Raw genomic sequence first — 84,089 nt, forward strand, 5'->3', positions numbered from 1 at the left:
TTTATTCAGTCGTTGTCCCAAAACTTTATGATTTGCTGTTTGGTCTCCGCACATTTCACAAACTGATATCTCTTTAAAACTGTATTTTTTCATTCTTGTTGGTTTTATCTTAATATAGGCTATAACGTTTTCGGGCTTTGCGTTCGGGCGGGTTTCGGAGCACAAAACTGTCAACCAGCACTGAACTTAAATAGAAGCACAAAGCTCCAAGTTTGCACGTCACCCCGCCTGACGCAAAACCCGTGTTGGCGGTTCGTGCTTCTTCTTTGTATGTTAGTCTGCTGCCCATCTATATTCAAAATCTTCTGGATTTAATTCAAGAGTTGTTGTCAGTCGGTTTTTTATTTCTTGTCCACCCGGCATAAGAGGAAGCATACTGAAATAGTTTCTTATCGCACCATTTATACCTGCTAAACAACTTTTTGCCTTAATCCAATTGTGAGGGCTGAAAACTCTGTTTTGGGGTTGCGGTTCATTGGCTGCTGCTTCAAGTGCCATATTTAGACTCACACCAGCAATTTTAATTATTTCTCCAATCATGCCTGCTTCTTTTGCTTTTTCGTAGCACTTAATTGGAAATGGAACTCTTTCAGCTTGGTTATTTGATATTGAAAAGCACATTGATACCGCATATAAATGGTGATAGGGTGCATATGCTTTCATTGCTAAAAGAGTTTCATTAAGTCCAAGTGGATTTTCTTTTCCCCATGTTTTCAGTATTTCTTGATAGAAGAAATTAAGCGCCTGAGCATTTTCAGGTTTGTATTCTCTTTTAAAAAGCTGCTCAAAGTATTTGTCAAATATTTTTGTTTCACTGTATGAAATATTTGGTCTTTGTGAATGCCAAGCGATTAAGAACTTACCCAAGTCTGAAAAGTCAAGAACATAAGATTTGTCTTTGTCGGCTGGTGGAACTTCACCACGTTTAGTAATAAAGTAACCTTGTGGATATTTCTGCTCAAATTGTTTTTTGATATTTAAAACACGCTTGTCATTACTTCTTAAATCTCTTGGTTTTACAGCGCTTTGAGAGTTTGTGTTAATGCTTATTCTATCGGCTCTGTCTCGCTGCGGAATTTCATAGAAACGGAAAAGAACGTAAGTGTCTTCAAGTGTTTTGACTTTTTCACTGCAACTCAAAATCGTGTTTAAAGATTGACAACCGTTTACAACACTAAGTCCGTGTAGTTTCAATTGATTATCTTTCTTTTCCATTCTGTTACATATGGCAGTAATACCATTATGGAAAAAGAAAAAGTCTTTGTGTTTGTCACTATAAATGGTTTGCCTAATACCCTTATTTACTGTGTTGCTTAGTCCTAAACTCTGCCTAACGTTTTTTTGAAAGAGAGTTCCATCTTTTATACCTGGTATCTTTATGCACTCTTTTAACGGTAGTGCGCCAATAGCAACTTTTGTGTTTGCTAATGTTTCATACATAAAGTGTCCTGCCGAAAGGTCTATTACATGGTTTATAGAAGGATTTTCCTTTTCAAGTGCAAGGTCATAACGTCTTTTAATTTCTTCACTGTCTATGACGGAAATAGAACAGATTAAATCGTCTTTCTCAGATAAGTCCGCAAGCTGTTGTTGAAAGGTCGCTAGGTCATTTTTAGCTGCTGCCGTTAAATCCCCTGTGGTTATTAATTCAAAGGCAATTTCATAGTCGTCTTCTAATGCTCTTGCAACGTCTGATAATTTTCTTTTCAGTTTGTTGTTACCAACTTCTTGAAGTCTAACAAGGTCACGTAGTTGTATCCATGAGGATAATACTTCTCTCAAAGGTTCAGCGTCAACCACTGTCCCACCAATGAACTTTCCTTGAAGAATGAAAATTGTGTTTTTATCATCATCAATTACTATCGCATCTATTTGTTTGTCGTCTGCACCATCTGTAATGTCGTCTCTGGTTTCTACCATGTCTCGCAGGTGAACATTACGCAAATACCAAGCAATAAATCTTTGTCCGTTGTTGGGGAAATTGTCCTGATAGTAGGGTGTTTTTATTTCTTCGTTAATCTGTTCAAACATATATTATGTCGTTGTTAATTGTTTACTGTGTCGTTTTTTAGCATGACCGCCAACTTGTAAATATACGCAATAATATAACTATTTTTTTAAAACTCCAAAAAAATGAAAAAAATTTTTTTACGATAAAAATCAAATAGTTATCTCTGAAAGAAACAAAGAAATGAACTCTTTACAGGTAGGTAGGGCAATATTTGAGCAATTTAATTACGCAATGCTATTTTTTGTTTTCAAGCGTATCCAAAGGACTTTTGATTTTCTGTATCGCTTGATTGCTAACTTTTGTGTAGAGCAGTGTTGTTTTGATATCCTTATGTCCTAAAAGTTCCTGTATAAACCGAATGTCTGTTCCTTGCTCCAAAAGGTGAGTTGCAAAACTATGACGCAAACTATGAATCCCTACTTCTTTTTTGATGTTAGCTTTTTTAAGAGCATTCTTAAAAATCTGTTGCACGCTCCTGATACTATATTGCTCGCCATACTGCCCCTCAAATAAGTATATTTTGGGTTTGTAACTAAGCCAGTAAGCTCTTAATTGCTCTAAAATGCTTTGCGGTAAATTGACATATCTATCTTTTTTCCCCTTAGCTCTTTGAATCAAAACTCGCATATTCTGACTATCAATGTCTGTAATTTTAAGCCCAACAATTTCGCTCACTCGTAAGCCCATTCCATACACCAGTTTCAAAATCGTGTTGTGCTTCAAATTGGTGGTTACTTCAAATATTTTTTGAATATCTTTTGCCGAAAGAGCCTTGGGAAGATTTTGGTGCTTTTTAGGACGAGGAATTTCCCAAAAAATCTTAGGACGATTCAGCACTTGCTCAAAATAAAATTTTACCGCATTGATACGGCTATGCAAGGTGCTTTCAGAAAGTTTCAAAAATTTGATACAATACCAAAAATAGCTCTTCAATTTTTCAGAGTCTAAGTCGTTTACATCATAATCTTTCAGCAAATAAAGTAATTGTGCAAATTCATTACGATAGGTTTTAATCGTCGAGACGCTATATGCTTTGAGCTCCAAAGTTTCTACAAGTTTCCTCAAAGCCTCTTGATTGCTTTCGCTGAGCTGATGCCAAGCCTTCGTTTGAGGGATTTGCTCAGGTAAGGCTAAGTCAAATTTTTTTCTGTAAAAAGCATTATCAAGTACATACCAGCACTTATTCGTATTACTCCATTTAGCACCCGCAAGAGCTTTTACCCACTCATTGGTAGCTTTATCAAAAGGGAAACGAATAAAAATTACCTTTCTACCCTTATGCTCCCCCAACTCAAAAGTGATGTTACTCATACAAATTGCCTTAAAAATCGTAAATCGTTTTCAGTGAAAAGTCGTAGGTCTTTGATTTGGTATTTGAGCATAGTGATACGCTCCAAACCCATTCCAAAAGCAAAACCTGTGTATTTTTCATTATCAATGCCGCAATTTGTAAAAACATTGGGGTGTATCATTCCCGAGCCGCCAATTTCCACCCAACCCGTATGCTTACAGACATTACAACCTTCACCCTTACAAATCAGGCAAGAAATATCAATTTCGGCACTGGGTTCGGTAAAAGGGAAAAAAGAAGGACGAAAACGTATCTGCGTTTCTCTGCCAAACATTTCTCTTACAAAATGATAAAGCGTCTGCTTCAAATCCACAAAACTTACATTTTCATCAATGAAAAACCCCTCAACCTGATGAAAAATACAATGAGCCCTTGCCGAAATAGCTTCATTCCGATACACACGCCCAATAGAAAAAGTCCGCAAAGGGGGTTTTTGGCTACGCATTACACGTATCTGCACCGAAGAGGTATGCGTACGCAGAAGAATATCAGGATTTTTTTCTATGAAAAAAGTATCTTGCATTTCGCGTGCAGGGTGATTTTCAGGAAAATTCAGCCCTGTAAAATTATGGAAATCATCTTCAATCTCGCCCCCCTCCGACTGATTAAAGCCCATACGCTCAAAAATCTCTACAATGCGATTTTTCACAATCGTAAGCGGATGCATAGAGCCAAGCTGATAAGGCTCAGCAGGTAAAGTCAAATCCAAAGGAGCTTGCACAGCTACAACAGCATTTTCAAAAAGCTCTTGTTTTTCTTTGAAAATACTCTCGGCTTTCTGTTTGAGTTCATTTACCGCCATTCCGTAGTTTTTTCGCTCATTGGGGGCAATATTTTTGATTTCCTCCATCAGAGCAGGTATCTTCCCTTTTTTGGCTAAAAACTGCAAACGAAATTCCTCTAATTGTTTTGGGTTTTCAATAATAAAACTTTCTACTTCGGCTAAAACTTGTTTTACTTGTTCAAAAGCGTTCATATCAGCATAAATTTGGGGTAAATCAATGGCAAAGTAAAGAAATTCGGAAAGAATTTGATATGTTTTTAGCGTAATTTTTCCAAAATCTATTCTAAAAACCCAACTGCAACTCTCAAAATTTTTGTAGTTTTGCAAAGAAAATGGCTTGATAATTGAAAATTATGGAAATTTCTACCAAATACGACCCCCAACAAGTTGAACAAAAATGGTACAACTATTGGCTAAAACATAACTTTTTTGCTTCCAAACCCGACAACCGCGAGCCTTTCACCATTGTGATACCACCGCCTAACGTTACAGGCGTACTGCATATGGGGCATATGCTCAACAATACCATTCAAGATGTGCTAATTCGCAGAGCAAGAATGCAGGGTAAAAACGCCTGTTGGGTGCCCGGTACCGACCACGCTTCCATTGCCACCGAAGCCAAAGTAGTGGCTATGCTCAAAGAAAAAGGCATTGAAAAGAAAGACCTCACACGCGAAGAGTTCTTGAAATATGCTTTTAAGTGGAAAGAAAAATACGGCGGAATAATCCTTGAACAACTCAAAAAACTAGGCTGTTCTTGCGATTGGAGCAGAACTCGCTTTACAATGGAAGAAGAACTTTCGCGAGCTGTTATCAAGAGTTTTGTGCATTTGTACCGCAAAGGCTGGATTTACAGAGGCGTGAGAATGGTCAATTGGGACCCTGTGGGCAAAACTGCTCTTTCCGATGAAGAAGTGATTTTCAAGGAAACGCAGTCTAAAATGGTTTATGTAAAGTATGCCCTGAAAAATACTGCTGATGAGTATATTACGGTAGCTACGGTTCGTCCTGAAACCATACCCGGTGATGTAGCAGTTTGCGTAAATCCTAATGACGAACGATATAAGCATCTGATTGGCAAAACGGCTATTGTCCCCCTCGTAGGTAGAGAAGTTCCTATCATTGCCGATGAGTACGTAGATATGGAGTTTGGCACAGGAACGCTCAAAATCACCCCCGCACACGATATTGCCGACTATGAAATAGGCTTGAAGCATAATTTACCTGCTATTGATACCATAGCCGAGGACGGCACAATGTCTGAAGCCGTTGGTATTGCCAAATATGTAGGGAAAGATAGATTTTGGGTTCGTAAAGAAATCATTAAAGACTTGCAGGAAGCAGGCTTGCTTGTAAAAATAGAGGATTACAAACATCAGGTAGGAACATCAGAACGTACAGGAGCCGTTATAGAACCCAAACTTTCTATGCAATGGTGGCTCAAAATGAGCGAAATTGCCAAACCCGCCTACGAAAACGTAATGAACGATACCATTCGCTTTTTTCCCGAAAAGTTCAAGAATATGTACCGCAGTTGGATGGAAAATCCCAAAGACTGGTGCATTTCTCGTCAGCTTTGGTGGGGACAGCAAATTCCTGCTTTCTATGACAATAGAGGCAATGTAGTAGTAGCTGAAACTTATGAGGAGGCTCTGCAAGAATATCAAAAATTATTTCCCGATGCCAAAGAAGTAGTTTTGCATCAAGATGAGGACGTACTGGATACTTGGTTTAGCTCTTGGCTGTGGCCTATTTCTGTGTTTGATGGCTTCAAAGACCCCCAAAACGAGGATATTCGCTACTACTACCCCACAGATGTTTTGGTAACAGGTTTTGATATAATTTTCTTTTGGGTGGCAAGAATGATTATGGCAGGCTACGAGTTTCGTGGAGAAAAGCCCTTCAAAGACGTATATTTCACAGGGCTTATTCGTGATAAATTGGGTAGAAAAATGTCTAAATCTTTGGGAAACAGCCCCGATGCTCTGAAACTTATGGAATTGTATAGTGCCGATGGCGTGCGTTTTGGCGTGCTTTTCAGCTCGGCGGCGGGCAATGATTTACTTTTTGATACGCCCGTACCCAAATCGCAGAAAAAAGAAGATATTGAGGCTTTCCTCAATAGCCCTGATTCGCATAATTCCAAACTTTGTGAGCAAGGACGCAATTTTGCTAATAAAATTTGGAACTCTTACCGACTCATTAAATCTTGGAAGGTAGAAAGCAGTTCTGACAAGAAAAATTCAAGTAATCAAGTAGCTACTTTTTGGTTTGAAGCTCGCCTGAACGAAGCCCTAACTGAAATTGAAGACCATTTTACCAAATATCGCATTTCGGAGGCTCTGCAAACCATTTACAAACTCTTTTGGGACGATTTCTGCTCGTGGTATTTGGAAATTATCAAGCCCGAATATGGCAAGCCTATTGAAACAAATACTTATGAAAAAACTATATCATTTTTTGACACCCTTTTGCGAATTTTACACCCTTTTATGCCTTTTATTACCGAAGAGGTTTGGCAAAATATTCAACCACGCCAAGAAGCAGAAAGCATTTGCGTAGCTCCTTATCCTCAAAGCCAAAATTTTGACAAAAATATTCTGAAAGAAGCTGATTTAGCCTTTGAGACAGTTACGCAAATTCGTAATGTTCGTAATGCTCACCAAATTTCGCCAAAAGAAATCTTGGAGATTGCTATAAAAAAATCTGAAAATGAAAATATTTTACAAAAATGGCAAAGGATAATTGAAAAGTTAGCAACGGCTCGGATTAGCTTTGTAGAAGAAAAACCTAATCAATCGGTGAAGTTTTTGGTAAAAACGGAGGAATTTTTTGCCCAAATAGCTGTAGAAATAGATTTAGAGCAAGTGAAAAAGGATTTAGAATATTACAGAGGCTTTCGCGAAAGCGTACTGAAAAAACTTTCCAATGAAAAATTTGTCGCAAATGCCAAACCTGAAATTGTAGAGAATGAACGTAAAAAACTTGCTGATGCAGAAGCTAAAATCAAAGCTTTGGAGGAAGTATTAGGCTAAACAGCGATTTCTTGTAAAACTTTTTTTTCTGCGAAAGTACATTTGCCTGATTGAATGAGGTACTCGGCTATGGCTTTCTTGAAATCCTCTTCCAAATGGCTTTCAGGTAAAAGCTCTACGATTTTTTTTCTGTCTTCTTGCAAATGCAACGCATAGCTCATTAGTGAGGGAACGCCACATTCTACGGTGAAACGCAAAAAAATAATTTCTACATTTTCAGGCTCTTGGGCGAGGGCTTTCTGCAAATATCCGCTTGCTTCCCAAAAAAAGTTGAGCTTTACAGCAGGCAGAAAGCTATATTTGCCTTTAAGAGCCTGCAAAGCCCCTTTGTAAGCGTATCGGATAGCCTCGCTTACTTTTTCTTGCTGAATAGCCTGCTCAAAATCTTTAAGTTTCTTTTCATTTTCCGAAGCCTCTTTATAGAGCCTGCGTAAAAGTTGCGTCATAGATGATGTTTTTCTATCAGAATGCTTTTTATGTTGGTAAATTCGCGAATGCCCGCCACTGAAAGCTCTCTACCATAACCCGAATTTTTAACTCCCCCAAAAGGCAATTGAGGCATTGATTTTACAATGCTATTCACATAAACACTGCCTGCTTCTAATTGTTTGCATAAGTTTTCGGCTCTTTCTAAATCTTTTGTCCAAATAGAAGCTCCCAAGCCATAGCTTGTCATATTAGCCAGCTGAATAGCTGTTTTTTCGTCGTTTGCCCAAGCTACCGCCGCCACTGGTCCAAACAATTCCTCTTGCCAAACAGGCGTATCGTAATTCCATACTTCTACTATGGAAGGGGTAAAAAAAGTATCCAAATTTTCAACTTTTCCGTGAATGAGTTTATTGCCTATCTTCAAACTTTGTTGCAATTGTCTGCTCAAATTCTCTGCTAAATCCACTCTTGCCAAACAGCTATAATCGGCGTTTTCTTGTCTTGGGCTACTATGCCGAAGATTTTTGAACTTTTCCACCAAAGATTCTAAAAACTTCTGAAAAATAGGCTTGGCTACAATAAACCTTTTTGCCGCAATGCAACTTTGTCCGTTGTTAATCATACGAGCTGTGCAAGCATTTTGAGCGGCAAATTCAATATCCGCATCTTCCAAAACAATAAAGGCATCGCTCCCACCAAGCTCCAAAATGGTCTTTTTTAGGTATTTTCCTGCAAGCATTGCTACGGATTTTCCTGATCTTTCGCTTCCTGTAAGCGTAATAGCTCGCACCGTAGGAAAAGCAATTACTTTTTCCACTAAATCAGTTTCTATCATCAAATTCTGAAACACTCCCTCCTCAAAACCTGCTTCCCTAAAAAGTTTTTCCAATTCTATGCTACACATAGGCACATTAGGGGCGTGTTTGAGCAAAACTACATTGCCCGCAAGCAAAGTGGGAATCGCAAAACGAAATACCTGCCAAAACGGAAAATTCCAAGGCATAATTCCCAAAACTATCCCCAAAGGCTCATAGCTAATGTAACTTTTGTAAGCCCCCGTTTGGACAATTTCGTTAGCCAAAAAATTCTCTGCATTTTGGGCATAATACTCACACAGCCAAGCACATTTTTCTATTTCGGCTCTCGCCTCACGAATGATTTTTCCCATTTCTTGGGTAATCAGCTGGGCATATTTTTCTTTGTTTTGCAGAAGTTTGGTACTCAGGTAGCTTACCAAAGCTATTCGTTTTTCTATGGCAATATTTTGCCAAAAACGAAAAGCAAGGTCTGCTTTGGATAGTTTTATTTCTAATTCTTTGGCAGAGAGCGGCGAAAAACTATAATAAAGTTCTTGTGTGAAAGGGTTGCGACTTTCAAACATTTTTGCGTGTTTTACGTTTGTTTTTTTGCTGAAAGCTATAAAATTTTCCTAAAACCCGCAAAGAATGTTCACTGGAATTATTGAAACTCTTGCCGTAGTAGAAAAAATTGAAAAAGACCAAGAAAATTTGATTTTTACCTTGCAAACGCCACTTGCCCAAGAACTCAAAATTGACCAAAGTCTTGCTCATAATGGCGTTTGCCTCACGGTTACATATACCAATCATCAAAATCTTTACCAAGTAACTGCCATTCAAGAAACTTTACGAAAAACCAATTTAGAGGCTTGGAAAGTAGGTGATAAAATCAATTTAGAAAGGGCTATGCTAATGGGAGGGCGACTTGACGGGCATATTGTTCAGGGACACGTTGATGAAATAGGCACTTGCATTGATATTCAAGATGAACAAGGTAGCTGGCTTTTTACTTTTGAATACAATCCCAATTCTACTAATATCACTATTGAAAAAGGCTCTATTGCTGTTAATGGTGTAAGTCTGACGGTTGTTAATTCTCAAAAAAATCGCTTTTCAGTGGCTATTATTCCTTACACTTATGAGCATACAAATTTCCATCAGCTCCGAATAGGTGACAAAGTAAATTTGGAATTTGATGTAATCGGCAAGTATCTACAAAAGCTTGCCGAAGTGTATTGGAAAAAATAGCTTATGAGTTTTCTTTTTGTGCCACCGATTTTTGTTTTGCATAATAAGCACAAATCGGCTTCAAATCACATTTTTCACAAAGTGGTTTGCGTGCTGTGCAGATGTATCTGCCGTGTAAAATAAGCCAATGATGAGCTTTAGGAATAAGCTCTGCGGGTATATTTTGAGTAAGTTCATTTTCTACTTGCAAAGGAGTTTTGGCTTTTGCCGCAACTAAACCTAATCTGTGCGAAACCCGAAAAACGTGTGTGTCTACTGCCATAGCAGGCTGATTGTAAATTACTGAAACAATCACGTTGGCTGTTTTTCTGCCTACTCCTTGCAGAGTTTGCAATTCCTCAATAGTTTCGGGGATTTTGCCTTTATAGACTTCTACGATACGCTTGGCGGCGGCGATGAGATGTTTGGTTTTGTTATTAGGATATGAAACACTTTTAATGTAAGGATAAACCTCTTCAAAAGTAGCTTCTGCAAGACTTTGAGGGGTTGGAAATCGTTCAAATAGAGCAGGTGTAACTGCATTCACACGTTTATCTGTACATTGTGCCGAAAGAATAACCGCCACAAGCAACTGATAAGGGTTTTTGTATTGGAGTTCAGTAGCAGGCTCGGGAAAGTGTTGGGTAAAATAGTCTAAAAGATACTTGTAACGTTGTTTTTTGGTCATAGATTACTTCTTTATACCCTTTTTTACGCAATACATTACATAAAGCATTTCACGAGCAATTTGTTTGCAACGTTCATCATAGGTTTGAGTTTCTTGGGGGGTATTATCAGAAATTTTAGGGTCTTCGTATGGAATATAAAATCTTTGTTCGGCACCTTTCACAATAGGACAGACCTCGTTGGCAGAAGAACACACCAAAATCGCCATAAACCCAAGTTGGGGATTTGCCGTAGAGGTATATTCTTTGGAAAAAAGATACATTTCTGAAAGATTTTGGGCGTAGCGTGCGGCGTACTTTGGATTTTTATCATCACTTGCCGAAATACTTTTAATTTCTATCCCCACCCTTTGCAATGCCGCCACAGTACGTGGATTACAAGCCGTAGCTTCTGTTCCTCCTGAAAAAGTGCTAATTTTTTCTAATCCATAGTAGTACGCTCCTATTTGTAGCCATACTTGCCCAAAATGACTTCTACGTGAATTATGCGTACAAATTACAATAACTTCGGTTTTTTCTTTTTTCTTTTGTTTCTTGATAATGTAACTAGCAACTTCTTGGAGCTCTTTCTTCCTCTCTTGTGGGATTTGTTCAAACTCTTTGGCTCGCTCATCAAGGTATTTTTTTACATCTGGAAGCAGACGCGGGGTAAATTCAAGCACTTGCAAATTCATACAAATAAAAATTAGTACGCCAACAATCAGAAATTTTTTCATAAAAAAATAGATTTCAGCCTGCAAATTAATTTTATTCTAAGCCTCTGCCAAATTAAAAAATCTTTACTCCAAAATTAAGCCAAAACGTTTTCTAAAATCCTCTAATATTTGATGTTTTTGAGCTAAAAACAACCATTTATCTTGATTCGTGTAAATGATTTTATTTTCTAATTGCTCTTTGGGAGCTATACTCGCTTGAATATCAAAACTGGTAGCATTTTGCAAAAAACCTTGTAACAGTTTTATCCAAAACCCTTTTTTTTCCCTTACAACACTTACTTGTAGGCTATTTTCTAAAACTAAATGTAAAATATTATTTTCCCAAGTAAATTCTCTTTCCAGAATCACTCTATCTGTGGAGTCAAATTCATCACTTTGCTTTGCTTTTTGGATAAGTTTTTGCCAAGCCTCTTGCATTTCGGCTAAGCTAATGGGCTTTTTTAAAAAAGCCTCAATGCTTTCGGCAATACTTACAGCTTTTTGCTCGGTAGCTGTATTTTTATAGATAACCTGATTCTGAATTGTTTCAATAGTAGGGATAGGAAGCGTACTTTTGAAGTCTTGTGGTTGGGTCTGTGTAGAAGGGGTTAAGGGGTAGGTACTTTTTTTTTATCATCTGCAAAGTTCTGATTTTGAACTATTTGAGAAAGTTCAATAGCTTTTTGCAGATACGCAATTTTCATCAAAGCAATTTCAACCAAGAGTTTAGGGTTTTTGCTATTTTTATATTGAATATCTACTTGTTGCAAAACATTCATAGCAGAAATAAGCCAAGAAAGGGGCAGGTTTTTTGCCTGTTCGGCATAGCGTTTTTTGATTTCATCAGCAGTTTGCAGAAGGACAATAGTTTGGGTATCTTTACTTACGAGCAGGTTTCTCCAATGTTCTGCGAGTCCTATCACGAAAAGATGCCCGTCGAAACCTTTTTTTAGAATTTCATCAAAAATAAGCAAAGTTTGTGAAAGGTCATTTTGCCAAAGGCAATCTGTAATGCGGAAATAATAGTCGTAGTCAAGAATATGAAGGTTTTCAATAGTTTTTTGGTAGGTAATGGTGTTATCGGCAGAAAAAGTTACAATTAAATCAAACATAGAAAGAGCATCGCGTAAGCCTCCATCAGCTTTTTGGGCAATCAGATGCAGTGCTTGCGGTTCAGCTTTGATCCCCTCTTTTTCTGCAATAGAAGCCAAATGATTGGCAATGTCAGAAATTTGAATACGATTGAAATCATAAATCTGACAGCGAGAAAGAATAGTAGGGATAATTTTATGTTTTTCGGTAGTAGCCAAAATAAAAATAGCATAGCGAGGAGGTTCTTCCAAAGTTTTCAGAAAAGCATTGAAAGCCGCATTGCTAAGCATATGCACCTCATCTATGATATAAATTTTATATTTGCCATTCTGGGGCGGATAGCGAACTTGCTCCACTAAATTTCTAATATCTTCCACAGAGTTGTTGGAAGCCGCATCTAATTCGTGAATATTGAAAGAGGCATTGTTCTGGAATGCAACACAAGATTCGCACTCGCCACAGGCTTCTCCTTCGGAGGTAATATGGTGGCAATTGATAGTTTTAGCTAAAATTCTTGCACAAGTAGTTTTTCCTACGCCTCTGGGTCCGCAAAATAAGAAAGCTTGTGCTAAATGGTCGTTGAGAATTGCATTTTTGAGCGTAGTAGTAATATGGCTTTGCCCTACCACACTGGCAAATGTTGCAGGACGATACTTACGAGCCGAAACGATAAAATTTTCCATTTTCTATATGCTACGCAGTTTGAGGGTGCAAAGATTTTTTGTAAAGAAATTTGCCTCAAACTTACGAAAATTTTTATATTTTAAGTCAAGAAGTCATCTCTATTGCTTTTACAAGCTTATCTTTGGAAAAAGGCTTTACAATATAATCTAACACTTGTACGTATTTCTTGGCTTTGTCAAAATCACTTTGGTTGATAGAAGAAGATAGCATAAAAATTTGAGCATTATTTCCCCCATTCAGTTTGAGGTAATTATCCAAAAACTCCCAGCCGTCCATCTCAGGCATATTGATATCTAGAAAAATAATATCGGGCTTGGGATTGAGATTGTTTTTCAGATAGTTCAAGGCGTCTTCGGCACGCAAAAATGAAATAACTTGATTTTGCTCGTGTAATTTTTTTATCACCGACTCACACACCATATTATTGATACGATCATCATCAATAACTATGTAAAACTTAGGTTTTATCATACATTCTAACGTTTATTTTGCTTGTAGGGCTATTTCATAGTTTTTGCTGACCTCGTCCCAATTTACTACATTCCAAAAAGCTTGAATGTAATCTGCTCGGCGATTTTGATACTTTAAGTAATAGGCGTGTTCCCAGACGTCAAGACCGAAAATAGTTTTAGCGATAGGTGATTTATAGAGTTTTTTCATTAGCAAGTTATCCTGATTTGGTGTATTTTCCAAGAAAAGACCTTGTTTTTTTTCATAAGCCAGCCAAGTCCAGCCCGAACCAAACAGCGATTTTGCTTTTTCGCTGAAAGCCTCTTTGAATTTTTCAAAACCACCAAATTGAGTATTGATAGCCTCGGCAAGTTTGCCCGTAGGTTGGAGAGAACTTTGCTTAGGAGTAAGAATTTTCCAAAAAAGTGAATGATTGTAGTGCCCACCTGCGTTGTTGCGAATTTTCGTATCTTTATCAGTAAGATTTGCTAATATTTCTTCCAAGCTCATTTTTTCAAATTTAGTACCTGCAATCGCCTCATTGAGATTTTTTACATACGTGGCGTGGTGCTTGGTGTGATGAATTTGCATAGTTTGGGTATCAAAATATGGCTCTAATGCCTCATAAGGGTAAGGTAAAGGAGGTAGTTCAAAAGCCTGAACTCTACCAGCCCAAAGCCATTCAGGTTTGAAAAGGGTTGCACTTGCCAAAAGAAAGGTGTTTTGTAAAAATGTTCTTCGTTGCATAACGATATGCTTTTGCACTTAACAAAAGTAAGAGAATTTTAAGGTACTTGCAAATTTTTCTTTTGAGTACAGGACAAATGTTTGCAAAACAAGATGTAATAAATAAAAGCAAAATGAACTGAATAAAAATTTGACAAATTCGCTTTCGGCAAAATTTTTGCTATGATTTTGAGTAATTTATCCAAATAAAATGCTATATTTGCATTTGAAAATCTAACCGTCTATGGGTAAGGTACTCATACTGAATCAAGATTATTCTGCTCTTACGATTTGTAGCGTGCAGAAAGCCTTTATCCTTGTATATTTGAACAAGGCTGACATTGTATCGGTTTCTTCCGAGGGAGAAATCCGAACCGTAACGCGTACCTTTCCACGTCCTTCTGTAATACGCTTGCACAAGTACGTGAGTTTGCCTTACAAGGGTGTAATTTTGAGCCGTCAGAATATTTTTCGTCGCGATGGGCACGAGTGCCAGTATTGTGGTGCAACAGCCGATTTAACATTAGACCACGTGCTTCCACGCTCAAGAGGAGGGAAATCTTCTTGGACAAATCTTGTTACAGCTTGCAAAACTTGTAATTCTAAAAAAGGCGACCTTACCCCCGAAGAAGCAGGAATGCCTTTGAAACGAAAGCCTATCAAACCTTCGTTCATAATGTTTTTGCGTGATTTTTCGGGCAAAATTGAAAAAGAATGGGAAATGTTTTTAGGTAAAAAAAATAAAGATGAAACCGTATGGAATGAGTGAGGCAAAAACCTCACTTTTTTTTATTTGTATGTGATAGAGCTTTTTACCTTGAAAATTTGGTTGTGGTAAAGATTGTATGATATTTTTGTATAACGTGAGTATGAGCTTAACTATTTGAGCTTGAAATACTTATAGAAAAAGTTTAGAGCAACTGTCAAAAGAGTTATATTTGTAATCCTGATGAACCTGTGGGCAGGTATGGTCGCTTATACCTTTTTTAGACAAAGAACCTGCTATTAACAACCGCTACAACCGACTACAACAAAATTATACTTTACAAAGAGTTCTCAGCATAACTCACGTTTAACTTTTATCAGAGAACTGAAAGAATTATTCTATCCAACTCTTTCGTATTCAATAATATCAAAAGGGAATTCATTGTTTTCATTTTGGGGAAAAGAGGTACGCGTTACTTCTTTCCAATCTTTGGGAGAAATTTCAGGGAAAAAGGCATCGCCTTCTATGTACGCTTTTACACGCGTGAGATAAATTTTATTGACAGCTTTCTTTTTGATAGCCTGTTCGTAAATAGAACCTCCGCCGATAATAAAAATTTGTTTACCTAAAAAAGTTCTTGCAAAATCAATGGCTTCATCTAAAATGTTGATAACATAACAATTTTCATCAGCAACATCATAGTTTTTATCACGCGAAACAATGATATGCACGCGATTAGGAAGTACTTTGGGCAAAGATTCAAAAGTTTTCCTTCCCATAATAAGCACGTGAGAGGTAGTCAGTTTTTTGAAAAACTGCATATCATCTTTCAAACGCCAAGGAAGTTTCCCATCTTTACCGATGACGTTATTTTCCGAAGCCGCTACAATCAGACTAACCATTCGCGAAAGCCATTAAGAAATTCTTGTGTATTCATACGTTTTTTTCCTTCTAGCTGAAGTTCTATTATTTCTACCCAACCCTCACGGCTCATAAAGGCAAGTTTGTTTCCTTGAACGCTAAAAGAACCTATATCGGCTTGATGTTGCCAATCTAACACTTTTGGGTTGATTTTGAAAATTTTGCAGTTTTTTTCTTTCAGCCAAGTCCAAGCGGCGGGGTAAGGAGCAAGCCCTCTGATAAAATTGTACAACTGCAAAGCTGGTTTGTTCCAATCAATCTGGCAAGTTTCTCTAAAAATTTTTGGAGCGTGGCTTGCTTCGCCTGTTTGTTCAAAAGTTTGTTCGCTACCTTGTTCAATCGCTTGTACAGTTTTAAGCACTAATTTTGCTCCTTTGTACATCAGCCGTTCATAAAGAGAACCTGCATTGTCTTCAAAATAGATAGGCTCTTTTTCCTGAAAAATGATGTTGCCTGTATCTATTTCGTGTTTGAGAAAAAAAGTGGTAATACCTGTTTCTGTTTCTCCGTTAATGATAGCCCAATTGATGGGAGCGGCACCTCGGTATTTAGGAAGCAGAGAAGCGTGTAAATTAAAAGTTCCCAAAGGAGGCATTGCCCACACTGCCTCGGGGAGCATTCGAAAAGCTACTACTACCTGCAAATCTGCCTGCAAATTTTTAAGCTCTTGAATAAATTCAGGACTTTTTAGGTTGGTAGGTTGCAAAATGGGTAAATTTTGGCTTAAAGCATATTGCTTTACTTCTGACATTTGCAACTGCTTACCTCTACCTGCGGGTTTATCGGGTGCAGTAATAACTCCTACAATGTGATACTGATTTTCTACCAAAATTTTAAGCGAGGGAACAGCAAATTCGGGTGTTCCCATAAAAACAATTTTCATCAAGATAGCTTAGCTTTGTTAGCTTGGTTCAATTTCTCTTTTAATTGGGATTGTCTGTAATAGAAAAACGCTGAAACCGCTGCTAAAAATATAATAAAGCCTGCAAATCCCCAAAAAATTTGATTTTCTTGCTCGCTTATAATAGCCTCGTAACGCAATTTTTCAATTTCTTTTTTATATTTTTCAACTTCATATTTGCTTGTGAGATTATTGATTACTCGCAAGTTTTCTAAATCATTGAGTTGTTTTTCTAAAACATTAGAGGCAAGTAAATCAGTATAAGCATTTTGAAAATCACCTTTTTGGGCATAAATTTTAGAGCGTTCCCTAAAAATAAGAAATAGCTCCTGTTTGGCTTGTGCTTCATCAGCGATTTCTAAGGCTTTTTCATAAAAGCGTAAAGCATCGTTCCATTGTTCTTTTTCGCCATAAAGGCGTGCTAAATTGGCATAGGTATTGGCAAGCCCCTGTTTTTCTTTGCAAAGCACGGCACTTTCCAAAGATTTTTCATAATATTTTTGTGCTTTTTCATAATCTTTTTGGCTTTGAGCCAAAATTCCTAAGTTGTTTAATGTTCTTGAAATAGCCAAATGGTCTTGCAAATCCTCACTAATTTTCAGAGAACGATTGTAGTAGTCAATAATCTGAGAGAAATCAGGTGAGGCATTTTCAGAGGTTTGTAATTGCAATTTGAGCGAAGAAGCCAAATTATCTAAAACCCCTGCAATTTCACGCATTTTTTTGAGTTTTTCGTAAATATTCAAGGCTTTGGTGTATTCTACAACAGCTTGCTTATAGTCGCCGAGGGCATCATAAATAATACCTGCGGTATTGTAACAGCGAGCTTTGCCGTAGTCGTCTTGATATTTTTCACGAAGTTTGAGTGATTCCAAGTTGAGCAGGGAAGCCTCTTTGTATTCACCCCACTGAAAATAGACATTTGCCAAACCACTCAAAACTTTTGCCTTGGCTTTTTCCGCCTCGCTTGAGCTATTTTTTTCAAGTAAATTGAGAGCCTGTGTGTAATTTTTGTAAGCCTCTTGAATATCTTTGTTTTCACTTCTTTGTAAATAGGCATTTGCTAAAGAAGTATGAGCGGAGGCTAATAAAACTTTATCTTGAATATTTTGAGCTTTCAGTAAAGCCTCTTGTGCGTATTTGATAGATTTTTCTGTATCAAAACCTAAAAGTTCATCGTTGAGTTGGAGCAAGATTTGAACTTGATTGGGAGGAGTAGCATTGGGCAAAATATTTTGGAGGCTATCAATTTTAGATAGATTTTGAGCCTCAAGCGAAAAAACAATAAACTGGAATAAAGTGATGATTAAGCGTTTTGCCATAAAAACATCTTTTAAGCCCTCTCACAAATAGAGAGGGCTATAAAATAGACTAAACCATTGGAACGGCAATTGTATCACCTGCGTAAGCCCCATCTTTGAGCTTTACTACTACTTCTTCGAAAGCGGCAATAGTTTCAGCCACATCTTTCAAGGTATGTACCGCCGTTGGTATCAGACGAAGCATTATTCTGTCTTTGGGAATAACAGGATAAGCTACCACAGAGCAGAAAATATTGTAATTTTCCCGCAAATCCATTGCCATTTTAGTGGCTTCCCCTTTGCCACCTTGGAAAAATACAGGCGTAACAGGTGAAACTGTTCTGCCAATATTAAAGCCTTTTTCTTTCAAACCATTTTGAAGTGCATTGACAATTTTCCATAGGTTTTCACGCAATTCGGGGCGGGTTTGTAAGAGTTCCAAACGTTTCAAAGCACCTTCTACAAGCACCATAGGCAAGGTTTTGGCAAAAATTTGCGAACGCATATTATAGCGAAGGAAATCGCAAACTTGGGCATCGGCGGCTAAAAATGCCCCAATACTTGCCATAGATTTGGCAAAAGTAGAAAAATAAATATCAATGCCGTCTTGTACGCCTTGATGCTCGCCTGTACCTGCACCTGTTTTGCCCATTGTACCAAAGCCGTGGGCATCATCAACCATTAGGCGGAACTCATATTTCTTTTTGAGGGCAACAATTTCTTTCAAATTACCCGTAGTACCTTCCATTCCGAAAACTCCCTCGGTAATTACCAAAATAGAGCCACCTGTTTGCTCAATGATACGAGTTGCTCTTTGGAGTTGCTTTTCCAAAGACTCCATATCGTTATGAGGATAAACGAAACGCTTACCCAAGTGCAAACGTACTCCATCAATGATACAAGCGTGAGAAAGTGAATCATAAACAATTACGTCGTGGCGAGTCATTAGGGCGTCAATTGCCGACATAATACCCTGATAACCATAATTGAGCAAAACTACATCTTCTTTGCCTACAAATTTGGCAAGACGTTTTTCCAGTTCTTCGTGTAAATCCGAGTTGCCCGACATCATTCTTGCCCCCATAGGATAAGCAAGCCCCCATTTAGCGGCAGATTCGGCATCGGCTTTACGTACTTCGGGGTGATTGGCAAGCCCCAGATAGTTGTTTAAGCTCCAAGTAAGCACTTCTTTGCCTCTGAATTTCATTCTTGGAGCTATTTCGCCTTCTAATTTAGGAAACGTAAAATACCCGTGAGCCTCTTTGGAATGTTGCCCAAGAGGTCCTCTATCTTTCAGCAAACGTTCAAATAAATCCACAGCAGTAAAAATTTTTAGTGAAAAACCACGCAAAATTACAAAAATTTTGCACAAATCATTCTTTTATGCAAAATTTTGTTTTTGTCTTTTCGCTTTTTATATTTGCAATTGCAAATAAAATAATAACATTATGCAAAAAATAAATTTATTATTCGCTCTGATATTATTAGTTTTTGCAAGCAAAGCTCAAACTCGATTGGGTCTGAGAGCAGGTCTGAATTTTGCTAATATGAGTCCAAAAATTGGAGCGGCGTTCGGCTCCGATGTAAAAGTAGGTTTTCACATAGGAGGAGCGGTTAATGTAGGCTTGGGAGATAAAATGTTTTTTCAACCTACTTTACTATTAAGTTCAAAAGGTAGCAAATCATCTAGTTTTATCGGAACAGCTACTATCAATCCCTTGTATTTGGAATTGCCTTTGAACTTATTGTATAAAATAACAGATATAGAAGGTGTAGGAGTAAATTTCCTTCTGGGTCCTTATGTTGCTGCGGGTATTGGGGGAAATATAAAACATAAGTCAGGCGGTGGGAGTATAACTGAGCCTATTAAATGGGGGCAGCATAACACTGATGATATAAGACCTATTGATTATGGCATAAATATCGGAGCTGGTATAGAATACAATAATATTCAGCTAAATTTGCAGTATGGTATTGGCATAGCAAATATTGACCCAAGAGGGAATACAAATAGCAGCTACGTTTATAGAAATTCTACATTTGCACTTGCTTTGGGTTATTTCTTCGGAGGAAAGTAAATAACCTCATTTTACTATTAAGCAAATTTGATTGTTATTGATAGTTCAAATTCGCAAGTGTCTATTTTTTTACAAAACAACTCTCATCACTAAAAAAGCTTATTCTGTTTTTTCAAAAAACTTTAAGTATAACAAATATAAGTAGTACTACTTTTTTATTACCTAAAAATATTGATAAATGGCTTCTATTTTTAGTAAAATCGTAGCAGGTGAAATTCCTTGCCACAAAATTGCTGAAAGCGAACACTATTTGGCATTTTTGGATATATTTCCTGTTGCCAAAGGACATACACTTGTAATCCCTAAAAAAGAAATTGACTATATTTTTGATTTGGACGATGAAACCCTTGCGGGTTTGCACATTTTTGCCAAAAAAGTAGCTTTAGCTATTCAGAAAGCTGTACCCTGCGAAAGAATTGGCGTAGCAGTAGTGGGCTTGGAAGTTCCTCACGCACACGTACATCTTATTCCTATCAATAGTATGGCAGATATGAATTTTGCCAACAAAAGAGCCGTTTCACAAGAAGAACTTGCCCAAGTAGCAGAAACTATTCGCAAGTTTTGGAACAATTAAACCCAAAAATTATGGTACTATTAGATTTTGAACAACCTATTGCCGAATTGGAAGCTAAAATATTAGAAATGAAACAACTTGCCGAAAATAGCAAGGTAGATTTGAGTTCGGCGATTGCGGCAGTAGAAGAGCAACTCATCAACTTAAAAAAAGAAACCTATCAAAATCTTACACGTTGGCAACGCGTGCAACTTTCTCGCCACCCCGAACGTCCCTATTCTTTGGATTACATTGAAAATATGTGCGAAGAGTTCATAGAACTACACGGCGACCGAAACGTAGGCGATGATAAAGCGATGATTGGAGGGTTTGGCAGAATTGGTGAGCAGACTATAATGTTCATTGGGCAACAAAAGGGCAGAAACACCAAACAACGTCAGTACCGAAACTTTGGTATGCCTAACCCCGAAGGTTATCGCAAAGCCTTACGCCTGATGAAACTCGCTGAAAAGTTCAAAAAACCGATAGTTACTTTCATTGATACGCCCGGTGCTTTTCCGGGTATTGAAGCCGAAGAGCGAGGACAAGGTGAAGCCATTGCCCGAAACTTAAAAGAAATGATGATGCTGAATGTTCCTGTAATTTGTATCATTATTGGCGAAGGTGCTTCGGGGGGAGCTTTGGGTATTGGCATTGGCGACAAGGTGCTAATGTTGGAAAATACGTGGTATTCGGTAATTTCACCTGAAAGTTGTAGTTCTATTCTTTGGCGTAGTTGGGATTACAAAGAGCAAGCCGCCGAAGCATTAAGCCTTACAGCTTCGGATATGCTCAAGCATAAGCTCATAGATGGTATTATTGAAGAGCCTTTGGGGGGAGCTCATACCAACCCCCAAAAAATGTATGCTACGCTAAAAAAAGTGATTTTAGAAAATATTAAAAAACTTGAAAAAATTGACCCTGAAAAACGCATCGAACAACGTATTGAAAAATTCTGTAAAATGGGCGTAGTAGTAGAATAAGACTTTCGCAGAACTTTTTTTTCGGAAATCAGGGCTTCGTTATTAAGCGAAGCCTTTATTTTTAGCAAAAAACAAAATAATCTTGTAATTTTGAGTGCAACCCAATTCAGTAATGAAAACTCGTTTTGCAAACTTCATCAAGAAAATACTACTCATTGGTTTGGGAATTATTTCGGCGGGCTTTGGTCTGAAAGGTTTTCTGCTTCCTAATCAGTTCATTGATGGGGGAGTTACAGGAATTTCTATGCTGACAGCCAAATTTACCCCCCTTTCTTTGCCTATTTTGCTCATTCTTATCAATATTCCTTTTCTGGTTTTGAGCTTAAAGCAAATTGGCAAAAGTTTTACCATTAGCAGTGTGCTTGCCATTATAGGGCTGGCTTTTGCAGTGGCTTTTTTCCCTTATCCTACAATTACTTCCGATAAGTTGCTTGTAGCGGCTTTTGGGGGCTTTTTTTTAGGGGGAGGCATTGGTTTAGCCGTGAGAGGTGGGGCTGTTTTAGACGGAACAGAGGTTTTAGCAATATATTTAAGTAAAAAAACGGGGCTTACCGTCGGAGATGTTATCCTGATTTTCAATATCATTATTTTCTCAGTTGCCGCTTATCTTCTTTCCATTGAAACAGCTCTGTACGCTATTCTTACATACCTTGCCGCTTCACGCACCGTGGATTTTGTTCTGGAAGGCATTGAGGAATACACAGGGGTTACGATAATTTCACAACATAGTGAGGAAGTACGTTTTATGATAATTCACAAAATGGGCAGAGGCGTAACCATTTATCAAGGCAAAAGAGGCTACACGCCCAACAATACGCCCCCTGCTCCTATTGACGTGATTTTTACGGTGATTACACGTTTGGAAGTGGCTCGCTTGCAATCGGAAGTAGAACAAATTGACCCCGAAGCCTTTATTATTATGCATAGCATCAAAGATACGCGTGGCGGAATGATTAAAAAAAGACCTCATAAACATTAAAAACTTTGTAAGGTGCTTTTTTTGAAAACTAAAAAATATCAAGACCTTTCTGATGAAGCACTTTTGGCAGAGTTTCGCCAAAAGCAAGATATGAACTTACTTGGCATCTTGTATGAACGTTATATGACCCTCGTATATGGTCTGTGCCTTAAATATTTCAAAGAGCGTGAGCAAGCCAAAGATATGGTAATGCAGATTTTTGAAAAGCTCGCCCAAAAAATTCTGCAAAATAAAGTTACTCATTTCAAATCTTGGCTTTATGTACTGGCTCGGAATGAGTGTTTGATGGCACTTCGCAAGAAAAATCAAATCTTTTTACAAGAATTTTGGTTAGATAGTGATGATGAAAGTATGGAAAAATCCGCTTGGGGGCATCTTATTGATGAAGAACAAGAAAGTAACGAAAACGCTTTACAACTTTTGGAAAAAGGTTTGGAGGTGCTTTCTGATGAGCAAAAAGTTTGTATTAGATTATTTTATTTAGAAAAAAAGAGCTATCAAGAAATTTGTGAGCAAACAGGCTACGAAATGAGCAAAGTAAAAAGTTACATACAGAATGGTAAAAGAAACTTGCGAATTTTTATGGAAAAAAATGGCTTTCAGTACATTTGGATTGTATTTTTTTGGAATATTTTGTGAGAAAATCAATGAATAAAAAGAAAATACATAACGATTTTGAAAAAAAATTAGAGCAGTTTTGGCAAAAAGGCTTTAATGAGCAAGAAAAAGCAGATTTTGAGCAGTTTCTTGCAGAAAACCCTTTTGAACAAGAAGCCTTTGAGGGATTGCAAAATATTGATAAAACTGCCTTTGAAACTGATGCAGCAGAAATTAGGCGAAAATTACCTCAATACCGCAAAAAACCCCTTTCTTGGCAAGCTATTGCCGCTTCGGTAGCTGTTTTACTCGGAATTTTGGGTATTATTGTGTGGCTTTCACAAGAAATGAGTATGGAAACTCCTATCGCATTGCAGAAAAATGAAACACAAGCCTATCAGACAGAGAAAGCCTTCACGCCACAAAATACGGAAAAACAAAGTAGTTATGATGAGAAACAGAATTCTGTACAGAAAACGGAAACAAACAAGAATAAATCTTACGATATTCAAGAAAACCAATCTGCAAGAAGGGAAAATTACATAGAAGGAGCAAAAGCAGAGCCTTTGCCCGAAATCAAAGAAACCAAACCTGAAACACAACCAAAAACTGATGCTGAAACTTTACAAGATGCAGAGAAAAACATTCCTCAAAAACAAGAAAATAAAGAGGCGGAAGAATTACAATCTACTCTAATAGCAAGAGATGATAAAAAAGACAAGCAAGAAACAAGCGATAAAAAGCAGGCAGTTCGCCCACAGAAATTGAGAGCATATAAAGAAAATCGTGCTTTGAATATCCAACAAGATGAAGGACTGAATTCATCAGAAATTTGGCAAGCCAAAGTCTTAGAGGCTACTACGGGCAAGCCTTTGCAAGGGGTAATCGTTTTTTTAGATAAATCTCCTAACATTCAAATAAAAACAGATGCAGAAGGTAATTTTTCTTTGCAAGTCCCTTTGAATGAGAAAAATATTTTACATTTGCAAAAAGAAGGCTACAAATCTCTACAAGTAGAAATTCAGAACTTGTCCCTTAAAACCTTTTACCTAAAACCTGAAAAATAAAGTATGAAGTGGTTTTGGTTACTCTTGTGGAGTAGTATTACTTTTTCGCTTCAAGCACAAACTTTAGCCGAAGTTGAAAAGAAAATTTTAGAAAATACCCAAAAAGATACAAACTGGGTGCTTCTACTTGTCAAGGCAGGGGATTTACACGCCGATAACAGAAACTTTACAAAGGCTCACGAATATTTTCAGCAAGCAATTCAACATTCCCAGAAAATCAAATACACCAATGGGCTTATCAGAAGCTACTATTTTGAGGGCTTGGCTTATCGGAATGAGGGCAATTACAAACTTTCCGAAGAAAATCACCTCAAAGCTATTGCACTTGCCCAAAAGCAAAAAAATGAAGACCAATTGATGCGAAGTTACCTAAATTTGGGAAATACTTACCGAAATTTAGGCACTTATGATAAATCTTTGGATTGCTATCTGAAAAGCCTTGAATTATCTCAAAAACTTGGCAATAAACGTATTGAAGCCGCTAACTACAACAATATCGGGGAAATTTATCGTTTCCAAAACAATAGTGCTTGGGCATTAGAGTATTATGAAAAAGCCCTAAAAATTAGCCGTGAAATAAAAGACGAAAGACAAATAGCTTCCAATCTGAACAATATCGGAATTATTTACTTCCGAGAAAAAGAATTCTTGAAGGCGGAGGAATATCTGAAAGAAAGTTTAGCTTTGAGTGAAAAAATCAATAACAAGCGTTTGCAAATGCTCAATTATATCAATTTGGGCAATATTTTCCTCAAAAAATCAAAAGGATATGACGAAGGCATTGAAACAGCAATGAAATACCAAAATAATGCTATTTTGCTTGCAGAAGAGCTTAAAGACCAATACAACCTTTCTATTGCAAAACGCAATTTGGCAAGATGTTATATGTTGCAAAAAGATTATGCCAAAGCCGAAGAACTTATCAAAGAGGCTTTGTCTATTGCTGAAAAAATTGAGGCAAGAACTGAAAAAGCCAATGGATATTATGATATGATTTTACTGAAAATAAAGCAAGGAGCAAATATAAGAGATGTCGTAGAATATGAAATGCGTTATCAAGACGAGCTTAACACAATACAAAATGAAGAGCTAACCGCTACTATTGCCAAACTGCAAAATACTTACGAGTTTAAGCAAAAAGAGATAGAAAACAATCTGCTACGTAAAGAAAATGAAATCAAAAAATTGCAGATGATGGAGGCTGAAATGCTCCAAAAACAGCAAAGGCAAGAAAATGAGTTATTAGCTTCGCAGAATAATCTGCTTGAGATGGAAAATAAAATCAAAGAAAATGCCTTGGAAAAGGAGCGAATAATGAAAGAAGAAGCACGTATCAAGGCAGAAAAAGAGCGTAAAGAAAAAGAACTTCTCGAAAAAGATGCACTACTCAAAAAACAAACCCTTGAAAAACAAAGTTATCTGATAGTTGGGGTAGCAATTATTGCAATTCTAACGGCTTTGCTTGCATTAGGTTTGGGAAGGGCTTACTTCAATAGAAAACGTTTTGCTCAAACCCTCCAACTCAAAAATAAGGAAATAGAACAGCAAAAAGAAGAAATCCTCACCCAAAGAGATTTACTTGACGAACAAAACAAAGCCCTTGCTTATCAAAAAGAGGAAATACTGGCGAGTATTCGGTATGCTAAAAATATTCAAACGGCACTTCTGCCCAATCCAAAGCGAATTTTAAGCTATTTTAAGGATTTTTGGTCATTTTATCAGCCTCGTGATATTGTAAGTGGGGATTTTTACTATTTTATTGAGCGGAATGGCAAAGCCTTTTTGGCACTTGCCGATTGTACAGGACACGGTGTTCCGGGTGCTTTTATGAGCAGTCTGGGAATTGCTATTTTAGAAAACACGATTGTGGCTAAAAATATTACCCAAGCCGCTCAAATTTTGCAGGAGTTGGATTATACACTTTACAAATCCTTGAACCAAGAAGGAGAAAACCGCCAAAAAGACGGAATGGAAATCGCTTTGTGTGTTATTGATAAGAGCCAAAAGACTATTGAATTTGCAGGAGCTAATCGTCCTGCTGTTTTGGTTGTAGATGGCAAACACATACAAGAAATCAGCCCTGATAAACAAAGTATAGGAGGAGAGAGAGAAAATCTTGAACGGAATTTTTCCAGCCAAATAATTTGTTTCGAAAAAGATTGTAAAATTTATCTTTTTTCTGATGGTTATCAGGACCAATTTGGAAGTGAAAAAAACAGAAAAATGGGTAAAAAGAATTTTCAGGATATTTTGCTACAAGCCATAGAACTTCCCTTTGATAAACAAGCCACTTTTATACAAGAAAAATTTGAAACTTGGAAAGGGAAAAATGAACAAATTGATGATGTTTCTGTCATAGGAGCTTGGATAGTAGTCTAAAATTCAAAAGCCCTCAAAATTGAGGGCTTTGGTTTTTATTTTTTTCTTTTCTTTTTCTTACCAGTTTCTTCTTCGGCGGGTTGTTGGGCTTTATTCAAAAGTTCATCAATCATTTTTTCTCTCTCTTCCTGCCTACGCTTTTCCTCATTTACTTGTTTTTGTTTGTTTTCTTCATCAGATTTACGTTTTGCTCCTATTTCGGGTGTCCATACATCGTTATCGCCTGCAATATCGGGAAGTTTTTTGTCGGGGTCAATTTCGGCTTTTATTACTTTTTTGGTAGTAGGAGTGCGGATAGACTTTATATTGGTTTTTTGCCAAATTTCCACGGGCAAGTTCATACGTGTTTTTTTGCCGTCCTCTTCGGTTACTTCCAGAACCAAAGGCATTACATCGCCATTGTTTTTGATAACCACTACCGCTCCGTTTTTGAAATCATCTCTGAAAGGAGCTACGTGGGTAATTTCAAAATCTATTGTACCATTTCCATAAAACCAAGCCTTCCAGAACCAAGCAAGTTCCTCACCTGCGGCGTTATTCATAAAATTAAAAAAATCAAAAGGTTGAGGATGTTTGAAAGCCCAAGTTTTGATATAGCTACGGAAAGCGAAATCAAAACGTTCAGGTCCCAAAATGTATTCACGAAGTAAATACAACCCAATACCCGGTTTGTAGTAAGCTGTAATCCCCAAATTCCTATCTTGTACTACATCAGGATATGTGCTAATAGCCTCACGGCGAGGGTTGGTGAATATCATTGCAAACTGGCGTAAATTATCAAAATCTCTTTCGTTAAACTCTCCATTGTTGAACTCGCGAGTGCTGTAAATATTGATGAATGTATTAAATCCTTCGTCCATCCAAGGGTAAAGCCTTTCATTGTTCCCCACAATCATTGGGAACCAGTTGTGTCCAAATTCGTGGTCGGTAACGCCCCAAAGTCCTGCTCCTTTGGAACGATAACTGCAGAAGCTAAGTCCGGGATACTCCATACCACCAATGTTACCTGCAATATTGACCGCCGTAGGGTAGGGAAATTCATACCACATTTTAGAATAATGCTCAATAGCGGCTTTGGTATATTCCGTAGAACGTTCCCAACCTCCCCCTTTGGCGTTTCTATCAACACTTTCTTTGGTATAGCCTGAAATGGCAAGAATTTTCTTACCGCTTGGCAAATTGATACGAGCCGCATCTACAATAAAGGCTTCGGAAGCACCAAAGGCGGCATCGCGAGTATTTTCAATTTTATAGTGCCAAGTAATTTTGCTTTTTCCCGCAGGACGCGAAGCGGGAGTTCCTACTTCATTTTCAGCAATAATATCTACGGTTTTATCACTATTGCGAGCCTGCTCCCAACGTTTAAGTTGTTCGGCTGTCCAACATTCAGCAGGATTTTGCAATGCTCCCGACCCCAAAACTACCACACTTGCAGGAGCAGTAACTTTATACTCAATGTTTCCGTACTCCAAGTAAAACTCTCCTGAACCTAAATAAGGTTCTACGTTCCAGCCCTTGATGTCATCATACACGCACATACGTGGAAACCACTGAGCGATGTTGTATATCCAACCTTTTTCCATTTTGATGCGTCCTGTACGGTCAGCTCCGTACTCAGGAATGGTAAAAGAATAAGAGCCTTCTATATCAATTTTTCCACCTTTGGACTTCAGAGGGGCATCAAGGCGGATTTGCATACGAGAATCATCAACCACAAATTTAACGGGCTTTCCTGCGGCTTTGAGATTTTCAATGATATAGCCTTCAGTAGCATCGGAGCGGTTGCGGCTACCTTCAATGCTCTGTACCAAAGTACCACGCGAATCGGCTTTGAATTTGTTTTGGTCTAATTGTAGCCACAAGAAAGGCAGATTATCGGGCGAATTGTTGGTATAAGTAATTTTGAAAGCACCTTTGATTTGATGTTTTTCAGTATCTAATTCCACGTTCAAAACGTAATCGGCACGATTTTGCCAATAGGCTTCGCCGGGCATACCACTTGCCGAACGTGTTGGAGTAGCCCGAAAATCAAATACAGGTTCAAACTTAGACTGATTGTTTTGTAATTGAGCCATTGAAACTACCGCCCAAAAGCTCAATAGCAGACTGCATACTATTTTTTTCATTTCTTTTTAATTTGATTTTAAGAAAATTCAACGCAATATTAACGCTTTTCTTGCAAACTCATTGCAAAAATGAATTTTTTTTGTCTTTTTTTGTATCTTGCACAAAAAAATCAGCATTTTTATGAAAAAACTTTTGTATGTAATCGGCTTTTTTGTTTCTCTTTGTGCTTGGGGGCAAAACGAAGTAGTTTTGAAAAAATATTTTGACCTCACCAAAAACACCTACGATTCGCTTCAAATTTTGCAGAAACAATATTTACAAATCAAGTTTGAAACAGAGAAAGAAGCTCGCACTTTGTATGAGAAAAACACCGAAAGTTTGCGAAAAACCGCAGGGGCAGTGGATGCTCTCAATAAAAGTAGCTCGGCTCTGAAAGCCTCTCTTTCGGCTACGGAATACTTTTCAGCAGTTGCCGCCCTCAATAATCCGACCAATGAGGATTTAGGCTTTCGTTTAGAAAACGAAATTTTGAAAGTAGTTGATGAAAAAATACTCAAAAAAGCTAAGTTAGGTACAAAAAAAATCTCTCGTTTCCGCCAAATCGTTTCTAATATTATCAATAACCCGATAACTAACCTTATTACCAGCAATATCCCTGTGGTCAATTCTATTACTTCGGTTGTGAATTTGGTCAATCATACGATTATAGATGAGGATAGCGTAACCCCCGATGATTTGAAAATTTTTAATCAAGAAATTAAGCGTTATGTAGCTCACTATGAAAATTTAGCTCGTATTTCGGCAGATTTAGAAAAACAAAGTGGAGAGTTTCATATTAAAATTGAGGCAGTAGAAAGTTTGCTCAATGATTTTGTCAAAAACGCTTCCGCTGACCTTTTTCCCGAAGCTAAAAGTTTAGAAAACCAAAGTACCAACGACCTCATCCGCAATTATTTCAACTATGCTAAAATTGATGCTCTCATCAAAAGTATTGAGAAAAAATACACCCAAGCAGGTAAAATTGATTATGTAAGGATTTTTGAAGATGGTAGGGTGCATTATTCTATTGTAGGCAGGCAAAAACTGGATTTTTTGGGTGATGAAATCAGCCGAATTTCAGATGAGTATCTGAATTCTTTGGAAAATTACCATAAAAATCTGATAGAAACCTTGCAAAAAGCAAACGAACTTTCTACTGATAAAACCAAAATCGCTCAAAAAATTGAAAGCCTGAACAAACAATATAAAAATCTGCGTAGCAGTTTTGAGCAAAACTTAGACCTCAAAACTATGCGTAGCCGTATTGCAGAAGTGCCTAAATATTGAGAAATTTGCAAAAAAGTGATAAAAAATATGGATTTCATCAACAAAGTGTTCTTTAAATCAAGTAAAAGAATGACAGAATTACCTGATAATTCTGTGCATCTGATAGTTACCTCGCCCCCTTATTTCAATATAAAAGATTATGCAAAAAATGGTTATCAGACGGAAAACCACTCTCACAAAAAACAAGAAGATTTAGGGGCATTGGAAAGTTATGAAGAGTATCAAGAAAATTTGTTAGAAGTGTGGCAAGAATGCGAAAGGGTACTGAAACCTAATGGCAAATTAGTTATCAATACGCCTCTAATGCCTATGAAAAAAGCCGATTATGATACGCATTACAACCGACATATTTTTGATATAAAGCAGATTTGCAGTATCTTATCACTCGTAAAACAGAACTTTTTTTAATGGATTTATACATTTGGAATAGAACTAATCCGACTAAAAAGTTGATGTTTGGTAGTTACCCTTACCCGAGAAATTTTTATGCCCAAAATACAATAGAATTTATTGCCGTATATGTAAAAGATGGTAAACCTGAACCAGTTAGCGAAGAGAAAAAACAGCAAAGTATTTTATCAGAAAAAGAATGGATAGAATTCACCAAACAGATTTGGGATATTCCTATTCCTAACAAAAGTGATGTTGCCTTTGGAAAGCACTCAGCTCTTACGCCTGAAGAAATTCCTTATCGGTGTATCAGAATGTTTAGTTTTGTAGGAGATATTGTTTTAGATCCTTTTGCAGGTTCAGGTACAACCTTGAAAGTAGCTAAACAACTTAATAGAAATTTTGTTGGCTATGAGCTATATGAAAGTTATGAACCTATTATTGAAACCAAATTATTTCATAATGTTTTAGTGTAATGCTTCCTATCAATCAAATATATTGTCTTGATTACAAGGACTTTTTGTCTCAAATTGATGAAAACACTATTGATTTGGCTGTTATAGACCCGCCCTATAACTTAAAAGTTGCTGAGTGGGACTCTTTTGGCTCTTTGAATGACTTTTTGGGCTTTACCTTTGATTGGATTGATAGACTTCTACCAAAACTAAAACCTACTGCAAGTTTATACATATTCAATACACCATTCAATTGTGCGTATATTTTGCAATATTTAGTGGGCAAAGGGTTATTATTTCGCAACTGGATTACTTGGGACAAGCGAGATGGCTTTTCGGCAAGCAAAAAAAAGTACAATAACGCCCAAGAAACTATTTTGTTTTTTACGAAATCTCACTCATACACTTTCAATACAGAAGCCATCAGAGTACCTTATGACTCGCAAGAGCGAATAAAACACGCTATAAAAAAAGGTATTCTCAAAAATGGCAAACGTTGGTTTCCTAATCCCAATGGGAAGCTATGTACAGATGTTTGGCACATTGCCAGTGAGAGACATAAACAAAAACAAAACGGAAAAACTATCAAAATGCCCCACGCAACCCCTAAACCTATGGAAATGATACAAAGAATTATCAGAGCAAGTAGTAATGAAAACGATTTGATATTAGATTGCTTTGTAGGTTTAGGTACCACTGCTGTTGCCTCTTACTTGCTAAAAAGAAATTTTATTTGTGCTGATAAAAATCACGAATATGTACATTACGCCCAAGAATATCTATCTAAAACTATGCAGCTATGCCCAATGAATTCAGAGCTTACCTTTTGAGCAGAATACAAAAGGACAATTACAGAGGCTATCATCTTTCACAACATAACCGACTACCTTTTGATAAAGTGTCTAATATTTTGAAAAAAATTTATGAGGTTGCTCAAAACCAAAAATTTAGAATTCATATAGGAGATGATAAAGGACAAGAACAAGAGGGTTGCGAAATTTATTATCAAATTGTTGAAAACTTGAAAACGTAAATAGGACAGGGTACTATCAACTCCCTCAAAAAGAACATATTTCCTGACCTTGAAAGAATGGAGTTTATTGTTCGTTTTGATAAAAATGACAATACTATCAATAAACAATCAGAAGCACGAAAAAGTGTTTACGCCGTACAACTAACTGATTTAGGTATAAAATATGTGCAAGAAAATAATCCAAAAGAACAATATAGAATGTATGTGGAGGCAACGGAAAAAATATTACGTCCAATTGTAGATGATTTGTTTTGTCTGCTTTATAGAGAGTTTGAAAGTATTAGTGTTTGGGAGTTTATGTTTATTTTTTCAGATGAAAGTCTCTCCATTAACGATAAAGTTCGCCTTATCAAGCAAAGCCGAAAAATGACAAATCTCGAGCATATTCAACTGAGATTTGAAATTCAACAAATGTTTAAAGGTATCAATAAACGTGCCAAAAATAAAAATGACCGAAGGGATTTTAGTAACTGGTATAATGAAACTTTACAAATTTTACACCTCCTCAATCAGACCATTTACTTCAAAACCTTTCGTAAAACTGTTCTGATGCTTTCCCTTTCGCAAGAAGCATTAGAGTTTAGAGTAACCCGTAGCGAAAATCAGAAAATTGAAGCCTTGTTATGGCATAAAATAGAAAAGCGACCCGATTACGATTTACATCATATATTTCCTTTGGAATACGCCTCTTGTAAAAAAGATTTAGATTTGATAGATGATTTTCGGAATTTGATTTACATTTCCAAAAAATTGCATAAAAAAATTCCTTTCAAGAACAACCTGTTTGTAGAAATTGCTTATGAAGACAATCGCTTATTACTGCGAAACCCGCTAAATAAAGCTGATTTTCTAGATATAACAGAAGAAGCAGTTTATGAAAAAACAAACCTAAAAGATATTATAGAATATAACAAGAAAATTCTCCAAGAAGCAGTCATATCAAAGCGAAGCAGTGAATAGACTTACTCAACGTGAGTTATGCTGTAATTTCTTTGTAAAGTATAATTTTGTCATTATTCTTGTAGAAGTTTTTGATAGAGGTTTTTTTTATCTAGTCGTCCCTTAAAAAGTATATTTGAATTTATTTTTTACCGAAAGCAACCTTTGAAGCGAGTAAAAAAGTCTCATAGGCAAAAAGAAACTTTGTAGAGGTTCATCAACCTCTTGAAGTTAAAAGCAGCTGCCGCCAGCATCACGTTGATGTTATCGCCTACGATACCTTTGTAGAAGTTTCGCTTCAATCGGTGGCCAGATTTCAAATATCCCATCACAGGCTCAATGCCTGCTCGCTTTCAGTGCAATCGGCTTAATTTGCGTTTCTGATAGTAGCTTTGTGTTTTTTTGGGTGGCGAGGGGAGCAAAATTTCTGTCCCCTCAATGTTCTTTTCGCCCCTGTACCCCCTATCCACTTTGGCTTGTTTGGGCAACTTACCCACCAAACGCTTGACCTGTTCAAGGGCAGGTCGCAAATGTGTCCATCATATAATCAGCCTACCTGCTATCGTTTTTAGCTTTTTATCTGCCTTCCTTGTTCACTTTTTATTCTTAGCGTGATTGCGAAAACGCTGTCCTCGTTTCAGTTGCTTTAAGGTTCGCTCATAGCTTTGTCTGAATACCAACTGCTCTTGTTTGGCTATCGCTTGACAGCGTTTGATGATTTTTTGGTGCAATTTAGCGTCCGTTGGAAAACTGATATTCTTTTAATGTACTGTCGTATCTACGCTTACTTGCTCATCTTGGCTATCTTGACCATTCACACGAATGCTCTCTTGTAAAATCAATTCTATCCCTTTTTCCCCTATCCTTTTCCTGAAATGCACTAATTCAGATGCCTCAAGCCCGCTACAAAAGAGGTTTCTCCACAAAAATATTGGTAGTAATTGTTTTCACTCCACTGTTCCACTACACTCTCATCGGAAATATTGCGAATATGTTTTAACATCAACAATCCTACCATCAAGCGAATGGGCTTGGCTGGTCTGCCAGTGCTGGCACTATACAAAGGCTCAAAAGCCTGCTCAAATATCGACCCATTGATTTGATTGGCTAAAACATAAAGAGGATGCCTTTGATTAAATGTATCAGCAAAACTAAAAAATAAACTTAACTGATTGACAGGGGTTTTCTTGGGTAGCATAACAATAATTTGCAAGATTTTTGACACAAATTTACAAAATCTTGCATTTTCTCAAACGAAAATACTAAAATAATTTCTTGATATTGAAATACTTATACCATTTTTAAGGGAATACTATTTACTTTTTGCCATAGTTCGTATAGGTGCATTGCCTCTTTTATACATTTTTTACTCATAAATGCAGGAACTTCGTTTTTTTGAATTTGGCTTATCAACCGCTCTAAATTCAAAAAGCGAAGTTCTTTTTTTCCCTTCTTGCTTCCCCACAGATAAGTAGGCAAGACTTCTACTTTGCTGAGTTGGGTATGTGTTTCTTTACCCCAAAAACCTTTTGTAATGTGCAATTTTAGCATTGGAATAAGCCTATCCCAAACAAAAATATCATAAGCTACAAAATCGGCAAGGGAGTAAATCGCAAATCCCTGTTTCTTTTTTAGCGTAAAAGGACAAATAAACTCATATTTTTCCATAGGTTGAGGGTTATGCGGGTGGCTTCCTAAAATAATATCTACACCACATTCTTTGAAAATTCTGTGAAAAATTTGAATGGTATGTTCCGAAGGATACATCTGATAAGCGTTTCCTGTATGTAAAGAAAGAACAACCAAATCAGAGCCTCGTTTGTGGGCATTTTCTACATCTTTTCGCAATCTTTCCAAATTGCAGTCAGGCAAATTGAGCCTTTCGTAATTTACCAAATATCCTTTGTCTTTGGGCAAAACTTCCCTATTCAGCGAATAAGTATAAGCAATAAAAGCAATTTTGATACCTTTTCGTTCTAAAATGGGAAAATTATCACGCTCTTGCCAGTTACGAGCTGTTCCTGTGAAAGCAACTTTCTGACTTTCAAGAAATTCTATCGTTTTACAAATACCCTCCTCACCCATATCAAGGCTGTGGTTATTAGCCGTAGAAAGTATATCATATCCCTTGAAGCGAGGCTTTCCACTGAAAATTTCAAACATTTCGCTACTGGCATTGAAAAGCATATCTGTTATCATCACTTCGGGTACAAATGAAGTAGGTTTTTGTAGGTGAATAGGGGTTTCCAAGTTTGCAAAAACAATATCTGCCTTAAAAAAGAAATCGCCTACTTCGTCCCAAAGGTTTTGGGTGTATTTTTTCTGTATCCAAGCGTAAGGCATAAGGTCGCCGCCTGCTGAAAGCGTAATAGTACTTTGTGGCTCAAAACCATCAGGAATAGCAAATTGAATTTTTTGCTTGGCAAAATGTTCAATAATCGTTTGAGGGAAATAAGTAGGAGTTTGGAAGTAGTATTTGTAGCCCAAATAAAAAATATATTCACGCGAGCAGAAAGGCGGGTTTTCTTCAAAATTAGTGAGAGGAACTTGCCATTTTTTACCTTTTAGTATCCTGAAAAAACCAAAAAATATTTTTAGAACCAAAAGCCAAAGTCTGCCTCGCAGGCTATAAGGCAAAGTTTGTGGAAATTTTTTTTGAAAAGAAATTTTTTGAAAAATTTTAGGCATACTTTGTAAAAGCATCTATAAGGAGTTTTACGCCAAAGCCCACAAAAATAACACCCGAAACCTGATTGAAGCGTTGCATAATAAGCGGCGTAAATAATTTGCGAAGCCTTGAAGCTGAAAAAGAGATACCTACTTCGGTCAGGAAAATGGCAAGAAGGCAAAATACAAAAAAAACAATTTGTAAATTGAAAGGGAAATATTTTTCCGTTTGCAAATGAGCTACAATAGCTACCCAAAAAAAGAAATTCACAGGATTAAGTGCATTCAGCAAAAAACCTTTACCGAAATAATACAAAGCATTACCCAAATGTGTTTTGGTGGGTTTGATTTCTACTTTTTTCTTAAATATACTGCCTGCCCCCAGTCCTACCAGTAGCAAGCCACCTACAAAACTGCTGTAAAAAGGCATTTGAGGGGTATCAGGAAGAAAACTTGTTCCTGCCATTGCGGCAGAAATAAAAAAAATATCCGAAGCTATCACTCCCGAAGCTATGAAAATTCCGCTTTTGTAACCGAAGTCTATGCTGTTTTGGATAAGGGCAAAAAACACCGTTCCGAGCATACAGCTTAAAACTACCCCTGTTCCAAAACCCGAAACAATTGCATCAAACATTCATTTTTCAAATTTGGGGCTGAAAATAGTAAATTTATTTCACTTGAAAGTAAATTGAGCCTTTATTTTGCTTGAAAGCGAATTTTTGGTTACTTTTGTTTATGTTTTGGTATCAATTTGAAAGTTTTTGGCTATGAAAGTTTTTTACGCTCTTATATTTTGCCTGCTTTTTTCTTATACAAAAATTTTCGCTCAATGCATTCCAAGCAATACCAATACATTCGGATTGCCTGCTCTTATCTGTCCTGATGAAAGTATAAATTTTACTAATCCTCATAGTTCAGGATTTACTTACGAGTGGGATTTATGTGATAGAGATATGGAAGCTACGCCTCAAGTTCATTTTCTGACAGGAATGCTTGGAAACGAAGGATTAGGTCATAGCCAACTCGTAAGCGAGAATGGAGAGTATTTTTTATTTTTCACAACTCACTACACCTCTCGTTTGTACAGATTTGATTTAGGAAATAATCCCCAAAATCCCCCACAAGCTATTCATAATTTAGGTAATTTAGGAATATTAAATAGACCTTGGGGGCTGAGTATGGTAAGAGATGAAAATAGTGGAATTTGGTATGCTGTTACTACAAATTATTTTTCCAAGCAATTCATAAGAATAAATTTTGGGACTTCTATTAAAAACGTTCCAACCGCAAGTTTTATGGGGAGTTTGGATCCCAGTTATATTATTGTCAATCTTAAAATAATCAAAGAAACTACAAACTACTATCTTTTAGCAACTGGAGAAACGAATAATAAAATGGCGATAGTCTATCTAGGTAGTGGAATAAATAATTTTTCAATTTCTGATGTAATAAACGAAATTTCCTTTGTTTCACTACCTTCACCATTGGATTTTGATGTAGTAAGTGATTGTGGTATTTGGAATGTAATAACTATTTCAAATTCAGGTAACAAGCATTTAATTTTCAGCACAGGTTTAAACAATACGCCTACTATCCTTGATGAGCCCTATGTATCAGGTATGGGGACTCCTCGTGGGTTATCTATCGTTAGAGAAAATGATGAGTATTATGCAATAACATTGGATATTACGGGAAAAGCACAAAGAAGCTATTACGGGAATAGCATTACCAATAACTCTGTGAGTAATACTTTTCTGGGAAGCATTACTACTAATTCTAACTTTTCACAATTTTTTGATATTTCTAGTTTTTATTATCAAGGACAATTTTTATTTTTCTCTGCTAATCTCTTTCAAAACCAAATCTTCCGCATAGATTTTGAACGCAAATGTGGTGAAAATGTCTCTTTCTCCACTAATTACAATCCTACAAATATCCGTTATCGTAATGTAGGTACGCACCCTGTTGCTTTGCAAGTAAAGGATAATACAAGTAATATTGTTCATATTTACAAGGGAAATGTAAATATCAATCCTACAAGCACCGTAAGTAATTTTATTGCTCAAGACGTTTGCATAGGTTCGCCTGTGGTGTTTAACAATACTTCTGTGGGTAGTGATAGCAATGTAGCCTCTTGGCAATGGAATTTTGGCGATAGCAATACCTCTAATCTCAAAAACCCCACGCATACGTATAGTAGTGCAGGAAATTACAATGTTACGCTCACGGTCAATAATTTGAATGGTTGTGTCAATAGCATTACAAAAGTAGTGCGAGTTTCGGGAGGCGTAACCGCTGATTTCCAAGCCCCCGCTACCGCTTGCGTAGGACAAGCTATTGCTTTCAATAATCTTTCCACTTATACCAATGTTCCTTTTCACGCCGCTACGGGCTTCTACTGGAATTTTGGTGACGACACTTACTCGCCTTTCAAGAATCCAACCAAAACTTACACCACAGCAGGCAATTACAATATTACACTCACCGTGCAAGATTCGGCAGGCTGTAGTAATAGTATCAGTAAAAGTATCCAAATCTTGGATAATCCTGCGGTTTCTTTTAGCTTTCCGCTCAATATTTGTGCAGGTGTGCCTGTTCAGTTTATCAGTTCGGCTACCAATGCTACTGAATACTTATGGCTTTTTGAAGGACACGGCACAAGTACCCAAGCTAACCCTACCATAACTTTCCAACAAGGTGGTTTTTACGATGTTACCCTTCAAGTAAAAAATAACAACAACTGCATCAACACCTTTACCATTGAAAATATCCCTGTTTTTGATGCTCCCGCTATCATTTTTACAACTCAACGATTTCTGGATAACCCTTTGCGAGTGCAATTCAATAATTTTACATCAGGTGCTATTAGTTACGAATGGAATTTCGGTGACGGGAATACTTCCACTCAAACGCAACCCACACATACGTACTTGCAAGCTGGTGAGTATTTAGTAAGACTTAAAGCTATCAGCCCGAATAACTGCGAAAGCACATTCAGCCAAGTTGTAGGAGTAGGAACGCTCAAACCAAACATAAGTCTCAATGAGTTAAATTTTGAGAATAACCAAATTAAACTTACTTTAGAAAACAAAGGAAATACTTTGCTTAACAACCTGCGAATTTTTGTAGAAGTAGCCGATACTACTTTCATTGAAACTTATGCTCCCATCATTGCCCGAGGGGAAAGATTAGATTATACTTTGCAGACCAGCATTCCTGATGAAATTTTGACAAAAGCAAAGTATTTCTGTGTAAAAGTTTTACCCAAACCCTCTGTGCAAGATATTGACCTTTCTGATAATGAAAAATGCTTCAATCTGACTAATCGCCTTTTTGTATATGACCCCTCTCCCAATCCCGCCCAAAATGAAGTGAAACTCGCTTTCACTGCTCCCAATAGCGGCGAAGTGATTTTCAGAATTACAGATATGCTCGGAAAAACTATTGTAAAAACAGGAATTGCTAGCAAAGGTTACAATGAAGAGATTTTAGACTTGCGTAGTTTTACCAAAGGTTTATATGTGATTACACTTGAATTTAGCGGAAGTATTATTCATAAGAAATTGGTTATCAATTAATTTTTTGGCAAAATTTTTGATAACTTTCAATAGCTTTTGAGTATTTGAGTTCTTTTGCTTTCTGAAACTCCAAGCACGCCCCTGAGGTATCTTTGAACTGCAAACGCAAAAGCCCACGCTGAAAATATGCCTCTGCTTCTTTGGGGTTTAATGAAAGAATTTTATTGAAATCATTGATAGCTCCCGACTCATCTCTCAAACTGATTTTAATTTTTCCTCGTAAGTAATATCCTGCTATGTTTTGAGGCTCTTTACGCAAAAAAACATTGATAGTTTCCAAGGCATCTAAATAGTTTTGCAGACTATCTAAAATGTACGCCTTTTGAAGTAAAAGCTGACTTTTTTGTGGATTTTGTAAGATTTCTTGCTCCGTTTTTTGTAAGCGTTTTTCTAATAATTCAACATTGCTAATTTTTGGGTAATCAGTTGTTTTTTGGGCATTACAAGTGCTGAAAAAGAATAAATTACAGCAAAGCAAAAGCAGTTTTACCGCAAATTTTTCTTTCAAAGAGAAAGATTTGCGGTAAAACTTAGGTTTCAAGCAAAAATGCGTGTTATTTTGGTTTATTTCCACCTGTTTTGGGGGCAGGTTTAGTATTTGGCTTCGTATTAGGAGTAGGTTTTACTTCGGGGATAGCTTTCAATTTGAGCAAATCCTCCGCTTTTTTCAAAATATCACCTTCATTCTTTTCATCAACAATTTTTTGGGCAAACTCTTTGGATTTGGGTAAATCTTTTTTGGCATAGTAATAGCCCATCAGATAGTTGTAGGCGGCGGCTCGGTCTTTGCGATATTTAGCAAGTTCTTTTTCTTTGTCTTGAGCTTTTTCAATAAGTTTATCCGTTTCAGCAAGATAAGTTTCATAAGGTTCTTTAGCAAGAGCTTTATCGTTGATATCGTTACTATTTTGTGATAAACGATTGTTCGCTTTGTAAATCAAGAATTTCGGATAATCGGGATATTTCTGGAAACCTTGTGTAAAAATTTCATCAGCTTTGTCGTAATTTTCTTTGCTTAACATATACGAATAGCCTGCATATACATAGTTTTCTATAACAAATTGTTTTTTATTGATTTTATTTTTAGCGATAACCTCTTCAAAGGTTTTACCTGCTTCTACATATTTTTTCTGGCTATAAAGAGAATCTGCAATGCGGCGAATGTAATAAATACTTCCCTCATCATCGGGGGTTAATTCATAGGCTTTGCGAAGGTTAGCATAGGCTTCGTCGTTATTTTTATTTGCAAAAGCTATATCTGCTAAACATTCATAATCTGATGCGAAAAGTTTAATACCCGATTGCAAAACTTTACCCATAAAACTTTGAGCATCAGCCGTTTTACCATTTTTTTGCAAAGCATACGCCATCCATCTATTGAATTCAGGGTATTTTACTTTGCCTTCCATAGCTTTTAGCTCCTGCAATGCTTTCTCGTATTTTTCAGTTTTGTATAGAAATATAGCATACCTATAACGCACTTCATCACTTTTTTCAGAACGAGCCATATATTTGTCGTAGTAGGCTATGGCACTATCTAATTTTTTAGCTTTTGAATAAAGTTCGGCAATTTTGCGATAAATAGGTGTATAGTCGGGAGCGGCACGCATAATTTCCTTGTACTCTTTCAATACATCAGTATAATCTGGGTTTTTTCCGAATAAATTAAATTCCATACGCTTGGTGAGTGCTTTACCACTTTTGCCGTTACTTTTCGCTTTGGCAAAATCGTAATTCGTAATTGCCTTAGGACCATTTTCCGATTTTTTAGTCAGCATATAAGCATCGCCCAAGAAAATGTAGGCATCTTCTGTAACATTTTTATGCTTTACAGCTTCCTCTAAAATCTTGATAGCTTCAAAAGGGTCTTGATTGGGAACTTCGTGGCTGATATACACTTCACCTGCACGCAAAAGCACATTGTAATCTTTGGATTTAGTTTTCTTGATAACCTCATCAATGATAGCTTTTGCACCTGCTTTATCGCCTTTCATTAGTTTTACTTCTGCAAGTCCTATTTCGTTCAATGGAAATTTTTTATCAGCTTGCAAGCCTTTTTCAAATTGAGCTTGGGCTTGGTCGGCTTCACCTGTTTTAGCATAAAAATACCCTAAATAATAGTAATGCTCAGCAGTAGGTTTGCTACTCACGAGTTGTTCAAAAACCTTTTTAGCAGAGCTAAATTGCTCCATATCCATATATTGCAAGCCTTGTTGTATGCTTTGAGCTTGCAACACATAGCTGAAAATAAAAGTCAAAGCTAATAGACTAATTCTTTTCATTTTGTATTTGAATTTTATGGTTTGAAAACTATTTAATTTCCAAATTTCGTGTGATAATTTCTATTTCACGCGTAGGAATTTTTTTAGGCAAAAGTCCTGCCTTTAAAAAAATTCGCTGACCCGTTTCCTGACCTAAAAATGCCATAAAAGCGTAAGAAAGCCCTATTCTATTGTTTTTCACAATGCTATACACCTCTCTTGAAAGGGGGTACAGATTTTGTGCCAAGTTGATTTGCGAAGCCAAATAAGCCTTTCCTGTGCTATCTTGTACAGGCAAAATTTTTACACCCGACAAGAGCTTCTGATTGGCTTCATTCTCTTCACTTATCCAGCTAAAACTCACAATCCCCAAGGCATTTTCTCTTTTAGCAACCTGCTCCACGATAGCCAAATTAGATTTCGTACCAAAAATTTTTAGTTTGCTAATATCAGCAATTTCAAATTTATTTTTCAAAAAATTATGATTGCTGGAATTCGCATTATCCAACACCATAATAATTTCACTATCAGGGTTTTGTGGATTAAGTTCTTTCCAATTTTTGATTTTACCCGTAAAAATATCTTTAAGTTGCGAAAGACTAATGCTGGTATCTTTGATAGCAGGACTAACCACCACCGAAATAGCATCTACATAGCTCACCCAAGCACGTGTAATGGTTTTTTGTCGTTCAATTTCTTTTTTTTCATTGCTATTCAAATCTCGGCTAATAATAATTGCATCTACACTATCTCTCAAAAGTAGGGCTACTGCTTTGTCTTCGGGGGCTATCACAAGATTGATTTGTGTTTGTTCATATTCATTCATAAACATTTTTGCTTGTTGCTGAATGATATGGTAGAATGCCTCATCTACTGCAATATACACACTTCCACTAGTAGGTGTATCGTATTTTTTTTCTGCATTTTGCTTTTCTTGGGTAGCAGAATGACAAGCCCACAAAAACATTACAGAAATTGTAATTAAAGAAATTTTTTTCAAGAGAGTTTTCATTGTTATAACTTTCGGCAAAAATAAAACAAAAATCCTAAAAATTAACCTTCTCTCTGATATTATTTTGCTTATAGCTTTTTGAGGCTTTCAAAAAATGTGCCTAAAAGCATTCCTAAAATACCTGCCAAAAATCCTGCCAAATTCGCAGGCAAAAACTCAATAGGGAAAATTAGACATACAATCCACACCACAAGCCCTACAAACATTGAAAGCATAGCTCCTAAGCAAGAAGGATTTTTCAGATACAATGCCGCCCAAATCGGTACAACCAAAGTTACTAAACCCGATGAAGCCGCAAAGCTAGCGAGTTCAAAAATACTTTCGCCCATATTTGCCAAAATGAGTGAAAAAAAGGTAATAATCACCACCGAAATACGCAGTAGCCACAGAAGCGTTTTATCCGTTTTATTTTTTACAAAAGGTAAAAAAATATTTTCTGCAAGAACCGTGGCAGGTGCTAAAATTGCCCCACTTGCTGTGCTTAAAATCGCCGAGAGCAAAGCTCCCAAAAATAAAATTTGTACCCCCAAACCGCCAATTTGCAATACCAATACAGGCATAAGTGCATCAGAGTTTTCTGCTAAAAGATTAGGAAATAAAATTCGGGCGTAGAGCGTAATTACAAGTGGAATGGCTGTAATCAGCAAATACACTCCTGCCGAAAGAAATGATGCCCTTACAGCAACTTTTTCAGATTTGGCAGAAAGAATACGTTGCAAGACATCTTGCGAAGGAATTGAACCCAGCCCCAACGTGAGCCACGCAGAAATATATGCCAAAATATCTGAAAAATTACGTTCAGGTAGCACCTGAAAATACTTTTGAGGACTTTGAGCAAGCACTGCCTCCAAAGAGATTTGCTCCGATAAGTTCCACCAAATAGCGATAAGTCCTGCTACAATAATAAAAGACTGCAAAAAATCTGTAACAGAAACCGCCCACATTCCACCAATGTAAGTGTAAATTAGCACTACAACCGCCCCAACAATCATTCCTGTAAAAAGTGGTAAGCCCATTACACTTTCCAATACCTCACCTAATGCTTTGAGTTGTGCCGCCACCCAACCGAAATACGTAAGCACCATTATCAAACTGCTGATGAAAGCAATTTGGGTATTATAGCGTTTTTCAAACAAATCGCCGAAAGTCAGCAAACCCAAGCGATACAGCTTTTTTGTAAAGAAAAAACCTATCAGAATGAGTGCCAAAACCGCCCCCAAAGGCTCTTCAATAATGCCCAAAAAGCCATTTTCAGCATATTCCGAAGGGCTACCCATAATCACCTCCGAGCCGAACCAAGTAGCGAATAAACACGCCACCGAAACCCCCAAAGGTAATTTTCTGCCTGCCAAAGCAAAATCTTGGGCATTTTTTACACGTCGGGAAGCCCAATAACCTACCAAAAGCGTAAGCAACAAATACAGCAGTATAAATATCTGTAAAGCACCCAAAGTTTCTATGTTTTTTGCTAAAAACGGCGAAGGTAAAAAACGAGTGATAAATTTTCAATTTTTTAGCCTACTTTCTGCAAATTTCTGTTCTGAAAAGCTATTTTCTTTGGATTTTGGAAGTTTTATTTTTTCCCAAAAGTTTCTGTTTGGGTTGATGATGAGCTACAAAACAGCAAGAATTACTATGCTCTAAATATCCATCACCTTGCCATAAAGCGGCATTATCGTGAGGGCGAACTTGATATTTTTGCTGTTTCCATTGTTCTTTTTCTTGTTCTAATTCCTTTTGTAATTCCTCATTAGAAATAGCATCAATGAGTTTGTTTAGATCGGGTTGTCCTGCATCTACCCAAGCTGTGTACCAAAAATCGGCAACTGCCTTCACCGAAGCCCGAAAACGCCTTTCTACTTGCCCGTTGAGCCTATCGTGATAGGCTTTGGAAAACTCTCGCGAGTAGGTGCGTATGGTGATTTTATTCCGTTCTTCAAAAACATATTTTTTATCTTCGGGAAACTCTTGGGTGAGTTCTTTTTCAAAGCGAAGCACCGAATCTAAAGCATTATGAGCATTGATAACATAATCCCAAGCCCGCAATTGCGTATTTTTGATGTATTCGGCTCTGCCTACAAAAAGGTCGTAATCTTGTGAAAAAAGTTCAGGAAGACGCGACTCCCAAAAGCCGTGAATACCTACTTGTCCTGTTTTTTGTCCGTTGTAATTTTCAGTAGTATGCAGAGGTACGTTGCTATCGGCAATATAATGCCCCAAATCGGCACTCAGACGCAAAATTCGCTTCACCTCTCTTTGCTCAAAAGCTCTTGTGAGGTCGTGTTTCATCTTTTCAATGTGCCAAGGCACTATTCCGTATGCTTTCAAAGTATCTTCGGTAAAACGTTCTACGGCTTGCTTCCAATAGCGTGGCATTTTATAGACAGCACTATCATTGAAAAATTTATCATACACATCTATATCAATAAAATGCCTTTCTGCTTCACCTTCTACGGCGTATCTACGCGAATCAGGATTTACAGCTTCTTCGGTGATGAATGTAATGTAATGTTTGTAAAAGCGTATCATTTCGGGGGGCAAACAGAATACCGCTAAACGATTGATTTTTTTATGTCCAAAAAAACCCCATTGAGGTGATTTCTTTTGGGTACTGCTGAGTAGCAAAACTAAACCGATAAAAAGTATAAAATTTTGTAGATAGCCTTTTTTCATAGCTTTTGTACTTGAAAACTTACCCTGAAAATCAATCTTCATTTTTATCCCAAAAATCCCAACCAAAGAAACTAATTTCCAAAATGACCCCTGTTTGCCTGAACGGATTGGCAGGAGTAGTAGTGATTCCACCTAAACAAACTTGTATACGGCTTGTAGGATTGAAAGAAATTCCCAAAGACGCAATAGAATTAGAGGTATTGGCAAAAGTAGCATCACTCATCAAAGCCCAACGCTCACTAAAAGGAATTTCTACACCTGCAAAAAAACCCCAAATATTACCCTGACCTGTAAAAGCCCCGTTGGCAATATAAGCCCCTGCGTTGATGTGCCAATCTTTCATAAATTCAGATGCAAGCATCGTGTAAAACTTGTATGCCCAATGCCACTCACCTTCATTGATTAAATTTGTACCCATCTGCGTACCAATATTGATACGTAATTTGGGGTGAGGTAAAATCGGAACACCTTTTTGCATATTGAAAAGCAATAGCGGTGTAACTGCTTCTAAACCAACGGTATCTTCTATTATCAGAAATCGTGAGTTTTTTCGCCAAGAAAGGTCGGTATCTATGTTAAAACCAAGTTCCCAATGATGACCAATACCATAATCAAAATCAAATTGAGTTTGTGCTGAATGAATATGCCAAAAATTATTTTGGATTTGGTAAAAATGCTTGCCTCGGTGAGTAATTTCGCCTGATGGAATTGTAAAAAAAGTTTGTTGTGCTTGCAAAACAAGGCACTTACACAATAAAAACCAGCAAAGAACTCCCCTTTTCATACTTTTTCAAACTTGATACAGCCAAGTAAGAGCTTCTTGTTTTGTAGAAAAGTTTTGAAAATCAAAGTTTTGCGTAGAAGTTGCAAAATGCAAAATACTTTTCTCCGAAGCCAAACGATTGAAAATATCTTGTGATTGTACTCTTGCAGCACGTAAGCGATAACCCAATTTTTGAGCGTGTTTTTCAGCAAGAGGAGCAAATTCATTGATGAGCCACTCCTCTGTACCCGTAGGAATGATGCGTTCTTGCGAGGCGTCTATGAAAAAATAAGGAGCTTTGTGCGTTTCAATCAAAGCAACCGCCTCTAACCATACCTGCTTAAAATCTTGCTCATTCAGGAAACCCTCAAACACTAAAAATACAGTTTGAGAGGCTTCCTCATAGTGCAAATTATACTTTCGCATACCCAAACTTTTGGAGTAAAGGTAACAAAAATCTGTAAATCAGAAAATAACTCTCACTAAATTTCTCTAAAATCAGCAACTTACAAGCATAGGCTTTTGCCCAAAGGCTTTCATTGTTTTGATATGCGAAACAATGGCGTGCCAAAGTGTAGGGGCTTCGTAATAAGGTACATTGTAGCTTTCGCAGACTTCCTTGACAATCTTACTGATAGCAGGATAATGTACGTGGCTAATACGTGGAAAAAGATGATGCTCTATTTGGAAGTTTAACCCTCCTACTAGCCAAGAAATAAGCCTACTTTGAGGAGCAAAATTAGCAGTAGTACGTACCTGATGTTCTGCCCATTCAGCGTCAATATAGGTATTTTCTGCTACAAAATGCTCGTGTTCTACTTCCTCTACCATATGAGCGAGCTGAAAAGTAAGCGATAAAGTAACGCCCATTACAATGTGCATTAGGCTAAAACCTACGAGCCAAGCCCCCCAACCTACAAAATACACAGGAATAGCTACATAAAATACCACATACAAAATTTTACTCAACCAAAAAATAATATGCTCTTTAAGTGGAATTTTGCTTATAGGGCTATTGTGAATTTTGCGTTTGAAATACTTTTGCATATCCGTTAGGAACACCCAAGCAAAAGAACTTATCGCATACAAAAAGAAAACATAGATATGCTGAAAGCGATGTGCAGGTTTCCATACTTGCGTAGATGCCATACGTATCAGCGGGCTTTTAGCAATATCATCATCTAAACCATCAATATTGGTGTATGTATGATGAGTAATATTGTGTTTTATTTTCCAAATAAAAGCGTTTCCGCCGAGAGCATTCATTGTAAGTCCTAAAATTTCATTAAGCGTTTTATTTTTGGAGTAACTTCCGTGATTAGCATCGTGCATTACATTAAAGCCAATGGTAGCTAATACAAAACCTAACATCGCACTTCCCAACATACCCGCCCAAGCAGGCAAAATGTTACTTAAAAGCAAAATGTAAATCCCTATGGCAGAGCCAATTAGAATAATAGTTTTAGAAAACAAACGCCAGTCTCCTGTTTTAGCAATTTTTTTCTCTTGGAAATACGTATCTACGGCATTTTTGAGTGTTTCGTAGAAATTTCCTTTGCGGTTGTTGAATGTTACTTTGGGCATAAAAAGGTATTTGTATTAAATTTTTTCAATTTACGAACAAAAAAATTCTGCTCCTAACAAAAAAGGCAAAATAAAATTTTTTCCCTTGCCTTTTGTCAAGAAAATTGCACTTTGCATAGAATAGATAGGACAAATGAAGTATTTTCTATTATCAAAGATTCCTCATCAAAAAATCAGTCATTAGTTGGTAAAGGTGGAGACGAGTGTTTCCGCCATAAATGCCGTGATTGCGGTTGGGATAATAAAAACTTTCAAAATGCTTACCTGCTTTGATAAGGGCTTCTTGAAAAGCCACGGCATTCTGAAAATGAACATTATCATCACTTGTGCCGTGAATAAGTAAGAATTTACCTTTCAATTTGCTTGCGTGGGTATTAGGGGAATTTTCATCATATCCCGCAGGATTTTGTTGAGGCAAACCTAAATAACGCTCTGTGTAAATGGTATCATAAAATCGCCAATTCGTAACAGGAGCTACTGAAATTGCCGCTTTGAACACATCATTACCCTGTAAAATACAATTTGCCGCCATATAGCCACCATAACTCCAACCCCAAATACCAATACGACTGGCATCTACGTAAGGGAGCGTAGCCAGATATTTTGCCGCTTGAATTTGGTCTTGTACCTCTAATTTACCGAGCTGTCCGTAAGTGCATTTGCGAAAAGCCTCTCCTCTGCCCCCTGTACCTCGGTTATCTACACACACTACCATATAGCCTTTTGACGCAAGATGCTGGTACCAGAAATAATCAAAAGGATTCCATTCGTTTTCTACTTGTTGCGAGCCAGGACCCCCATACACAAACATCAGAACAGGATATTTTTGCGAAGGATTAAAATTATGTGGTTTGATTTGCCAAGCATTTAGTTCTGTATCAGGGGTTTTGATAGTAAAAAATTCTTTGGGGGAAATCAGATAACCTTCCATTGTTTTTTGTAAAGTGCTATTAGTTTCTAAATCCTTGATTTTTTTGCCCGAGACCTCATAAAGACTATACACAGGAGGAGTGTTTGCGGTGCTGAATTCGTCCATAAAAAACTGGCAATCCTCACTCATTGTAATTTTGTGCATACCTTTTTCGGCAAGCAAGATTTTTTCAGAACCCTTATCCAAAGAAATCACAAACAGGTTACGCTCCAAAGGTGAGGCTTTTGTGGCTGTAAAGTAGAGCAATCGCTTTTTTTCATCTATACCTACTAACTTGCTCGCTTCCCAAGCTCCTTTGGTGATTTGCCTGATTAGCTTTCCGTTTATATCGTAAAGATAAAAATGCTTGAAGCCATCTTTTTCTGAAGCCAAAATCAATTCTTTACCATTTTGCAAATAATGTAATTCTTCGCAAAATTCAATATCTATATAAGTTTTGCTTTCTTCGGTGTAAATGGTTTGCTTAGTATTTTTAGAAAGGTCGGCGTGGATAAGTTCCAATTTATTTTGCAAGCGATTGAGTTTGCGAATAGCAAGCACATCAGGATTGCGTGTCCATTGCAAGCGAGCTACGTAAATATCTTTTTCTGCACCCAAATCAATAGTTTTAGTTTGTTTGGTATCCAGAAAATACGCTGAAATACTTACAAAGGCATTTTGCTCTCCTGCTTTGGGATATTTGAAACGATAGTCTTGGGGATAAAGCCCTTGCCAAATTTGCATATTGTATTCCTTGACGTGGCTTTCGTCAAATGTGTAAAAAGCGATTTTTTTACTATCAGGCGACCAAAAAAAGGCTTGTGCAAAACCAAATTCTTCCTCATATACCCAATCCGTAGCTCCATTGATGATTTGATTAGCCTTGCCGTTGGTAGTGATAGCAATTTCTGTTTGAGTGGCAATATCAACTAAAAAAAGATTGTTATCTCTTACAAAGGCAATTTTAGAACCATCGGGTGAAAGGGTAGCATAAGATTGTTTGCCATTTTTAGAAACTTGGATAAGTTTTTGGGTTTTAAGGTCATACAAGTAATATTCTGCTTTGAAGGAACGACGATAAATGGCTTCTCCCTGATTGTAGAGTAAAATTTTATCTTCGGTAGCATTGAATTCGTAGTCTTGAAAGTCTATGGGTATTTCTGCAATCAAACCAACATTTTTTCCTGAAAGCGTTTCGTATTTGTAAATTTTATTTCCCTCCGAGACCGTATAAAAACGGCTATTCTTCATATAATTGAAGCCTTCGACAGCCTGTGGATAGAACAAATATTTTTGCCAAATATCCTCAACGCTAACCATTTTCTTTTGGGCAAAAGCCAAAGCAAAAGAAAAAAAAGCGATAAACAGGCTTTTAGTAAATTTTTGCAAAAAAAACTGATTAAAAAGCTGATTTTGGCACATAACTTGCTCTGATTTTGACAGATTTGAATGAAAGAAGCCAAGCATATAGTTTTGTTTGTTTATGTTGTTTAATTGTTTCAAAGAAAACCCCAAGTATTTTACTTGGGGCTTTTTTATTAACCTTTACTCAAATATTCAAGCATTGCTTCACGAGAAACTTTGGTAAAACTTTGTCCTTCGTGCCAATTAGCAGGACAAGCCTCACCGTGTTTTTCTAAATAAATGAGGGCATCAAGAGTACGCAAACATTCATCTACATTACGAGCCAAAAGGAAATGGTTAATGCTTTCGTGCTGTACGACCCCATTTTTATCAATCAGAAAAGTACCACGTAGAGCAATGGGGGCTCCCACAAAAGTAGCATAGCCTTCCTCATCATAATCTTCATAGCCACCCAATACACCATAATTTTTAGAGATAGTTTTGGCAGTATCCGCTACCAAAGGGAAGGTTGTTCCCTGTACGCCCCCTTTTTCTTTGGGAATAGAAAGCCATACCAAATGTGTATCTTCGGTATCGGTAGAGCAACCTACTACTACACAATCGCGTTTTTCAAATTCGGCTAATTTTTCCTGAAAAGCCCAAATTTCCGTAGGGCAAACGCCACTGAAATCTTTGGGATAAAAGAACAATAGCACATATTTTTTACCTAAATACTGCTCCAAAGAAAAATCTTTGACAATTTCTTTGCCATTGATAACGGCAGGAGCAACAAAATGAGGAGCTTTGCGTGTAACGAGCATATTTTTTTAAGGTTTAAATTCTAAAAAACAAAATTATCTGATTGCGTAATTAGCATTTTTAGCGGGTTTTCGCTTGCCTTTTTCAAAAATAAAATCTACCCTACCTAAACGGATACCTGCCCAACCTACTTGGTTAATTAGGGTAATATGTCCGTTGGGGTGAGTTACTTGTTCAGGTTTATCAAGAAAAGTATGTGTATGTCCGCCGATAATTAAATCAATACCTTCAACGGCTTGAGCAAGTTTGTAGTCAGAGATTTTGTGAGGTTCATCATCGTATCTATACCCCAAATGCGAAAGGCAAATAATCAAATCACATTTTTTAGCTTTGAGCGTTTGTACCATTTCTTTGGCAGTGCCTACGGGGTCAAGATATTTGGTATTCCCGTAAAATTTATCCAAAACCAAGCCTTTTAGTTGTATTCCTAATCCGAAAACGCCTATCCTAATACCTTGTTTTTCAAATATTTTGTAAGGTTGAAAAGCATTTTTCAAGCTCTCTTCTCCTGAAAAATCATAATTGGCTATCAGATAAGGGAAATTGGCGTGAGGCAAAAATTTATTAAAACCTGCAATGCCGTTATCAAATTCGTGGTTACCGATGGTTGCGGCGTCGTAGCCCATTTGGCTCATTAGTTTTAATTCTACTTCGCCTCCGTAAAAATTAAAATAGGGCGTTCCTTGAATAATATCACCTGCGTCTAAAAGTAAAACATTAGCCTCTTGACTACGAATCTGTTTAATTAGTTCTGCCCTGCGAGCCATTCCGCCTAATCCTGCAAACTTTCTCCCGTCATTTGGGAAAGGTTCTATGCGTGAATGCATATCATTGGTGTGTAGGATTGTAATTTTTACAGCATCTTTGTTACTTTCAGCAAGAAGCCATTCAGGGGCAAGAGCCAAAGCCCCCATTCCTACTAAACTTTCCGTAAGAAACTGACGGCGAGAAATCATTTTTTACCTTATTTTTGCACAAAGCTATAAAAAAATCTGCATAAACCTAATGAATTTTCTGTTAATCTTGCGTCAGCATTGGCTTTTCTGTGTGCTAATAGCTTTCTGTGTGCTTTTTTGCATTTTGAGCTTTGACGGCTATTACTTCTATGATGATACCACCTATGCTTTTTATGCTTATCAATTTTCCAAAGGCACTTATCAAATTTCTACAAATGATATTTTCGCCCACCGCTGGGGTTTGATTTTCCCTTTGGCTCTGCTATACAAAATTTTTGGTGTAAATGATTTCGCTAACGTAGCTTTACCGCTACTCGCTACCTTAATGAGCTTTAGCCTTTTTTGGGTTTGGGTAAAAAAACTTTTTCCGTCGCCACAGAAAGAAATAGCTTTTGCACTATTTGCATTAGATTTTTACACGCTTTTTTTTGCTAATAAACTTTATCCCGATGTACTACTTACAACGCTTGTTTTGGGGGCAATCTTTTTGCTTTGGAATAGAAAAAATAACTTTTGGCAAGCATTTTTCTTTATTTTTTTGAATTTTTGGGGCTTTTTATGCAAAGAAACTATTTTTTTTATTGCACCTTTTTACATATGCGTGTGCGTATATGATTTGTTCAAAAAGCAAAATATTCGCTTTTGGATAATGGTTTTTATTACAGCAATAGCAATTGTGGCTTTTTATTTGGGTTTATATGCTTATTTTACGAAAAATCCTTTTTTTCGCTTCTCGCTTATACAGCAGGGACATACGGATTACACACAATTTAGAAGTGAAGGTTTTTTGTTTGAAAGGCTTACTTATGCCCCACTACTGATGTTTGTGAATACCAGTCTGATAATTGCCTTTGCAGGTGCTTTGACAAAAGTATTTGTTTTGAGCAAAAAATTACAACATTTTTCAAATTTCACACTTGGGGCTTTTGCTATAAGTTTGCTTGCATTTTGGCTAATGCCCGTAGATTTTGAGCATTACACACCTATTTATTTGCTTCCGCGTCATATTTTATTTTTAGTTCCTTTGGGGGCAGTTGTATCGGCAGAGGCTATTCAACAAAAGCCCTTCAACATATTTACTGCAATGCTGATGTTTTTTTCAGCAGGCATTGCTTGGCATACTTTGGGAATAAAAGTTGCAGGTTTGTATGTTTGCGTAGGTGTCTGGATTTTGTTTTTTAGCAAATTCAAAAAAGAAAATTTTGGGAGGTTGGGCGGCTTATCAAAATTGAAAATCTTGTCTTTGCTTGCTATACTCGTTTTGCACCCTATTTATACTATGCTCAAACCCACAGAAACAGGCTATAAATACGAAAAAATGCTATTTAAACAGCACTTAAATCTGTTTCAAAAGCCCTGTGTTGTACTTACTGATGATAAATTGATTTCAGGGCATAAGTGGTATTTTCAGTTTGAAGTTCCGCAGGGAGTTGTTTTTAAGCATTTTGAGGACTTGAATAAAGTAAAGCAAATTCCCTTGCCCAAATACGTTATTCAGAACAAATACAGCATTGCCTATTTTGAGCAAATAGGTACAAAATTCCCTGAATGGGTGTATAACATTCCCGCTAATTGGCGAAAAATTGCAAGTTATGATAGAGTAAGCCTCTACGAAATTTCTGCTCAAAACTAATCTTTTACGGCTTTCAGGCTGATATCCAAACTCTTAACCGAGTGGGTCAAGGCTCCCACAGAAATAAAATCTACTCCGCATTCGGCAATACTAACAATAGTTTGCTCATTTACCCCCCCCGATGCTTCTGTTTGAAATCTATCACCAATCATCTGCACTGCTTTTTTCATATCCGAAAGGCTCATATTATCCAGCATTATGACATCTATGCCACCTACTTCCAAAACTTCTTGCACTTCTTGCAAGTTGCGGGTTTCAATTTCTATGCGAATTGAAAGATTTTTTTCCTGTAAATACTTATGAGTTGCTTCTATGGCTTTGCGAATGCCTCCTGCGTAATCAATATGGTTATCTTTGAGCATAATCATATCATACAGCCCAAAGCGATGATTTTTGCCACCACCAATCCATACAGCCCATTTCTCACAAATTCTAAAATTAGGTGTAGTTTTGCGAGTGTCTAACAATTTTGCTTTTGTATGAGCAATTTTTTGTTGTAAAAAACGTGTGTAAGTGGCTATTCCACTCATTCTTTGCATACAATTCAGCACCAAACGCTCCGCCTGCAAAATAGAACGAGCTTTGCCTGAAACATATAGCCCTACATCGCCTTTTTTTACAGCCGAACCATCGCCAATCAAAATTTCTACTTGCAAAGTTTCATCAACAACCTTGAAAATCATTTCGGCAAGTTCTACTCCCGCCAAAATGCCATCATCTTTGATAAGCAAACGAGCTTTGCCTGTTGCATTTTCAGGCACAGAAGCGAGCGTAGAATGGTCGCCTTCGCCAATATCTTCTTGCAAAGCAAGTGAAATAAATTTGTGCAGATTTTCGTTGCTTGCGTAAGTAGGTCGCATATCTTAAAATTTTGCTAATTTTGTCAAGTTTTTTCACTCAGCCAAAGAAAAAGTATGAAAATTTTGTGTATAGGTAAAAACTACGCCAACCACATCGCAGAAATGCAAAGCGAATTTGATAAATTTTCAGGTGAGCCTGTGGTTTTTCTGAAGCCTGATACCGCTCTCCTGAAAAACAATGCACCTTTTTACTATCCTGAATTTAGCAAAGAAATTCATCACGAAGTAGAAGTAGTAATCAAAATCAGCCGAGAAGGCAAGCATATTGAAGAAAAATTTGCCCCTAAATACTATGAAGAAATAGGTTTGGGCATTGATTTTACTGCAAGAGATTTGCAAACCAAGCTCAAACAAAATAGCTATTCTTGGGAACTTTCCAAAGCCTTTGATGGCTCAGCCGTTGTTTCCGATTTTATTCCTAAAAGCGAATTTGCTGACTTGCAAAATCTTAATTTTTCTTTGGAAGTAAATGGTACAAAGCGACAAGAAGGCAATACCTCGCTAATGATTTTCAAAATAGACTACATCATTTCTTTTCTTTCTAAATTCTTTACGCTCAAAAAAGGCGACCTTATCTACACAGGTACGCCTGCAGGCGTGAGAGCTGTGCAAATTGGTGATAGACTTTGCGGATATCTGGAAAATCGGAAAATGTTTGATTTTGAGGTCAAATAAATCAGTATTTTTTTGGCTTTTTCTCTAAAAATCATTTACTTGTGAAAGTTTTATTCACAAATAAACTTTCTTTGTTATGAACCTCGTAGAAAAAGCCAAAAACATTCTATTAAACCCCAAGCAGGAATGGGAAGTGAGCAAAGACGAAAAAACAACTTTTAGCTCACTACTGATGGGATATGTTGTGCCTTTATCGTTGATAGGGGCAGTTGCTTATTTTATTGGTTACGGACTAATTGGAATTGATTTGGGGATAGTCAAGCTCAAAGGATTGGATTGGGGGGCAAAAATGGCTGTTTCCCATATTATTGGAGCAGTGATTGGTTACGTGGTTACAACTTACATAGTAGATATGCTTGCACCTTCTTTCGCTTCGGAGAAAAATTTAGACAAATCGGCACGTTTGGTGGCTTATTCACAAACAGCTTCACTTATTGCGGCAGTTTTCAACATCATTCCTGCTCTTTCTTTTTTAGCTATTGTAGGTTTGTATGGGGCTTATGTAGCTTGGTTAGGCATTACACCTATGAAAAACACCCCCGAAGAAAAGAAAGTTACCTATGTAGTAGCCATTATACTCACCTCTGTTGTGATAGGGTTTTTGATAGGATTTATTTCAGGTAAAATTTTAGGTACAACTCCTTCTTTTTAGCTAATTTGAGGGTTGGGCAATCCAACCCTTTCTCTACACTGCAAAACTTTCTCCGCACCCGCAAGTACGCGATGCATTCGGATTGACAAACTGAAAGCCTTTGCCATTTAAGCCATCGGAAAAATCGAGCGTAGTACCAAGCAGATACAATAGGCTCTTTTTATCTACTAAAATTTTAATTCCTTTGTCTTCAAACACTTCATCATTAGGCTGAACGTTGCTATCAAACTGCAAATCATACATCAAGCCCGAACAGCCACCTCCTTTTACAGCTACCCGAATGTTATGTTCATCAGAAAAACCTTCATTCTGACGAATTTCTATTATTTTCTCTTTGGCTTTATCAGTTACACTAATCATAGGTTACAACTTGAATTTTCTTGATAAAACCAAAGTTTTCATCAAAAAGTTCAAAAATTTCGGTTTGGCGAGCTTTGTAGAATTTACTAACTTGCAAGCCATTTTTGTGAAAAATCAGTTATGGAGAATTTAGTTCTAAAATCGGGAAGAGAGCGTTCCGTAGAACATCAGCACGCTTGGATTTATTCGGGAGCTATCAAAGAATTTCCTAAAAAAGCCGAGCAAGGCGATATTGTAAAAGTAGTAGATAACAAGCAAAATTTTTTGGGATATGGCTTTTACGCTCCTAAAAATCAGATAGCTTGCAGAATGTTTTATTTCGGTAAAAAAGAAATAGAATTACGTGAAAATTTTTGGAAAGAGAAAATTTGGAAAGCCTACGAGCTACGTAAAAAATATGTTATCAGTCAAGATACTAATGCTTACCGACTGCTTTTTTCCGAAGGAGATGGCTTGCCCGGCGTGATTGTAGATGTCTATGACCAAGTAGCTTCGGTGCAAATTTTACACAAAGGTATTGAAAAAATTTATCATATTCTTATTCAGGCTTTGCGTGAAATAGGTTTAGAATACATTTATCTCAAAACCAAAGAAAACAGCCGCAGATTAGAACAAATTGATATTCCCGAGGGTTGGGTGGATAATGTTATTCCACAAGAAAAAACAATCATTTCCGAAAATGGCTTGCTTTTTGGCGTTGATGTAGAAAAAGGACAAAAAACAGGTTTCTTCCTTGACCAAAGAGAAAACCGAGCCTTACTAAAATCTTATGCCAAAGGCAAAAGAGTGCTAAATACATTTAGCTATACAGGTGGATTTAGCGTATATGCCGCAGCAGGCGAAGCCGAGGAGGTTATTTCGGTAGATATTTCCAAGGAAGTTTGTGCAGAAGCCGAAAAGAATATGCAAATGAATTTTCCTAACTATCGCAAACATCAGGCTTTTGCAGAAGATTGTTTTTTGTATCTGAAAAAAATACCTGAAAATTACTACGACCTTATCGTTTTAGACCCGCCTGCTTTTGCCAAGACAGCTCAAAATGTACCCAACGCCGCTCGTGGCTACAAAGAAATCAATATGCAGGCTTTCAAAAAAATACAAAGCGGGGGACTGGTTTTTACCTTTTCTTGTTCGGGGAGCGTGGATAGAGATTTGTTTCGTAAAATTGTATTTGGTGCGGCGGCAGATGTTGGCAGAGATATTAAAATTTTGCACCAACTCACCCAACCACCCGACCACCCCATCAGTATCTATCACCCCGAAAGCGAATACCTGAAAGGATTAGTATTGTATGTTAGCTAACTATCTGTCGTAGGTAGTACGACGACGCTCTACCTTCAAATCTCGTAAAGTAGCGGCATTGGCATTGAATCGGAAAAAGTAAGACTGAAATTGTCCAAAAGGTTGCCAATCAAAGCTCATTTGCCAGCAGTGCAAATTACGTGTAAAACTAAATTGCGAAGGACCAAAACCTTTGGCTCGGAAATCGTAACTGCTGTTGAATACTAATTTCCAATTTTTCGTAAGGCTTACATCTCCCGAAAAATTGAAAGTTTGAGTGAAATTTTCCTGCACATTAGCAAAATTGTAGCTCAAATTATAGTTGAGTACCAAATTCCAAGTAACATCAAAATCTACATAGCGGTTGATACTTGCTAATGGGTTTTGCACAGTGCTGGTCTGTAAGCCCTGCGTACCACTCATAGGGTTCAATAGATTAGCGGGCAAGTCGCCTCCTGCCCCTCTACCACCTGCGGGCATTGCAGAGGTAGGTGTTGTAGCCTTTTTCTTAAAAAAATCAGGGTTAAGAGCCGTAGAAAAACTCAAATTTGCAGAAGTAATTTTCCCCAAACGCCCTTTTTCCCAAGCCAAATCAAAGGTTTTTTCTCGGCGAATTTGATTATTTACAAGAGTATCTCGGTATAGATAAGGGTCTAAACTGGCAGTTAGCCCAATATCCAAACGATTCAGCAGACGCACACGCGTATTCATATTCACATTTGCCCAAGCATACTGATTTTTAGAGCGGTCGGCAAGCATATTGTAAGAAGTATTTAAGCCGATTTCATCAAGCAAAGAGATAACTTGGGGTTTGGCTTTGCCTGATGTGTCATTTTTAGGTAAAACTTTTGCCTCAATTTTGTTACGCAAATTGATAGAAACCGAACCCGATTGCCCTTGTCCAGGTGCTCCATCAAAAATCGGTAAATTCTGATAGATAGGTAAAAAAATGGTTTGCCCTGTACCTATACGCACCGATTTTACACCCGTTTGCACATTTTGCTGATAAAAACCAAATTTTGCTTGTGAAAAATCGGGCGTATAAGAAAGCGAAACATTCGGAATAATCGTATGCCGAATAGCTTGCAAGCGTCCTTTGCTTTTAGGGAAATTGTAAAATCCGTAAATATTTGTAGAAAAGCCCAAAGAAAAATTGTAGCGATAGGTGCTTCCCCAACGGCGTGAAGTATCTACCCTTACTGCACCACGCAACGTATTTGTTTGAGCATCAAAGATTTCTTGCCAAACATAAGAGAACCTTCTTTGATGAAAAGTTTGTGAAATATTGAACCCAAAACTTCCATTAAAATATCTTAAAACCTTGAAAGGAACTGAAAGGGTACTATTGTGGGTAATATTGAGCCGAGCATTTTGCAAGAAAAGTCCAAAATTTTCAGGACGAAAAGCATAAATGCTATCTTTGCGAATTTGAGTAGTTTCAAAACCCAATCCGCCTGTCCCTTGTACCTGATTGTTGATGGTGTTATTCGCCGTGAGGTTGTAATTGATGCCAATGGTAGAAAAGAAACTTTTAGGACTTTTTACCAAAGTTTTGAAAGGAAAAATTTGGTTCATTGTGAAATTAAAATCAGGCAAATTGAGCGTAACGAGGTTTCTTTGCAAATCTTGCTGATGACGTCCCGCAAGCGAAAGAGCAAAAGGTAGTCCCTTGAAACTTTTGGAATAATTTACAGCGGAATTGAGGTTGGTGGTAATAAGTTGATTGATATTGGTAACGCTGGTCTGATTGAAACGAGAACTGGCAATATTGGCATTAGCCGAAAAATTACCTGTTCCTTTGCTTTCGGGACGATGACTCCACGTCAGGCTGAACTGCCCTGTTTTATTGCGATTGAACTCGTCCAAAGGTTTATCCCATAAACTACGATAACTAAAATTAAAACCTCCACTAAAAGCATAACGTTTTTTGTAGTTGCTCGTAACCGCAAAACCCCAATTTCCGTAAGTATAAATTTCAGTAGTGAGTGTAGCATCAAGGTAATCGCTAATTGCCCAGTAATACCCTCCTCCTCGTAAAAAAAAGCCATTTTCACGCGACTCACCATATTCGGGAATGATTATTCCTGACACTTTTTCTTTGGGTTTGGGAAAAATACCAAAAGCAAATCCCAAGGGCGTAGGTACGCCGCCCACCTCCATATAAAAAGGTCCTGCTACTACATTCTGATTTTTCGTAACCTTGATTTTCTTTGCTACTATCCGAAAATGTGGAACTGCCAAATCGCAAGTGGTGTAATGCCCATTTTGAATACAAAGTTCGTTTTCAGCATCTTTTTTTACCCTTTTACCTGCTACAAACCCCTCACCCTGCTTAGTTACAATATTGAAAATCAATCCTTTTTGTGTTTCTAAATTGTAATCTACCGAGTCCATAGCAAACTCTTCGGTTTTTTCTTTGAGCAAAGGTTTATCCACAAGTTTGTTTTTCCGAATAGAGTCTAATTTTGGACGAGCCTTTACAATTTGAGTGCCTAAATCCACAAAAATTTTTGCCGCTTTCAGTTGCGTTTCGCCGTAATCAATCTGGGCTTTTTCATACATTGCGGCTTTTTTCTTTTTGATTTGTATTTTCACTGAATCCTTTGCCTGAAACTTTACGGTGGTACGAATTTCAGAAGCATTTTTGGTTTTAGGTAAAGTATCGCGAGGGTTTGTGGTACGAATTTTGCCCAAACTATCAATGCCTATTTGCAAAGTATCCGTTTTTTGGGCTTGGGCAAAAGAAAATACAAAATAGCATAACAAAATGCTACTCAAACGAATAAAAATTTGTATATTTGCCCTACTAATGAGTTTCACAAGCCAATACAGTGAAAATGGGAAGCAGACTTTTTCAAAATTCCTGCAAAACTATCAAAAAAAAGTATAGTTGGAGTATTTTTTCAGTAGCAATTATTGTGCTAATATTCGTAAGCCTTGCTTCTGTTTCTCCTAAAAAGCCTTTCTTGTACAAGATTCGTACCGTCGTGATAGACCCCGGACACGGCGGACAAGACCCTGGAACTATTCACCCCACCAAAAAAATTCAAGAAAAAGACATTGTTTTGCCCGTGGCACTTGAATTGGGAGCTACTATCAAAAAGTATCTCCCCGAAGTGAATGTAATTTATACCCGTACTACCGACACTTTTGTAGAGCTTTACAAAAGAGCTGAAATTGCTAATCGTAGCAATGCAGACGTATTCATTTCTTTGCATTGCAATGCAATGGACATCAAAAAAGATAAGAAAAGAGCAGAAGTGAAAGGTTTAGAAGTGTTTGTAATGGGTCCTCACGCCAATCAGGAAAACTTGGAGGTTGCCAAACGTGAAAATGCTGTTATTCTTTTGGAAGATAACTATAAGAAAAATTACGGCGGTTTTGACCCTAATTCGCCACAAGCCCATATCATAATGACCTCTATCCAAAACAATTACCTTGAAAACAGCCTGCATTTAGCTACTCTCATTGATAAACAATTCAGTGAGAGACTGCACCGCCCTACACGCGGCATTAAGCAAGCTGGTTTTGTGGTATTACGAAGAGTGGCTTGCACAAGCATTTTGGTAGAACTCGGCTATGTAACCAACGATGAAGAAGTAGAATATATGACCGACACTTGGAATCAGACCTTAATGGCTTCGGCAATTTACAGAGCATTCCGAGATTTTAAGAATGAAGTAGAAAAATAAGTTCCTTTCTACAAACAATTAAACAAATTTTACAGAATTTTGTTAATTTTATACGAATTTTTATACGCTTTCTGATGTTTTTATTAAAAATTTTCGCAAAAGTTCTCTTGTTCTTTTCAGGTTGGAAAGTAATAGGACAAATCCCCCAAACTCCCAAAACGGTAATGGTCGCCGCACCACATACAAGCAACTGGGATTTTTTTTACACTATGGTCATTTTTTCCTCATTAGGCATACGAATACGCTTTTTAGGGAAAAAAAGCCTTTTTAAGTTTCCTTTGGGCTTATTGATGCGTTTTTTTGGTGGAATACCCGTAGATAGGAGCAAAAGTAATAATTTAGTGAGTGCCGCCGCTGAAATTATTCGCAAATCAAAAAAAATTATTTTGCTTGTGCCTGTGGAAGGTACGCGTAGCTATACCGAAGGCTGGAAATCTGGGTTTTATTATATTGCCCAAGAAGCAAATGTACCCATTAGTTTAGGATTTTTGGATTATGCACGCAAAGAAGGCGGTTTCTTTGATGATTTATTTTACCCATCAGGCAACTATGTAGAAGATTTAGAGAAAATTCAACTTTATTACAAAGATATTCAAGGCAAATACCCTGAAAAATCATCGTTATACCAAAAATTTGGAAAAGCAGTTATCAATCCCCCAAAATAATGCACTATGAGTATGAAATTAAGTAGTCGTTTAGATATTTTAAGATATATTCGCGAAAGTCGCCACGAAGACGAAGGAAGTTTTGATAAATTTCTCCCCTTTAATACCAAAATCTTAAATGGCGATTGGAATGAACCTATCAATACGCAACAGCTTTATTTGAGCCTTTCAGGCAAACTACCCAGCACTTTATTTGCACATAACGTCAATACCAAAAAAGCTAAGGCTTGGATTGAAAGAAACTTCCAAGAAGAAATTGAGCATCGGTTCAATTCCCGAAATTTCAATCAAAAAACAAAAAAGTTTATAGATTGGCAGAGCGTGTATTTGCTAAAAAATGGTAGCATTATAGATATAAGTGTTCGCAGTAATGGTGTAGCTTGCTTTTTTAGTGAAGAGAACAGCCTGCAAGCAGAAACTATTATCAAAGAAACTTCCAAGTTCAAACGCAAATCCTCTCGATTGAAGCCGAGCATTTCGGTCATTATCAATACTTCTATGGGAGGTTTTGATACCAAATCTATTGATGTCATCGCTCCACAACTAAATATTGAAGATAACTACAACGACGACTTTCTGCCCATACACGAAACTATTCTCAAAAGACTTTCTCAAAAGAATGATAAGGGTTTAGTGCTTTTGCACGGAAAGCCGGGTACGGGTAAAACTTCCTACATTCGTTATCTAATTTCCAAAGTGAAAAAAAACATTATTTTCTTGCCTCCTCATTTGGCTCTTTCTCTTACCAGTCCCGACCTTATTTCCCTTGTTTTAGAAAACACCAACTCTATTTTTGTCATTGAAGATGCTGAAAATCTGATTGTAAGTCGTGATTCTGAACAATATTCGCCTGTTTCAACCCTGTTAAATCTAACAGACGGCTTACTTTCCGATTCACTTTCTATTCAGATTATTTGTACTTTCAATACTGATATTAGCCGAATTGATAAAGCTCTTATGCGGAAAGGTAGGCTAATTGCAAAATATGAATTCAGACCTTTGGAAATAGAAAAAGCCCAAAAATTAGTAGATAAGTTAGGCTTGAATAAAACCATTACCGAGCCTACTACCCTTGCAGAGATTTACAATAACGAGGAAATTATCACTGAAAACTACACTGAACCTCGTAGAATCGGTTTTTAGCCTAATAAACTATAAGTGGCAATTTCGCAATTAGTGAAATTGCCACTTGTTATGCTCACTCCACCCGCCACATAAAAGTTTGTTTTTATTTTTTCAAAGGTATCGCCAAAACGGGAATATCCGAATGATTGATAGTATCTTCGGTGATGCTTCCTAAAAAGAGATGAGCTAACCCTTTGCGTTGATGTGTTGCCATTACAATCAAATCGGCTTTTACCTCGCGAGCAAACTCAAGAATAGCATTTTCTTCATCAAATACATTCTGCTGACTGATAAAAATTTCGGTATTTTGTAAGCCTGTATCTGCTACAAGGCTATTTTTACGTTCTTCTACGGAATCTTCTCCTTGCAAATGAGCAGGGTTATTGAGATACAAGAGATGAATTTTGCCGTCAAATACATTTTGCATTTGTGCAAGTTTCTTGAAGGCTTTTTCTTGCTCGGGGCGAAGTGTAGTAGGGAAAACAATATTTTTGAATTCGTAGACAACCTTATTGGGTACAGCTAAAACAGGACAAGGGGCATTGCGTACAACTTTTTCTGTATTAGAACCTACCAGCATCTCTTTCATACCTGTTGCTCCTTGTGTTCCCATAACCACTAAATCAATATTTTCGCGATGGCAAACCTCCTCAACAACATCTACGAGCAAGCCACTTTCTACCAGCGTACTAACTTTTATATCCCCCAAATCCATATCCGAAGCTATTTTTTGCAAAGTTCTATCTAGGCTATCATTAACCATTTGCAAATAGCTTTGTTCCTTTTCTTTGTCGTAGTAATAATACTCGGCAATAGGCATTGCCGCAACTGCCATTTCATTGGCATTGAGCAAGAGAATTTCTGCTTTGGCTTTTTGAGCAATATTCACTGCGGTTTGCAAAGCCTTTTCTGCAAACTCTGAAAAATCGGTAGGGACAAGAATCTTTTTCATATTTTTTTGATTTTTTGCGAAAGTTAAAAGCTCTACTACAAAAAAAATATGACAAAAAGCAGAGTAAAAAATGATTTTTATGAAAAAAGCCCTCACTTTTTTTCCATAAGTGAGGGCTTAAAAACATTACCCATTCATTGAGTTCAAAAATTCCATATTATCTTTGGTATCAGTCATTTTTTCTATGAGGAAGTTCATTGCTTCGGTAGCGTTCATATCGGTCATATACTTACGGAGTATCCAGACGCGATTGAGTTCTTCTTTGGTAAGCAGTAAATCTTCTCTACGCGTACCCGAAGCAGGAATATCAATAGCAGGATAAATACGCTTATCAGCAAGTTTTCTATCCAGTTGTAATTCCATATTGCCTGTTCCTTTGAATTCTTCAAAAATCACCTCGTCCATACGCGAACCTGTATCTATGAGAGCAGTGGCGATAATGGTAAGCGAACCTCCGTTTTCTACATTACGAGCGGCTCCAAAAAAGCGTTTGGGCTTCTGCATAGCATTGGCATCAACTCCCCCCGTAAGAATTTTGCCTGATGAAGGTACTACGGTATTGTAAGCACGAGCCAAGCGGGTAATAGAATCCAGCAAAATTACTACATCGTGCCCACACTCTACCATTCTTTTGGCTTTTTCAAGCACCATTGAAGCAACTTTTACGTGTCTTTCTGCTTGCTCATCAAAAGTAGAGGAAATCACTTCTGCCCTTACACTTCGCTGCATATCAGTAACTTCTTCGGGGCGTTCGTCTATGAGCAAAACTATGAGATATACCTCGGGGTGGTTTTCAGCAATTGCATTGGCAATTTGTTTGAGTAAAGTGGTTTTTCCAGTTTTGGGTTGAGCAACAATCATACCTCTTTGTCCTTTTCCGATGGGGGCAAAAAGGTCAAGCATACGCGTAGAAAGCAAATCGGAGCGGGTACTAAGTTTTAGTTTTTCTTCGGGGAAAAGTGGCGTAAGGTACTCAAAAGGAATACGATCGCGAATTTCTTCGGTGCTTTTTCCATTTACACTAATTACTTTGAGCAAAGCAAAATATTTTTCGCCTTCTTTTGGGGGGCGAATAGTGCCTCGTACTGTATCACCTGTTTTTAAGCCAAAGAGCTTGATTTGCGAAGGTGAAACGTAAATATCATCAGGACTGGAAAGGTAATTGTAATCAGGAGAACGCAAAAAACCATAGCCTCCGTCTTGCACTACTTCCAAAACTCCTTGGTTTTCAATCAAGCCATCAAACTCACGAAGTCGGTCTTTATTAGCTTTCTTAAAATTCTGCTGTTGGGGTTTTTCGTAAGTTTTCTGATGAGGCAAAATATTTTCCAAGATTTCGTTAGAGGGCTCATCTTGGGGTAAATCAGTTAGTAAAGTATCCAATTCAAAAGGTTCAAGTTTAATTTCGTCAGAGAAACTTTCAATGAAATTTTCCTCATTAGTGCTGCCATTCAGATTTTCGGTTTCCTCAAAATTTTCAGAAACAACGTTTTCTCTACGAGGTCTGCCACGTCTTTTTTTCGTATTTTTATCATTTTCAATATTTTCAGAAAAAGTATTGTTGGAGGTTTGCCCTTGTGCTTCTACAATAGCCTCTATAAGTTCGGGCTTGGTAAGTTTGCGGGCATTTTTGATTTGAAGATTTTCAGCAATTTCTCTTAATTCAGAAAGTAGCTTCAAATGAAGTTCATCAATGGTGTGCATAATTAGCAAGATTGATTGGGAAAGATATATTTTTTAAATTGACATAGCAAAAAGTAAATAGCAAACTGAATTATCGCAAGTTGAGCCTCTTTTTTCCATTATTCACCTCAAAATGTTTTCTAGTAAATTACAAGGAACAGAAATTAGACAAGTTGCTCAAACATTCAGCAGAATAAACTTGAAAGAGATGAATTTGTTGCAATATTAGGTTAAAAAAAAATAATTTGCAAGAAAAAAAATCATTTTTTCAGAAAAAATCCCGAAAGGTTATTGCTTTCGGGAAAGGTTGTACTATGCAGTTTGGCTTTTTTCTAAATTACTGCTTTTCTTGCCATAGACAAAGTAAATCAAAATACCCACTAACATCCAGCCGCCTGCAAGCATTTGAGCCAATTTATCCAAATTGATAATCAAAAATGCATTGGTAAGCACTCCCAAAGTTGCTACCAAAGGCAAAGCAGGCACCTTGAAAGAACGTTCTACATTAGGCTCTCTAACTCGCAACAGCCACACTGCCCCACATACCATCGCGAAGGCGAATAGCGTACCAAAGCTGGTCATATCGCCCAAAATATCCAAAGGCACAAAAGCGGCAACGAGTGAAACCACAAATCCTACCAAAATAGTACTTTTGAAAGGGGTTTTGAAGGTTTTGTGAATATCTTTGAAAAAATTAGGCAACAAACCATCTTTTGCCATACCTAAGAAAATACGTGTCTGTCCGAGCATCATTACAAGCATTACAGAAATAAGTCCTGCGGTTGCGGCGGCGGTAATGATATATTTTGCCCAACCCAAATTTTGCTTTTCAAAAGCGGCGGCAACAGGAGCTTTCAAATCCTCGCCTGTAAAGCTATCGTACTTCATCATTCCTGTAAGCACCAAAGATACAGCAATATACAAGATAGTGCATATAATCAGCGAAGCCAAAATAGCAAAAGGCATATCTTTTTTAGGGTTGATAGCCTCGCCCGCTTGCGTAGAAACGGCATCAAAACCAATATAAGCAAAGAAAATGGAAGCGGCACCTGCAAAAACCCCTTTCAAGCCGTATGCCTGATGTACCCTGCCATCTTCGCCTGTAAGTTCTTTGGGCTCGGGAATGAAGGGTGTCCAATTATCAGGATTTATAAAAAACATACCCACCAAAATCACAAACAAAATTGCTCCTACTTTCAAAACTACAATTAGGTTATTAGTACTAGCAGCTTCCTTGATACCCTTCACAAGAATAGCCGTAACTACCCAAACAATCAGGAAAGCAGGTAAATTGAAATATCCACCAGCAAAAGGATTTTTGGTGAATTGTTCGGGAATAGACAAACCAAACATACCTATCAGTTTATTGAAATACCCCGACCAGCTAACTGCCACCGTCATCGCACCCATACCATATTCTAAAATTAGCCCCCAACCGATGAGCCAAGCAAAAAACTCCCCTACGGTGCCATACGCATAGGCATAGGCAGAACCTTCCACGGGAAGCATTGACGCAAATTCGGCATAGCATAGTGCCGCAAAAATACAGGCAATCCCTGCTATCACAAAAGAAAGAGCTAAGGCAGGACCCGCATTAAAATAGGCTACTTTTCCTGTGAGTACGAAAATACCTCCACCGATAATAGCCCCAATACCGATAGAAGTCAAGCTCCATTTACCTAAAACTCTTTTGAGGTCGCTTTTTTTCATATCTGCCTCAAAAGCACTCAAAGGTTTCTTTCTCCAAATTGATGATGACATTCTGCTAAAAGTTTAATGATGAAACGTTGATTTTCAAAATTATATGTAGATGTTCTGGGAATATAAAAAATTTTATTTGATAAGTCGGCTTGCAATATAAATACTTTTGGCAAAATAATGGTATTTTTTAAAATTTTTTTTGGATTTTTTTGAGCAAATAAAGCCCGCTATTGGAACTGTTCTTTATGATTTAACGAAAAAAATATATTTTTGCAGAAATTGGCATTATGTTTGTGAAATCATTTTGTAAAATCCGTATGAAAAAGTGTTTATTGTTTTTATCGCTTTGGGCTTGTGCAATGTTGAGCAAAGCCCAAATTTTTGAAGGTTACATCAAATATGCCCACCGAGTAGAGGTTACCGATACCACTTTGCAGAAAAATGATTTTCTGATTGCCTATGAATTTGGCAGTAAATCTACACTATACATCAAAGGAGGCAATTATTATTGGAAATTTGACGATTGCAAGCGTGAATATCAAATTTATCTCAATAACACCGCAACGCTTTATGACAAATTTCCTAAAAACGATACACTTTTTAGTAGTAGTGCTACGTTTGAAAATGAAGTAATTGTGCAAATGGACACCAAAAAAAGCCAAGTAAATGTTTTGGGAGAGCCTTGCGAACTATTGACCGTAAAATCTAAATTTATCAGAGAGCAACAAATACGCGGGCGAATGTTTTATTTTAGCAAAAAATACCCTCTACACCCCGATTTTCTCAAAAATTTCAAAATGAACAACAATAATGAAATTTTTGCAAAAATGGGCTATGTGCCTTTGCGTTTTGTATTTATTTATCCGGGTTTTCGTGTAACATACTTCGCTACCGAAATTAAACGCACCAAAGTAGAGGATAGTCTTTTTGATATTTCCAAGAAAAAAGTGAAATCATTGGCTATCAAGAAATAATCCTAAATTTTTATTTTGATTTATGCAAGCATATCACATTCTTTGGGCTGATGACGAAATAGATTTGCTCAAACCTCATATTTTATTTTTGAAACAAAAAGGCTATGAGGTTACGCCTGCGTGTAGCGGTAGTGATGCATTAGACCTATTTCAGGATAGAAATTTTGATATTGTTTTCCTTGATGAAAATATGCCGGGTATGAGCGGTTTGGAAACCCTTGCCCAAATGAAAAATCTCAAACCCCATATTCCTGTGGTAATGGTAACTAAAAGTGAAGAGGAAAGAATTATGGAGGAAGCTATTGGCTCGCATATTTCTGATTACCTCATCAAACCTATCAACCCAAATCAACTTTTACTTTCTGTAAAAAAGATTTTAGAAAACAAACGCATCATTACAGAAAAAACAAATCTTGGCTATCAGCAAGATTTTCGCAATCTTTCAATGGCATTTAACGAAAGATTGAATTTCGAGGAATGGACAGAAGTCTATAAAAAACTCGTTCATTGGGAACTTGCCTTGGAGCAGGCTTCCGATAAAAGTATGCAGGAAGTTCTGGAAATGCAAAAAAGTGAGGCAAATACCAATTTTGTGCGTTTTATACAAGATAACTACGAAGAGTGGCTCAATAATCCCAACATTGAACGCCCTTTGCTTTCGCATCAGCTTTTCAGAAAAAAGATTTTTCCTGAACTCGGCAAAAGTGAAAAAATTTTTTTCATTCTCATTGATAACCTCCGCTATGACCAATGGAGAGTGCTTGCTCCTATCATAGGCGAGCTTTTCAATATTGAGGAGGAGAGCTTGTATTATTCCATTTTGCCTACTACTACGGCATATGCCCGAAATGCTATTTTTGCAGGTATGCTCCCTACTGAAATTGCTAAAAATTTTCCACAATATTGGAAAGATGAAGAGGACGAGGAAGGCAAAAATCTTTACGAAGATATTTTCCTGCAAAAACAATTTGAAAAAAACAAAATACAAGCCAAAGTAGCTTATCACAAAATTATCACAAATCAGCAGGGGAGAAGTTTGGTTGAAAACTATAAAAACCTATTGCACAACGATTTTGTAGCCATTGTGTATAATTTTGTGGATATGCTTTCTCACGCCCGCACCGACCTGCAAATGATACGCGAGCTTGCCCCCGATGAGCCTGCCTATCGCTCTCTGACCAAATCTTGGTTTTTACATTCGCCATTGTGGGAGTTACTGCAAAAAATAGCTCGTGAAAAGGTGCGTGTTATTATTACTACCGACCACGGCACTATCCGTGTGAAACGTCCTTTTAAGATAGTTGGTGATAAAAGCGTTAATACTAATTTACGCTACAAGCAGGGTAAGAATTTGAGTTACGAAGGGAAAGATATTTTTGAAATCCGTAAGCCTGAAAAGCTTTTTCTGCCCAAACCCAATATTTCTACAAGTTACGTTTTTGCTGTTGAAGATTATTTTTTTGCGTATCCCAATAATTACAATTATTACGTAAGCTACTTCAAAGATACTTTCCAGCACGGAGGTATTTCCTTGGAGGAGATGATTATTCCTTTTGTATGGCTTTCGCCAAAGTAATAATTACAAATGTAAAATAGCGAAAACCCAAGGCATAGCAATTAGCAAGCCGTCAAATCTGTCTAAAAATCCGCCGTGCCCTGGAATAAACGAACCCGAATCTTTGATTTGTAGGCTTCTTTTGAGCATAGATTCTGCCAAATCGCCCCAAGTACCAAAAACAACTATAATTGCAGAAATTGCCCACCAACGCCAAATTTCAATTTCCATAAAATAAAACGATAAAACCACAGCCACCGCTTGCGAAAGCAAAAATCCCCCTGCCAAGCCTTCCCAAGTTTTTTTAGGGGATATTCGCTCAAAAAGTTTTCGTTTACCGAACTTTCTGCCTGCAAAATAAGCCCCAGTATCGCTTGCCCAAAGGCAAAAAAGTATTCCCAATGGAACTTGATAAGAGTATTTGTTTGTCCAAAAGCCCACTTGCATAAATAAAATCCAAGGCAAAGCTACATAAAGCACTCCTAAAAAAGTTACTGCAATACTCTGAAATGGAATTTTATCATTTTCTTGATATAATTTGAGCAAAAATGGTAAGGTTAGCAAAGGAAACACAAAAAAATAGCTTTGTAAGCGAAAACTTTCAAATAGAAAGTTTTGTAACACAAAAAACCACAACAAAGCTGAAAATAAAAAGCCCCATACTCGCAAAGGCTGTAAATGAGCTTTGCAAAGCAAATGGTAAAACTCTGCAAGGCTCAAAAACATAATGAGCGTAAAAAGACCTACGAAAGTCCATTTTGAAAAAATTACTGCCGAAATCAGTAAAATTGCCCCTATAACACCCGCTATTACCCTTTGGGCAAGGTTTGAAAGTTTTTCTAATCCGAACATAAAAATTTTGCCACGTTTCAGATTTTTTCAGGAATTTGTAGATACGACCATTTCCGTTTTACCGTACCATTTTCCAAAAGAATAAGCCCAGGGTTAGTACGAATCATAGCTTTCATAATTTTGCTATCCAAGGCGTGATGTTCCATAGGCAATTGATATTCGTGGCAAAGCATTTCCATTTGAGCTTTATCAGAACTCAATCCCAAAGGTGTGATGTCTGAATTTTTGAGGTTTTTCAATAAAACCGAAAACTTCTTGAAAGCCTCTAAATTCGTTTTTCTAATATCAGGAACAATGAAAAGCAATTTTTTGCCTACAAACATTTTATTCATTTCGGCAGTATCGGCATCAATATAACGAAAATCTGCTCCTATTTTTGCCTGTGCCTCAGGATTGAGCAAAGTCTGCTGAAAATCTTTGTATTTGTAGGTAGTGCTATCGCTCAATTTTTTATCCCAAAGTTCTGCAAATTCTTTTTCAGAAAAAATTTCATCTTTACCTGTTTTAAGATTGGTGTAAATGTAGCGATTTTCAAAGCGTAAAGGTTCTTTGGGTTTCATCAGGCTGGGCAAGTGATTGCCTACTTTGTAGGGCAAAAAATCTATGATTGGTAAATAATACGCCGCATACAAACCTATGCCAAACGAAGCCAAAGAAACTAACAAATTACTCAGCCAAGCCCATTTTTGCGTATTGGAAGTAATTTTTTTGCTTTGCCAAAGCAAAAAACCTATCAAGAAAAGCAAAATAACATCTTTGAGAAACGATTCAAAAGGTTTGAGTTTGATAGCATCACCAAAACAGCCACAATCCGTTACCTTATTGTAGTGCCAAGAATAAAAGGTTAGTCCTGTAAAAAACACGATTAGCAAAAACAAAGACCAAAGCGTAAGTTTAGGACGAAAACGAATAAGCAAGCTAAATCCCCAAATTACTTCCAAAGCACTCAAAAGTATTGAAAAGCTCAATGCAAAAGGTTTGAGAGTTTCAAAAAAACTACTCATAGCGGTTTCTCTACTTTCTTTCAGTTCACCGTTCACAATCACCTTTTCTCTAAAATCATCTGCGAATACGTCAAAATATTCTTCCAATTTGATTTGCGTTCCTACGGGGTCATTGAGTTTGATAAGCCCCGAAAAAATAAACAATGCCCCTACTAAAAAAATGATGATATTAACGGCTACTTTCATTTTCCAAAAAGTTTAGTTGTATAAGGCAAAAAACAGCGTAATTCAGAATATCTTGATAGTTGGCTTCTACCCCTTCGGAAACTTGTGTTAGTCCTTTGTTATCTTCAATTTGTTTGATACGTCTAATTTTCATCAAAATCAGGTCAGTCATTGAGCTAACTCGCATTTCCCGCCAAGCCTCGCCGTAGTCGTGGTTTTTACGCATCAGCAAATCAAGCGTATTTTGGGCGTGCTTGTCGTAGAGGTTACTCACTTTTTCCCAAGAGAGTTCCATTTCGGTTTCGCCTTGCTGCAAAAGTTCGTTTTGCATCAGGGCAATAATTGCATAATTGATAATTGCCACAAACTCTAAACGTATATCATCAGCAATTTGTTGTGAGCCTTTTTCCTGAATAGAACGAATGCGATTGGCTTTGATAAAAATTTGGTCGGTAAGCGATGGCAGACGCAAAATTCGCCAAGCCGAGCCGTAATCTTGATGTTTTTTCTGAAAAAGATTTTTACAATACGCTATTATCGCCTGATACTGCTCCGAAGTTTTTTTCATTTGATTATCGTCTAAAATCTTATGTCTGGTGTCTTAATTTACCTCATCACTTCACTTTTCGCAAGTACATACGTATAATTTCGCCTGTTTCGTAGTCGTTAAGCAAAACCATTGAATTTTTAGTGAGTTGTTCAATACCTACTTCATCAGGTTTTTGGAAAGAACCATCAGGGTTTTGTTGCTCTTTAATGAGCTTTGAAGCATAAGCATTGAGTTTCCATTTGCCAATCTCCTTTGCTCCCGAAAAAACTGCCGAATAGTTCCCATTCCGATTAAATTCAAAACTTGCCGATTGAGCCATTAGTTTTAGTTCATCTTCTATTTGTTTTTTCTTTTCGGGGGTGGCTTTGGCAATAATTGGCTCTAAATGTATCATTTCAATTTTTTCAACTTTCCAAACACCTGCAACCCAAAAAGATTTATCATTTTGGGCATAAAGCCCCATAGGTAAGCAAAAGAATAATGCTAAAAGAATTCTCATCTTTGTTATTTTGAATATACTTTTGCAAAAATAGCAAAAATCTTTTGTTTGTCTGCAACAAAATACTTAATTTAGTGTTTGCGTTATCATATAAAAAATTTTTGTAGGAAAGCCTTTGTGTTTGAGCTATGAATTTGCTAAATGAAAACTTAAATCGTTACAAGCGAAAATATTATTTGAATTTACTTTTGCGAGGCACACTGATTGTTACGCTTTTCGTTCTTGCCACATATTTACTTTTCAGCACAGCCGAATATTTTGGTCGTTTTAGCTCTTCGGTGCGTGGTTTTTTGTTATTTAGTTTCGTAGCAACAGCTATTTTTTCAATGGCTTATTGGGTGATTTTGCCACTAATGAAAATGCTTCATATTTTAAGGCAAATCTCTGACGAACAAGCCGCTGTACATATCGGTTCATATTTTCAAGACATCAATGATAAACTGCTCAATGCACTACAACTCAAAAAAATACCTCAAAAAACCGAACTTCTGCTCGCCGCCGTCGAACAAAAAGGCAAGCAACTTTCTATTTTCAATTTTGCCGATGCCATAGATTTATCTGAAAATAGAAAATATTTGCGTTATTTTCTACTTCTGCTATTGCTTGCGGCTATTGGTTTTTGGATAGGTGGCTTGAAGTTTTTTACAGAACCTTCCAAACGTATTATTCGTTACACCGAAACTTTTGCCGATGAAGCTCCTTTCAAGTTTCTTTTACAGAACAAAACACTGAAAGCTTTCAAAGGAGAAGATTTGAAAGTTTGGCTCAAATTGCAAGGTAATGCTCTCCCTCAAGAGGTATATTTGGTTACCGAAGAGGGAAAAATCAAAATGCTCGCTGAACCGCAAGGAGGCTACTTTTTTAATTTTCAAAAAATTCAGAAAGCAGAAAAATTTTATTTTGAGGCGGCGGGATTTCAATCGGATACCTACCAAATTGAACTTTTAGAACGCCCCTCACTTTTGAGTTTTAATGCTAATTTGCTTTATCCTGCTTATTTAGGAAAAACCCCTGAAACTATCAAAAATATCGGAAATTTAGTTGTTCCCGAAGGAACACAAATAGAATGGACTTTCAATGTCAGTCAAACTGATAGTCTTTTTTTGAGCTTTGAAGGTGATAAAAATATTATTTTTGCGGAAAAAACCTCTAACAAAACGTTTAGCTACGCTCGTTTGCTCAAAGCCTCTCAAAATTACTCTGTAAGACTTAAAAATCAGCATAGTGAAAATAAGGAAGCTATCGCGTATTACATCAATGTTATTCCCGACCAGTATCCTAAAATTGGTATGGAAACCTATCGCGATACCTCGCTGTATAGTTATGTGAGCGTGGGTGGTAGTATCAGCGACGACTATGGTATTACACGACTTGCCTTTTTTTATCGCATTATGGGTGCAGATGGAAAACCTCGTAGCGAATACAAGGCTGTTCCGATTGGAGTACAAGCAGGTTCGTTGGCTCAAAATTTTTACTACGAAATGGATTTGAAGCCACTCAATTTACGCCCTGGCGAGCAAATTGAATATTTTGCCCAAGTTTGGGACAATGACGGCGTAAATGGTGCGAAAAGTGCAAAAACACTCACCTATCAATTCAAAGTACCTGATGAAACAGAACTTCGTAATGAAGTGGATAAATCCGCTCGGCAAACTGCCTCAAAAATTGATAAAACACTCCAAAAAGCCCGCGATTTGAAGAGAAACTTGCAAGATTTGGATAGCAAAATTAAAACCAAACCAAGTCTGGACTACAACGATAGAAAGCAAATACAAGATATTTTACAGAAAAAACAAGAATTGGAAAAAGATATTAAGGAACTTCAAGAACTCAACAATCTCAATGAAGAAAAGAAAAATCTCTTTGATGAGCAAAAAAACGAAGAACTCAAAGAAAAATTGGAGCAACTCCAAAAACTAATGGATAATTTGCTTGATGAAGAAACCAAAAAACTTTACGAAGAACTGGAAAAACTCCTTGAACAACAAAGAAATGACCCCAAACTCCAAGAGCAACTTGAAAAAATCTTGAACAAAGAAGAAAATTTAGAAAAAGAATTGGATAGGACTTTGGAGCTATTCAAGCAAATGCAATATGAACAAAAATTTGAGGATATTAAAAATGACTTGAAAAACCTTTCGCAAGAACAGCAAAAACTCGCCGAAGAAACTGAAAAAGCTAATCCTAAAAATCAGGAAGGGCAAAAAGATTTAGAACAAAAGCAAGAAAAATTAAATGAAAAGTTTGATAACCTCAAAAAGGAAATGGAAAAATTGGAGAAAATGAACCAAGAACTCCAAGAACCTAATCCTTCGCTTAAAATGGAAGAACAAATGCAAGAAGTAGATAAAGAGCAAGATAAAAGTTTGGAAGAGCTTCAAAAACAAAATAGCAAAGACAATAAAAAGGCTTCGCAATCGCAACGAAAAGCCGCTCAGAAAATGAAAGAAATGAACGAAAAAATGGAACAAATGAGTGCCGAAATGGAAATGGAAGGCTTAGAGGAAGATATCAATAACTTGCGAAATATTTTGGATAATCTTGTAAAACTCTCTTACGAACAAGAAGACTTGATGAAGCAAATGCGAAATCTGAACGTTTCAGACCCTCGTTTCAATGAACTTGCACAGAAGCAAATCAAACTGAAAGATGATGCCCAAGTCATTGAAGATAGCCTCCAAGCTCTTGCCAAACGCCAACCAATGATTGAATCATTTGTTACACGCGAGCTAAGCGATATGCGTAGAGCTATGGAATCGGCTTCCAAAGCCATTAAGGAGCGAAAATTGGGGCTTTCCAGTTCTAAACAGCAATCAGCAATGACATCAATGAATAACCTCGCCCTGATGCTCAACAGCTCTATGCAAGAAATGCAAAACCAAATGAGTGGTAAATCGGGCAAAGGCAAAAACAAGAAAAATCAGAAAGGCGACCAGCCCAGTCTTGGCGAATTGCAAAAACAACTCGGACAAAAAATTCAAGAACTCAAAAAAAGTGGTAAAACAGGTAACCAACTTTCGGAGGAATTAGCTAAATTGGCGGCACAACAAGAAGCACTCCGCCGTATGCTTGAACAAATGAGGCAAGGACAAAAAATGGATAAAAATGGAAAAAATATGGGGGAGCAACTCGGCGATTTAATTAAAGAAATGGAAAAAAATGAGGAGGATTTAATCAATAAACGCCTGACTGATAGGCTCATACAAAGACAAAAAGATATAGAAACTCGGCTTTTAGAATACGAAAAAGCTATGCGAGAACGTGGCGAAGAGGAAAAACGCAAAGGTGAAACAGCTACTCCCAAAGAAAAGAAAATACCTAAAAACCTTGAACCTTATACCAAACCAAAAGAAAAGCAAATAGAAATGCTCAGGACTTTACCTCCTGCCTTAAATCCGTACTTTAAGCGTGAAATTGATAAATATTTTGAAAAAATTGGAAAATAAGAATTTTACATACGTCAGCAATAAGTTGGAGTCTGTGAGTTTGCAGATTCCTTCGCTTCCCGAAAATATCCGCATCGTTGAAAGTTTTATTGAAAATATCCGCGACCAATATCAAATCAACGATGATATTTATGGGAATATCTTGGTTGCCATTACCGAGGCAGTCAATAATGCTATTCATCACGGCAACAAGTGCAATCCTAAAAAAAATGTAGAGCTTACAATGCAACTATTGGAAGATGCTATCCGCTTTATGATACACGATGAAGGTCAAGGTTTTGACTACCAGCATATTCCCGACCCACTTGCCCCTGAAAATCTTGAAAAAATCGGCGGCAGGGGAATTTTCCTGATGCGTCATCTTGCTGATGAAGTACATTTTCAAGATGAAGGCAGAGAAATTACAATGGTGTTTTATGTAAGTTAGCGTATGTACAACGACCCCGAACTTCAACAACAAGCTAAATATCTCGGAACTTTCACCAAAGATTTTGCTCAAATTGCCGATATGCTCAAAGAGGTTTCTTATACCTTGCGTAGTAGAGGCTTTGAGTACCCCATTTTCCCGATTTGTAAAGAAAAAATCGCTATTGGTAAGATTTTCATTGAAAAAGAGCAAATGCACTTAGACTGGCACTGCTATATTTCTTACTTGCAAGAATTTACAGACCGAAAACTTATTACAGATATAGAAACTTTCAAGAGTGCCTACAAAAACCCTGATGAGTATTGCTGTTTGTTTGTAGTGGATAAAGATTTTATGAACTTCGTTTTTCTACCTTATCCCGAAGACTAATTTGATTTTTTGCCAAACCTTCACAACAATTTGATTAACTTCTGCTGATACTTCAAAATAAATCACAGGCAGGCAATACATCACACAAATCAGTAGCACTTTCAAAGGCAAAACCCATACCAGTTCTGTAAGGTTTTTAGCAGTTGGTATTAGAGAAATTAACCCCAGTACAGCCAAACTAATTATCAGAACATACAACTGCTTTAACTGAAAAGGCTGTATTCGGTGAATTTTATAGACAAAAACCAGATGAGTCAGAATCATTAGCGAAGTAGCTATTGCCGTAGCCAAAGCCGCTCCTTGTACCCCATACCCTTCTATCAGCCAATAATTGAGTACAATATTCAAAATAGCAAAGACAAAGGAAAAAATAGAAGCAAAATAAAATTTGCCTGAATATAGAATAAGCTCGCCTCGCAAGCCTGTGGAAAGGTTAAAAAGTGTTGTAAGCCCTAAAATAAAGACAATCCATTTGCCTTCGGCGTAGATTTTGCCTTTGGGCAAAAGCAAAAAAATCTCATCTATGCAAAGCCATATTCCTAAAAATACAAAAGCACCTGCCAAAAGTTGGTGTAAAGCTGTCTTTTGGTAAAGTTCTTTCATTTTTTCCCTATCGTTTTGAGCAATTGCCTGCGAAAGCAGAGGAATAGAAATTTGTGAAAGAGCTTTTTTGGGAATATCCATTGTCATTACGATAAAAGTAGCTAACATAAAAATTGCACTTTCTCGCAAACCCTCTTGCCCCGCAAGCATTACCCTATCAGCAAAACGAAAAAGATTTTCTCCTATTCCTCCCAAAGCTATCAAAATACCATAAAAAGCCATCTGATAAAGGCTTTTTCTATCAAAAAACTTCCACTGAATTTTCCAAAACCATTTCCGCAAGATACGAATATAGAAAAGCAATAACACCACAGCCACCCCATAAAGAGCTACAAGCAAGTACAAAAAAAACTCAAAACTTATCCAACCCAAAGCAAAAATAAGAATAAGCCCGATGTTGCCACCCTTCAAAAAAATTTCTCTGACAGCCGTAGGGATAGCGATACGTGCATTGTTACGTGTGTATGCCTCTAAAACCAACATCATTACCCAAAAGGCAGTAAGCGGAATAGAAAGGAAATGATACGCTAATATTTCAGGTGATTTGAGTTGAAAGTATGCCGTGATATTTTCTCGCAAAAACCAATATAGCAGGCTAAAAAATGTAATTCCTACCAAAGCCCATAAAAAAATCAGTCCTAAAAAGCCGTGATGTTGCTCTTTTTCATTACGATGAAAAACAAAAAATTTATCCGTGATGAAAGGCAAACCTAAATGAGCAAATGAAGCAAAAACTAAGCTATTTTCAAGTAAAAGCCTACTGATAGCGAGTTGTTCGGGAGAAAGAAACTTGGTAGCTACAAAAAGATTATTGATAACCCCCAAAGCAACCCCCACATAAGAGGCAAAACTGGCTTTTAAGCTCTGACGAATAACTATTCCCATATAGCTTTCAAAATAAAAAGAGGACATTCCTTACTTACAGAAATGTCCTTGATTATACACTTAAATTCCAAGAAAATTACGCTAAACTATTCACATATTTAGCCAGTTTGGATTTGTGATTGCTGGCTTTGTTTTTATGAATAATGTTCTTTTTAGCAAGTTTATCCAACATAGAAGTAACTTTACTCAAAAGTTCAGTGGCTTCGGTTTTGTTGGTAGTTTTGCGTAGTTTTTTCTCAAAAGTACGTGTAGTCTTCAAATAAAAGCGATTTCTCAACCTTTTGGCTTCGTTTGCTCTAATTCTTTTCAGTGCCGACTTATGATTTGCCATAATTGTATGCTTTAATTTTCTTGTTTTCTACAAGGGAGTGCAAAATTAGAAAAGTTTTTTCGCTTTCCAAAAAAAACATAGAAATATTTTTACAAACTTGCCCGAATGAAGTCCAAAAAACATATTAAGTGCTTGGATAAATGTTCGCAAGCCTTTACACTTTTTTATTTATTGCATTTTTCTGATTAAATATTTTTCAAGTACCTTATACGAATTTTTTGAGCTTTTTTTTAACTTGCGGGCAAAACACTTCAAACCTTCAAATTTATGACAAACAAAGTTTTATTTATTGCAAAAGTGATGCTTTGGCTAATTTTTGCCCAATTTTCTTTTGCTCAAAGTACGCAACCTATTCCGCTCAATCCCAAAGTAAGAGTTGGAAAACTTTCCAATGGACTAACTTATTACATTCAACAAAATAGTAAGCCCGAAAAGCGTGTAGAACTACGTTTGGCAGTTAATGCAGGTTCTATTTTAGAAACAGAAAAACAACTTGGTTTGGCTCATTTTGTTGAGCATATGCTATTTAATGGCACTAAAAAATTCCCCAAAAACGAAATTGTGAGCTATTTGCAATCTATTGGGGTGCAGTTTGGTGGCGATTTGAACGCTTACACAAGTTTTGATGAAACCGTGTATATGTTGCCTGTACCTACGGATAAGCCTGAACTCTTGGATAAAGGTTTGGAAATTTTGCGAGAATGGGCAAGCAATGCCACCTTTGACCCCGCCGAAATTGATAAAGAACGTGGAGTAGTGCTGGAAGAATGGCGTTTAGGACGCGGTGCCGAACAACGTATGCAAGATAAACAATTTCCAATCATTCTGAAAGGCTCGCAATATGCCAAACGCTTGCCTATTGGTACTGAAAAGAGCCTAAAAACCTTTAAGCACCAAGAAGTTATCAATTTTTACAAAGATTGGTATCGCCCTAATCTGATGGCAGTAATAGTGGTTGGCGATATTGATGTAAATGCTATGGAACAGAAAATCAAAAACTTATTCAGCGACCTAAAAAATCCCCAAAAAGAAAAACCTCGCACGGCTTTCCCCGTTCCCGACCATAAGGAGATGCTTATTTCCATTGTATCTGATAAAGAAGCCTCTTTCCCTAACGTGGGCATACTCTACAAAAAAGCTCCCCGTGAAATCAAAACGGAGCAAGATTATTTTGAAAAACTCAAAATGAATATCTTTTCAGGTATGCTCAATGAACGTTTTGATGAAATCCTTCTTTCGCCCAATCCTCCTTTTTCTTTTGCAGGAGGCTATTATGGTGATTTTGTGAGGGAAAAAGATGCTTTTTCGCTTGATGCCAATACTGATGAAAAAAATCTCATCAATGCCTTGCGTACTTTACTCATTGAAGCTAAGCGTTTAGAAAAATACGGCTTCGTGCAACAAGAGTTAGATTTGTATAAGAAAAAGTATTTGGCAAACCTTGAAAAACGTTACAACGACCGCGACAAGACCGAATCGGGCACAATTGTATGGAGTTATGTAAGTCATTTCTTGGAAGGCAAACCTGCCCCCGGTATAGAGTATGAGTACGATTTTGCTAAAAAATATTTAGATAAAATCAAATTAGAGGATTTGAATGGTATCATTAAAACCTTGATTACCAAAGAGAACTGCGTTATTGCCATTCAAGCTCCTGAAAAAGAAGGCTTCAAAGTTCCTACGGAAGCTGATGTAAAAGCTGTTTTGGCAGAAGTAGAAAAAACAGAAGTAAAGCCTTACGAGGCTAAAAAAATAGCACAAACCCTTTCCGAAGGAGTAAAAATCAATGCAGGGAAAATTGTAGGTGAGAAAAAATTAGAAAAAATCGGTGTTACCGAGCTTACGCTTTCTAATGGAGCAAGAGTAATTTTGAAACCTACTGATTTCAAGAATGATGAGATTATGATTTACGCTTACAGCAACGGCGGACACTCATTAGCAAGCGATGAAGATATACACTCTGCCGAATACATTGCAGGTGTAATAGCTGAAAGCGGTATCAATAATCTTTCCCAAAATGATATGAAAAAAGTAATGGCAGGCAAAAATGTTCGCATTACTCCTTATATCGGTAATACGCAAGAAGGTTTCAATGGAAGTACTACACCCAAAGATTTAGAAACAGCTTTGGAACTTATGCATTTATATTTTGTTGCTCCTCGACAAGACCAAGAAGCCTTCAATTCTAAACTACAAAGAGACAAAGCCTTTTTAGGAAACTTGATTTCAAACCCGCAATTCTATTTTTACATTGAACTTTTCAAGATTTTGTCAAACAATCACCCTCGCACTGTTACCTTCATACCTGAATTTGATAAAATCAATTATCAAAAAGGGTTTGCTTTCTACAAGGACCGATTCGCCGATGCTTCAGACTTTACATTCATATTGGTAGGGTCTTTCAAAATAGAGGAAATAAAGCCTTTACTGGAAAAATATTTAGCTTCGCTACCCAATAACGGTAGAAAAGAAAACTGGAAAGATAATGGCATTCGTCCTCCCAAAGGAATGTTAGACAAAACTATCTACAAAGGTTCAGACCCTAAAAGTTTTGTTCAAATTGTTTTTGCAGGAGATGATACCACTCCCTACGATTACAAAAACGCTTTCGCTCTTACAGCACTTGGCGAACTTTTAGATATTAAACTCGTTGAAAAAATCCGTGAGGAAAGTTCAGGAGCTTATACAGTAGGAGCAGACGGCAACTTGAACAAGTACCCTCGTAATTCATATTCTTTCAGTATCAATTTTCCTTGCGACCCCAAACGCGTTGATGAACTCACCAAACAAGCATTGGAAGAGGTTGAAAAAATACAAAAAGGCAATATTGATGTAAAAGACCTTGACAAAGTAAAAGAACAACGCAAACGCAAAATGGAAGTGGATATCAAAACCAACCGTTATTGGTTATATACTTTGGCAAATCTTTACTTCAACGGCGAAAACCCTGAAATGATAGCCGATTGGGAAAGTCGTTTGGCTTGGATTACCAAAGAAAATTTGCAAGCCGTTGCCAAAAAATACCTCAATACCAAAGAGTATATCCGAGTAACTTTGAAACCAGAGGAGAAAAAGTAAGATTTCAAATTTCACCGAGCAAAAAGGCTCATTCGTCTAAAACGATTTTTCAAACCCACTAAAACCCATTACCTTTGTCTCAAATAGTTTTAGTGGTGTTTTTAGCAACATAATAGTTGCGTGGAAACGACAAAACCTATGGATTTGTCGTTTTTTTTATTTTTGCATTGAAGGTAGATGCTTTTCCAAGATTTTCACCAAGTTTTCTAATCCTTTTTGGTCGGTTTCTGAAAAATCATTGAGCTTGTCGCTATCTATATCCAAAACGCCTACCACATTGCTTTCCTGAAAAATAGGCACAACAATTTCAGATTTAGAAAGCGAACTGCAAGCAATATGCCCCGGGAATTTATCTACATCAGGCACGAGTATAGTACGAGCCTCTTTCCAAGCAGTACCACAAACCCCCTTTCCATAGCCTATACGCGTGCAAGCAAGCGAACCCTGAAAAGGAGCAAGCACCAGTTCATTATCTTTTACCCAATAAAAGCCTATCCAAAAAAAGCCCAAAGCCTCTTTAAGAACCGCTACAAAATTAGCAAGATTAGCAACAAGGTCTTTTTCTTGCGAAAGTAAAGCATCTATTTGTGGAATAAGAGCTTTGTAAATTTCGGCTCGGTCTTGGGTTTGTGGGATAAAAAGTGTTTCTGCCATATTTGTAGAATTAGTTTGGAAAATTACAACAACCTTTCTAACGAACAAATAGATTTTGTATTTTTGAAAAAAAACAAAAAAATATGCAAACCGAACTTTCAGCAAAAGCTCACGAGGTTTTGCAAAAGTATTGGGGTTATGCGAAATTCAGACCTTTGCAGGAAGAAATTATCCTTTCGGTACTGGAAGGCAATGATACGCTTGCTCTTTTGCCTACGGGAGGAGGCAAATCTATTTGTTTTCAGGTGCCTGCAATGTGTTTGGAAGGTATTTGCATTGTAATTTCGCCGCTCATTGCTCTGATGAAAGATCAAGTAGAAAATTTACGGAAAAAAGGAATTTCGGCTTTTGCCATTTTTACAGGAATGAGCCGCCGTGAAATTGATATTATCCTTGACCACTGCGTTTATGGAAAAGTAAAATTTCTGTATATTTCCCCCGAACGCTTGCAAACGGATATTTTTCGGGAGCGTCTGAAAAAAATGCAAGTGGGGTTACTTGCCATAGATGAAGCCCACTGCATTTCGCAATGGGGCTATGATTTTCGTCCGCCGTATTTACAAATTGCAGAAATTCGCGAGTATATTCCTGATGTGCCTTGCATAGCCCTTACGGCTACGGCTACCGATGTAGTCAAAGGGGATATTCAAGAAAAATTGAGTTTTAAGCCTAATCGGAAGGTTTTTCAGAAAAGTTTTGCTCGGGCAAATCTCTCGTATTCTTGTTTTTACCAAGAGAATAAACTTCAAAAATTACTTCAAATTTTACAAAATGTGCAAGGTTCGGCGGTAGTGTATGCCAATTCTCGCAAAAAGGTTCAAGAAATAGCTCAAATGCTTGCACAACATAAAATCAGTGCCGATTTCTATCACGCAGGGCTGAAAAACGAAGAACGCAACCGCAAACAAGAACTTTGGATAAAAAATAAAATCCGTGTCATTGTTGCCACCAATGCCTTTGGAATGGGCATTGATAAACCCGATGTACGAGTAGTAGTCCATTGGGAATTGCCAAGTTCTTTGGAAGCCTACTATCAGGAAGCAGGCAGAGCAGGCAGAGACGAAAAAAAGGCTTATGCAGTAGCTCTCTACGACAAAAACGATATTGATAATCTAGAAATTCAAGTTTTGAAGTCTTATCCTCCGCCTGCTACTATTCGGAAGGTGTATCAGATGCTTGCCAATTACTATCAGCTTGCCGTAGGGAGCGGAGCAATGTCAAGTTTTGATTTTGATTTCAACGATTTTATTAAAAATTTCAATTTAGATGCCAATGAAGCTCATTTTTCGCTCAAAATTCTTTGCGATGAAAATATCATTCATTTGAGCGAAGCGTATTTTAGTCCTTCCAAACTACTTTTCTTGCTGAATAATAATGATTTGTATGCCTTTCAGATTGCTAACAAAAATGCAGAACCTATTATTCAGCTACTTTTGCGAATGTATGGAGGCGAATTACTCACACATTTTTGTAAAATATCGGAGCAAGCCATTGCCCAAAAAGCAGGAACAAGTGTTGAAAATGTCATACGAGCCCTTGAAAATTTAGAAAAAATGAGGGTAGTCATTTATGAAAAACAAAAAGATAAACCACAACTTACTTTTGTAGTGCCTCGCCAAAATGCAGAAAATTTGCAATTGGATTGGCAGAAAATCAATCAGCGAAAGGAAAGAGATTTGCGTAAAGCTAAAGCAGTTGCTCATTACGTACAGCACGAAAGTCGTTGCCGAACGCAGTTGCTTTTAGAATATTTCGGTGAAATTTCTTATGAACCCTGCGGTATTTGTGATATTTGTTTGAAAAAGAAAAAGGAAAAACGTTTGAGCGAGCATTACTATGAAATATATCGCGAAAAAATTCTTAAAGCCCTTGAATTTCAAAGTCTGACCATTGAAGAACTTATTTTAGCTATTCAGCCGCGTACTCGTGAAGCACTTGTAGAGGCTTTACAAAAAATTATTGAAGTAGGAGAGGTAGAAATGACCGAAAACCATAAACTAAAAAGAGTGGTTTAAGGTTACATTTGAAATACAGATATTAACAAGTTTGGTTTGAAATTTGCAACTATCAAATAAAAATTCTTTTAGTCCTCCGACAAAAGTTGAATAGTTTTTACAAGTTGTGGATATTGGGTATCATTTAAGAGGCAATATTGCAAAAACAGGAAACCATACCTAAAAAAAGAGAACTCTCTACGCCCGTTAGGACA

At 37.1% G+C, this 84,089-nt stretch carries 73 protein-coding genes and 1 pseudogene; 31 read left to right on the forward strand and 43 right to left on the reverse strand.

From position 1 onward, the window contains the following. Window positions 1-273 precede the first annotated feature (273 nt). The 3 genes from Rain11_RS02490 to pheS form a co-directional block, all read right to left on the reverse strand. A complete protein-coding gene (locus Rain11_RS02490; protein ID WP_101357755.1) occupies window positions 274-2,031 on the reverse strand; it encodes an AIPR family protein in 1,758 nt (585 codons plus the stop codon). Between the two features lie 214 nt (window positions 2,032-2,245). Next, window positions 2,246-3,322, reverse strand: a complete 1,077-nt coding sequence (locus Rain11_RS02495) for a tyrosine-type recombinase/integrase (protein WP_101357756.1) — start codon at window positions 3,320-3,322, stop codon at window positions 2,246-2,248. Next, entirely contained in the window at window positions 3,319-4,338 is a 1,020-nt protein-coding gene (gene pheS, locus Rain11_RS02500; RefSeq protein ID WP_101357816.1) for a phenylalanine--tRNA ligase subunit alpha, read from the reverse strand. The genes Rain11_RS02495 and pheS overlap by 4 nt, the downstream gene beginning before the upstream one ends. Window positions 4,339-4,499: 161 nt before the next feature. Between pheS and Rain11_RS02505 the strand changes: the two genes are divergently transcribed. Beyond that, entirely contained in the window at window positions 4,500-7,181 is a 2,682-nt protein-coding gene (locus Rain11_RS02505) for a valine--tRNA ligase (protein WP_101357817.1), read from the forward strand. Here the strand turns inward: Rain11_RS02505 and Rain11_RS02510 are convergent. Together Rain11_RS02510 and Rain11_RS02515 are read right to left on the reverse strand one after the other, a co-directional pair. Continuing rightward, window positions 7,178-7,627 (reverse strand): hypothetical protein, encoded by a 450-nt coding sequence (locus Rain11_RS02510; RefSeq protein WP_101357757.1) that lies wholly within the window; start codon window positions 7,625-7,627, stop codon window positions 7,178-7,180. The genes Rain11_RS02505 and Rain11_RS02510 overlap by 4 nt on opposite strands. Next, window positions 7,624-8,991, reverse strand: coding sequence for an NAD-dependent succinate-semialdehyde dehydrogenase (locus Rain11_RS02515; protein ID WP_101357758.1), 1,368 nt, complete (start codon window positions 8,989-8,991; stop codon window positions 7,624-7,626). The genes Rain11_RS02510 and Rain11_RS02515 overlap by 4 nt, the downstream gene beginning before the upstream one ends. A 64-nt stretch (window positions 8,992-9,055) precedes the next feature. Between Rain11_RS02515 and Rain11_RS02520 the strand changes: the two genes are divergently transcribed. Then, window positions 9,056-9,655 (forward strand): riboflavin synthase, encoded by a 600-nt coding sequence (locus tag Rain11_RS02520; RefSeq protein WP_101357759.1) that lies wholly within the window; start codon window positions 9,056-9,058, stop codon window positions 9,653-9,655. Between the two features lies 1 nt (window position 9,656). On the opposite strand, the gene nth is transcribed toward Rain11_RS02520, so the two are convergent. The 6 genes from nth to Rain11_RS02550 all read right to left on the reverse strand — a co-directional run bounded on the left by nth (window position 9,657) and on the right by Rain11_RS02550 (window position 13,988). Further along, complete coding sequence (gene nth / locus Rain11_RS02525) at window positions 9,657-10,322, reverse strand: endonuclease III (protein WP_101357760.1); 666 nt, start codon at window positions 10,320-10,322, stop codon at window positions 9,657-9,659. A gap of 3 nt (window positions 10,323-10,325) precedes the next feature. After that, the gene (locus Rain11_RS02530) at window positions 10,326-11,036 is read right to left on the reverse strand and encodes a low molecular weight phosphatase family protein (RefSeq protein ID WP_243390530.1); all 711 of its coding nucleotides are present in this window, start codon (window positions 11,034-11,036) and stop codon (window positions 10,326-10,328) included. A 63-nt stretch (window positions 11,037-11,099) separates the two neighbouring features. Continuing rightward, the gene (locus Rain11_RS02535) at window positions 11,100-11,453 is read right to left on the reverse strand and encodes a hypothetical protein (protein ID WP_101357762.1); all 354 of its coding nucleotides are present in this window, start codon (window positions 11,451-11,453) and stop codon (window positions 11,100-11,102) included. A 170-nt stretch (window positions 11,454-11,623) separates the two neighbouring features. Beyond that, complete coding sequence (locus Rain11_RS02540) at window positions 11,624-12,790, reverse strand: DNA polymerase III subunit gamma/tau (RefSeq protein WP_101357763.1); 1,167 nt, start codon at window positions 12,788-12,790, stop codon at window positions 11,624-11,626. 85 nt (window positions 12,791-12,875) lie between these two features. After that, window positions 12,876-13,262: a response regulator gene (locus tag Rain11_RS02545; RefSeq protein WP_101357764.1), complete on the reverse strand. Its 387-nt coding sequence runs from the start codon at window positions 13,260-13,262 to the stop codon at window positions 12,876-12,878. A gap of 12 nt (window positions 13,263-13,274) precedes the next feature. Beyond that, complete coding sequence (locus tag Rain11_RS02550) at window positions 13,275-13,988, reverse strand: superoxide dismutase (RefSeq protein WP_101357765.1); 714 nt, start codon at window positions 13,986-13,988, stop codon at window positions 13,275-13,277. 223 nt (window positions 13,989-14,211) lie between these two features. On the opposite strand from Rain11_RS02550, the gene Rain11_RS02555 reads away from it, so the two are divergent. Further along, entirely contained in the window at window positions 14,212-14,736 is a 525-nt protein-coding gene (locus Rain11_RS02555) for an HNH endonuclease (RefSeq protein WP_101357766.1), read from the forward strand. A 335-nt stretch (window positions 14,737-15,071) separates the two neighbouring features. On the opposite strand, the gene Rain11_RS02560 is transcribed toward Rain11_RS02555, so the two are convergent. The 4 genes from Rain11_RS02560 to Rain11_RS02575 are packed head-to-tail and all read right to left on the reverse strand — an operon-like array spanning window position 15,072 to window position 19,114. Next, the gene (locus Rain11_RS02560; RefSeq protein WP_101357767.1) at window positions 15,072-15,575 is read right to left on the reverse strand and encodes a dihydrofolate reductase; all 504 of its coding nucleotides are present in this window, start codon (window positions 15,573-15,575) and stop codon (window positions 15,072-15,074) included. Further along, on the reverse strand, window positions 15,563-16,477 hold the full coding sequence (gene fmt / locus Rain11_RS02565; RefSeq protein ID WP_101357768.1) for a methionyl-tRNA formyltransferase: 915 nt from the start codon (window positions 16,475-16,477) through the stop codon (window positions 15,563-15,565). Before fmt ends, Rain11_RS02560 begins: the two co-directional genes overlap by 13 nt. After that, a complete protein-coding gene (locus Rain11_RS02570) occupies window positions 16,477-17,817 on the reverse strand; it encodes a tetratricopeptide repeat protein (RefSeq protein WP_101357769.1) in 1,341 nt (446 codons plus the stop codon). The genes fmt and Rain11_RS02570 overlap by 1 nt, the downstream gene beginning before the upstream one ends. Before the next feature lie 49 nt (window positions 17,818-17,866). Further along, on the reverse strand, window positions 17,867-19,114 hold the full coding sequence (locus Rain11_RS02575) for an aminotransferase class I/II-fold pyridoxal phosphate-dependent enzyme (protein WP_101357818.1): 1,248 nt from the start codon (window positions 19,112-19,114) through the stop codon (window positions 17,867-17,869). Between the two features lie 130 nt (window positions 19,115-19,244). On the opposite strand from Rain11_RS02575, the gene Rain11_RS02580 reads away from it, so the two are divergent. From Rain11_RS02580 to Rain11_RS02610, 7 genes are all read left to right on the forward strand, one after another. Beyond that, window positions 19,245-19,874 (forward strand): outer membrane beta-barrel protein, encoded by a 630-nt coding sequence (locus Rain11_RS02580; protein ID WP_101357770.1) that lies wholly within the window; start codon window positions 19,245-19,247, stop codon window positions 19,872-19,874. 178 nt (window positions 19,875-20,052) lie between these two features. Beyond that, window positions 20,053-20,448, forward strand: coding sequence for an HIT family protein (locus Rain11_RS02585; RefSeq protein ID WP_101357771.1), 396 nt, complete (start codon window positions 20,053-20,055; stop codon window positions 20,446-20,448). An 11-nt stretch (window positions 20,449-20,459) separates the two neighbouring features. Beyond that, window positions 20,460-21,410 (forward strand): acetyl-CoA carboxylase carboxyltransferase subunit alpha, encoded by a 951-nt coding sequence (locus Rain11_RS02590; protein WP_207764410.1) that lies wholly within the window; start codon window positions 20,460-20,462, stop codon window positions 21,408-21,410. Window positions 21,411-21,522: 112 nt separating this feature from the next. Continuing rightward, window positions 21,523-22,389, forward strand: coding sequence for a YitT family protein (locus Rain11_RS02595; RefSeq protein ID WP_101357820.1), 867 nt, complete (start codon window positions 21,523-21,525; stop codon window positions 22,387-22,389). Window positions 22,390-22,401: 12 nt separating this feature from the next. After that, the gene (locus Rain11_RS02600) at window positions 22,402-23,028 is read left to right on the forward strand and encodes an RNA polymerase sigma factor (protein ID WP_243390531.1); all 627 of its coding nucleotides are present in this window, start codon (window positions 22,402-22,404) and stop codon (window positions 23,026-23,028) included. An 8-nt stretch (window positions 23,029-23,036) separates the two neighbouring features. Then, the gene (locus tag Rain11_RS02605) at window positions 23,037-24,053 is read left to right on the forward strand and encodes a carboxypeptidase-like regulatory domain-containing protein (protein ID WP_133121475.1); all 1,017 of its coding nucleotides are present in this window, start codon (window positions 23,037-23,039) and stop codon (window positions 24,051-24,053) included. Between the two features lie 3 nt (window positions 24,054-24,056). Further along, window positions 24,057-26,432: a tetratricopeptide repeat protein gene (locus Rain11_RS02610; RefSeq protein WP_101357773.1), complete on the forward strand. Its 2,376-nt coding sequence runs from the start codon at window positions 24,057-24,059 to the stop codon at window positions 26,430-26,432. 35 nt (window positions 26,433-26,467) lie between these two features. Here Rain11_RS02610 and Rain11_RS02615 read toward each other — a convergent pair whose 3' ends face one another. Then, window positions 26,468-28,558, reverse strand: a complete 2,091-nt coding sequence (locus Rain11_RS02615) for a M1 family metallopeptidase (protein WP_165778058.1) — start codon at window positions 28,556-28,558, stop codon at window positions 26,468-26,470. 121 nt (window positions 28,559-28,679) lie between these two features. On the opposite strand from Rain11_RS02615, the gene Rain11_RS02620 reads away from it, so the two are divergent. From Rain11_RS02620 to Rain11_RS02640, 6 genes are all read left to right on the forward strand, one after another. Continuing rightward, window positions 28,680-29,825, forward strand: a complete 1,146-nt coding sequence (locus Rain11_RS02620; protein WP_133121476.1) for a hypothetical protein — start codon at window positions 28,680-28,682, stop codon at window positions 29,823-29,825. A 69-nt stretch (window positions 29,826-29,894) separates the two neighbouring features. Next, window positions 29,895-30,233 carry a DNA methyltransferase gene (locus Rain11_RS14125; protein WP_207764411.1) on the forward strand — a complete coding sequence of 113 codons (339 nt, stop codon included), beginning with the start codon at window positions 29,895-29,897 and terminating at the stop codon, window positions 30,231-30,233. Beyond that, complete coding sequence (locus Rain11_RS14130) at window positions 30,233-30,691, forward strand: site-specific DNA-methyltransferase (RefSeq protein ID WP_207764412.1); 459 nt, start codon at window positions 30,233-30,235, stop codon at window positions 30,689-30,691. Before Rain11_RS14125 ends, Rain11_RS14130 begins: the two co-directional genes overlap by 1 nt. Continuing rightward, window positions 30,691-31,500 (forward strand): DNA-methyltransferase, encoded by an 810-nt coding sequence (locus Rain11_RS02630; protein ID WP_101357775.1) that lies wholly within the window; start codon window positions 30,691-30,693, stop codon window positions 31,498-31,500. Before Rain11_RS14130 ends, Rain11_RS02630 begins: the two co-directional genes overlap by 1 nt. After that, window positions 31,470-31,703: a hypothetical protein gene (locus Rain11_RS02635; RefSeq protein WP_101357776.1), complete on the forward strand. Its 234-nt coding sequence runs from the start codon at window positions 31,470-31,472 to the stop codon at window positions 31,701-31,703. Before Rain11_RS02630 ends, Rain11_RS02635 begins: the two co-directional genes overlap by 31 nt. Window positions 31,704-31,760: 57 nt before the next feature. Continuing rightward, window positions 31,761-32,663 carry a hypothetical protein gene (locus tag Rain11_RS02640; RefSeq protein WP_101357777.1) on the forward strand — a complete coding sequence of 301 codons (903 nt, stop codon included), beginning with the start codon at window positions 31,761-31,763 and terminating at the stop codon, window positions 32,661-32,663. A 194-nt stretch (window positions 32,664-32,857) separates the two neighbouring features. On the opposite strand, the pseudogene Rain11_RS14215 reads toward Rain11_RS02640, so the two are convergent. From Rain11_RS14215 to Rain11_RS02655, 3 genes and pseudogenes are all read right to left on the reverse strand, one after another. Beyond that, window positions 32,858-33,840 (reverse strand): annotated as a pseudogene (locus Rain11_RS14215) (transposase); the annotation flags it as partial. A gap of 92 nt (window positions 33,841-33,932) precedes the next feature. Then, complete coding sequence (locus Rain11_RS02650; protein WP_101357779.1) at window positions 33,933-35,345, reverse strand: CapA family protein; 1,413 nt, start codon at window positions 35,343-35,345, stop codon at window positions 33,933-33,935. Then, complete coding sequence (locus tag Rain11_RS02655) at window positions 35,323-35,943, reverse strand: LysE family translocator (RefSeq protein ID WP_101357780.1); 621 nt, start codon at window positions 35,941-35,943, stop codon at window positions 35,323-35,325. Before Rain11_RS02655 ends, Rain11_RS02650 begins: the two co-directional genes overlap by 23 nt. 133 nt (window positions 35,944-36,076) lie before the next feature. Here Rain11_RS02655 and Rain11_RS14185 point away from each other — a divergent pair, with 133 nt between their 5' ends. Further along, the gene (locus Rain11_RS14185) at window positions 36,077-38,887 is read left to right on the forward strand and encodes a PKD domain-containing protein (protein WP_101357781.1); all 2,811 of its coding nucleotides are present in this window, start codon (window positions 36,077-36,079) and stop codon (window positions 38,885-38,887) included. Here the strand turns inward: Rain11_RS14185 and Rain11_RS02665 are convergent. From Rain11_RS02665 to Rain11_RS02715, 11 genes are all read right to left on the reverse strand, one after another. Beyond that, window positions 38,880-39,395: a tetratricopeptide repeat protein gene (locus Rain11_RS02665; RefSeq protein ID WP_133121477.1), complete on the reverse strand. Its 516-nt coding sequence runs from the start codon at window positions 39,393-39,395 to the stop codon at window positions 38,880-38,882. The genes Rain11_RS14185 and Rain11_RS02665 overlap by 8 nt on opposite strands. Before the next feature lie 46 nt (window positions 39,396-39,441). Further along, on the reverse strand, window positions 39,442-41,169 hold the full coding sequence (locus Rain11_RS02670) for a tetratricopeptide repeat protein (RefSeq protein ID WP_101357783.1): 1,728 nt from the start codon (window positions 41,167-41,169) through the stop codon (window positions 39,442-39,444). Window positions 41,170-41,197: 28 nt separating this feature from the next. Continuing rightward, on the reverse strand, window positions 41,198-42,160 hold the full coding sequence (locus Rain11_RS02675) for a PstS family phosphate ABC transporter substrate-binding protein (RefSeq protein ID WP_101357784.1): 963 nt from the start codon (window positions 42,158-42,160) through the stop codon (window positions 41,198-41,200). Between the two features lie 68 nt (window positions 42,161-42,228). Further along, complete coding sequence (locus Rain11_RS02680) at window positions 42,229-43,611, reverse strand: sodium:solute symporter family protein (RefSeq protein WP_165778061.1); 1,383 nt, start codon at window positions 43,609-43,611, stop codon at window positions 42,229-42,231. A gap of 97 nt (window positions 43,612-43,708) precedes the next feature. Further along, window positions 43,709-44,833, reverse strand: coding sequence for a zinc dependent phospholipase C family protein (locus Rain11_RS02685; RefSeq protein WP_207764413.1), 1,125 nt, complete (start codon window positions 44,831-44,833; stop codon window positions 43,709-43,711). A gap of 31 nt (window positions 44,834-44,864) precedes the next feature. Next, on the reverse strand, window positions 44,865-45,617 hold the full coding sequence (locus Rain11_RS02690; protein WP_101357786.1) for a hypothetical protein: 753 nt from the start codon (window positions 45,615-45,617) through the stop codon (window positions 44,865-44,867). Between the two features lie 6 nt (window positions 45,618-45,623). Next, window positions 45,624-46,022, reverse strand: coding sequence for a hypothetical protein (locus Rain11_RS02695; RefSeq protein WP_101357787.1), 399 nt, complete (start codon window positions 46,020-46,022; stop codon window positions 45,624-45,626). Between the two features lie 72 nt (window positions 46,023-46,094). Beyond that, window positions 46,095-47,180 (reverse strand): fatty acid desaturase family protein, encoded by a 1,086-nt coding sequence (locus Rain11_RS02700; RefSeq protein ID WP_101357788.1) that lies wholly within the window; start codon window positions 47,178-47,180, stop codon window positions 46,095-46,097. A gap of 151 nt (window positions 47,181-47,331) precedes the next feature. Then, the gene (locus Rain11_RS02705; RefSeq protein WP_101357789.1) at window positions 47,332-49,512 is read right to left on the reverse strand and encodes a S9 family peptidase; all 2,181 of its coding nucleotides are present in this window, start codon (window positions 49,510-49,512) and stop codon (window positions 47,332-47,334) included. 116 nt (window positions 49,513-49,628) lie between these two features. Next, entirely contained in the window at window positions 49,629-50,255 is a 627-nt protein-coding gene (locus tag Rain11_RS02710) for a peroxiredoxin (RefSeq protein WP_101357790.1), read from the reverse strand. 33 nt (window positions 50,256-50,288) lie between these two features. Then, window positions 50,289-51,206 carry a bifunctional metallophosphatase/5'-nucleotidase gene (locus tag Rain11_RS02715; protein WP_394341583.1) on the reverse strand — a complete coding sequence of 306 codons (918 nt, stop codon included), beginning with the start codon at window positions 51,204-51,206 and terminating at the stop codon, window positions 50,289-50,291. 52 nt (window positions 51,207-51,258) lie between these two features. Here Rain11_RS02715 and Rain11_RS02720 point away from each other — a divergent pair, with 52 nt between their 5' ends. Next, window positions 51,259-52,842 carry an ArnT family glycosyltransferase gene (locus Rain11_RS02720; RefSeq protein ID WP_101357792.1) on the forward strand — a complete coding sequence of 528 codons (1,584 nt, stop codon included), beginning with the start codon at window positions 51,259-51,261 and terminating at the stop codon, window positions 52,840-52,842. On the opposite strand, the gene nadC is transcribed toward Rain11_RS02720, so the two are convergent. Further along, window positions 52,839-53,702, reverse strand: coding sequence for a carboxylating nicotinate-nucleotide diphosphorylase (gene nadC, locus Rain11_RS02725; protein WP_101357793.1), 864 nt, complete (start codon window positions 53,700-53,702; stop codon window positions 52,839-52,841). The genes Rain11_RS02720 and nadC overlap by 4 nt on opposite strands. Window positions 53,703-53,756: 54 nt before the next feature. Between nadC and Rain11_RS02730 the strand changes: the two genes are divergently transcribed. Beyond that, entirely contained in the window at window positions 53,757-54,377 is a 621-nt protein-coding gene (locus tag Rain11_RS02730; protein WP_101357794.1) for a fumarylacetoacetate hydrolase family protein, read from the forward strand. Between the two features lie 76 nt (window positions 54,378-54,453). Continuing rightward, window positions 54,454-55,029: a Yip1 family protein gene (locus Rain11_RS02735; RefSeq protein WP_101357795.1), complete on the forward strand. Its 576-nt coding sequence runs from the start codon at window positions 54,454-54,456 to the stop codon at window positions 55,027-55,029. Window positions 55,030-55,062: 33 nt separating this feature from the next. On the opposite strand, the gene Rain11_RS02740 is transcribed toward Rain11_RS02735, so the two are convergent. Then, complete coding sequence (locus tag Rain11_RS02740; RefSeq protein WP_101357796.1) at window positions 55,063-55,389, reverse strand: HesB/IscA family protein; 327 nt, start codon at window positions 55,387-55,389, stop codon at window positions 55,063-55,065. Window positions 55,390-55,509: 120 nt separating this feature from the next. Between Rain11_RS02740 and Rain11_RS02745 the strand changes: the two genes are divergently transcribed. Beyond that, entirely contained in the window at window positions 55,510-56,691 is a 1,182-nt protein-coding gene (locus Rain11_RS02745; protein ID WP_101357797.1) for a class I SAM-dependent rRNA methyltransferase, read from the forward strand. Here the strand turns inward: Rain11_RS02745 and Rain11_RS02750 are convergent, their stop codons facing one another. Further along, the gene (locus Rain11_RS02750) at window positions 56,692-59,448 is read right to left on the reverse strand and encodes a putative LPS assembly protein LptD (RefSeq protein ID WP_133121478.1); all 2,757 of its coding nucleotides are present in this window, start codon (window positions 59,446-59,448) and stop codon (window positions 56,692-56,694) included. A gap of 59 nt (window positions 59,449-59,507) precedes the next feature. Here Rain11_RS02750 and Rain11_RS02755 point away from each other — a divergent pair, with 59 nt between their 5' ends. The 3 genes from Rain11_RS02755 to Rain11_RS02765 all read left to right on the forward strand — a co-directional run bounded on the left by Rain11_RS02755 (window position 59,508) and on the right by Rain11_RS02765 (window position 62,170). Continuing rightward, window positions 59,508-60,362: an N-acetylmuramoyl-L-alanine amidase family protein gene (locus tag Rain11_RS02755; protein ID WP_101357799.1), complete on the forward strand. Its 855-nt coding sequence runs from the start codon at window positions 59,508-59,510 to the stop codon at window positions 60,360-60,362. A 164-nt stretch (window positions 60,363-60,526) separates the two neighbouring features. Further along, on the forward strand, window positions 60,527-61,027 hold the full coding sequence (locus tag Rain11_RS02760) for a 1-acyl-sn-glycerol-3-phosphate acyltransferase (protein ID WP_207764414.1): 501 nt from the start codon (window positions 60,527-60,529) through the stop codon (window positions 61,025-61,027). 6 nt (window positions 61,028-61,033) lie between these two features. Next, window positions 61,034-62,170, forward strand: coding sequence for an AAA family ATPase (locus Rain11_RS02765; protein ID WP_101357801.1), 1,137 nt, complete (start codon window positions 61,034-61,036; stop codon window positions 62,168-62,170). A gap of 85 nt (window positions 62,171-62,255) precedes the next feature. Here Rain11_RS02765 and Rain11_RS02770 read toward each other — a convergent pair whose 3' ends face one another. The 3 genes from Rain11_RS02770 to Rain11_RS02780 form a co-directional block, all read right to left on the reverse strand. Next, window positions 62,256-63,104 (reverse strand): universal stress protein, encoded by an 849-nt coding sequence (locus tag Rain11_RS02770; protein ID WP_101357822.1) that lies wholly within the window; start codon window positions 63,102-63,104, stop codon window positions 62,256-62,258. A 126-nt stretch (window positions 63,105-63,230) separates the two neighbouring features. Next, window positions 63,231-64,808 (reverse strand): transcription termination factor Rho, encoded by a 1,578-nt coding sequence (gene rho / locus Rain11_RS02775; protein ID WP_101357802.1) that lies wholly within the window; start codon window positions 64,806-64,808, stop codon window positions 63,231-63,233. A gap of 291 nt (window positions 64,809-65,099) precedes the next feature. Next, window positions 65,100-66,548, reverse strand: a complete 1,449-nt coding sequence (locus Rain11_RS02780) for an APC family permease (protein WP_101357803.1) — start codon at window positions 66,546-66,548, stop codon at window positions 65,100-65,102. 257 nt (window positions 66,549-66,805) lie between these two features. Here Rain11_RS02780 and Rain11_RS02785 point away from each other — a divergent pair, with 257 nt between their 5' ends. Both Rain11_RS02785 and porX read left to right on the forward strand, forming a co-directional pair. Continuing rightward, window positions 66,806-67,462 carry a hypothetical protein gene (locus Rain11_RS02785; RefSeq protein WP_133121479.1) on the forward strand — a complete coding sequence of 219 codons (657 nt, stop codon included), beginning with the start codon at window positions 66,806-66,808 and terminating at the stop codon, window positions 67,460-67,462. Between the two features lie 22 nt (window positions 67,463-67,484). Continuing rightward, window positions 67,485-69,038, forward strand: coding sequence for a T9SS response regulator signal transducer PorX (porX, locus tag Rain11_RS02790; RefSeq protein ID WP_101357805.1), 1,554 nt, complete (start codon window positions 67,485-67,487; stop codon window positions 69,036-69,038). 3 nt (window positions 69,039-69,041) lie between these two features. Here porX and Rain11_RS02795 read toward each other — a convergent pair whose 3' ends face one another. From Rain11_RS02795 to Rain11_RS02810, 4 genes are read right to left on the reverse strand one after another with little or no spacing between them, the layout of a single operon-like run. Beyond that, complete coding sequence (locus Rain11_RS02795; RefSeq protein ID WP_101357806.1) at window positions 69,042-69,869, reverse strand: phosphatidate cytidylyltransferase; 828 nt, start codon at window positions 69,867-69,869, stop codon at window positions 69,042-69,044. Window positions 69,870-69,886: 17 nt separating this feature from the next. Continuing rightward, window positions 69,887-71,059 (reverse strand): MauE/DoxX family redox-associated membrane protein, encoded by a 1,173-nt coding sequence (locus Rain11_RS02800; RefSeq protein WP_101357807.1) that lies wholly within the window; start codon window positions 71,057-71,059, stop codon window positions 69,887-69,889. Then, entirely contained in the window at window positions 71,043-71,606 is a 564-nt protein-coding gene (locus tag Rain11_RS02805) for a DUF1599 domain-containing protein (RefSeq protein ID WP_101357808.1), read from the reverse strand. The genes Rain11_RS02800 and Rain11_RS02805 overlap by 17 nt, the downstream gene beginning before the upstream one ends. Window positions 71,607-71,652: 46 nt before the next feature. Then, on the reverse strand, window positions 71,653-72,087 hold the full coding sequence (locus Rain11_RS02810) for a hypothetical protein (protein ID WP_101357809.1): 435 nt from the start codon (window positions 72,085-72,087) through the stop codon (window positions 71,653-71,655). Between the two features lie 128 nt (window positions 72,088-72,215). Between Rain11_RS02810 and Rain11_RS02815 the strand changes: the two genes are divergently transcribed. The 3 genes from Rain11_RS02815 to Rain11_RS02825 are packed head-to-tail and all read left to right on the forward strand — an operon-like array spanning window position 72,216 to window position 76,329. After that, the gene (locus tag Rain11_RS02815; RefSeq protein WP_101357810.1) at window positions 72,216-75,533 is read left to right on the forward strand and encodes a DUF4175 family protein; all 3,318 of its coding nucleotides are present in this window, start codon (window positions 72,216-72,218) and stop codon (window positions 75,531-75,533) included. 25 nt (window positions 75,534-75,558) lie between these two features. After that, a complete protein-coding gene (locus Rain11_RS02820) occupies window positions 75,559-75,960 on the forward strand; it encodes an ATP-binding protein (RefSeq protein ID WP_101357823.1) in 402 nt (133 codons plus the stop codon). A 3-nt stretch (window positions 75,961-75,963) separates the two neighbouring features. Continuing rightward, window positions 75,964-76,329, forward strand: coding sequence for a hypothetical protein (locus tag Rain11_RS02825; protein ID WP_101357811.1), 366 nt, complete (start codon window positions 75,964-75,966; stop codon window positions 76,327-76,329). On the opposite strand, the gene Rain11_RS02830 is transcribed toward Rain11_RS02825, so the two are convergent. Both Rain11_RS02830 and rpsT read right to left on the reverse strand, forming a co-directional pair. Next, entirely contained in the window at window positions 76,309-77,817 is a 1,509-nt protein-coding gene (locus Rain11_RS02830) for a lipopolysaccharide biosynthesis protein (protein WP_165778062.1), read from the reverse strand. The genes Rain11_RS02825 and Rain11_RS02830 overlap by 21 nt on opposite strands. 76 nt (window positions 77,818-77,893) lie before the next feature. Further along, on the reverse strand, window positions 77,894-78,148 hold the full coding sequence (gene rpsT / locus Rain11_RS02835) for a 30S ribosomal protein S20 (protein ID WP_101357813.1): 255 nt from the start codon (window positions 78,146-78,148) through the stop codon (window positions 77,894-77,896). Between the two features lie 267 nt (window positions 78,149-78,415). Here rpsT and Rain11_RS02840 point away from each other — a divergent pair, with 267 nt between their 5' ends. Beyond that, complete coding sequence (locus Rain11_RS02840; RefSeq protein ID WP_101357814.1) at window positions 78,416-81,226, forward strand: M16 family metallopeptidase; 2,811 nt, start codon at window positions 78,416-78,418, stop codon at window positions 81,224-81,226. A gap of 156 nt (window positions 81,227-81,382) precedes the next feature. Here the strand turns inward: Rain11_RS02840 and Rain11_RS02845 are convergent, their stop codons facing one another. After that, complete coding sequence (locus tag Rain11_RS02845; protein WP_101357824.1) at window positions 81,383-81,880, reverse strand: GAF domain-containing protein; 498 nt, start codon at window positions 81,878-81,880, stop codon at window positions 81,383-81,385. Between the two features lie 83 nt (window positions 81,881-81,963). Here Rain11_RS02845 and Rain11_RS02850 point away from each other — a divergent pair, with 83 nt between their 5' ends. Beyond that, entirely contained in the window at window positions 81,964-83,895 is a 1,932-nt protein-coding gene (locus Rain11_RS02850; RefSeq protein WP_101357815.1) for a RecQ family ATP-dependent DNA helicase, read from the forward strand. Window positions 83,896-84,089: the final 194 nt, after the last annotated feature.

Source organism: Raineya orbicola (assembly GCF_002843425.1).
GTDB classification, from domain to species: Bacteria; Bacteroidota; Bacteroidia; order Cytophagales; family Thermonemataceae; genus Raineya; species Raineya orbicola.

Coding starts and splice junctions, on each gene's coding strand:
- Rain11_RS02490 (WP_101357755.1), bottom strand. CDS start 2,031: ATGTTTGAACAGATTAACGAAGAAATAAAAACACCCTACTATCAGGAC.
- Rain11_RS02495 (WP_101357756.1), bottom strand. CDS start 3,322: ATGAGTAACATCACTTTTGAGTTGGGGGAGCATAAGGGTAGAAAGGTA.
- pheS (WP_101357816.1), bottom strand. CDS start 4,338: ATGAACGCTTTTGAACAAGTAAAACAAGTTTTAGCCGAAGTAGAAAGT.
- Rain11_RS02505 (WP_101357817.1), top strand. CDS start 4,500: ATGGAAATTTCTACCAAATACGACCCCCAACAAGTTGAACAAAAATGG.
- Rain11_RS02510 (WP_101357757.1), bottom strand. CDS start 7,627: ATGACGCAACTTTTACGCAGGCTCTATAAAGAGGCTTCGGAAAATGAA.
- Rain11_RS02515 (WP_101357758.1), bottom strand. CDS start 8,991: ATGTTTGAAAGTCGCAACCCTTTCACACAAGAACTTTATTATAGTTTT.
- Rain11_RS02520 (WP_101357759.1), top strand. CDS start 9,056: ATGTTCACTGGAATTATTGAAACTCTTGCCGTAGTAGAAAAAATTGAA.
- nth (WP_101357760.1), bottom strand. CDS start 10,322: ATGACCAAAAAACAACGTTACAAGTATCTTTTAGACTATTTTACCCAA.
- Rain11_RS02530 (WP_243390530.1), bottom strand. CDS start 11,036: ATGAAAAAATTTCTGATTGTTGGCGTACTAATTTTTATTTGTATGAAT.
- Rain11_RS02535 (WP_101357762.1), bottom strand. CDS start 11,453: ATGCAAGAGGCTTGGCAAAAACTTATCCAAAAAGCAAAGCAAAGTGAT.
- Rain11_RS02540 (WP_101357763.1), bottom strand. CDS start 12,790: ATGGAAAATTTTATCGTTTCGGCTCGTAAGTATCGTCCTGCAACATTT.
- Rain11_RS02545 (WP_101357764.1), bottom strand. CDS start 13,262: ATGATAAAACCTAAGTTTTACATAGTTATTGATGATGATCGTATCAAT.
- Rain11_RS02550 (WP_101357765.1), bottom strand. CDS start 13,988: ATGCAACGAAGAACATTTTTACAAAACACCTTTCTTTTGGCAAGTGCA.
- Rain11_RS02555 (WP_101357766.1), top strand. CDS start 14,212: ATGGGTAAGGTACTCATACTGAATCAAGATTATTCTGCTCTTACGATT.
- Rain11_RS02560 (WP_101357767.1), bottom strand. CDS start 15,575: ATGGTTAGTCTGATTGTAGCGGCTTCGGAAAATAACGTCATCGGTAAA.
- fmt (WP_101357768.1), bottom strand. CDS start 16,477: ATGAAAATTGTTTTTATGGGAACACCCGAATTTGCTGTTCCCTCGCTT.
- Rain11_RS02570 (WP_101357769.1), bottom strand. CDS start 17,817: ATGGCAAAACGCTTAATCATCACTTTATTCCAGTTTATTGTTTTTTCG.
- Rain11_RS02580 (WP_101357770.1), top strand. CDS start 19,245: ATGCAAAAAATAAATTTATTATTCGCTCTGATATTATTAGTTTTTGCA.
- Rain11_RS02585 (WP_101357771.1), top strand. CDS start 20,053: ATGGCTTCTATTTTTAGTAAAATCGTAGCAGGTGAAATTCCTTGCCAC.
- Rain11_RS02590 (WP_207764410.1), top strand. CDS start 20,460: ATGGTACTATTAGATTTTGAACAACCTATTGCCGAATTGGAAGCTAAA.
- Rain11_RS02595 (WP_101357820.1), top strand. CDS start 21,523: ATGAAAACTCGTTTTGCAAACTTCATCAAGAAAATACTACTCATTGGT.
- Rain11_RS02605 (WP_133121475.1), top strand. CDS start 23,037: ATGAATAAAAAGAAAATACATAACGATTTTGAAAAAAAATTAGAGCAG.
- Rain11_RS02610 (WP_101357773.1), top strand. CDS start 24,057: ATGAAGTGGTTTTGGTTACTCTTGTGGAGTAGTATTACTTTTTCGCTT.
- Rain11_RS02615 (WP_165778058.1), bottom strand. CDS start 28,558: ATGAAAAAAATAGTATGCAGTCTGCTATTGAGCTTTTGGGCGGTAGTT.
- Rain11_RS02620 (WP_133121476.1), top strand. CDS start 28,680: ATGAAAAAACTTTTGTATGTAATCGGCTTTTTTGTTTCTCTTTGTGCT.
- Rain11_RS14125 (WP_207764411.1), top strand. CDS start 29,895: ATGACAGAATTACCTGATAATTCTGTGCATCTGATAGTTACCTCGCCC.
- Rain11_RS14130 (WP_207764412.1), top strand. CDS start 30,233: ATGGATTTATACATTTGGAATAGAACTAATCCGACTAAAAAGTTGATG.
- Rain11_RS02630 (WP_101357775.1), top strand. CDS start 30,691: ATGCTTCCTATCAATCAAATATATTGTCTTGATTACAAGGACTTTTTG.
- Rain11_RS02635 (WP_101357776.1), top strand. CDS start 31,470: ATGCCCAATGAATTCAGAGCTTACCTTTTGAGCAGAATACAAAAGGAC.
- Rain11_RS02640 (WP_101357777.1), top strand. CDS start 31,761: ATGGAGTTTATTGTTCGTTTTGATAAAAATGACAATACTATCAATAAA.
- Rain11_RS02650 (WP_101357779.1), bottom strand. CDS start 35,345: ATGCTTTTACAAAGTATGCCTAAAATTTTTCAAAAAATTTCTTTTCAA.
- Rain11_RS02655 (WP_101357780.1), bottom strand. CDS start 35,943: ATGTTTGATGCAATTGTTTCGGGTTTTGGAACAGGGGTAGTTTTAAGC.
- Rain11_RS14185 (WP_101357781.1), top strand. CDS start 36,077: ATGAAAGTTTTTTACGCTCTTATATTTTGCCTGCTTTTTTCTTATACA.
- Rain11_RS02670 (WP_101357783.1), bottom strand. CDS start 41,169: ATGAAAAGAATTAGTCTATTAGCTTTGACTTTTATTTTCAGCTATGTG.
- Rain11_RS02675 (WP_101357784.1), bottom strand. CDS start 42,160: ATGAAAACTCTCTTGAAAAAAATTTCTTTAATTACAATTTCTGTAATG.
- Rain11_RS02685 (WP_207764413.1), bottom strand. CDS start 44,833: ATGAAAAAAGGCTATCTACAAAATTTTATACTTTTTATCGGTTTAGTT.
- Rain11_RS02690 (WP_101357786.1), bottom strand. CDS start 45,617: ATGAAAAGGGGAGTTCTTTGCTGGTTTTTATTGTGTAAGTGCCTTGTT.
- Rain11_RS02695 (WP_101357787.1), bottom strand. CDS start 46,022: ATGCGAAAGTATAATTTGCACTATGAGGAAGCCTCTCAAACTGTATTT.
- Rain11_RS02700 (WP_101357788.1), bottom strand. CDS start 47,180: ATGCCCAAAGTAACATTCAACAACCGCAAAGGAAATTTCTACGAAACA.
- Rain11_RS02705 (WP_101357789.1), bottom strand. CDS start 49,512: ATGTGCCAAAATCAGCTTTTTAATCAGTTTTTTTTGCAAAAATTTACT.
- Rain11_RS02710 (WP_101357790.1), bottom strand. CDS start 50,255: ATGCTCGTTACACGCAAAGCTCCTCATTTTGTTGCTCCTGCCGTTATC.
- Rain11_RS02720 (WP_101357792.1), top strand. CDS start 51,259: ATGAATTTTCTGTTAATCTTGCGTCAGCATTGGCTTTTCTGTGTGCTA.
- nadC (WP_101357793.1), bottom strand. CDS start 53,702: ATGCGACCTACTTACGCAAGCAACGAAAATCTGCACAAATTTATTTCA.
- Rain11_RS02730 (WP_101357794.1), top strand. CDS start 53,757: ATGAAAATTTTGTGTATAGGTAAAAACTACGCCAACCACATCGCAGAA.
- Rain11_RS02735 (WP_101357795.1), top strand. CDS start 54,454: ATGAACCTCGTAGAAAAAGCCAAAAACATTCTATTAAACCCCAAGCAG.
- Rain11_RS02740 (WP_101357796.1), bottom strand. CDS start 55,389: ATGATTAGTGTAACTGATAAAGCCAAAGAGAAAATAATAGAAATTCGT.
- Rain11_RS02745 (WP_101357797.1), top strand. CDS start 55,510: ATGGAGAATTTAGTTCTAAAATCGGGAAGAGAGCGTTCCGTAGAACAT.
- Rain11_RS02755 (WP_101357799.1), top strand. CDS start 59,508: ATGGGAAGCAGACTTTTTCAAAATTCCTGCAAAACTATCAAAAAAAAG.
- Rain11_RS02760 (WP_207764414.1), top strand. CDS start 60,527: ATGGTCGCCGCACCACATACAAGCAACTGGGATTTTTTTTACACTATG.
- Rain11_RS02765 (WP_101357801.1), top strand. CDS start 61,034: ATGAGTATGAAATTAAGTAGTCGTTTAGATATTTTAAGATATATTCGC.
- Rain11_RS02770 (WP_101357822.1), bottom strand. CDS start 63,104: ATGAAAAAGATTCTTGTCCCTACCGATTTTTCAGAGTTTGCAGAAAAG.
- rho (WP_101357802.1), bottom strand. CDS start 64,808: ATGCACACCATTGATGAACTTCATTTGAAGCTACTTTCTGAATTAAGA.
- Rain11_RS02780 (WP_101357803.1), bottom strand. CDS start 66,548: ATGTCATCATCAATTTGGAGAAAGAAACCTTTGAGTGCTTTTGAGGCA.
- Rain11_RS02785 (WP_133121479.1), top strand. CDS start 66,806: ATGAAAAAGTGTTTATTGTTTTTATCGCTTTGGGCTTGTGCAATGTTG.
- porX (WP_101357805.1), top strand. CDS start 67,485: ATGCAAGCATATCACATTCTTTGGGCTGATGACGAAATAGATTTGCTC.
- Rain11_RS02795 (WP_101357806.1), bottom strand. CDS start 69,869: ATGTTCGGATTAGAAAAACTTTCAAACCTTGCCCAAAGGGTAATAGCG.
- Rain11_RS02800 (WP_101357807.1), bottom strand. CDS start 71,059: ATGAAAGTAGCCGTTAATATCATCATTTTTTTAGTAGGGGCATTGTTT.
- Rain11_RS02805 (WP_101357808.1), bottom strand. CDS start 71,606: ATGAAAAAAACTTCGGAGCAGTATCAGGCGATAATAGCGTATTGTAAA.
- Rain11_RS02810 (WP_101357809.1), bottom strand. CDS start 72,087: ATGAGAATTCTTTTAGCATTATTCTTTTGCTTACCTATGGGGCTTTAT.
- Rain11_RS02815 (WP_101357810.1), top strand. CDS start 72,216: ATGAATTTGCTAAATGAAAACTTAAATCGTTACAAGCGAAAATATTAT.
- Rain11_RS02825 (WP_101357811.1), top strand. CDS start 75,964: ATGTACAACGACCCCGAACTTCAACAACAAGCTAAATATCTCGGAACT.
- Rain11_RS02830 (WP_165778062.1), bottom strand. CDS start 77,817: ATGGGAATAGTTATTCGTCAGAGCTTAAAAGCCAGTTTTGCCTCTTAT.
- rpsT (WP_101357813.1), bottom strand. CDS start 78,148: ATGGCAAATCATAAGTCGGCACTGAAAAGAATTAGAGCAAACGAAGCC.
- Rain11_RS02840 (WP_101357814.1), top strand. CDS start 78,416: ATGACAAACAAAGTTTTATTTATTGCAAAAGTGATGCTTTGGCTAATT.
- Rain11_RS02845 (WP_101357824.1), bottom strand. CDS start 81,880: ATGGCAGAAACACTTTTTATCCCACAAACCCAAGACCGAGCCGAAATT.
- Rain11_RS02850 (WP_101357815.1), top strand. CDS start 81,964: ATGCAAACCGAACTTTCAGCAAAAGCTCACGAGGTTTTGCAAAAGTAT.